The sequence below is a fragment of the Streptomyces sp. 8N114 genome (assembly GCF_052245835.1).
Taxonomy (GTDB): Bacteria; Actinomycetota; Actinomycetes; order Streptomycetales; family Streptomycetaceae; genus Streptomyces.
Genome location: NZ_JBQQBT010000009.1, coordinates 111,655 through 226,997, shown reverse-complemented (window position 1 = coordinate 226,997; position 115,343 = coordinate 111,655). Strand labels below are relative to the sequence as shown.

At 70.8% G+C, this 115,343-nt stretch carries 93 protein-coding genes and 1 pseudogene (2 of these 94 only partly in view); 39 read left to right on the top strand and 55 right to left on the bottom strand.

What is annotated here, in order from left to right:
• From ACTWQF_RS21140 to ACTWQF_RS21090, 11 genes and pseudogenes are all read right to left on the bottom strand, one after another.
• Positions 1-132: the beginning of a sugar phosphate isomerase/epimerase family protein gene (locus tag ACTWQF_RS21140; protein WP_443281161.1), read on the bottom strand. The gene continues 774 nt to the left of window position 1, outside the view; 132 of the gene's 906 nt are visible here — the first part of the coding sequence; the start codon lies at positions 130-132; the stop codon falls past the left edge of the window.
• The gene (locus ACTWQF_RS21135) at positions 129-1,094 is read right to left on the bottom strand and encodes an SCO3242 family prenyltransferase (protein ID WP_443281160.1); all 966 of its coding nucleotides are present in this window, start codon (positions 1,092-1,094) and stop codon (positions 129-131) included. Before ACTWQF_RS21135 ends, ACTWQF_RS21140 begins: the two co-directional genes overlap by 4 nt.
• A complete protein-coding gene (locus tag ACTWQF_RS21130; protein WP_443281159.1) occupies positions 1,091-2,233 on the bottom strand; it encodes an inositol-3-phosphate synthase in 1,143 nt (380 codons plus the stop codon). Before ACTWQF_RS21130 ends, ACTWQF_RS21135 begins: the two co-directional genes overlap by 4 nt.
• 351 nt (positions 2,234-2,584) lie before the next feature.
• Complete coding sequence (locus ACTWQF_RS21125; RefSeq protein WP_443281158.1) at positions 2,585-3,949, bottom strand: ThuA domain-containing protein; 1,365 nt, start codon at positions 3,947-3,949, stop codon at positions 2,585-2,587.
• An 11-nt stretch (positions 3,950-3,960) separates the two neighbouring features.
• Positions 3,961-6,378: a PQQ-dependent sugar dehydrogenase gene (locus tag ACTWQF_RS21120; protein WP_443281157.1), complete on the bottom strand. Its 2,418-nt coding sequence runs from the start codon at positions 6,376-6,378 to the stop codon at positions 3,961-3,963.
• 321 nt (positions 6,379-6,699) lie between these two features.
• A complete protein-coding gene (locus ACTWQF_RS21115) occupies positions 6,700-7,698 on the bottom strand; it encodes a sugar phosphate isomerase/epimerase family protein (RefSeq protein ID WP_443281156.1) in 999 nt (332 codons plus the stop codon).
• Between the two features lie 126 nt (positions 7,699-7,824).
• A pseudogene (locus ACTWQF_RS21110) lies at positions 7,825-9,014 on the bottom strand (Gfo/Idh/MocA family protein).
• An 81-nt stretch (positions 9,015-9,095) separates the two neighbouring features.
• Positions 9,096-10,157 carry a substrate-binding domain-containing protein gene (locus ACTWQF_RS21105; protein ID WP_443281155.1) on the bottom strand — a complete coding sequence of 354 codons (1,062 nt, stop codon included), beginning with the start codon at positions 10,155-10,157 and terminating at the stop codon, positions 9,096-9,098.
• Positions 10,154-11,158, bottom strand: a complete 1,005-nt coding sequence (locus ACTWQF_RS21100; protein ID WP_443281154.1) for an ABC transporter permease — start codon at positions 11,156-11,158, stop codon at positions 10,154-10,156. Before ACTWQF_RS21100 ends, ACTWQF_RS21105 begins: the two co-directional genes overlap by 4 nt.
• Before the next feature lie 94 nt (positions 11,159-11,252).
• Positions 11,253-12,755, bottom strand: coding sequence for a sugar ABC transporter ATP-binding protein (locus ACTWQF_RS21095; protein ID WP_443281153.1), 1,503 nt, complete (start codon positions 12,753-12,755; stop codon positions 11,253-11,255).
• A gap of 178 nt (positions 12,756-12,933) precedes the next feature.
• Positions 12,934-14,115, bottom strand: coding sequence for an ROK family protein (locus tag ACTWQF_RS21090; protein WP_443281152.1), 1,182 nt, complete (start codon positions 14,113-14,115; stop codon positions 12,934-12,936).
• Between the two features lie 198 nt (positions 14,116-14,313).
• Between ACTWQF_RS21090 and fdhD the strand changes: the two genes are divergently transcribed.
• From fdhD to ACTWQF_RS21070, 4 genes are all read left to right on the top strand, one after another.
• The gene (gene fdhD, locus ACTWQF_RS21085; RefSeq protein WP_443281151.1) at positions 14,314-15,165 is read left to right on the top strand and encodes a formate dehydrogenase accessory sulfurtransferase FdhD; all 852 of its coding nucleotides are present in this window, start codon (positions 14,314-14,316) and stop codon (positions 15,163-15,165) included.
• Positions 15,166-15,215: 50 nt separating this feature from the next.
• Positions 15,216-15,854, top strand: a complete 639-nt coding sequence (locus ACTWQF_RS21080; protein ID WP_443281150.1) for a hypothetical protein — start codon at positions 15,216-15,218, stop codon at positions 15,852-15,854.
• A 265-nt stretch (positions 15,855-16,119) separates the two neighbouring features.
• On the top strand, positions 16,120-17,946 hold the full coding sequence (locus ACTWQF_RS21075; RefSeq protein ID WP_443281149.1) for an AMP-dependent synthetase/ligase: 1,827 nt from the start codon (positions 16,120-16,122) through the stop codon (positions 17,944-17,946).
• A gap of 115 nt (positions 17,947-18,061) precedes the next feature.
• The gene (locus ACTWQF_RS21070; protein WP_443281148.1) at positions 18,062-18,901 is read left to right on the top strand and encodes an aldo/keto reductase; all 840 of its coding nucleotides are present in this window, start codon (positions 18,062-18,064) and stop codon (positions 18,899-18,901) included.
• A gap of 107 nt (positions 18,902-19,008) precedes the next feature.
• Here the strand turns inward: ACTWQF_RS21070 and ACTWQF_RS21065 are convergent, their stop codons facing one another.
• Positions 19,009-19,314: a 4a-hydroxytetrahydrobiopterin dehydratase gene (locus tag ACTWQF_RS21065; RefSeq protein WP_443281147.1), complete on the bottom strand. Its 306-nt coding sequence runs from the start codon at positions 19,312-19,314 to the stop codon at positions 19,009-19,011.
• A gap of 93 nt (positions 19,315-19,407) precedes the next feature.
• Here ACTWQF_RS21065 and ACTWQF_RS21060 point away from each other — a divergent pair, with 93 nt between their 5' ends.
• From ACTWQF_RS21060 to ACTWQF_RS21050, 3 genes are all read left to right on the top strand, one after another.
• Positions 19,408-20,217: a helix-turn-helix domain-containing protein gene (locus ACTWQF_RS21060; RefSeq protein WP_443281146.1), complete on the top strand. Its 810-nt coding sequence runs from the start codon at positions 19,408-19,410 to the stop codon at positions 20,215-20,217.
• A gap of 40 nt (positions 20,218-20,257) precedes the next feature.
• Complete coding sequence (locus tag ACTWQF_RS21055; protein WP_443281145.1) at positions 20,258-20,566, top strand: YrhK family protein; 309 nt, start codon at positions 20,258-20,260, stop codon at positions 20,564-20,566.
• 153 nt (positions 20,567-20,719) lie between these two features.
• Complete coding sequence (locus ACTWQF_RS21050) at positions 20,720-21,793, top strand: fatty acid desaturase family protein (RefSeq protein ID WP_443281144.1); 1,074 nt, start codon at positions 20,720-20,722, stop codon at positions 21,791-21,793.
• A gap of 5 nt (positions 21,794-21,798) precedes the next feature.
• Here ACTWQF_RS21050 and ACTWQF_RS21045 read toward each other — a convergent pair whose 3' ends face one another.
• Positions 21,799-23,922 (bottom strand): phage holin family protein, encoded by a 2,124-nt coding sequence (locus ACTWQF_RS21045; RefSeq protein WP_443281143.1) that lies wholly within the window; start codon positions 23,920-23,922, stop codon positions 21,799-21,801.
• A gap of 210 nt (positions 23,923-24,132) precedes the next feature.
• On the opposite strand from ACTWQF_RS21045, the gene ACTWQF_RS21040 reads away from it, so the two are divergent.
• Positions 24,133-24,909, top strand: coding sequence for an MBL fold metallo-hydrolase (locus ACTWQF_RS21040; RefSeq protein ID WP_443281142.1), 777 nt, complete (start codon positions 24,133-24,135; stop codon positions 24,907-24,909).
• Between the two features lie 53 nt (positions 24,910-24,962).
• The gene (locus ACTWQF_RS21035; RefSeq protein WP_443281240.1) at positions 24,963-25,559 is read left to right on the top strand and encodes a DedA family protein; all 597 of its coding nucleotides are present in this window, start codon (positions 24,963-24,965) and stop codon (positions 25,557-25,559) included.
• Positions 25,560-25,596: 37 nt separating this feature from the next.
• Here the strand turns inward: ACTWQF_RS21035 and ACTWQF_RS21030 are convergent, their stop codons facing one another.
• From ACTWQF_RS21030 to ACTWQF_RS21020, 3 genes are all read right to left on the bottom strand, one after another.
• On the bottom strand, positions 25,597-26,883 hold the full coding sequence (locus tag ACTWQF_RS21030) for an MBL fold metallo-hydrolase (RefSeq protein ID WP_443281141.1): 1,287 nt from the start codon (positions 26,881-26,883) through the stop codon (positions 25,597-25,599).
• Positions 26,884-28,188 carry an aminotransferase class I/II-fold pyridoxal phosphate-dependent enzyme gene (locus ACTWQF_RS21025; protein ID WP_443281140.1) on the bottom strand — a complete coding sequence of 435 codons (1,305 nt, stop codon included), beginning with the start codon at positions 28,186-28,188 and terminating at the stop codon, positions 26,884-26,886.
• A 249-nt stretch (positions 28,189-28,437) separates the two neighbouring features.
• On the bottom strand, positions 28,438-29,355 hold the full coding sequence (locus tag ACTWQF_RS21020; protein ID WP_443281139.1) for a SigB/SigF/SigG family RNA polymerase sigma factor: 918 nt from the start codon (positions 29,353-29,355) through the stop codon (positions 28,438-28,440).
• 290 nt (positions 29,356-29,645) lie between these two features.
• Here ACTWQF_RS21020 and ACTWQF_RS21015 point away from each other — a divergent pair, with 290 nt between their 5' ends.
• From ACTWQF_RS21015 to ACTWQF_RS21005, 3 genes are all read left to right on the top strand, one after another.
• Positions 29,646-30,128: a CBS domain-containing protein gene (locus ACTWQF_RS21015; protein WP_443281138.1), complete on the top strand. Its 483-nt coding sequence runs from the start codon at positions 29,646-29,648 to the stop codon at positions 30,126-30,128.
• A 122-nt stretch (positions 30,129-30,250) separates the two neighbouring features.
• Positions 30,251-31,060 (top strand): methyltransferase domain-containing protein, encoded by an 810-nt coding sequence (locus ACTWQF_RS21010; protein WP_443281137.1) that lies wholly within the window; start codon positions 30,251-30,253, stop codon positions 31,058-31,060.
• Positions 31,061-31,152: 92 nt separating this feature from the next.
• Complete coding sequence (locus ACTWQF_RS21005) at positions 31,153-31,515, top strand: VOC family protein (protein ID WP_443281136.1); 363 nt, start codon at positions 31,153-31,155, stop codon at positions 31,513-31,515.
• A 32-nt stretch (positions 31,516-31,547) separates the two neighbouring features.
• Here ACTWQF_RS21005 and ACTWQF_RS21000 read toward each other — a convergent pair whose 3' ends face one another.
• From ACTWQF_RS21000 to ACTWQF_RS20980, 5 genes are all read right to left on the bottom strand, one after another.
• Positions 31,548-33,617, bottom strand: a complete 2,070-nt coding sequence (locus tag ACTWQF_RS21000) for a DUF5107 domain-containing protein (RefSeq protein ID WP_443281135.1) — start codon at positions 33,615-33,617, stop codon at positions 31,548-31,550.
• A gap of 150 nt (positions 33,618-33,767) precedes the next feature.
• The gene (locus tag ACTWQF_RS20995; protein ID WP_443281134.1) at positions 33,768-34,412 is read right to left on the bottom strand and encodes a response regulator transcription factor; all 645 of its coding nucleotides are present in this window, start codon (positions 34,410-34,412) and stop codon (positions 33,768-33,770) included.
• A complete protein-coding gene (locus tag ACTWQF_RS20990; protein WP_443281133.1) occupies positions 34,400-35,704 on the bottom strand; it encodes a sensor histidine kinase in 1,305 nt (434 codons plus the stop codon). The genes ACTWQF_RS20995 and ACTWQF_RS20990 overlap by 13 nt, the downstream gene beginning before the upstream one ends.
• Before the next feature lie 59 nt (positions 35,705-35,763).
• Positions 35,764-36,426, bottom strand: coding sequence for a DedA family protein (locus ACTWQF_RS20985; RefSeq protein WP_443281132.1), 663 nt, complete (start codon positions 36,424-36,426; stop codon positions 35,764-35,766).
• 177 nt (positions 36,427-36,603) lie between these two features.
• Positions 36,604-37,296, bottom strand: coding sequence for a 4'-phosphopantetheinyl transferase family protein (locus ACTWQF_RS20980; protein WP_443281131.1), 693 nt, complete (start codon positions 37,294-37,296; stop codon positions 36,604-36,606).
• A 221-nt stretch (positions 37,297-37,517) separates the two neighbouring features.
• Between ACTWQF_RS20980 and ACTWQF_RS20975 the strand changes: the two genes are divergently transcribed.
• Positions 37,518-38,420: an aminoglycoside phosphotransferase family protein gene (locus ACTWQF_RS20975; protein ID WP_443281130.1), complete on the top strand. Its 903-nt coding sequence runs from the start codon at positions 37,518-37,520 to the stop codon at positions 38,418-38,420.
• A gap of 123 nt (positions 38,421-38,543) precedes the next feature.
• Here ACTWQF_RS20975 and ACTWQF_RS20970 read toward each other — a convergent pair whose 3' ends face one another.
• From ACTWQF_RS20970 to ACTWQF_RS20945, 6 genes are all read right to left on the bottom strand, one after another.
• A complete protein-coding gene (locus ACTWQF_RS20970) occupies positions 38,544-39,077 on the bottom strand; it encodes a DinB family protein (protein WP_443281129.1) in 534 nt (177 codons plus the stop codon).
• Positions 39,074-41,119, bottom strand: a complete 2,046-nt coding sequence (locus ACTWQF_RS20965; protein ID WP_443281128.1) for a S9 family peptidase — start codon at positions 41,117-41,119, stop codon at positions 39,074-39,076. The genes ACTWQF_RS20970 and ACTWQF_RS20965 overlap by 4 nt, the downstream gene beginning before the upstream one ends.
• Before the next feature lie 5 nt (positions 41,120-41,124).
• Positions 41,125-42,636: a M20/M25/M40 family metallo-hydrolase gene (locus tag ACTWQF_RS20960; protein WP_443281127.1), complete on the bottom strand. Its 1,512-nt coding sequence runs from the start codon at positions 42,634-42,636 to the stop codon at positions 41,125-41,127.
• Complete coding sequence (locus ACTWQF_RS20955) at positions 42,629-43,462, bottom strand: M55 family metallopeptidase (protein ID WP_443281126.1); 834 nt, start codon at positions 43,460-43,462, stop codon at positions 42,629-42,631. Before ACTWQF_RS20955 ends, ACTWQF_RS20960 begins: the two co-directional genes overlap by 8 nt.
• 246 nt (positions 43,463-43,708) lie before the next feature.
• Positions 43,709-46,435: an MFS transporter gene (locus tag ACTWQF_RS20950; RefSeq protein WP_443281239.1), complete on the bottom strand. Its 2,727-nt coding sequence runs from the start codon at positions 46,433-46,435 to the stop codon at positions 43,709-43,711.
• A 243-nt stretch (positions 46,436-46,678) separates the two neighbouring features.
• Positions 46,679-47,131 (bottom strand): SRPBCC family protein, encoded by a 453-nt coding sequence (locus ACTWQF_RS20945; protein WP_443281125.1) that lies wholly within the window; start codon positions 47,129-47,131, stop codon positions 46,679-46,681.
• 176 nt (positions 47,132-47,307) lie between these two features.
• Between ACTWQF_RS20945 and ACTWQF_RS20940 the strand changes: the two genes are divergently transcribed.
• From ACTWQF_RS20940 to hpnR, 3 genes are all read left to right on the top strand, one after another.
• The gene (locus tag ACTWQF_RS20940; RefSeq protein WP_443281124.1) at positions 47,308-48,432 is read left to right on the top strand and encodes an Rv2578c family radical SAM protein; all 1,125 of its coding nucleotides are present in this window, start codon (positions 47,308-47,310) and stop codon (positions 48,430-48,432) included.
• A 13-nt stretch (positions 48,433-48,445) separates the two neighbouring features.
• The gene (locus ACTWQF_RS20935; protein ID WP_443281123.1) at positions 48,446-48,850 is read left to right on the top strand and encodes a RidA family protein; all 405 of its coding nucleotides are present in this window, start codon (positions 48,446-48,448) and stop codon (positions 48,848-48,850) included.
• A 146-nt stretch (positions 48,851-48,996) separates the two neighbouring features.
• Positions 48,997-50,526: a hopanoid C-3 methylase HpnR gene (gene hpnR / locus ACTWQF_RS20930; protein WP_443281122.1), complete on the top strand. Its 1,530-nt coding sequence runs from the start codon at positions 48,997-48,999 to the stop codon at positions 50,524-50,526.
• A gap of 7 nt (positions 50,527-50,533) precedes the next feature.
• On the opposite strand, the gene ACTWQF_RS20925 is transcribed toward hpnR, so the two are convergent.
• The gene (locus ACTWQF_RS20925; protein WP_443281121.1) at positions 50,534-51,076 is read right to left on the bottom strand and encodes a pyridoxamine 5'-phosphate oxidase family protein; all 543 of its coding nucleotides are present in this window, start codon (positions 51,074-51,076) and stop codon (positions 50,534-50,536) included.
• Positions 51,077-51,093: 17 nt separating this feature from the next.
• Entirely contained in the window at positions 51,094-51,741 is a 648-nt protein-coding gene (locus ACTWQF_RS20920; protein WP_443281120.1) for a HEAT repeat domain-containing protein, read from the bottom strand.
• 362 nt (positions 51,742-52,103) lie between these two features.
• Between ACTWQF_RS20920 and ACTWQF_RS20915 the strand changes: the two genes are divergently transcribed.
• The 10 genes from ACTWQF_RS20915 (at position 52,104) to pssA (ending at position 64,699) form a co-directional block, all read left to right on the top strand.
• Positions 52,104-53,888 (top strand): 3-hydroxyacyl-CoA dehydrogenase family protein, encoded by a 1,785-nt coding sequence (locus tag ACTWQF_RS20915; protein WP_443281119.1) that lies wholly within the window; start codon positions 52,104-52,106, stop codon positions 53,886-53,888.
• Positions 53,889-53,989: 101 nt separating this feature from the next.
• Positions 53,990-54,781, top strand: coding sequence for a TetR family transcriptional regulator (locus ACTWQF_RS20910; protein WP_443281118.1), 792 nt, complete (start codon positions 53,990-53,992; stop codon positions 54,779-54,781).
• 126 nt (positions 54,782-54,907) lie between these two features.
• Positions 54,908-56,458, top strand: a complete 1,551-nt coding sequence (locus ACTWQF_RS20905; RefSeq protein WP_443281117.1) for an amino acid permease — start codon at positions 54,908-54,910, stop codon at positions 56,456-56,458.
• Between the two features lie 301 nt (positions 56,459-56,759).
• Positions 56,760-58,133, top strand: a complete 1,374-nt coding sequence (gene ccrA / locus ACTWQF_RS20900; RefSeq protein WP_443281116.1) for a crotonyl-CoA carboxylase/reductase — start codon at positions 56,760-56,762, stop codon at positions 58,131-58,133.
• 8 nt (positions 58,134-58,141) lie between these two features.
• On the top strand, positions 58,142-60,229 hold the full coding sequence (locus tag ACTWQF_RS20895; RefSeq protein WP_443281115.1) for a protein meaA: 2,088 nt from the start codon (positions 58,142-58,144) through the stop codon (positions 60,227-60,229).
• Positions 60,226-61,197, top strand: coding sequence for an HpcH/HpaI aldolase/citrate lyase family protein (locus ACTWQF_RS20890; protein WP_443281114.1), 972 nt, complete (start codon positions 60,226-60,228; stop codon positions 61,195-61,197). Before ACTWQF_RS20895 ends, ACTWQF_RS20890 begins: the two co-directional genes overlap by 4 nt.
• Before the next feature lie 3 nt (positions 61,198-61,200).
• Positions 61,201-61,725, top strand: a complete 525-nt coding sequence (locus tag ACTWQF_RS20885; protein ID WP_443281113.1) for a MaoC family dehydratase — start codon at positions 61,201-61,203, stop codon at positions 61,723-61,725.
• A 1-nt stretch (position 61,726) separates the two neighbouring features.
• On the top strand, positions 61,727-62,941 hold the full coding sequence (locus ACTWQF_RS20880; protein WP_443281112.1) for an acyl-CoA dehydrogenase family protein: 1,215 nt from the start codon (positions 61,727-61,729) through the stop codon (positions 62,939-62,941).
• A gap of 170 nt (positions 62,942-63,111) precedes the next feature.
• Positions 63,112-63,804 carry a phosphatidylserine decarboxylase gene (locus ACTWQF_RS20875; RefSeq protein WP_443281111.1) on the top strand — a complete coding sequence of 231 codons (693 nt, stop codon included), beginning with the start codon at positions 63,112-63,114 and terminating at the stop codon, positions 63,802-63,804.
• A complete protein-coding gene (gene pssA, locus ACTWQF_RS20870; protein WP_443281110.1) occupies positions 63,791-64,699 on the top strand; it encodes a CDP-diacylglycerol--serine O-phosphatidyltransferase in 909 nt (302 codons plus the stop codon). Before ACTWQF_RS20875 ends, pssA begins: the two co-directional genes overlap by 14 nt.
• A gap of 140 nt (positions 64,700-64,839) precedes the next feature.
• Here pssA and ACTWQF_RS20865 read toward each other — a convergent pair whose 3' ends face one another.
• From ACTWQF_RS20865 to ACTWQF_RS20850, 4 genes are all read right to left on the bottom strand, one after another.
• The gene (locus ACTWQF_RS20865) at positions 64,840-65,940 is read right to left on the bottom strand and encodes a glycerate kinase (RefSeq protein WP_443281238.1); all 1,101 of its coding nucleotides are present in this window, start codon (positions 65,938-65,940) and stop codon (positions 64,840-64,842) included.
• Between the two features lie 144 nt (positions 65,941-66,084).
• Positions 66,085-67,521 (bottom strand): phytoene desaturase family protein, encoded by a 1,437-nt coding sequence (locus ACTWQF_RS20860; RefSeq protein ID WP_443281109.1) that lies wholly within the window; start codon positions 67,519-67,521, stop codon positions 66,085-66,087.
• Positions 67,522-67,547: 26 nt separating this feature from the next.
• Complete coding sequence (locus tag ACTWQF_RS20855; RefSeq protein ID WP_443281108.1) at positions 67,548-68,393, bottom strand: inositol monophosphatase family protein; 846 nt, start codon at positions 68,391-68,393, stop codon at positions 67,548-67,550.
• 118 nt (positions 68,394-68,511) lie between these two features.
• A complete protein-coding gene (locus ACTWQF_RS20850) occupies positions 68,512-69,201 on the bottom strand; it encodes a B3/B4 domain-containing protein (RefSeq protein WP_443281107.1) in 690 nt (229 codons plus the stop codon).
• A 180-nt stretch (positions 69,202-69,381) separates the two neighbouring features.
• Here ACTWQF_RS20850 and ACTWQF_RS20845 point away from each other — a divergent pair, with 180 nt between their 5' ends.
• From ACTWQF_RS20845 to ACTWQF_RS20830, 4 genes are all read left to right on the top strand, one after another.
• Entirely contained in the window at positions 69,382-70,140 is a 759-nt protein-coding gene (locus ACTWQF_RS20845; protein ID WP_443281237.1) for a 3-oxoacyl-ACP reductase family protein, read from the top strand.
• Positions 70,141-70,364: 224 nt separating this feature from the next.
• Positions 70,365-70,916, top strand: a complete 552-nt coding sequence (locus ACTWQF_RS20840; RefSeq protein WP_443281106.1) for a COG4315 family predicted lipoprotein — start codon at positions 70,365-70,367, stop codon at positions 70,914-70,916.
• A 44-nt stretch (positions 70,917-70,960) separates the two neighbouring features.
• Positions 70,961-71,440: a hypothetical protein gene (locus tag ACTWQF_RS20835; protein ID WP_443281105.1), complete on the top strand. Its 480-nt coding sequence runs from the start codon at positions 70,961-70,963 to the stop codon at positions 71,438-71,440.
• A 41-nt stretch (positions 71,441-71,481) separates the two neighbouring features.
• Positions 71,482-72,537, top strand: coding sequence for a lipoate--protein ligase family protein (locus ACTWQF_RS20830; protein WP_443281104.1), 1,056 nt, complete (start codon positions 71,482-71,484; stop codon positions 72,535-72,537).
• A gap of 209 nt (positions 72,538-72,746) precedes the next feature.
• Here the strand turns inward: ACTWQF_RS20830 and ACTWQF_RS20825 are convergent, their stop codons facing one another.
• Positions 72,747-73,565, bottom strand: a complete 819-nt coding sequence (locus ACTWQF_RS20825) for a class I SAM-dependent methyltransferase (RefSeq protein WP_443281103.1) — start codon at positions 73,563-73,565, stop codon at positions 72,747-72,749.
• Between the two features lie 83 nt (positions 73,566-73,648).
• Between ACTWQF_RS20825 and ACTWQF_RS20820 the strand changes: the two genes are divergently transcribed.
• A complete protein-coding gene (locus tag ACTWQF_RS20820; protein WP_443281102.1) occupies positions 73,649-74,236 on the top strand; it encodes a DinB family protein in 588 nt (195 codons plus the stop codon).
• A gap of 3 nt (positions 74,237-74,239) precedes the next feature.
• Here ACTWQF_RS20820 and ACTWQF_RS20815 read toward each other — a convergent pair whose 3' ends face one another.
• Positions 74,240-74,734, bottom strand: a complete 495-nt coding sequence (locus tag ACTWQF_RS20815) for a DUF3237 domain-containing protein (protein ID WP_443281101.1) — start codon at positions 74,732-74,734, stop codon at positions 74,240-74,242.
• Positions 74,731-75,180, bottom strand: a complete 450-nt coding sequence (locus tag ACTWQF_RS20810; RefSeq protein WP_443281100.1) for an ester cyclase — start codon at positions 75,178-75,180, stop codon at positions 74,731-74,733. Before ACTWQF_RS20810 ends, ACTWQF_RS20815 begins: the two co-directional genes overlap by 4 nt.
• 334 nt (positions 75,181-75,514) lie before the next feature.
• On the opposite strand from ACTWQF_RS20810, the gene ACTWQF_RS20805 reads away from it, so the two are divergent.
• Entirely contained in the window at positions 75,515-78,001 is a 2,487-nt protein-coding gene (locus ACTWQF_RS20805) for an ATP-binding cassette domain-containing protein (RefSeq protein WP_443281099.1), read from the top strand.
• Positions 78,002-78,286: 285 nt separating this feature from the next.
• Entirely contained in the window at positions 78,287-79,351 is a 1,065-nt protein-coding gene (locus tag ACTWQF_RS20800) for an amidinotransferase (protein WP_443281098.1), read from the top strand.
• A gap of 108 nt (positions 79,352-79,459) precedes the next feature.
• On the opposite strand, the gene ACTWQF_RS20795 is transcribed toward ACTWQF_RS20800, so the two are convergent.
• The 5 genes from ACTWQF_RS20795 to ACTWQF_RS20775 all read right to left on the bottom strand — a co-directional run bounded on the left by ACTWQF_RS20795 (position 79,460) and on the right by ACTWQF_RS20775 (position 93,313).
• Positions 79,460-79,684 carry an MbtH family protein gene (locus ACTWQF_RS20795; RefSeq protein ID WP_443281097.1) on the bottom strand — a complete coding sequence of 75 codons (225 nt, stop codon included), beginning with the start codon at positions 79,682-79,684 and terminating at the stop codon, positions 79,460-79,462.
• Between the two features lies 1 nt (position 79,685).
• Positions 79,686-89,033 (bottom strand): amino acid adenylation domain-containing protein, encoded by a 9,348-nt coding sequence (locus ACTWQF_RS20790; protein ID WP_443281096.1) that lies wholly within the window; start codon positions 89,031-89,033, stop codon positions 79,686-79,688.
• A 54-nt stretch (positions 89,034-89,087) separates the two neighbouring features.
• Positions 89,088-90,473: a salicylate synthase gene (locus tag ACTWQF_RS20785; RefSeq protein WP_443281095.1), complete on the bottom strand. Its 1,386-nt coding sequence runs from the start codon at positions 90,471-90,473 to the stop codon at positions 89,088-89,090.
• A 99-nt stretch (positions 90,474-90,572) separates the two neighbouring features.
• Positions 90,573-92,135 (bottom strand): (2,3-dihydroxybenzoyl)adenylate synthase, encoded by a 1,563-nt coding sequence (locus ACTWQF_RS20780; RefSeq protein ID WP_443281094.1) that lies wholly within the window; start codon positions 92,133-92,135, stop codon positions 90,573-90,575.
• 302 nt (positions 92,136-92,437) lie between these two features.
• The gene (locus ACTWQF_RS20775; protein WP_443281093.1) at positions 92,438-93,313 is read right to left on the bottom strand and encodes an NAD(P)H-binding protein; all 876 of its coding nucleotides are present in this window, start codon (positions 93,311-93,313) and stop codon (positions 92,438-92,440) included.
• Positions 93,314-93,501: 188 nt separating this feature from the next.
• Between ACTWQF_RS20775 and ACTWQF_RS20770 the strand changes: the two genes are divergently transcribed.
• The gene (locus ACTWQF_RS20770) at positions 93,502-94,104 is read left to right on the top strand and encodes a DsbA family protein (protein ID WP_443281092.1); all 603 of its coding nucleotides are present in this window, start codon (positions 93,502-93,504) and stop codon (positions 94,102-94,104) included.
• A 31-nt stretch (positions 94,105-94,135) separates the two neighbouring features.
• Positions 94,136-94,441: a GNAT family N-acetyltransferase gene (locus ACTWQF_RS20765; protein WP_443249003.1), complete on the top strand. Its 306-nt coding sequence runs from the start codon at positions 94,136-94,138 to the stop codon at positions 94,439-94,441.
• Positions 94,442-94,531: 90 nt separating this feature from the next.
• Here ACTWQF_RS20765 and ACTWQF_RS20760 read toward each other — a convergent pair whose 3' ends face one another.
• Genes ACTWQF_RS20760 through ACTWQF_RS20745 form a run of 4 tightly spaced genes read right to left on the bottom strand, consistent with a single transcriptional unit; the run spans position 94,532 to position 99,207 of the window.
• Complete coding sequence (locus ACTWQF_RS20760) at positions 94,532-95,542, bottom strand: TIGR03842 family LLM class F420-dependent oxidoreductase (RefSeq protein WP_443281091.1); 1,011 nt, start codon at positions 95,540-95,542, stop codon at positions 94,532-94,534.
• A gap of 40 nt (positions 95,543-95,582) precedes the next feature.
• Positions 95,583-96,983 (bottom strand): dihydropyrimidinase, encoded by a 1,401-nt coding sequence (gene hydA / locus ACTWQF_RS20755; protein ID WP_443281090.1) that lies wholly within the window; start codon positions 96,981-96,983, stop codon positions 95,583-95,585.
• A complete protein-coding gene (locus tag ACTWQF_RS20750; RefSeq protein ID WP_443281089.1) occupies positions 96,980-98,368 on the bottom strand; it encodes an aspartate aminotransferase family protein in 1,389 nt (462 codons plus the stop codon). The genes hydA and ACTWQF_RS20750 overlap by 4 nt, the downstream gene beginning before the upstream one ends.
• Positions 98,365-99,207 carry a nitrilase-related carbon-nitrogen hydrolase gene (locus ACTWQF_RS20745; RefSeq protein WP_443281088.1) on the bottom strand — a complete coding sequence of 281 codons (843 nt, stop codon included), beginning with the start codon at positions 99,205-99,207 and terminating at the stop codon, positions 98,365-98,367. The genes ACTWQF_RS20750 and ACTWQF_RS20745 overlap by 4 nt, the downstream gene beginning before the upstream one ends.
• A gap of 242 nt (positions 99,208-99,449) precedes the next feature.
• On the opposite strand from ACTWQF_RS20745, the gene ACTWQF_RS20740 reads away from it, so the two are divergent.
• Positions 99,450-101,069, top strand: a complete 1,620-nt coding sequence (locus ACTWQF_RS20740; RefSeq protein ID WP_443281087.1) for an alpha/beta fold hydrolase — start codon at positions 99,450-99,452, stop codon at positions 101,067-101,069.
• Here the strand turns inward: ACTWQF_RS20740 and ACTWQF_RS20735 are convergent.
• From ACTWQF_RS20735 to ACTWQF_RS20725, 3 genes are all read right to left on the bottom strand, one after another.
• Positions 101,066-101,635, bottom strand: coding sequence for a hypothetical protein (locus ACTWQF_RS20735; protein WP_443281086.1), 570 nt, complete (start codon positions 101,633-101,635; stop codon positions 101,066-101,068). The genes ACTWQF_RS20740 and ACTWQF_RS20735 overlap by 4 nt on opposite strands.
• Before the next feature lie 11 nt (positions 101,636-101,646).
• The gene (locus tag ACTWQF_RS20730; RefSeq protein WP_443281085.1) at positions 101,647-103,632 is read right to left on the bottom strand and encodes a caspase, EACC1-associated type; all 1,986 of its coding nucleotides are present in this window, start codon (positions 103,630-103,632) and stop codon (positions 101,647-101,649) included.
• 227 nt (positions 103,633-103,859) lie between these two features.
• On the bottom strand, positions 103,860-106,106 hold the full coding sequence (locus ACTWQF_RS20725) for a protein kinase domain-containing protein (RefSeq protein WP_443281084.1): 2,247 nt from the start codon (positions 106,104-106,106) through the stop codon (positions 103,860-103,862).
• Between the two features lie 758 nt (positions 106,107-106,864).
• Between ACTWQF_RS20725 and ACTWQF_RS20720 the strand changes: the two genes are divergently transcribed.
• Positions 106,865-107,098, top strand: coding sequence for a dihydrofolate reductase family protein (locus tag ACTWQF_RS20720; protein ID WP_443281083.1), 234 nt, complete (start codon positions 106,865-106,867; stop codon positions 107,096-107,098).
• 4 nt (positions 107,099-107,102) lie between these two features.
• Here the strand turns inward: ACTWQF_RS20720 and ACTWQF_RS20715 are convergent, their stop codons facing one another.
• Positions 107,103-107,594: a MarR family winged helix-turn-helix transcriptional regulator gene (locus ACTWQF_RS20715; protein ID WP_443281082.1), complete on the bottom strand. Its 492-nt coding sequence runs from the start codon at positions 107,592-107,594 to the stop codon at positions 107,103-107,105.
• A 47-nt stretch (positions 107,595-107,641) separates the two neighbouring features.
• Here ACTWQF_RS20715 and ACTWQF_RS20710 point away from each other — a divergent pair, with 47 nt between their 5' ends.
• The gene (locus tag ACTWQF_RS20710) at positions 107,642-108,520 is read left to right on the top strand and encodes an alpha/beta fold hydrolase (protein WP_443281081.1); all 879 of its coding nucleotides are present in this window, start codon (positions 107,642-107,644) and stop codon (positions 108,518-108,520) included.
• Positions 108,521-108,581: 61 nt separating this feature from the next.
• Here the strand turns inward: ACTWQF_RS20710 and ggt are convergent, their stop codons facing one another.
• The 6 genes from ggt to ACTWQF_RS20680 form a co-directional block, all read right to left on the bottom strand.
• The gene (gene ggt / locus ACTWQF_RS20705; protein ID WP_443281236.1) at positions 108,582-110,351 is read right to left on the bottom strand and encodes a gamma-glutamyltransferase; all 1,770 of its coding nucleotides are present in this window, start codon (positions 110,349-110,351) and stop codon (positions 108,582-108,584) included.
• A 763-nt stretch (positions 110,352-111,114) separates the two neighbouring features.
• Positions 111,115-112,020 carry an amino acid ABC transporter permease gene (locus tag ACTWQF_RS20700; RefSeq protein WP_443281079.1) on the bottom strand — a complete coding sequence of 302 codons (906 nt, stop codon included), beginning with the start codon at positions 112,018-112,020 and terminating at the stop codon, positions 111,115-111,117.
• Positions 112,017-112,661 (bottom strand): amino acid ABC transporter permease, encoded by a 645-nt coding sequence (locus tag ACTWQF_RS20695; RefSeq protein ID WP_443281078.1) that lies wholly within the window; start codon positions 112,659-112,661, stop codon positions 112,017-112,019. The genes ACTWQF_RS20700 and ACTWQF_RS20695 overlap by 4 nt, the downstream gene beginning before the upstream one ends.
• A 74-nt stretch (positions 112,662-112,735) precedes the next feature.
• A complete protein-coding gene (locus ACTWQF_RS20690) occupies positions 112,736-113,668 on the bottom strand; it encodes a glutamate ABC transporter substrate-binding protein (RefSeq protein ID WP_443281077.1) in 933 nt (310 codons plus the stop codon).
• Positions 113,669-113,681: 13 nt separating this feature from the next.
• Complete coding sequence (locus ACTWQF_RS20685; RefSeq protein WP_443281235.1) at positions 113,682-114,425, bottom strand: amino acid ABC transporter ATP-binding protein; 744 nt, start codon at positions 114,423-114,425, stop codon at positions 113,682-113,684.
• Positions 114,426-114,528: 103 nt separating this feature from the next.
• Positions 114,529-114,972: a DUF6278 family protein gene (locus ACTWQF_RS20680; RefSeq protein WP_443281076.1), complete on the bottom strand. Its 444-nt coding sequence runs from the start codon at positions 114,970-114,972 to the stop codon at positions 114,529-114,531.
• A 176-nt stretch (positions 114,973-115,148) separates the two neighbouring features.
• Here ACTWQF_RS20680 and ACTWQF_RS20675 point away from each other — a divergent pair, with 176 nt between their 5' ends.
• Positions 115,149-115,343, top strand: partial view of a GDSL-type esterase/lipase family protein gene (locus ACTWQF_RS20675; protein ID WP_443281075.1) — the beginning only. 1,653 nt of this gene lie beyond the right edge of the window; the window shows 195 of its 1,848 coding nt (coding positions 1-195); the start codon lies at positions 115,149-115,151; its stop codon lies beyond the right edge, outside the window.

Genomic DNA, 115,343 nt, shown 5'->3' with positions numbered 1-115,343 from the left:
CAGCCCGACACCCGAGTAACCGAGGTCGGCGAGCAGCCCCAAGGCGTCGCCGAGCCGCAGGTCGGCCAGGCCGTTGGTGCCGTAGGCGTAGCGCAGTGGGGAGCCGGGGAACGGGGGCCGGGACCGGGTCATGTGGGACTGACCTTCCGGGAGAGGCGGCGGGCGACGGGCAGCAGGCCGAGCAGCGCGAGGGCAGACAGGGAACCGGCGGCCCGGTTCGGCTCTTTGCGGGCCGCGTCACCGCCGGCCGCGTCTTCTCCCGCCGTGCGGGAGACGTGGGCGGCGAGCGCGGCCTGGAGCGGCAGCATGGCGCGGATGCCGCCGCCCACCGCGCGCTGGAGAAGCGGTGGTGAGGGGTTGAGCGCGGCGTGTGCCAGCGGCCGGCCGGCGGTCGCCGCGTACACGACGCCGGCCGCCACCGTCAGCGGCGTACGCTGCCGCACCAGCAGCCCCGCGATCGCGCCCACGGCCCCCAGCGCCATCAGCGGGACGGCCGGAGCCCCGCCCTCCGCCTCCCGCCGCGACACGGCGGTGACCGCGAGGGTGTGCGCCCCCATGAGCGCCGCCGCGCCGAGCGGACGTACGGAACCGTGGGCGCGTCGGGGCAGAGCAGGCCGTTCGCCGTACGCAGTCCTCGCCGTCGGCGTCGCCGTCGCGCCCAGCAGCACATCGAGGGAGCGGGCGGCCGCCATGGCCGCAGGGCCTGCCGGGGTGTGCTTGAGCCGGAGGTCGTACGCCCAGACTGTGGCGGCCAGCGCGGTGGCCGTGGCGAGCGGCAGACGTCCGGCGCGGGCCGCGCATGCCAGCCCCGCCGCCGTCAGTCCGGTGGCCGCCGCGAGGGCCGCCGCGGGGCGGATACGGCCGGAGGGCAGGGGCCGTTCGGGCCTCTCGCGGGCGTCCTCCTCCCGGTCGGCCCAGTCGTTGAGCGCCATGCCCGCCTCGTACAGGCAGAGGGACGCGCCCGCCGCCAGCGCGGTGCCCCGGCCCGGGTCCCGGCCGGTCGCCACAGCCCCCACCAGCGCATCGCCTGGCACGGTCGACACCGCCGAGACCCGCAGCAGCTGCGCCCAGTCCGCGACGCGACCGCCCGTCATCCGGCGGAACCGGCGAAGCGGGTGGCGAGCTGCAACAGGGCTTGCCACTGGGCGGGCAGATCGGCGGGACCGCTGTCGGGGTCCTTGAAGTAGAAGCCCAGCCCTGGGACCGGGCCGGTCAGGGACAGCTCGTCGGCACGGGCCAGGAGGCGGGCCAGGTCGAGCACGAGAGGGGCGGCGAGGGCCGAGTCGCAGCCCTGCCAGATGGTCTGGAGAACCATCCGCGAGCCGAGGAAACCGTCGAAGGCGATATGGTCCCAGGCCGTCTTCCAGTCCCCCATCGCCGGTACGTCGTCGATGTGCACCTCCCCCTCGGGCAGTTCACCGAGGTTGTCGGTGAGCACCCGGGCCTTGCCCGCGTTCTTGGCCGCCGCCGCGGCCGGGTCGGCGAGGGCCGCACCGTCCCCGCCGCCGAGCAGATTGGTGCCGGACCAGGCCCGTACGGCGAGCGCACGCTGCGCGAACATCGGAGCGAGTACGGAACGGAGGAGGGTCTGCCCCGTCTTGCCGTCCCGGCCCGCGTAGGGAACGGCGGCGCTGCGGGCCGCCTCCGTCAGACGGGGGTGGTGCAGCCCCGCCGACGGCGTGAAGTTCACATACGGGCATCCTGCACGCAGTGCCGCCGCGGCGTAGAGAGAGCTGGGCGGCAGGGGGTCGTTCGCCGGGTCCGGCTGGGTGGGCTCGGTGCTGGCCACGTTGACGACGACGGTGCGGGCGAGGCCGTGGGCGCGGGTGAACTCTTCGATATCGGCGGCGTATCCGGCGATCAGGTCGTCCGCCGCGCAGTCGTCCTCCGCGGGCGACCCACCGGGGCGGATCTCCGCGTCGGCGGCAGCGAGCTCCGCGCGGAGCGCGCCGGGCAGACCGTACGGGACGACCCTGGCCTCCGCGAGGGCTTCGGCCCGCTTGGGGAGGGGGCAGGAGGCGGTGTCGTGACCGCCGAAGACCAGGGAGTCGAGGGGCGGGAGGGAGGCGTTGGTGAACGGAGCGGTTTCGGTGACCATGCCGGTGGCCGGGTGCAGACCGGCTGCGAGGGCTGCGGCACCGGTGATGGTCGTCGTCGCGACGGAGCCCCTCGCACCGATGAGCCACACCCCCGTGCGGGGCGCCTCGCCGGCGGGGCTTGCGTGGTGGGTCACGTTGTCCTCCCTGATGCTGCTTCGCGGGACGCCTGCGGCGGGCCGCTCCCCGTCCCCGCCCCTTCCCGTTTCTCACAGGGGGCGCCCCTGTGCGACCCCTACGGCGCCTCTTGTGCGTTGGTGGTTGCGGCCGGTGGGCGGGTGCGGGCCCGGTTGTGCCCACCCCTCCCCCAGCCTCCGGCCGGGAGGTGCCCCCAGCCCAGCGGGACGATTGCCCACAACCGGGATGGGGCAGTCATGGGTGGGGGGGTGGGTGTGAGGGACGTGTACCCCCACCCACCCGCGGGCGGGGGACGGGGGCGGCTGGGGACCACAACCCGCCGTCGCCGCCGTACGGGTGGGTGGGTGGGATCAGCGGAGCTCCCTCACACGCACGTTGCGGAAAGCGACTTCGTCCCCCTCCCCATGATTCTGGAGCCCCACATACCCGTCCTTGAGGCTCCGCGCCGGATCGGCGTTCGTGAAGTTGTTGACGAGGGCGCCGTTCAGGAACACCCGGAGCCGTTCGCCCTCGACGCGTATCTCATAGGTGTTCCACTCCCCCGGCTGATTCAGCGCCGCGTCCCGCGCATCGAGGTCCGCCGACTGGAATCCGTACACGGCGCCCGTCGTCTTCTCCTCGACGTCGGAGGCGTCGATCTGGATCTCGTACCCCTTCTCGACCGCCGACCAGGGGTCGTCGGAGGCGGGGAAGCCGACGAAGACACCGGAGTTGTCGTCCCCGCCCGCACTCGCCATCTTCCAGTCGAGCTTCAGCGAGTACGAGCCGAACTCGCGCGCCGCGTACCACAGCAGCCCCATGCCGCCGCGTGTGGTGAGCGTGCCGTCCGGGCTCTCCTCGAACGAACCGGGGCCCGCCTGTTTCCAGCCGTCCAGACCGTGGCCGTCGTACAGCGGCGTGTACCCGGTCTCCGGACGGCAGTCGGCCCGCACCGCACCCGTCGCGTACTGGATACCGCCCAGCAGGTGCTGCCGGAAGGCGGGGTCGGCGTAGGACTCCTTGGTGTGGCCCGCACCGGTGTAGAAGGCACGGCCCCCGGCGTACTCCTGGCACCAGGCCAGCGGATGGTCCCCGCCCATGGTGCCGCCGGTGTACGAGCCCTCGTCCAGCGCTGCCAGCACGTGGGCCTTCTTGCGCGGGTTGGAACGGTAGTTGTACCACTCGTCGGTACGGTTCCAGCTCTCGCCCAGGTGGGCGGTGGCCGGATGGCCGCGGTCCTCGATCTTCGTGGTGGCGGGCTGGATCGCCGGGTGCGACTCGAAGTAGGCCCCGGCCAGCCCGCCGTACCACTTCCAGTCGTACTCGGTGTCGGCGGCGGCGTGCACGCCCACGTAGCCGCCGCCGTCGCCGATGTACTTCTCGAACGCCCGCTGCTGGCCCTCGTTCAGCACATCACCGGTCGTCGACAGGAAGACGACCGCGTCGTACTGCGCCAGCTTCTTCGGTGTGAAGGCAGCGGCGTCCTCCGTCGCGTCGACGCCGAAGCCGTGCTCCGCGCCGAGCTGCCGGACGGCGGCGATCCCGTCGGGGATGGAGTCGTGCCGGAACCCGGCGGTCTTGGAGAAGACGAGCACCTTGCTCTGCTCCGCACGGGGCTCCGCAAGGGGCGCCGCCTGGGATTCCGCCGCCTGGCTCGGCACCGCGAACGCTCCGGCCAGCAGCGCGGCGGCAGCCGCGGTGAGGGAAGCGCGGCGGCTGTGTGCTGTGCTGGTCATGGCTCCTCCCCTCATCCGGTCGTGACGGTGAAACTGTCGAGGTCGAAGAGCGCTCCCTCGCCTCCCTTGAAGACGAGGTAGAGCTTGTCGGCGCCCTCGGGCACACCGGTGATGTCGGTGCTCACGTCCGTCCAGCCGTCCGTCGCGGAGACATTGGCGGTGCCCAGCAGCGTGCCGTCGGGTGCGCCCGCCCGGACCTCGATGGCGCCGGTCGCCTTGCCGGCCACCCGGGCGGTGAGCTTGGTGACGTCACCGGGCCGGTAGGGGTCGTAGGAGATCCATTGGCCGTTCTTGGCTCCGGTGACCGCCTTGCCGCCCTCGGCACCTGCCGCCTCGCCCTTGGTGACGCCGTCCGCGGCAGCCGAGAAGTGCTCGGCCTGGCGGTGCTTGGGCTGGAGGATGCTCTGCCCGTGGCTGGTCAGCGGGGGCTGGCCGTTCGCGCCGCCGTCGGTGTAGGAGGCGTCGAAGACACCGAAGATATTGGCGTTCGGGTCGTGTTCGCCGTCGGCCAGTGTCTTGATGGTGCCCTTGCAGCCCTTGGCGGAGGTCAGCGGGTGGCCGTGGCTGTCGTGGCCGAGGACGTAGGCGACCTCGACCCGGGAGCAGTCGATCTGCGGGTCCTCGGGGTCGGTTACCTGCACTTCGAAGGGGATCTCGTCGCCGAAGGAGAACGGCCGGCCGTCGGCCGGGAGCTTCAGTTCGACCTTGGGCGCCGTGTTGCCGACGGTGACGTGCACGCTCGAGGATCCGGTGCGGCCGGAGGCGTCCTCGGCGGTGACGGTCGCGGTGTAGGTGCCGTTCGCCTCGTAGGTGTGGGTCGGGTTCGCCTCGGTGGAGGTGGCGCCGTCCCCGAAGTCCCAGCTCAGCTTGAGCTCGTCGCCGTCCTCGTCGGTCGCCTTGGAGGTGAAGGCGATCTTCAGCGGTGCCTGTCCGTCGCTCACATCGCTGTTGGCCGAGACGACGGGGGTGTGGCCCTCGGTGGCGTTCTCGATGCGGTAGAGGGCGGAGTTCTCGTCGCCGTTGAAGTAGCCGGTGCCGTAGTCCAGGACGTACAGCGCTCCGTCGGGGCCGAAGTCCATGTCCATGACCTGGGTGCCGGACCACGGGAAGTCGTTGATCTTCACGTTGCCGCCGTTCTTGTCCTGCTCGATGCGCTTGAGCCAGCGGCGGCCGAACTCGCCGGCGAAGAAGTCACCGTCGTACTCCTTGGGGAACTTCGCCTGGGAGTCGGAGCCCGCGTCGTAGCGGTAGACGGGGCCGCCCATCGGGGACTCGGAGCCGTCGCCGAACTCCGGTACGGACTTGCCGTCGTAGGGAATCCAGGCGGCCTTGGCCGCGGGGAGCTTCGTCAGCCCGGTGTTGCGCGGCGAGGTGTTCTTCGGTGCGGCGCAGTCGAACTTCTCGCCGGAGGCGCCGCTGGCGAAGTCGTAGTCGACGTAAGCGTCGTTCTTGCCGACGCAGTACGGCCAGCCGTAGTTGCCAGGACCGGTGACCCGGGCGAACTCGACCTGCCCGGCCGGGCCGCGCTTCGGGTCGGCGGCGCCCGCGTCGGGGCCGTAGTCGCCGAGGTAGACGGTGTCGGTCTTCTTGTCGACGGTCATCCGGAACGGGTTGCGGAAGCCCATCGCGTAGATCTCGGGCCGGGTCTTTCCGGTGCCCGGCGCGAAGAGGTTGCCCTTGGGGATCTTGTACGACCCGTCGTTCCTGACCTTGATCCGGAGGATCTTGCCGCGCAGGTCGTTGGTGTTGCCCGCCGAACGCTGCGCGTCGAAGGCCGGGTTGCGTTCCGCGCGCTCGTCGATGGGGGTGAAGCCGTCCGACTGGAACGGGTTGGAGTCGTCACCGGTGGACAGCAGCAGATTGCCCTTGGAGTCGAACGCGATGTCACCGCCCACATGGCAGCAGGTGCCGCGGTTGGCGGGTACGTCGAGGACCTTCTTCTCGCTGGCCTTGTCCAGCGTGCCGTCCTTCTTGAGCACGAACCGGGAGAGCCGGTTGACGCCGTCGAACTTCTTGAAGTCCGCAGCTGTACCGGTGTCCGGCGCATCGCCCTCCGGGGTGTTCAGCGGTGGCGCGTAGTAGAGGTAGACGAAGCGGTTCTTGGTGAAGTGCGGGTCGACACCGACGCCTTGGAGCCCCTCCTCGTCGTGGCTGTAGACGTCGAGCTCGCCGGCGACCTTCGTGTTGCCCTTCGCGTCGGTCAGCCGGACGGTGCCCTCGCGTGCGGTGTGCAGCACCGAGCGGTCGGGGAGGACGGCCATCGTCATCGGCTCGCCCGTCTCCGCCACGCCTTTGGCCAGGGTCACTTGCTGGAACTCGGCTGCCTGTGCCTTTTCCCCGGACGCCGCCGGGGCCGGGGTGGTGGGTGCCGCCTGCGCGGCTACGGCAGTCGCGCCGCTGACCACGAGGGCGGTGGCGAGGGCTGCCATGCGGGTGCGGAGACTTCGTTGTCTGCGGGGTCTTGTGTGCACAGCGGTTCCTCCCTGGGAGGGAACGGGGGTGGATGCCGTCGTATCGGTGCCGTGCCGTGCCGTGCCGTGCTGTGCTGTGGCGTGGTGTGCCGTGCTGTGGCGTGCGTTGCGCTGCGCCTGCGCTTCGTGGAGGGGGCGCGCTCTTGTCCCGTACGCCTCAAGGACGGTAGCCGCGTTTGTCCAGGGCGGGAACCCCTTTGACATGCGGGGCCTTGATTTTGTCCTCACTCAGGACAAAGCAGAGGCAGGAGCGGGCCCCCAACCCCGGGGCGCCGAAGCTCAGTTGCCGAAGGCGGCGTCGAAGGAGGCGCTCGGCGGGTCGTAGTCGAAGGCCCGCAGCCGGGCCAGCGCCTCGGGGGCACCGGCCAGCCGGTCCATCCCCGCGTCCTCCCACTCGACGGAGACGGGGCCCTCGTAGCCGATGGCCCGCAGCATGCGGAAGACGTCTTCCCAGGCGACATCGCCGTGCCCGGCGGAGACGAAGTCCCAGCCGCGGCGCGGGTCGCCCCACGGGAGGTGGGAGCCCAGCCGGCCGTTGCGGCCGTCCAGCCGGCGGCGGGCCTCCTTGCAGTCGACGTGGTAGATGCGGTCCCGGTAGTCGTAGAGGAAGCCGACCGGATCGAGGTCCTGCCACACGAAGTGCGAGGGGTCGAAGTTGAGCCCGAAGGCGGGACGGTGCTCGACGGCCTCCAGGGCGCGCTGGGTGGTCCAGTAGTCGTACGCGATCTCGCTGGGGTGCACCTCGTGGGCGAACCGCACGCCCTCCGCGTCGAAGACATCGAGGATGGGGTTCCACCGCTCGGCGAAGTCCGTGTAGCCGCGCTCGACCATCTCGGGCGGCGTCGGCGGGAACATGGCCACCAGGTGCCAGATGGAGGAACCGGTGAAGCCGATGACGGTGCGTACGCCGAGCGCGGCGGCGGCCCGCGCGGTGTCCTTCATCTCCTCGGCTGCCCTTTGCCGTACGCCCTCCGGCTCGCCGTCGCCCCAGATCCGCGGGGCGACGATGGCCTTGTGGCGCTCGTCGATCGGGCTGTCGCAGACGGCCTGGCCGGTCAGGTGGTTGGAGATGGCCCAGCACTCCAGCCCGTACTTGTCCAGCAGTTGCCGCCTGCCGTCCACGTAGCCGGGTTCGTGCAGCGCCTTGTCGACCTCGAAGTGGTCTCCCCAGCAGGCCAGTTCCAAGCCGTCGTAGCCGAACTCGCGGGCCAGCCGACAGACCTCCTCCAGTGGCAGATCCGCCCACTGCCCGGTGAACAGAGTGAACTTACGTGCCATGGTGACCTCCTAGGTTCGGGATGCGCGCCCCGAAGGGGCGCGGGACTGTGTCTATCTGCGGCTCCGCCGCGTGGGCGCGCGCAACCACAACGCGACCCGCAGCCCGCCGGCGACGGACAGGGGCACTCACCGCAACGACCCAGCCGGCACCGGCGTATAGACGCAATCCCTCTCCGCACTCTCCTCGACGGCGGCCAGCACACACTGCACCTGCAACCCGTCATCAAAGGAAGGCTCCGGCTGGGTACCGTCCGCAATGGCGTGCACCAGGTCGCGGGCCTGGTGGGTGAAGGTGTGCTCGTAGCCCAGACCGTGGCCGGGCGGCCACCACCCCTCCAGGTATGGATGGTCGTGCTCGGTGACGAGGATGCGGCGGAACCCGGCCTCCTCAGCGGTCTGAGTGTGATCGTGGAACTGGAGCTCGTTGAGGCGCTCCAGGTCGAAGGCGAGCGAGCCGAGGGTGCCGTTCAGCTCCACCCGCAGCGCGTTCTTACGGCCCGCCGCAACACGCGTGACCTCGAAGGAGGCGAGAGCGCCCGAGTCGAGCCGCCCGGTGAAGACCGCCGCGTCGTCCACCGTGACCTGGCCCAGCTCCCCGTCAGGAGCGCCCTGCCGCAGCGGGCGCTCCCGTACGAACGTCTCGGTCTGCGCGGAGACGCCCGCCAGATGAGAGCCCGCCAGATGCTGGGCGAGGTCGACGGCGTGTGCGCCGAGGTCGCCGAGTGCGCCGGACCCCGCGGCCTCCTTGCGGAGCCGCCAGGCGAGCGGGAAGGCCGGGTCGACCAGCCAGTCCTGGAGGTAGCTGACCCTTACGTGCCGCAGCTCCCCCAGTCTGCCGTCCGCCACCATGCGGCGGGCGAGCGCCAGCGCTGGCGTACGACGGTAGTTGAAGCCGACCATGGCGACCTGACCACGGGCCCGCGCCGCACGGGCTGCGGCCGCATGGCCTCCGCCTCCTCGACGGTGTTGGCGAGCGGCTTCTCGCACAGCACGTGCTTGCCGGCCTCCAGCGCGGCGATGGCGATCTCGGCGTGGCTGTCGCCGGGGGTGCAGATGTCGACGAGCTGGACGTCCGGCCGGGCGATCAGCGCCCGCCAGTCGGTCTCGGCGGCGGCCCAGCCCAGCCGTCCGGCCGCGGAGCGTACGGCCGCGGGGTCGCGCCCGCACACGGCGGCCATCGCCGGGCTCAGCGGCAGGTCGAAGACCCGCCCCACGGTGCGCCAGCCCTGCGAGTGCGCCTGGCCCATGAAGGCGTAGCCGACCATGCCCACGCCGAGGGGCGGCGCAGCGGCGGGCGCGGTGCTGTCGTACGGCATTGAGTCCTCCCTCTCGGGGGCCTCCCCCGGCCTTCGGCCGGGAGGTACCCCCAGATCTGCGTCAACGGGGCGGGCTGTCCGTCAGGTGAAGCCGATCGGGAGGTATTCGTCGACGTTCTTCTTGGTCACGACGGCGGAGTAGAGGGTGACTTGGGCCGGAATCTCGTACTCGGCCATGCCTGCGATGCCCTTGCCCTGGCCGAGGGCGCGGGCCAGGTCGATGGCGGAGGCGGCCATGGTGGGCGGGTAGAGGACGGTGGCCTTGATGACGCTGTCGTCGTCCTTGATGGCCTGCATGACGCGCTTGGATCCGGCGCCGCCGACCATCAGGAAGTCGTCCCTGCCGGCCTGCTTGATGGCGCGTTCGGCGCCGACGCCCTGGTCGTCGTCGTGGTTCCACAGCGCGTCGAAGCTCTTCTGCGCCTGGAGGAGTTCGGACATCTTCTTCTGCCCGGACTCGACGGTGAACTCGGCGGCCTGCCGGGCGACTTTCTTGATGTTGGGGTAGTTCTTGAGCGCGTCGTCGAACCCCTTGGTGCGCTCGCGGGTGAGCTCCAGGTTGTCGATCCCGGCCAGCTCGACGACCTTGGCCTTCTTCTTGTCCTTGAGCTGTTCGCCGATGTAGTGCCCGGCGTTGAGGCCCATGCCGTAGTTGTCGCCGCCGATCCAGCAGCGGTACGCCTGCTGCGAGGAGAAGATCCGGTCGAGATTGACGACGGGTATTCCGGCACGCATCGCCTTGAGGCCGACCTGGGTGAGCGCCTTGCCGTCGGCCGGCAGCACGACCAGCACGTCGACCTTCTTGTTGATGAGCGTCTCGATCTGGCCGACCTGGGTGGCGTTGTCGTTGGAGCCCTCGGTGGCTTCCAGGGTGACGTCCTGGTACTTCTTGGCCCGGTTCTTGGCCTGGGTGGTGATGGCGTTGAGCCAGCCGTGGTCGGCCTGCGGGCCGGCGAAGCCGATGGTGACCTTCTTGCCTGGCTTGGAGTCGGCGACTTCGGCGCCTGCCGACTCCTTGCCCTCGTCGTTGTTCTCGTTGCTGGTGCAGCCCGTGGCCAGCAGGGCAGCGCCCGCTGCCGCGGTGCCGAAGAGCATGCTTCTGCGGCTGGTTGCCGCGCGGGGTGCGCGTGGGATGTCAGTCATGAGGAGGTACGACCCTTCTGGACCAGGACGGCCGCGACGATGATCGCGCCCTTGGCGATCTGCTGGATGTCCGTCTGGAGGTTGTTGAGGGCGAACAGATTGGTGATGGTGGTGAAGACCAGGACGCCGAGCACCGAGCCGAGGATGGTGCCGCGTCCGCCGCTGAGCAGCGTGCCGCCGATGATCGCCGCGGCGATGGCGTCGAGTTCGTAGAGGTTGCCGTTGGTGTTCTGACCGGAGCCGGTGAGGACGATCAGCATGAACGCGGCGATACCGCAGCACAGTCCGGAGAGCAGATAGAGCAGCAGCCGCTGCCGTTTGACGGCGATGCCTGCCAGCCGGGAGGCTTCCGGGTTGCCGCCGACGGCCACCGTACGGCGGCCGAAGGTGGTGCGGTTGAGCAGCAGCCAGCCGATGACGCAGACGACGGCGAAGACGAGCACGATCGGCGGAATGCCCAGCACGTAGGCGTCCTTGACGCCCAGGTCCAGTACGGCATCGACCTCGACGACCTGCGTCTTGCCGTCGCTGATCTGCAGCGCCAGACCGCGCGCCGAGGCGAGCATGGCGAGGGTGGCGATGAACGGCACCATCGGCCCGTAGGCGATCAGCAGACCGTTGACCAGCCCGCAGCCGACGCCGACCAGCACGCTGCACAGCAGCATGCCGCCGAGGCCGAAGTCCTGGGTGGCCACCGTCGTCGCCCACACCGAGGCGAGCGCGACGATCGCACCGACGGACAGGTCGATGCCGCCGCCGATGATCACGAACGTGACGCCGACGGTGACGACGCCGATGACCGATGCCTGCGTGAGGACGAGGCGGAGGTTCTCCGCCGCCAGGAATTCGTCGGGCTTGGTGATCGCCCCGACCACTGCCAGCGCGAGCAGTACGCCGATGAGGGAGAGGTGCCGCACGTCGAGGGGTACCCGGCGCTTCGCCGAGCCCTCTTTCGCCGGCGGCGGCACCGGCTTGCTGGCCACGCTTGCGGGTGAGTTCATGAGAGGTCACCTCTCGGGTGGGAGGGCCGGTGGTCGGGTGCGGACTCGCCGTCGCCGGCTGCGGGTGCGTTTGTGCCGACCCGGGGGCGGGCCCTCATGCGGGGCTCCCCTCCATGACGAGGTCGAGCACCCGGTGCTCGTCCAGCTCATGGGAGGGAGCCGTATGGACGACGCGGCCCTCCCGGAGGACCAGCACCCGGTCGGCGAGCCCGAGGACTTCGGGCAGCTCGCTGGAGACGAGCAGCACGCACACCCCGGAATCGGCGAGCCGCCGGATGACGGCGTACAACTCGGCACGCGCACCGACATCGACGCCGCGCGTGGGCTCGTCCAGCAGCAGCACCCGGCAGCCGCGCAGCAACCAGCGGGCGAGGACGGCCTTCTGCTGGTTGCCGCCGGAGAAGGTACGCACCGGCCGGTCGGGGTCGTCGGGGCTGAGCGCCAGCTCACGGGTGTGCCTGCGGGCCTCGGCCCGCTCCCGCGCCCGGTCGAGCCAGCCGCCGCGCGAGAAGCGGGGCAGGGAGGAGACGGAGACGTTGCGGGTGACCGACTCCAGCATCAGCAGCGCCTGCGACTTGCGCTCCTCGGGCGCCAGCCCGACACCGGCACGTACGGCGGCCACGATGCTGCCGGGCCGCAACGGTTTGCCGTCCACCAGCACGCGGCCCGCGGTGGGGCGGCGCGCTCCGTACAGCGTCTCCAGCAGTTCCGAGCGGCCGGAGCCCACCAGCCCGGCCAGCCCGACGATCTCGCCGGGCCGCAGTTCCAGGTCGAGCGGCTCGAACTCGCCCTCGCGGGCCAGCCCTTCCGCGACCAGCACCGGCTCGGCACGGGGCGCGTCGGCAACCGCCTTCTCGGGAAAGGCGTACTGCACGTCCCGGCCGGTCATCCGGGCGACGAGCTCGTCGGTGGGTGTGGTGCGCGCCGGCAGATCGCGCGCTGCGACACGGCCGTCCTTGAGGACCGAGACGCGGTCGCCGATGCGGCGGATCTCCTCCAGCCGGTGCGAGATGTAGACGACGGCGACGCCGTCCGCCGTCAGATCCCCGACGATCCGGAAGAGGTTGTCCACCTCGTCGGGGTCGAGCGCCGCCGACGGCTCGTCCATGATGATCAGCCGTACGTCGTGCGAGAGGGCTCGGGCCATGGACACGATCTGCGCCCCGGCGGCGGAGAGGGAGCCCACGAGCGCCGCCGGGTCGATCTCGGGGTGCCCGAGCCGGGCCAGCAACTGAGCGGTCCGGGCCCGGGCCTCGCGGGGACGGACGATGCCGCGGGTGGCGATCTCGTGGCCGAGGAAGACGTTCTCGGCCACGGACACGTGCTCCACCAGGTCGAGTTCCTGGTAGATGGTGGCGATGCCCAGCCGCATCGCGGAGACGGGGCTGGGCAGCCGCACCGGCCTGCCCTGCCAGGTGATGTCGCCGTCGTCGGGCTGGTGGGCGCCGGCGAGCACCTTGATGAGCGTGGACTTGCCCGCCCCGTTCTGGCCGAGCAGACAGTGCACCTCGCCTTCCTCCACATCGAGGTCGACACCGTCGAGCGCACGGACACCGGGGAACGACTTGGTTATTCCGGACATCGTCAACAGGGGCATGCAGGACCTCCGTCCCAGGGGCCGTACGGGGTTCGCTGTGCGGTAGCCGTGCAGGGCGCTGCGCTGTGCGTCGTACTGAGGGGGCGGGCGGTGCGGTGCTGAGGGCGGGGCGGTGTGGTGCTGAGGCGGGGCGGTGTGTTGCCGAGGGTGGGGCCGTGTGGCGCTGAGGGTGTGTGCGTTACGCGGGTGAGAACAGGTGGTCGCTGGTGAGCCGGGCGGCGCCGGTCACCCCCGCGACCTGGCCCAACTCACCCAGCACGATGGGGAGGTTGCCGGTCGCCAGCGGCAGCGACTGGCGGTAGACCTGGGTGCGGATGCTGGCCAGCAGGGTGTGGCCGAGCCCGGTGACACCGCCGCCGATGACCACCAGGCTGGGGTTGAAGAAGCTGACGAGGCCCGCGATGACCTGGCCCACCCGGGCGCCGCCGTCGCGGATGAGGTCGAGCGAGGTGCCGTCCCCGGCGGAGGCCGCGGTGGCGATGTCGGCGGCGCCGAGCCGGCCGTTCTCCTCCAGGAGCCGGGCCAGTTCGGGCGAGCGCCCCTCGCGGGCCGCCTCCTCGGCGTCCCGCGCCAGCGCTGCGCCGCCGAAGTACGCCTCCAGACAGCCCCGGTTGCCGCAGGCGCACTGGCGGCCGTCGGGCTCGACCTGGATGTGCCCGATGTCGCCCGCGCTGCCGGTGGTCCCGCGGTGCACCTCGCCGCCGACGACGATGCCGCAGCCGATGCCGGTGCCGATCTTGACGCAGAAGAAGTCCCGCACCGAGCGGGCGACTCCGGCCTGCATCTCGCCCGTGGCCATCAGGTTCACGTCGTTGTCGACCATCACCGGGCACCCCAGCTCCTGGCTGAGCGCCTCCCGGACCGGGAAGCCGTCCCAGCCGGGCATGATCGGCGGCGCCACCGGCACGCCCTCCGGGAAGCGGACGGGCCCGGGTACCCCGATTCCGGCACCGTCGAAGCCCTCGGCGACCCCGGTGTCCCGCAGCTTGGCCACCATCGCCAGCACCTGGTCGAAGACCGCGACCGGGCCCTCACGGACGTCCATCGGCTGGTTGAGGTGGCCCAGGATCTCCAGTTCGGGGTTGGTGACGGCGACGTCGATGGAGGTGGCGCCGATGTCCACTCCTAGGAAGCGGAGCCCGGGTGCGAGCCGGATGTTGTGGGAGCGGCGTCCGCCGCGCGAGGCGGCGAGGCCGTCCGCGACGACCAGCCCCGTCTCCAGCAGCCGGTCGACCTCGACGGCCAGCTTGGAGCGGGACAGGTCGACGCGGTCCCCGAGTTCGGCGCGCGACCGGGGGCCGCCGTCACGCAGCAGGCGGAGCAGCCGCGCCTGGTGCGCGTTCGCGGGCCGTGCAGTCATGCGCCTCACCGCTACCCCTCCAGCCGTATGTGTCGGCGTCACGTCCGGGAATGCACGGGGAACGTAGCAGTGGCGGCCGGGGTTGGGAAGAAGTTCTGCACGAACTGGTTCGACTTCTTCCCGAGAATGGACAAAGCTCGGGCTCACCGGGAGGAGACCGGTTCCCTTAGGGTCGGACCCACCAGGAGGTGAGGGCACATGGGCAGGGTCACCGCGCGACGCCCCGTCGTCCGCATCCGGGACGGCGCCGTCAGCACACGGCCGGACACCCTCGTCGCGGAGGAACCCCTGGAGATCCGGCTCGACGGGAAACCGCTCGCGGTCACCATGCGCACCCCGGGCGACGACTTCGCGCTCGCGGCGGGCTTCCTCGTCAGCGAGGGCGTGATCGCCTCGGCGGCCGACGACATCGCCGCCATCGTCTACTGCGACAGCGCCCGCGACGAGGACGGCGCCAGCACCTACAACACCGTCGACGTCCGCCTGGCCCCGCACGTACCGGCGCCGGACCTCGCCACTCTGGAGCGCAACGTCTACACCACGTCCTCGTGCGGACTGTGCGGCAAGGCCAGCCTGGAGGCGGTCCGCACCACGGCACGCTGGGAGCTCGACGGCGACCAGCCGCTCGGCATCAGCACGGAGCTGCTGGCCCGGCTGCCGGACCGGCTGCGCGCCGCCCAGCGGGTGTTCGACCGTACGGGCGGGCTGCACGCGGCGGCGCTGTTCTCACCCACGGGCGAGCTCCTCGACGTCACGGAGGACGTGGGCCGCCACAACGCCGTGGACAAGCTGGTGGGCCGGGCGGCGCAGAACGGCACGCTGCCGTTGCGGAACGCACTGCTGATGGTCTCGGGCCGCGCCTCGTTCGAACTGGCGCAGAAAGCGGTGATGGCGGGCATCCCGGTGCTGGCCGCCGTCTCCGCGCCGTCGTCGCTCGCCGTCGATCTGGCCGAGGAGTCGGGCCTGACCCTGGTCGGCTTCCTGCGCGGCGCTTCGATGAACATCTACGCGGGTGCGCACCGGCTGGCCCTTCCGGTGAGCACCGGCTGAGTCTTCGTACGGATGTGCCCGCCGCGTGGTCCGACCGTAGTCTGCCCTGCGTGGATGCGCAGGGGGAGACCGAGGATGCAGCGAGGCGGCGGGGCCCGAAGGCCGCGCGGGCGGCCAAGTTCGGCTGTGTCGCGTTGCTCGCCGCGCCGTTCCTGCTTGTCGCCGGGGGCATCGGCGCGTATCTGATCGCGCAGGCCATCCCGGAGGACTACCCGGAAGCCGAACCGGAGACCGTGGCCCGCCGGATCACGGGCACCTCGGCGGCGGTGACCGGGGCGCTCCGCCTCGGCGGCCCTGACACTGACGGGTGGGGCAGGCAGTGGACCGGCTCCGACCCCGGCGTCGATGTAGGCCCGGGCTCCTGCTATGCGGACGGGCTGGAGAACTGGCTGGAGAAGCCGGTCCCGGGCGCGTTCTTCCTGGCTCACGCCTGGGAGGTGGCGGACGTCTCCGAGGCGGAGGCGAAGCCGGCACTGCGCCGCACCGCCGCGTATCTGCGCCGCCACGGCTGGCATATCACCGAGTTCTCGCACGAGAACACGCGCAGGTATCTGAATGCGGAGCGGAACGGCGACGAGGTGGCGCTCACCTGGACGGAGACCCACCCCGGGTCCGGACCGCTGGAGGGCCGCACGTTCTCACCTTGTACGTACGACCCGACCCCGCACGGGGATCTTCCGGCGCTCTAGGGTTGCCGCGAAGGGGGTGCCCCTTCTGTCACACCTACCCCCAGTAACACACGTGTCTCACGAAGAGTCCGCTTCGCCTCGCGAAGGTTCCGTGGAGAAACGCGGCGGACGAGGAAACAACCTCGCGGCCATCTGTGAGCACGGCGGCGAACTGTCCCAATTGACCGACTGACCTGCAGCGACACCCCTCCCGATCACCATGCCCGATCGGATACGGTCACTCGCGCGGTGGCACATGTCACTGTGCAGTCGAGGAGCAGAGTCTTTGCGCGAGTTCACCGTTCCGGCCCTGGTGACGACGCCCCAGGTTGGCGGGGTGGCCGATGCCGTCTTCGGGCACGCCGACCGGACCCCACAGCTGCCGCTGCTGGCACGTAAGGACCCGGAAGGCAACTGGCAGGACGTACCGGCTGCCCGGTTCCGGGACGAGGTCGTAGCGGTCGCGAAGGGATTGCTGGCCCAGGGTGTCCGGTTCGGGGACCGCGTGGCGCTGATGTCGCGCACCCGCTACGAGTGGACCCTGCTGGACTTCGCGCTGTGGGCGGTCGGCGCCCAGTCCGTACCCGTCTATCCGACCTCCTCGGCCGAGCAGGTGGCCTGGATGCTGTACGACGCCGAGGTGACGGCCGCCGTGGTCGAGCACGAGGACCATGCGATGACCGTCGGCTCGGTGATCGACCAGCTGCCGCGGCTGAGGAAGCTGTGGCAGCTCGACGCGGGGGCCGTGCAGGAGCTGATGGCCGCGGGGGCGCACATCGAGGACGAGGTCGTCCACCGGCACCGCCTCGCGCTCACCCCGGACACGGTCGCCACCATCATCTACACCTCGGGCACCACCGGCCGCCCCAAGGGATGCGTGATCACCCACGCCAACTTCATGGCCGAGACGGACAACATCATCGCCCGCTACGACGGGGTCTTCAGCGCCAAGCCCGGCGAACAGGGCTCGCTGCTGCTGTTTCTGCCGCTGGCCCATGTCTTCGGCCGCATGGTGGAGGTCGCGGCGGTGCGGGCCGGGCTCAAGGTGGGGCACCAGCCGCAGATGACGGCGCGGGCGCTGCTGCCCGATCTGGCGGCATTCCGGCCCACCTTCGTCCAAGCGGTGCCGCACCTGTTCGAAAAGATCTTCCAGAGCGCACACCGCAAGGCCGAGTCCGAGGGCAAGCTCGGCCCGTTCGAGAAGGCCGTGGACGTGGCGGTGCGGTATGCCGAGGCGGTCGAGCACAAGGCGTTCGGCACCGGTCCGGGCCCCGGCGCCTCGCTGCGTATGCAGCACCAGCTCTACGAAAAGCTCGTCTACACCAAGCTGCGCGACGCCATGGGCGGCCGGTGCCGGTACGCCATGTCCGGCGGCTCCGCGATGGAGCGCCGGCTGGGATTGTTCTTCGACGGCGCCGGGATGCGGATCTTCGAGGGGTACGGGTTGACGGAGACGACGGCCGCCGCCGTCGCCAACCCGCCCGAGCGCCCCCGCTTCGGCACGGTCGGTCAGCCGGTGCCGGGCACCACCGTGCGGATCGCCGAGGACGGTGAGATCCTGTTGCACGGCGGACAGATCTTCGGCGGTTATCTGAACAACGCACGTGCCACCGGGAGCACGCTGCGCGACGGCTGGTTCGCCACCGGCGATCTGGGGGTCCTGGACGACGACGGCTATCTGACGATCACCGGGCGCAAGAAGGAGATCCTGGTCACCTCCAGCGGCAAGAGCGTCTCCCCCGGCCAGCTGGAGGAACGCGTCCGTGAGCACCCGCTGGTCGGCCAGTGCATCGTTTTGGGCAACGACCGGCCGTACATCTCCGCACTGCTCACCCTCGACCAGGAGGCGGTGCAGCACTGGCTCGCCATGCGGGACAAACCGGAGCTGGACCCTGCCGAGCTGCTGCAGGACGAGGATCTGGAGACGGAGATGCGCAGGGCGGTCGTCGCGGCGAACACCCAGGTCTCCCAGGCGGAGTCCATCCGCACCTTCCGCATCCTCGCAGCGCCCTTCACCGAGGAGGACGGGCTGCTGACACCCTCGCTGAAGCTGCGCCGGGGGGCGATCGAGGCGGCGTACGCATCCGAGATCGAGGCTCTGTACCGGAACTGAACAAACTCGCGTTCGACAAGGAACAGATGTCCGGCGCAGATCGTTGACCCGGGGCGAACGAACACCGGAGAACAATCGCCGACAAGGCAGAACGACGAACGTAAGGACCCATCGCGTGAGCAACGTTCCCACCACCACGCTCAACAACGGCGTCGCGATGCCGCAGCTCGGCTTCGGCGTCTGGCAGGTGCCGGCCGACGAGGCGGCGACGGCGGTGACCACGGCGCTGGAGTCCGGCTACCGCAGCATCGACACGGCGGCGGTGTACGAGAACGAGGAGGGCGTGGGCCGCGCCATCGCCGCATCCGGCCTGCCCCGCGACGAGCTGTTCATCACCACCAAGCTGTGGAACTCCGAGCAGGGCTTCGACACGACTCTGCGCGCCTTCGACACCTCCCTCGACCGGCTCGGCCTGGACTTCGTGGATCTGTACCTGATCCACTGGCCGATGCCGGACGTCGACAAGTACGAGGACACCTGGCGCGCCTTCGAGAAGCTCTACGCCGACGGGCGGGCCCGCGCCATCGGCGTCTCCAACTTCCAGCCGACACACATCAACCGCCTCATCGAGCTGGGCGGCACCGTCCCGGCCGTCAACCAGATCGAGCTGCATCCCCGGCTCCAGCAGTCCGTGCCGCGTGCCTTCCACGCGGACCACGGCATCGCCACCGAGGCGTGGTCGCCGCTCGGCCAGGGCGGCGACCTGCTCGACGACCCCACGCTGAGCGAGATCGCCGGCCGGCACGGCAAGACCGTCGCCCAGGTGGTGCTGCGCTGGCACCTTCAGCTGGGCAATGTGGTGATCCCGAAGTCGGTCACCCCGTCCCGGGTGCGCGAGAACGTCGACGTCTTCGACTTCGAGCTGAGCGGTGAGGACATGGCCCGGATCGGGGAGCTGAACACCGACAGCCGGATCGGCCCCGACCCGGACACGATGAACTGGCTGGGCGACTGACACATTTCCGGTGAGGGGGGTGCCCCTGGCCGAAGCGTGCGGACTGTACGTACGTTGTGGCTGATCGCGCAGTTCCTCGCGCCCCTACGGGGCGCGTCTCCCCTGCGCTAGCTGGCTCCGTGGCCCGGTGCGATTTCCTCGATCCGCCGGGCCAGTGCGATGTCCAGCTCGGTGATGCGGCCGCCGACGCTGTGGGTGTTGACCGTCACAGAGAGCGAGTTGTAGCCCAGCGTCAGGTCTGAGTGGTGGTTCAGCTCCTCCTGGATCGCGGCGATGTGCATGGCCATCGCGGCGGCCGGGAGGTGACCGCCGAGGGAGTAGGAACGGGAGACGCTGTCGCCGTCGGTCGTCCAGTGCGGAAGACCGGCCAGCGCCTGCTCGGTCTCCTCGGGGGTCAGCGGCTGGGGCGCCATGGGGGTTTCCCTTCCTCGGGTCGGCTGCGCGGTCTGCTTGTCGTCCGGTCCAGGGCCCCAGCGTGCCACGCGGGTTCGGTTACCGTCTGGTCCATGACCGCTGTGACCGAAGGACCCGCCGACGCGCCCACCGTAGGGGTGCTGCTACGCGAGTGGCGCGAGCGCGCGGGGCTCAGCCAGCTCGAACTGGCGCTGCGCGCCGACTCCTCCGCGCGGCACATCAGCTTCATCGAGACCGGACGCACCGCGCCCAGCCGCGACATGGTGCTGAAGCTGGCCGCCACGCTGGACGTTCCGGTGCGGGAGCGCAACACACTGCTGCTGGCCGCGGGCTTCGCACCGGCCTTCGCCGCGACCCCGTTGGACGACCCGGCCCTGGATCAGGTGCGCGGCGCGCTGGGGAGGATGGTCGCCGCGTACGAGCCGTACCCCGCGCTGGTGCTGGACGGCTGCTACACGGTGGTGGCCGCCAACCAGGGCATCGCGGCGCTGCTGGAGGGAGTGGCGCCGCATCTGCTGGAGCCCCCGTTGAACGCCATGCGGATCACTCTGCACCCCGAGGGCCTGGCGCCCCGTATCCGCAACCTCGCCGAGTGGCGGGGCCATCTGCTGGACCAGATGAGCCGACAGCTGGCCCTGCACCGCTCCCCCGCTCTGCGCGCCCTGCACGACGAGGTCGCCGCGTATCCGGTGCCCGGGGGCGCCGACCCGGCGCCGGCCTTCGCGGAGGAACAGCGGTTCGCCCTTCCCATGGTCATCGAGCACGGCGGGCAGACCCTCTCGTTCATCTCCACCATCGCCACCTTCAACACGCCCCTGGATGTGACCGTCTCCGAGCTGGCGGTGGAGACTTTCCTCCCGGCCGACCCGGCGACCGCCAAGGCGCTGCACCACAGCGGCTGACCGTCGGCGTCACGTCCTCGACCGTGTAGCGTCCTGGACCGTGTCGCAAAATCCCCCACATCACCACAAGAGCGGCAGTCTCACTTTGCACATCGGCAAGGAGGAGCTGGTCGTCCGGCAGCGCTATGAGGCGGCCAGCATTGCCAACGACGTACTGATCGCCGTCTGGTTCCTCATCGGCAGCATCATGTTCTTCTCGCCGGACTGGACCGGTACCGGAACGTGGTGCTTCGTGTTCGGCAGCGTGGAGCTGTTGGTCCGTCCGGTCCTCCGGCTCACCCGGCAGCTCCACCTCCAGAAGGTGCACGGTGCAGCGCTCGGCGCCGGGGCCTCCGACCAGGACTACTGACCGTCCCCTACGGGGCGTTCCCCGGGAAGACTCTCCGGGATGACCCGGAGGACGGGTGTAGCTAGCTACACCCGTCCAGGAGGCCAGACCCCCGCCCCGACAGGCGGGCTGGGCGGCTGTCGGCAGCGGCCCGCAGCCGGAAGGCTCGCGGGTATGACGACAGCGATCGACGCACCGCAGCCGCTTGCCGCTTCCGACGGCTCCGGCGCCGGGCGGCCGGGCAGCGACTTCTCCCGGCTCTCCGCACGGATCTCGGCGGCCGGGCTGATGACCCGCAGGCCGCTCTACTACGCCGTACGCCTCACCCTCGTCGGGCTGGCGTTCGCCGCCGGCTGGGTGGCCCTCTTCACCGTGGGTGCCTCATGGTGGCAGCTCGCCGTCGCCGCGTATCTGGGCGTGGTCTACGGCCAGCTGGCGCTGGTCGCCCATGACCTGGCGCACCGCCAGGTCTTCCGCGGCCGCCGGGCCGGTGAACTGTTCGGCCGGGCCGTCGGCAACCTGTGCATAGGGATGTCGTACGGCTGGTGGATGAACAAGCACACCCGGCACCACGCCAACCCCAACCACGAGGACCTCGACCCGGACGTCGCGCCCGACATCCTCGTCTGGTCGCGGGAACAGGCGGCCGAGGCGCGTGGGCTGCCGCGGTTCATCGGACGGCACCAGGCCGCGCTGTTCTTCCCCCTGCTGACGCTGGAGGGCTTCAATCTGCACGTCTCCAGCTTCCGTGCGCTGCGCCAGCCGCATATGAAGCGCAGGTGGCTGGAGGGCGGGCTGCTTCTGGTGCACACTGCCGCGTATCTGGGGGCGCTGTTCTGGGCGCTGCCGGTCGGTATGGCCTTCGCGGTGCTCTTCGTCCACCACGCGGTGTTCGGCGTCTACCTGGGCAGCATCTTCGCGCCCAACCACAAGGGCATGCCCACCCTCAAGGGCGACGAACGGCCCGACTTCCTGCGCCGTCAGGTGCTCACCTCGCGCAACGTGCGCGGCGGACTCCTCACCGACCTGGCGCTGGGCGGGCTCAACTACCAGATCGAGCACCATCTCTTCCCCAGCATGCCGAGCCCCCATCTGCGCAAGGCGCAGCCGCTGGTGCGGGACTACTGCGCGGAGATCGGGGTCCCGTACCACGAGACGGGGCTCGTCGCGTCCTGGCGCGAGGCGCTGGCCCATCTGCGCGACGTGGGCACCCCCCTCCGCGAGGGCTCCCCCACGCCGAAGGGGTAGCCCTCTCAGACGCGGGGTGCCGTCGGCAGGGGCTCCGTGCCATGGGGGGTGGCCAAATTGTCCGCCCCTCCCAGGAGGTGGGGCTCTGCGGACTCGGCGAGCCAGCGCCGCAGCACCCGGTGCACGGCCTCGGCGCCGACCAGCTCCTCACCGGGCTCCACCGGCGGCGACAGCTCCAGCGGGGACAGCAGGAACGCATGGCCCTGCTCGCCGCCCAGCCCGCCGTGCGAACCGATCTGCTCCTCGAAGGCGTGCACGGTGCCCGTCTCCGGATCGAGCGCGGAGTTGACCATGATGTCCGCGGCATGCGGGAACCGCGCCGTCCGCAGTACTGCCTCGGCCGCGCCAGGTCCGAACGGGGCCAGCGGGTCGCGGGCGCCCACCACCTCGCCGGTCACCAGCCGGTGCTCGCACCCGCCGGCGCCCAGCACCACAGGACCGTGCTCGGCGCTCTGCACCAGCACGAAGCCGATGCCCGGGTGTTCGGCCAGCGTGGGCAGCAGCGCGGGGCGCAGCGCGTCGATGCGCTCCCGGGTCAGCCGCCCGGGTTGGTCGGGGAACGAGATCAGCCCGAGGTTGCCGGAGGCCAGTACGACGGGTCCGGTGTCGCGCCGGGGCTTGCGCGGCGCCTCCTGTCCGGACTCCTCGGGGCGGTGCAGTGCGGCACGCGCCGCCGTACGCGCCTCCGAGCCGCTCGCGGTCCGCCCGGCACGGCGGGGCACCTGAAGCCCGCTGCCCGCCCGTACCAGGTCCTCCAGCGTCAGCCCGTACGCCTCCTCGAACGTCTCCCCCGGGCTCTGACCGTGGTCGGAGAGGAGTACGAGGCGGTACGGGCGCGGGGCACGTTCGGCGACCTTGGCGATGAGCTGTACCGACCTGTCCAGCCGGCGCAGCACCTGCCAGGTGTCCCGGCCGCGCGGCCCCGAGTGGTGTGCCACCTCGTCGTAGCCGACCAGATCGGCGTAGACGGCGGTACGCCCACTGAGCATGTCGCCGAGCACGGCGGCCACCACCACGTCTCGCTCGACGACGGTGGCGAAGGCCCGGATGAACGGGTACAGCCCGCCTCTGCCCACCCGTGGACGCTCCCGCCGCAGCAGCGCACGCGTGGACTGGACCGTTTCGCGGACCGCTTCGGCGACGAACGAGACCGCGGTCCGGGTGGCGTTGGCGGGGTCGGAGAAGTAGGCGAAGTACCCGGCGCGGGAGCGGGTCTCCTTGCCGCGGCGGGCCGAGACCGAGAGCACCAGCGCGACCTGCCGGGCGCCGCCGGTGAACAGGTTGCCGCGACTGGCGCCGTCCTGCGCGAGCAGCCCCAGATCGCCGGTGCGCTCGACGGCGCGGCGCTGGAGCTCGGCAGCGCTGGTGGGCCGGTTGCTGACGACGACCTCGCCGGTCTCCTTCTCGTACCAGCGGAAGGCGGGTACGTCCTCGTTGCTGCCGTGCAGGATGCCGAGCTGGCTGGCGCCGGTCTGGCTGGACCAGTCGGTGCGCCAGCGGGTGAGCCGGTGGCTGCGCCCGTACAGCGCGGCGACGGCGGGCATCAGCGGCTTGCCGTCCGGGGGTGTCTCCAGTGCTTCCTTGAGCACCGCGTGCCCGAGCCCGTCGAGCTGGAGGAAGACCGTGCCCGGGGTGCCGGGTGGCGCACCCCGGCCCTCCCGGCGCCTCCTGCGGCCCGCGATCCGGGCGAGCCGGTGGCGGTAGGCGCGATCGTCCCGTACCGCCAGGAATGCGTTGGTCGCCGAGGACGCCGCCGACATCACGGCGGCCACCACGACGGCCATCGACGGATCGGCGCTGCCCCCGCCGTACGGGATCAGGGACAGGGCGAGCCACAGCAGGGACCCGTTGAGGAAGAAGACCAGCAGCCCGAGGACCAACGCCGGCACCAGCAGAAACGCGCGCACCAGCAGCGGCCACACCAGGGCGCTCAGCAGGCCGAAGGCCCCGGCGCCCGCGGCGGCGGTGACGCCGATCACGGTGGCGCTGTCGCCGCCGGCGGACTGGAGCCGGAAGTCCGGCAGCACACCGGCGAGCACGAGCATGGTCAGCGTGCTGACCAGCCAGACGGCACCGACGCGCAGCGAGGCCGCGCCCAGTCGCCGCCACGGTATGCGGGGTACGCCCACGTTTGTCAGGTCACCTCCCTCCCGGCTTATTGGACAACCTCCACTTTTGCACAGCCTCGCCCCTTCGCTGTGCTGGTGAGGGGGTGCCCCTGCCTGATATCCGCAGGCTGCGGGCAGTTTGTGGCTGGGCGCGCAGTTCCCCGCGCCCCTGCGGGGCGCAGCACGCGACGTCCTAGGCTCGTAGGTGCCGCAGGGAGGAAGGAGCCGGATGTGCCGGTCGAGGTCACCTGGTGGGGGCATGCCACCGCCACCGTGCGGGACTCGGGGGTCACGGTGCTGACGGACCCGCTGCTGGTGCGGCGCCTCGCCCATCTGCGGCGCCGCCGTGGTGCCCTGCCGCCGCCCCATGCGGCCCGGGCCGATCTGGTGCTCGTCTCGCATCTGCACGCCGACCATCTGCACCTTGGCTCGCTGGCCATGCTGGCACCTGGCACCCGTGTCGTCCTGCCGCACGGCGCGGTGCGGGCGGTGCCCGGCCTGCGGCGGCTGGCCGGGCAGTTGGAGCTGACCGAGGTGGTCCCGGGCGACAAGGTCACGGCGGGCCCGGTGACCGTACGGGCCGTTCCCGCCGCGCACGACGGGCGGCGGCTGCCGGTGGGACCGCACATCTCGCCCGCGCTCGGGTTCGTGGTGACGGGCGAGGAGCGCACGTACTTCGCCGGTGACACGGGGCTGTTCGACGGGATGGCGGAGGCGGTCGGCGAGGTGGACACGGCGCTGCTCCCCGTCGGCGGCTGGGGGCCCTTCCTGGGCGAGGGACATCTGGACGCGCGCCGGGCCGCCGAGGTGCTGGTACGGCTGCGGCCGCGCAGCGCGGTGCCGGTGCACTTCGGTACATACTGGCCGGTCGGTCTGGACGCGGTGAGGCCGCACGAGTTCCACTCGCCCGGCATCGAGTTCCAGCGGCTGGCGGCGCGGCCGGCGCCGGAGGTCACGGTGCATCTGCTGGAGCACGGGGAGAGCGTGCGGCTGGAGGCGGACAGGTGAGCGGTGCGCTCCCGGACCGGTGGGGCGCGGTCGCCCACACCGTCTCCGAAGCGGTGGTGCCCCCGCCGGAAGCCACCCAGCAGGCCCTGGGCTACCCCTCGTTGTTTCTGCTGGTGGTGCTCGGCTCGCTGGTGCCGGTGGTGCCGACCGGGGCGCTGGTCAGCAGCGCCGCCGTGGTCGCGCTGCACCAGAGCCTGCCGGTGTTCGCGCTGCTCGCCGTCTTCGGCGTCGCCTCGCTCGCCGCCTTCCTCGGCGACATCGGGCTGTACTGGCTGGGCAAACGCGGGGTCGGCTCCAAGAACGGCTCGCGCTGGCTGTCGGCGCTGCGCGAGCGGGCCGCGCCCGAACGGCTCGCCCAGGCAGACGCCCGGCTGCGCGAACACAGGATCGCGGTGCTGGTCGTCTCGCGGCTGATCCCCGCGGGGCGCATCCCCGTGATGCTCGCCTGTCTGCTGGCCCGTATGCGGATACGGGAGTTCGCCCGCGGCGACGTGCTCGCCTGTCTGGCGTGGGCCGCCGTCTACCAGCTCCTCGGCGTCGCGGGCGGCTCCCTCTTCCCCCGCCCCTGGGAGGGCATCGCCGCAGCCGTCGCCCTGACGCTGCTCATGAGCGCCATACCCTCGCTGTGGCGCCGGTTGCGGTCGCGCTGACGCGGACCTTGCCGCATGGGGGCGCGCCCCGAAGGGGCTAGGCCGGCTCCAACACGCGGGACGCGCCAACTGGGAGGTCCCACAAATCCCCGCGGGGGCGCTCGGCCTTGCGCCAGGCAGCCCTCACCCGCGTGAGCGGCTCCAGCGGCGGCTCACCCGACAGCAGAAAGGTGGACCAGTGCATGGGTGCCATCCGGCGGGCGCCGACGTCCTGGCAGGCCAGCACGGCCTCCTCGGGGTCGGTGTGCACGGGGCGCAGCATCCAGCGCGGGTCGTAGGCGCCGATGGGCATCAGCGCCAGGTCGATTCCGGGGTAGCGGCGGCCGATCTCGCCGAACCAGTGCCCGTATCCGGTGTCGCCCGCGAAGTACACCCGCTGCCCGTGCTGGTCGGTCAGCACCCAGCCGCCCCACAGGGAGCGGCAGGTGTCGGTGAGGGTGCGCTTGGACCAGTGGTGGGCCGGTACGAAGTCGAAGCGCACCCGCCCGCCCTCGGACGCGGGCAGCTCGGCACCCTCCCACCAGTCCAGCTCGGTGACGGTGGTGAAGCCACGCTTACGGCACCAGCCGCCGAGCCCCGCCGGTACGAACAGCGGGGTGGAGCGCGGCAGTCTGCGCAGGGTGGGCGCGTCGAGATGGTCGTAGTGGTTGTGCGAGATGACGACTGCGTCGACCTTCGGCAGGTCCTGCCAGGCCACGCCGACAGGGGTGACGCGGGCGGGAGTGCCGAGGATCTTGCGGGACCACACGGGGTCGGTCAGCACGGTCAGACCGCCGATCCGCACCACCCAGCTGGCGTGTCCGGCCCAGGTGACGGCGATGGTGTCGGCACCGGGGTCGGGCATCGGGCCCGGCGCGAAAGGGAGCTTGGGGATCTCCTCGGCGAGCGCGGTGCCGATCGGCCGCATCGCGCCCTCACGGGCGAGCCGGGCCATGGCTCGCACCCCGGGCAGCGGCGAGGTGAGCCGGTCGGTGAACGAGCGGGGCCAGAGCCGGCGGGCCCCGACGGGACGCGGCGGGGAGAGCGCCGGCGGCACCTCCCGGCCGGAGGCTGGGGGAGGCGGCTGGATGAGCACATCGGTGGGACCGGTACGGCCGCCGCCCCCGGCGCGGGCAGGCGCCGACGACTCCTCGCCCGGAGGCACCTCCCGGCCGGAGGCCGACGGGGACGCGGCTCCGTCGGAGGAAGCGCCCGGGGCGCCGCCGGACCCGCCCTGAACGGCTCCGGGCGTTGTGGGAGTCCCGGCCGTCTCGGCGGTTTCCGCGGAGGCGGGCCCTTCAGGCAGGGGTGAGCGCTCGGAAGGCTGTCCGGTCCGTTCGGTCATCTACTGAGGACTCCCATCCGTGAGGTCGACCAGCACCGACTGCACCTGTGCCAACGCCTCGGCCACGCCGGGCCATTCCCCCGGGTCCGGTTCGGCGGCCTGCTGAGACCGTTCCGTATCCACCGGGTGACCTGCGGGCCGGCCCCCACCGGGGCCGGGGAGGGCGGCGGTCAGCAGGTCCGTGGTCAGCCGCACCCGCAGCTCGTGCGGATCGTCACCGAAGCGGTGCCCGCCCACCGCGTAGGGCCCCAGCCGCCGCACCAGCTCGGCCTCCAGCCCGGCTGCGTCGGTGATGCCGTGCGCGGCGAGGCGGGGCCGGAACGGGTCGAGGTCGGCGTACAGATGGCGGTCCAGATGCGGGGGCCGGCACACGGCGCCCGCGTCGGTGACCGCGCGGTGCAGAGCGCGGGCCAAGCCGCCGTGCAGCCGCGCCGCGGCGGACCGACGGGAGCGCAGCTCCGCGGAATCGCCGAGCAGCTCGGCGGCAGCCGTCGCTACCGGGCCGGGCAGATCGGCGCGGAGCGCGGCCAGCGCCTGATGCGCCTGCTCGCCGAGGAGCTGTCCACGGCCCGTGCCGGGGAACCGGGCGATCCCGGGGGGCGGTCCGGGCCGCCGGAACGCGGCACCCCGTCCGGCCTCGAAGGCCACGTCGAACGCCGCGTCGAGACCGGCGAGCACCACCACATGGTCGGCCCGGCCCGCCTCGGTGAGCATCTCGGCCGGGCTGACGATCACGGTGTCGTGCGGGTCGTGCGAGGTGTCGCGCCATGTCTCGTCGCTGACGATGAGCAGCCCTTCGGCGACGGCGGCCTCGCACACCTCGTGCAGCAGTTCCGGCGGCGGGGCCGTCCCGGTGACCTCGTCGGCCACGGAGAGCACCAGCGCCTGCGGGACCTCACCCGCCTCCCGTGACCTGCGTACGGCCTCCAGCAGCGCGAACGGGTCCGGAATCCCGCCGCACTCCACCGGCACCGGCACCGTGTGCACCGCCCGGCCCAGCAGCCGCGCCTGCTCCGCGTACCAGGAAGCGCACGGGTGCGGGAGCAGCACGCTTCCGCGCGCCCGCGCGCCCGCGCGCCCGTCCCCGCCCGCGGAGCCTGCCTCTGCGGCACCGCTGCCCGCTGCGGCCAGCACCCCGAGCAGTATCAGAGGGGTGCCGGGCGCGACGGCGACCTGCGCGGGATCGGTGGGCAGACCGCGCCGGTGCCAGTAGCCGCCAGCGGCCTCGCGTACGGCGGTCGCGGAGGGGGCAGCGAGCGGGCCCACGTCCGCTTCCCCTCGCACGCCCTGGTCCGTGCGCCGCATCCGCTCCGCCTCCGCCGCTTATCGGACAACCTTTTCTTGCGTACACCTTGGCAGAAGGCGGTGACACCGGCAGCGTCGACACGTGCGGTTGAGGGCCGGGGCACCCGTTGTCCTGGGCAGGGGGTGCCCCTGTCCGGCATCCGCGGACTGCGGGTGGGTTGTGGTCCCTCGCGCCCACGCGGCGGAGCCGCACATCAACACAGCCCCGCGCCCTTACGGGGCGCAGCCCCCATGCCCGATACCCACTCCCTACGCGGCGGGTGCGTGGCCGCGCCGACCGGGGCGGGGCCGGTGCGTCGCGGGCCGGGCCCGCTCGCGCCGCACCGTAGCGCGCCGTGCGCCCTCCGGCTCGCGGCGGGACGGCTTGCGGTCGAGGCGCCGGTCGGTCTCGACCTCATGATGGATGCGGCGGCATGTCCGACTGATGAGACGGGACACATGCATCTGTGAGATGCCGAGCTGTTCGGCGATGCAGCTCTGGGTCATGTCGCAGAAGAACCGCAGGTAGAGGATGCGGCGTTCCCGCTCCGGCAGCCGTGCGAGCCGCGGCTTGACGGCCTCGCGGTAGACGACCTGGTCGAAGCCCGGTTCGCAGTCGCCGAGGGTGTCGGCGAGGGAGTAGCCGTCGTCGGCGCCGGGAAGTTCGGCGTCCAGGGAGAGCGTGCTGTAGCTCTGCAGCGCCTCCATGCCCAGCAGCACGTCCTCTTCGCTGAGTCCGCAGTGCTCGGCGATGCGCTGCACGGAGGGGCTGCGTCCGTCGAGGGTGTGGCTGAGTTCGCGCTGGCTGTTGCGCACCCGGTTACGGAGCTCCTGGATGCGCCGGGGCACATGCAGGCCCCACATGTGGTCGCGGAAGTGCCGCTTGACCTCACCGACGATGGTCGGCACCGCGAAGCTCTCGAAGGCGCAGCCGCGGGAGATGTCGTAGCGGGCGACGGCCTTCACCAGACCGAGCGCGGCCACCTGTTCGAGGTCTTCCAGGGCCTCGCCGCGGTTACGGAAGTGCCTGGCCAGCCGCCCGGCCATCGGCATCCAGGCTCGCACCACGCGCTGACGGAGCTCTTCCTTCTCGGGGCCTTCGGGCAGTTCGGCGATGCGTCGGAACTCGGCGGTGGTGTCGGGGGCGTCGTCGTGGGGATGCCTGGAGCGTGTCATACGGACGGTCATCAGCTTGTGCTCCCGTAACGGTCGCGTCGTCTGACGGTCACCGCGGCAGCGAAGGCAGGTGCGGGGCCCGAAGCACACAGGTCGCTCCCGCGGACGTGCCTTCTTTCCGAAGCACAAGTGTGCGGGTGCCCGGTGTGCCGGACGACAAACACCTGCACGCCCCCCGACGGCAATTCCCCGGCAGGGTGCCCAACTCCCCCTGGTCGCAAGGGTGTCGGCGACCCATAGGCGGGTACGTCGTCCTGTCCCCCGCCCCAGGGCGGGAAGCAGCCGGAGAAGAGGCGAGGGCGATGGCGCCGAGGGACAGAGAAGAGGACCGGGCGACGGTCAGGACGGTGGCAGATGTCATGACGCCGGCGGCGACGACCGTGCGTCCCGACGCATCACTGGTGGAGGCCGCGCAGCTGATGCGGGCGCAGGAGATCGGCGACGTACTGGTCGTCAAGGACGGCAAGCTGCTCGGGCTGCTGACCGACCGGGACATCACGCTGCGCGCGGTGGCGGACGGGGTGGACCCGCTGGGTGTGAACTGCGGGTCGGCCTGTACGCGCGACCCGGTGACCGTCACCACCGACACGGAGATCGAGGCGGCGGTGGAGCTGCTACGCACGCACGCGGTACGGCGGCTGCCGGTGCTGGAGGGCGGCAGGCTCGCGGGGATGGTCAGCATCGGTGACCTGGTGCAGGAGAACGAGCCGGACTCGACACTGGCCCACATCAGCCGTGCGGCACCGGACACCTGGTCGCAGGAGGGCGCGGACGGCTGGCGGTGACCTGCGCCTTTTCTCCGCGCCGGGGTTCGCCGGGGGCGCTGGGGTCGTCAGGGCGCTGAGAGAATGTCCATATTCCGGAACGTCCTTGCTCACATGGCAAGACACCGGGCTACAGTGCGTGCATGGCACACGAGACCGCCGTGTACACCCACGGCCACCACGAGTCCGTCCTGCGCTCGCACCGCTGGCGCACCGCCGCCAACTCCGCCGCGTACCTGCTCGGCCGGCTGCGCGAGGACCACCGCGTCCTGGACATCGGCTGCGGACCCGGCACCATCACGGCCGACCTCGCGACGCTGGTCCCGCAGGGCTCGGTCACCGGGCTGGACGCGGCGGCGGGCGTGCTGGAGCAGGCGCGCGCGACCGCGGAGGAACGCGGGGTCTCCAACGTCGAGTTCACCACCGGCGACGTGCACGCACTCGACTTCGCGGACGGCTCCTTCGACATCGTGCACGCACACCAGACGCTCCAGCATGTGGGCGACCCGGTGGGCGCGCTGCGCGAGATGCGGCGGGTGTGCGCACCCGGCGGAGTCGTGGCCGTCCGGGATGCGGACTACGGCGGCATGTTCTGGTACCCGGAGGTGCCCGGCATGGACGCCTGGCTGGACCTCTACCGCCGGGTCGCGCAGGCCAACGGAGGCGTCCCGGACGCCGGACGGCGGCTGCACGCATGGGCACGCGAGGCGGGCTTCACCGACGTCACGGTCACCGCGAGCACGTGGTGCTTCAGCACGCCGGAAGAGCGAGCCTGGTGGAGCGGGCTGTGGGCGGACCGCACGGTGGCCTCCAGCTATGCGTCCGTCGCCGTCGAGGGCGGCCTGGCCACCTCCGACGAACTGCGCCGGATCTCCGAGGCGTGGCGGTCCTGGGGCGAGGAGGAGGACGGCTGGTTCACGGTCGTCCACGGCGAGATCCTCTGCCGCGTGTGAGCCGAGACCCTCTGCCGCCCCTGAGCCGCCACAACTGCGCGGGCGGCAACCGTGGTTCGGCACAGCGGGTGGCCCCGCTCTAGGCTGGGGCCATGGATATTCTGGGGACCTCGCTGCGTATCTGCGTCGACAATCTGGACGCCGCCGTGCCGGTGTACGAACGACTGGCAAGTGCGGAGGCGATGCGCTTCCAGAACGGCCCGGTGGAGGTTGCCGCCGTCGGCCCCTTCTTCCTGATGAGCGGCCCCGAGGAACACCTGAACGTGCTCAGCAAGGTCAAGGCCACCCTCGCGGTGCAGGACGTGGACGACGCACTGGCCGATCTGCATACCGTAGGAGCGCAGATCATCGCGGGCCCCAAGCCCACCCCGATCGGCCGCAACCTGGTCGCCCGCCACCCGGACGGCAGCGTCTTCGAGTACGTCGACCGAAAGCCGGCGGCGTCCGAGCAGTAGCCCGAGGCGGCGATGCACCCCGCCGGACACCCTTAGGGCCGCATGCGGAAGTCGTACCGGGGCGGGAGGGGCTCGGAGGTCAGCGCCGCCCAGGTGTCGCTCAGCACCTCCTCCCCCTCCCGCAGGTCCTCGACCTCGAAACCGGCGTCGAAGAGCGCGCGGGCGCCCTCGGTGTCGCCCTTCGCCAGCAGCACCCGCGCGCGCAGCAGTCGGCAGCGGCCCCGCTGCCGCTGCTCCTCAGGCAGCCCGTCCAACACTTCCCCGGCTTCCTCGGCACGCTCCTCGGCCAGCAGCGCCGAAGCCGCCTCCCGCGCGAGCGCCACGAGCGCCGCGGCAGCGAGAGAGTCGCGGGCACCCAGCCGTTCCCGCGCGTCCCGTACGGCCGCCAGACAGCGGTCCGCGGCGCGGGCGCCGTGGCCGTTCTGCCGGTCGGCGACGGCCAAGCAGCGCAACGCGGGCCAGCGCGCGCCCAGTTCGAGGGACCGCTCCCAGCTGCGTACCGCCTGTGAGCGGTCGCCCGCGTGCCACTGCGCCACCCCGAGGTGGTAGTCCAGCTCATGCCGGGACGCCTTGCCCGCCGCGTCGGCGTCCGGGCCGGCGTCGGCCGCTTCGAGCAGCTCGCGCCATTCCGGGGCGACCAGCGTGGGTCCCGGGGGCACGGCCTCCGGGCCGCAGGGAAGGGTGCCGTTGTGCAGCAGTTCGGTCCACGGCCGCTGCTCGGCGCCGAGGGTTTCCGGCGGGAATGGCGTACCCGGAAGAGTGAAGCCACCGCGCTCCACCTCCAGCGCTCCCCAGCCCGAACCGGTCGCCAGCCAGCGACGCTCCCCGCCCTCCTGGTACCCGCCCTCCTCGGCCGCGCTCTCCTCGGGCCCGCCCTCCTCGGGCCTGCCCTCCGGTTCGGCGTCCGCGTACGGCCGCCACGCCGCGTAGGCCGCCTCCACGGCGCCGCGCGGCAGCGCCACCTCCAGCCGCCGCTCGGCGTGCGCGCGGGCCGCCGCCCAGTCCGCGCCGTGCACCGTCTCGGGGTCGGCGGCCAGCGGCCCGTACGCCTCCAGCCAGGCCAACTCGCCGCCCGCCTCCAGTGGCAGATGTTCCAGCTGGGTGCGGGCGAGCCCCGCCTGGATCTCCACGTATCCCGCCGTGCCCGGCTCTGTCAGCCACTCCTGCCAGCGCCTGCCGCCCGCTCCGGCGCCCCAGACGAACAGCTTGCGGCCGCGCAGCAGGTCAGTCGAGGTCTGGACGAGCCCCTGCCCCTTCTCGTCCAGCGAGGCGATCCACTTCCGGGAGTCGTCAGGCACCTCGTAGAAGTAGTCGGCGGGAAACCGGCTGTGCAGCGGGTAGGTCAGATCGGTGCCCTCCCACTCGGGCACGGGTATCCGGCGCAGCCTGCGCTCGTACGCGAAGTACCAGGTCTCCTCGGCGGGGGCGAGCACCCGCGTCCCCGGGTCCTCGGGCACAGCGATGTTGGACCACCAGTACACCGGAACGGTGCGGTGGTGGGGGTTGCGGATGCGGGCGCCGACGTAGAGGAAGTCGGAGTCGTCGGGCAGCCACAGGTCCACCTGGAAGGGGGTGTCGCGCAGCCGTTCCCACTCCCACAGCCGCACCATCACACCGTCACCGCCCGGCGCCGGCACCCGCGCCGCGTGCAACGGGGCGCAGGAGAGCGTCGTATGCCCTGTCGCACCGATGTTCCACTCGATACCGCCGGAGAACCAGGCACCGTTGAGCGCGAAGTCGGCGGGCTGGAAGACGGGGTTGACGTAGAGGAGTTCACGCGCGGTCGGCTTGTGGAAGAGGGAGGCGATACGACCGCCCAGACCGGGCAGCACGGTCACCCGCAGTTGGTCGTTCTCCAGCACCAGCGTGTCGAGCCGGGTGGGGGTGCGCCGCCGCCCGTAGCCGTCGAGGACACGGGTGGGCAGCACGGAGCGCAGCGGAGCGTAGCCGACCTGCCGCGCCACCTCGGGCGGCAGTGCGGCGCGTTCGGACTCGTCGAGCGTGTGGGCCTCGTCCAGCGGCAGCAGCGCGGGCAGCGGATTCTCAGGGCCGAGCGGCGCTGCGGGCAGGGTACGGGTGCTGCGTCGTACGGTCGTGGCCACGGCAACCTCGCTTCTTCCATACGTCGTCCACGGGCGCCGCCGCCTGACCGGGACCCCCGATGACCATGGAACACGCTCCGCTTCCCGCGCGCCAGGTCCTTTTGACGGCGTTGCGGGGCCCGGTGACGGCACTGCGGAGCCCCGCTGCCGCTACGACTCCAGATATCTCAGGACCGCCAGAATCCGCCTGCTGTGACCGGTGTCCTGTGACAGCTCCAGCTTGTCGAAGACGGCGGCCAGGTTCTTCTCCACCGCACTCAGCGAGATGTGCAGTTTCCCGGCGATGGCCGTGTTGGTGTACCCCTGGGCCAGGGCCTCCAGGACGCTGCGCTCCCGTGGCGTAAGGCGAGCGAGTGGATCCGAGTGCGTGGTACGGAAGACCAGCTGCCGCACCACCTCCGGGTCGATGACGGCGCCACCTGCCTGGATGCGCTCCAGCGCGTCCAGGAACTCCTCGACCTGGGCGACGCGGTCCTTGAGGAGGTACCCCACCCGTTCCGCGTCGGAGGCCAGCAGTTGGGCCGCGTAGTTGCGCTCGATGTGCTGGGACAGCACCAGTACCCCGACCCCGGGCCAGCGTTCGCGGATCTCCAGCGCCGCCCGCAGCCCCTCGTCGGTGTGCGTGGGTGGCATCCGGATGTCGAGGACGACGATGTCCGGCTGCCGCTCCGCCATCTCCTTCAGCAGCGAAACCGCGTCCCCGAACGCGGCCGGGACCTCGTGCCCCTCCTCGACGAGCAGCCGGACCAGCCCCTCCCGCAACAGGGTCGAGTCCTCGGCGATCAGTACGCGCACGGCAGCTCCGCGGTAATGGTGGTCGGTCCCCCTGGAGGGCTGTCGATATGCAGTGTGCCGTCGAGCGCGGCCACCCGGCTGCGCAGCCCGCCCAGTCCGCTGCCGGCCGGATCGGCACCGCCCCTCCCGTCGTCCTGGACACTCACTACGAGCACCTTGCCGTGGCTGCTGCGGCTGTCACCGGCATCGCGGAGCAGCACCCGTACGGAGACGGCCGTGGCACCGGAGTGCTTGGCCGCGTTGGTCACCGACTCCGACACCACGAAGTACGCGGCGGTCTCCACGGGCTGCGGCAGCGGCCCGCCGACGTCGAACTCGGTACGGACCGGAATGCCGCACCGCTCGGACACCCCGCCCAGCGCCTCCTCCAGCCCCAGGCTGTCCAGCGCCGAGGGATAGATCCGCCAGGCCACTTCGCGCAGTTCGGTGACGATGTCCTGGGACTCCTGGTGCGCCTGCCTCAGCAGCGCTTCAGCCTGCCCCGGGTCGCGGCCCCGGCGAACCCGGCCGAGCACCATGGCGAGCGCCACCAGACGCTGCTGCATCCCGTCGTGCAGATCCCGCTCGATACGCCGGCGTTCGGCGTCCACCGCGTGCACGACCGCCGCCCGGCTGGTGGCCAGTTCATCGATACGCCGCCGCAGCAACTCCCGCTCGGAGGGCCCGAAACACTCCCGGGCGCTGCGTGCGTCCAGACCGGCGAGCGAGTGGAGCCCCTGGATGTCGAGGAAGAGCAGCACACCGCCGAGCAGCGCCTGCGCCAGCCAGTCGTCCCAGCTGAACGCACCCTGCACCGTCCGCAGCGCCACCAGGGCCGCCAGGATGACGCCGAAGCCCAGCAGCCCGAGAACGACGGCGCACAGCAGCCCCGTGTAGCTGCGGACCGCCAGATAGCGCAGCAGCTTCTGGTCGGACGCCTTGTAGTGCTCGGGGAAACGGTCGCCGAAGAAGGCGGACCGGCGGGTCCGTTCCAGTGCCGTCAGCCCGCGCACTCCCGCCATCAGAATGCCGAGGGCGCTGCTCCGGGTGAACGGCCACAGCAGGAACGGGCCGAGGGCGGTGCCGACGAGGACGAAGTACCCGGAGCCGAGCAGCGCCGTGGCGCAGCCGAGCAGCACCCCGAAGCTCCTGTACGGCCAGGAGGGAGGCCGGGTCGCCGCGACAGCATGCGGGTCGCCGACGGTCGCTTCGCCGAAGTGCGCATCGGCGGCGGTCACTTCGCCAGCGGTCGGTTGGCCCGAGGTCTCCTCGCCTGAGGTCTCCTCGCCGTTCGCTTCGCCGGCCCGCTGCACGGCGTCGGAGCCTAGTACGGGCGTACATCCGGAACAAGATCGCTCGGGCATGTACCCGGTCACCCCGCGCGGCGGTGCTTGGCCCGGCTGTGACCGCGCAGCCGTACGGCCACGTACGCCGCCAGGGCCAGCAGCACCAGGACCAGCACCGCCTTGGAGAGGATCCCGACGTACGCCTCCACCAACTCCCACTGGTCGCCGAGCCAGTAACCGGCCAGCACCAAGACGGAGTTCCAGATCAGGCTGCCGAGCGTGGTCAGCACGACGAGGACGGGCAGAGGCATCCGCTCCACCCCGGCCGGTACGGAGACGAGGCTGCGGAAGATCGGCACCATGCGGCCGAAGAAGACCGCCTTGGTGCCGTGCTTCGCGAACCACTCCTCCGTACGCACCAGATCGGACTCCTTCACCAGCGGCAGCCGCGCCCAGAGCGCATGCATGCGGTCGCGGCCGAAGAACATGCCGATCCAGTAGAGGACCACGGCGCCCACGACCGAACCGAGCGTGGTCCAGAACAGCGCCATGGGCAGCGAGAGAACCCCCTGTCCGGCGGCGAACCCGGTCAGCGGCAGAATCACCTCGCTCGGCAGCGGCGGAAAGAGGTTCTCCAGCGCGATGGCCAGTCCGGCTCCCGGACCGCCCATGGTGTCGACGAGGTCGGCGGCCCAGCCTGCGATGCCGTCGGCGGGCTCCTGCGGCAGGGCCAAGGATGTGAGGTGCATAGGGGTCTCCGGCTGTCGGGTCGGTCACCGGGGCTGCTGCCCCGATCGCCCTCAACGCTAGAAACCGCAGCTCAGCGCGGGTATGAGGATGACCGTCAGGTCAGCTGCGGTTTTCCGCAGCCCGCACCCTGCGGAAAACCGCACCGCCGCACCGCCCCCCGGTCCGGAGGGCGACGTTCAGTCCGTCTCGTCCGTGGCGGTCTTTCGCAGCGCGCTCGCGGCGGCGTAACCCGCGGGGGCCGGAAGATCGGTGAGCTGCCAGCCGGGCACCCGGGCGGGCTCTTCGAGCGCGCTGACGTAGGTGACGGACGGGTCCTCACCCAGTCCGGCCCCCGTCCCCTTCAGATACGCCTCTTTCCGCGTCCAGCAGCGGGTGAACGCGGCGGGCAGCGCCGCGGCGTCCGGCACCGCCGCCAACTCGGCCCGCTCACAGGGATGTAGCGCGGTCATCGTCTCCCGCGCCGAAGCGACGCTCGGGAACTCCTCCACATCCACCCCCACCGGCACGGCGGCGAACGCCAGCAACACCACATCCCCCGCGTGTGAGAGGGAGAAGTGCACCGGATCGCCCGGCACGGTCGGCCTGCCGTGCGGGGCCCCGCACATCGGGCAGTCCGCGCGGGCGAACCGCACATCGGCCGGGTCGAGATCCAACAGCGTGCCAAGCTCCCTGCGCAACGCCAGGTGCGCGACCACATAGCGCTCGCGGTCGACCTCCCGTACGAACGCCGCTGCACGCCCCCGCTCCTCCTCCGAGAGCGGAGCGAGAGCGCCGGGAACCCTGGTGGCAGCAGCGTGTTCGGAAACGCGGATCACATGGACGGCCGGAGAGCTGGCGGGATCGCTGATACCGGGTGCGACGCTCGTCATGCCGCGACCGTACCCGAACGAGCGAGGACGGCGCCGCCCGATCCGGCAACGCCGACCAGGGGCGGGGGCGAGGTGGGGGGGTGCGGGCGAAAAGCGCTCGGAGAGATGCGGGCGATCCCAGTACGGTGATGAGGCCCTGCTCGAAGCTGCCGCCGCAGAAGACCGCCCGGGACGGTGCCGTGACCGATCTCTTTCCTCCCAGCCTCCCTGTGCTCACGGAGATGAGTCACACGGCCGACGGCCGCGACTGGCTGGCCGGGCTGCCGGCACTGGTGGAGAGGATGCGCGAGCGCTGGAAGCTGCGGCTGGGCGCGCCGTTCCACGGGGGCAGCTGCTCCTGGGTGGCGCCCGCGGAGCGGCCGGACGGCACCCGGGCCGTACTCAAGCTGACCTGGCCCCACCCTGAGGCCCGCACCGAGGGGGCGGCCCTCGGCCTGTGGAACGGTCGCGGTGCCGTACGAGTGCTGGAGCAGGACGCGGACCTCTTCGCGCTGCTGCTGGAACGCGTGGAGCCGGGCGCCGAGCTGGGCGGCGCCGAGCACATCCCGGCCGACGAACGGCTGCTGGCCGCGGCCGACGTGCTCCGCGAACTGTGGTCGGCGGATCCGGCCGAGGCGGCGGCGCTCGGCATGGGCCGCGTCGCGGACACCACCGCCGAGTGGGCCGACCTCGCCGAGAAGCAGGCCGCCCGCGAGTGGCCCCCGGAGCTCGACACGGGGCTGTACCGGCTGGCCGCGGGGCTGTTCCGCGAACTGCCGCGGTCCGCCCGCCGCGAGGTGCTGGTGCACGGCGACTTCAACCCGGGCAATCTGCTGTCGGCGCGCCGCGCTCCGTGGCTGGCCATCGACGCCAAGCCGATGACCGGCGACCCCGCCTTCGACCCGTGGCCCCTGCTCGAACAGGTCGACGACCCGTTCGAGCACCCCGCCCCGCACCGCGTGCTCCGGCACCGCACGGCACTGCTCGCGGACGCCCTCGGCGAGGACGTCGATCGCGTACGTGCCTGGTCGGTCGCCCGCCATGTCGAGTACGCGCTGTGGTCGGTGGACGAGGACGACGACCTGGAGGACAGCATCACCCTGATGCACCAGGCCCGCATTCTCGCGGACGTCGCCGGGCTGTAGGGGACGCTCGGAGGGGAGCCGGGCCTTGGGGTCCATCCCGGTCTTTCCCGGCCTGTTACTGGGCTCCCCCTCCCCCTCCCCTCGCCCTCCACCCCCGCCCCTGCCCCTGCCCCTGCTTCCGCACTACTCCCCCGTACCACCGCCCGCCAGTTCCACCACCACATCGAGCTGGCCGACGTGCCGCGCGTACTCCTGGAGCAGATGGAAGAGGATCCAGGCGAGGGTGGGGGCCTCCTCCTCGGTGGGGAAGCGGCCGCCGACCGAAGCGCGCTGGTCGAGCTTGGCCGCGGACGTGACCCGCCGGGAGCGGTCGCACTGTGCTGCGTAGGCGTCGAGCACCTGCCGGGTGCTCATACCCGCGGGCACCTGCCAGCGGTCCGCCGCGTCGTCCATGCCGCGATCGCCCCATGGGTCGGGCACCTGCTCGGCCGCGAAGCCCCAGTTCAGCCAGCGCTGTTCGACGTACTGGAGGTGGCGGACCAGCTCCAGCGGGGTCCATCCGGAGGGGAGGTGGCCGGCGCGCAGCTCCTCCTCCGGGAGCGCGGCGGCCTTCCGGAGCAGGGCGCGGCGGTAGTAGTCGAGATAGCCCTCCAGCAGTTCGTGCGGATCGGCGAGGGTCGGTGCGGGCTCGCCTTCGGGCAGCGGCGGGATGCTCATGTCCCCAGCTCCAGCCGTGGAATGTCCTCGCGGCCCAGGCCGAAGTTCTGGGAGTACAGCGAGAGTTCGGCCTCCACCGCGCGGACGATCGTGTCGGCCCTGCGGAAGCCGTGCCCCTCGCCCTCGAAGGCGAGATAGGCGTGCGGGACGCCTCTGCCCTTGACCTGCTCGAGGAAGCGCTCGCACTGCACGGGCGGGCAGATCACATCGTCCAGCCCCTGGAGCAGCACGAAGGGGGCCGCGATCCGCTGTGCCCGGTGCAGCGGGGAGCGCTCGCGGTATCGCCCCGGAACCTCGGTGAGCGGGCCGACCAGGGATTCCAGATACTGCGACTCGAAGTCGTGGGTCTCGCCCGTGGCCCAGCCCGTCAGATCGAGGATGGGATAGGTGATGGTGCCGCAGGCGTACAGGCCCTCCGCCAGCGGGGAGGTGAGCGAGGCGGCGCTGGTCCAGCCGCCCGCGCTGCCGCCCCGGATGGCCAGCCGCTCCGGGTCGGCGGTGCCCTCTCCGGCGAGGGTACGGGCCACTGCCGCGCAGTCCTCGACGTCCACGACGCCCCACTGCTTCCGCAGCCGGTTGCGGTATTCCCTCCCGAAGCCGGTGGAGCCGCCGTAGTTGACCTCTGCGACGCCGATACCGCGCGAGGTGAAGTAGGCGATCTCCAGATCGAGCACCAGCGGGGCGCGGCTGGTGGGCCCGCCGTGCACCCACACCACGTACGGGGGCAGCTCACCCGCGGGCGCGGCGTGGTCGGGGTGGTGCGGCGGATAGACGTGGGCGTGGATATCGCGTCCGTCGGGTCCGGTGAAGGTGCGGATCTGCGGCTCGGGGTAATAGGCCGGGTCCACATGGTCCTCGTGGTGCGAGGCCAGCACGACGGTGTGGCCGGTGCGGGTGTCCAGCTCGACGATCTCGTAGGAGGTGCGAGGGCTGGCGGCGATGCCGGTGACGCGGGAGTCGACGACGGCGAGCGAGGCCGCCCATTCCGTCCAGGGTCCGGCCGCGTCGACCAATTCGCCCGTCTCCGGGTCGAGCACGCCCAGCCGCTGTGCGCCGCGGCCGTGCAGCGTGGCCACAAGTCCGCCGGGCAGCGGCGCGAACCAGCGCTGGCCGATCTTCCATGCGGCGCCCGCGAATTCCTCCTCGCGTGGGCACAGCGGCACCCGCGGGACTGCGGGGCCGCGGCCCGGCTCCGCTGCCTCGGCCCGCTCGGCGGCTTCCACGTCCAGGCGCTGGAGGTTCCACCAGCCGCTCGCGTCCGAGGCGATCAGCAGCGAGCCGTCGGTCCCGAACTCGGCTTGGGCCACCGACTCTTCGGGGCCACCCGCGACCGCGCGCGGGGTCTCCAACGTGCCGTCATCGGCGATCCGCGCGGTCATGACGCGGGTGCCGTCCCATGGCATCGCCGGGTGGTCCCAGGCCAACCAGACCAGACGCCGGCCGTCCGGGGAGAGCCGTGGCCCGGTGAGGAACCGGTCGCCGTCCCCGGTCAGCTCCCGCACACGCGCGCGGTCCTCGGCCGCCGATCCGTCCAATGGCACGGCCGCCAGCACCCTGCGCAGTTCGGTGGGCGCCTCGCCGGTGAACTCCTCCAGCACGCACCAGACTTCACCCCGCTCGGGCAGCACCACGGGATCGCACCAGCGCAGCCCGCCCTCGACGACGTCCGAGAGCGGGGTCAGCGGACGGGGCGCGGCGCCTGGGGCATCGGGCTCCAGGGCGTAGAGCCGCTGGTCGGCGAAGTGGGTGAAGACGATCAGCGGTCCGCCCTCGGCGCGGGGCGCGCCGGCCCAGGGCAGTCCGCCGTACTCGATCACGCGGTTGCGCACGTTCCACGGCGCGGGCAGCACGCTGACCGGTGGGCGCTGCCCGTCCGCGGCGTATCGCATCAGAGCGCGGCGTCCGGCTTCCTCGGGGCGCGGCTCGGTCCACCACAGTTCCTCACCGACGGAGCCGAGGAACTCGGGCCGCCCGTCGTGCGCGGCGACCATGCCGGCGTCGATCGGTGAGGGCCAGCTGCCGTAGGGGGCCTGGACGGACATGTGGGTCAGCCTCCTGACGGGGTGGTCGCGTCGCGGGTGGTGGAGTTGTCGTCGTTGGGGGCATCTCCCGGCCGGAGACTGGGGGAGGAACGGTCGTCGCGAGCGGCCGAGCCGTGCGGGCTGCTCGGCGAGGGGGCGGCGGCGCTGCCGAGCAGCGCACGGTCCAGGACGCGGATGCCGAAGTGCAGTGCTTCCACGGGCACGCGCTCGTCAACGCCGTGGAACAGCGCCTGGTAGTCGAAGCCTTCGGGCAGTTTGAGCGGGGTGAAGCCGTAGCCCACGATGCCGAGCCGGGAGAACTGCTTGGCGTCCGTGCCGCCCGACATGCAGTAGGGCACCGCGTGTGCGCCCGGGTCGAAGTGCTCCAGCGCCTCGCTCATGGCGGCGAACAGCGGTGAGTCCACCGGCGCTTGCAGCGGGACTTCCCGGTGCTGGAACTCCCAGCTCACATCGGGGCCGGTCAGCGCGTCGAGGGTGGCGTGGAACTCCTCCTCGGCACCGGGCAGCATCCGGCCGTCCACCCGGGCCGTGGCCGTCCCCGGAATCACGTTGATCTTGTAACCAGCCTCCAGCATGGTCGGGTTGGCGCTGTTGCGCACGGTCGGCTCGACCAGTGCGGCGGCCCGGCCGAGCTGGGCGAGCAGCGCGTCCACCTCGGCGTCCTGTGCATCCGGGCCGAGCGGACGCAGCCCGTGCAGCTCCGCGAGGCGGGCGAGCGCAGCCCGCACGGTGGGGGTGAGCCGCACCGGCCATTCGTGCTCGCCGATGCGGTGGACGGCGGCGGCGAGGCGGCTGACGGCGTTGGCGTGGTTGACCTTGGAGCCGTGGCCCGCCCTGCCGTGTGCGGTCAGCTTCAGCCAGGCCGTCCCGCGCTCCCCGGCGCCCACCGGGTAGAGCCGCAGGCCGGGCGCGGCGTGGTAAGTGAAGGCCCCGGACTCGCTGATGCCTTCCGTGCAGCCCTCGAACAGCTCCGGGTGCTCCCGTACCAGGAAATCCGAGCCGAACTCGGCGCTGTCCTCCTCATCGGCGGTGAAGGCGAGGACGATGTCGCGGGGCGGCCGCACTCCCGCGCGGGCCCAGGCGCGGACCAGGGAGAGGGCCATGGCGTCGGCGTTCTTCATGTCGATGGCGCCGCGGCCCCACACCACGCCGTCCCGGACCTCGCCGGAGAAGGGGTGCACCTTCCAGTCGGCGGCCTCGGCCGGTACCACGTCGAGATGGCCGTGCAGCAGCAGCGCCCCCGCGCCGGGGTCGGTGCCCTCGATTCTGGCCACCACGTTGGTGCGGCCGGCCTTCTTCTCCAGCAGGCGGGGTTCGATGCCCACGTCGGCGAGGCCGGAGGCGACGTACTCGGCGGCCGGGCGCTCGTTGCCCTCCCCGCCGCCCCGGTTGGTGGTGTCGAGGCGGATCAACTCCGAGGTGGCCGTCACCACTTCCTCGAAGACCTGTGCGTCGAGGTGGCCCTGCCCCGGTGCAGGCTTCATCGTGCCCTCTTTCCGTTCTGTCAGCTCAGCCATACTGCTCCTCCACCGCGGCCGAGACGACGGTCGTGACGGCCTTGAAGCACCGGATCGCCTCATAGGCGCTGGGCGAGGTGAAGGTGACGCGGCGTTCGCCCGAGCGCTCGACGCCGGGCACGACGGTGGCGGCGCCCACCAGGTGCTCCGCGTCGAACTCGATCTCGATGGTGTGCGGTTCGGGCTCCGGCGGGGTGCGGCGCCCGGCCAGCGGAGCGGCGCGCCGGGCCGCGTCCCGGATGTCGGCGGCGGTGCGGGCCGGGGGGCGGCAGACCGCGGCGTACCGCGAAACGTAGTCCTTGACGGCGACGCCCAGTGCCTCGGGCGCATAACCCTTGGCGTCTTCGACTGTGCGGTCGTCGCCCGTCACCAGCACGACCGGCACGCCGTATTCGGCGGCCACCAGCGTGTTGAGATGTCCCTCGCCGGCCCGCGTGCCGTCGGCCCAAACGCCCGTCAGGGAGTTGGCGAGGTAGGTGTGCGCGAGGACGCCTTCACTACCGGCGCCGGTGTGGTAGCCGACGTAGGCGATGCCGTCCACATCGCCGTGCTGGATACCTTCGACCATGGACAGGGACTTGTGCCGACCGGTGATCATCTCGGCCCGCTCGTCCAGCTTCTCCAGCAGGAGGTTGCGCATGGTCCAGTGCGCCTCGTTGATGAGCACCTCGTCAGCGCCCGCCTCGAAGAAGCCCCTGACAGCCGCGTCCACGTCCGAGGTGAACAGCGACCGGCAGCGCTCCCACTGCGGCGTGCCCGGCAGGACGTCCGCCGGCCAGGTGACTCCCGTTGCGCCCTCCATGTCGGCGCTGATGAGGATCTTCATGTCCGGAACGGTACGCGGTCGCCAACAGCCAGGACACCCCTGTGGATAACTCCACTGGTCCACACCATTCGTTTTCACTCAGGCGGGTGAGGAACTTATCTGTACCCGCCGCTGACCTGCGCGTTCAGCGCCGCGAGCGCCGCATCGTGCGGCCGGGCGACGGGCCGGTGCACCTCCAGTACGGGGCGGCCGGGTTCCCGTACCCGTGCGGCCACCAGCGCCGCCGCCCGGGCACCGGGCCCGCGGTCAGTCCTCGTGCCCCAGTTGCAGATCGCGCTCGGTCCGCCCGCCACCGGCGATCTGCAGCACGGTGGCGACCGGCGGATAGCCGGCTGCCACCACCGTGTACTCGCCCGAGGCCAGGTCGACGAAGCGGAAGACGCCGTCGGCGGCGGTCGTCGCCGTGTCGACGACGTTGCCGGCCGCGTCCAGCAGCGTCACTCTGGCGTCCTCGACGGGCCGCCCGCCGGTGGCCCGTACGGTGCCGCGCAGCACCGCGCCGCCGGCCAGTTCGATGTCCTGCCTGGTCTCGCGGGATGCCTGTACGGAGACGGGCAGTGCGGCCGGGCGGTAGACGGGCGCGCTGGCCGCCAGCGTGTACTCGCCGGCGACGAGTTCGGTGATGACGTAGCTGCCCTCGCGGCTGCTGCGGGTGGTGGCGACGACCTCGCCGCGTACGTCGGTGAGCGTGACGATGGCGTCCTTGACGGGGTTGCCGTCGGCCGTCAGTACGTTGCCGGCCAGCCGCCCCGCACCGCCGAGCACCACATCGAGGTCGACGGGCCGCTCGCCCACGGTGACGCTGACCGCGCGCGGCTGGTGCCCGCACGCCGCCGCGATCAGCATGTAGGAGCCCTCCCCCGGTGTGCTGAGCGCGTACCGCCCGTCGTCTCCTGTGGCGCCGCGCCCGATCTGCCGCCCCGCGGTGTCGACGAGGGTGAGCGCTGCGCGCGGGACGGCGCTCCCGTCGTGGTGCCGCACGGTGCCGCAGACCGGAACGCCCGCGGCGTACGGCGTGGACTGCGACTGGGGCCGCGGTGCAGCGCCGTTGGCGTCGGGCGCGTGCGCTGTGGGTGCTTCGGCTTCGGCGGTTCGGGCCGACGGCACGGGCGTGTGCTGGGACACCAGGGGTTTCTCCTTGAGGAAGAGGGACAGTGCCAGCCCGAGGACGAGCACCGGAACGAGATAGAGGAAGATCCGCGGCATCGCGTCCGCGTACGCCTGGACGTAGCCGTCGCGCAGCGGTGCGGGCAGTGCGCGCACCATCTGCGGGGTGATCGAGCCGCGGTCGGCCAAGCCGCCCTCGCCTCGGGGAAGTTCGCGGGAGAGGGCGTCCGCGATCCGGTGTGCGAGGAGGGTGCCGAAGAGGGCGGCACCGACGCTGCCGCCGATCTGCCGGAAGTAGGTGTTGGCGCTGGTGGCGGCCCCGATGTCGGTGGGCTTCACCGAGTTCTGCACGGCCAGCACCAGCACCGGCAGCACGAAGCCGATACCCAGGCCGAGGATGCCCGACCAGACCCCGAAGACCAGGTGTGAGGTGTCCGCCTCCAGCTTGGAGAGCAGCCACATGCCTTCGGCGGAGAGGGCGCACCCCAGGACGGGGAAGATCTTGTAGTGCCCGGTACGGGAGATCAGCTGCCCGGAGAGGAGCGAGGAGACGACGATCCCGCACATCAGCGGCAGCATCAGCAGCCCCGACGAGGTGGCGCTGACACCCTCGACCATCTGCAGGAAGCTCGGCAGATAGTCGGCGGCGCCGAACAGCGCGATACCGATGGCCGCGCCCACCAGTCCGGTGACGTTGAAGACGGAGTCGCGGAACAGCCGCAGGGGCAGCACCGGTTCGGGCGCGAAGCGCTCGGCGACGAGAAAGAGCACCCCGCTGAGCAGCGCGCCGACGGCCAGTCCGAGGATGACGCGGTCGTCCCAGGCGTAGGTCGTACCGCCCCAACTGGCGAGCAGGACGAGGCAGGTGGAGAACACCGCCATCAGCAGCGCACCCAGGATGTCGAGCCGGGGGCGTACCCGGGCGCGCGGCAGCTTGAGGGCGAAGGCGGTGACCAGGAAGGCGAGCAGGCCCACCGGTACGTTGAACCAGAAGCACCAGCGCCAGGACAGATCGTCGATGAACCAGCCGCCCAGCAGCGGACCCGCGACGGAGGCCAGTCCGAAGGCGGCGCCGATCAGGCTCATGTGGCGCCCGCGTTCGCGCGCCGGTGCCACGTCTGCGATGATCGCCTGCACACCGATCACGAGCCCACCCGCGCCGGTGCCCTGCACAGCGCGGTAGGCGATCAGCTCCTCCATCGATCCGGCCCAGCCGGCCAGTGCCGAGCCGACGGTGAAGGCACCGATGGCGAAGAGAAAGAGCCCTTTGCGGCCGAAGAGGTCGCCGAGCTTTCCGTAGACGGGCAGCCCGATGGTCATGGCCAGGAGATATACGGTGACGGCCCAGGACATCTGGCGCAGGCCGTCGAGTTCACCGACGATCTCGGGAAGTGCCGTGACAACAATGGTCTGTTCGAGCGCGGCCAGCAGCAGGGACAGCAGCAGCGCCCCGAAGACGAGCCGAAGGCGGCGCGGCGAGAGGGAGACCTCCGACTTGCCGCCGTCCGGCACCAAGACTTCGGCCCCGGCGACCGACTGCGGCCGCCCGGACCCGATGACCACCTCAGCCGCCTCCGACCCGTACGCCTGCGCCGCGACCCCCGGCCCGTACGCAGGCACCGCCGCTTCCGGCCCGTACGCAAACTGCGCTGCGGGCTGCCGCGCGGCCACGGCCGCCTCGGCGCAGTCAAGTGCGGGCGCCCGTACCGGAGTGGGCGTTACGGGAACCTCGCGCTGGCCCGGCAGTTCCAGAGTGACCTCGACGGCGGCCGGGGCGGGCGCGCCCCGGCCGGGCTGAAGCGCCGCTCCTGTTACGGGATTTTCGTCGCCCCTGCTGTCGAGGATGGCCCCGCCCGTTCCGCCCATCGCGCTCCCCTTGCCGCTGCCTGTGGGGGAGTATTTCTCGCATTGCACGACAAGAGCGTTCAAGCACGGTTCGCGTGCGCGGCGTGGGGCTGATGGGGCTCAATGCGGTTGCCCCGAGGCGTCTGTCGGGCTGCCGAACAGGGGTTTTCGCCGATGAGGTGGAGGGCCCGCGCAGCAGCGCCCTCCACCGGAAACCACTCGATCCGGTGAGGGCGCGCCGCGCCAGGAGAGCGGCGGAGGAGGTCAGCCGGCCTGTTCCATCTTGGTGGCCAGCCGCTGCAGCACCTCGTCGTAGATGCGGGCCAGGCCCTTGGGAGCAAAGGTCTTCTCGAAGAAGCCGCCGATGCCGCCCGCACCGTTCCAGACCGTCGTCACGGCGACCCGGGCCGTCTTCTCCTGGCTGCCCGGAGTCACCCGCCAGGTGGTGACCATCGAGGAGTTGCGGTCCTTCTCCACCAGTTCGCCGTCGGTGGGCTCGGTGACCTCGAGCAGGCAGTCCCGGATGCGCTTGCTGGTCGCCTGGAGCTTCCAGTGCACGAGGGTGCCCTCGCCGTCGCCGCCTTCCCGGACCTCGTACTCGCTGAACTGGGCGGGGAGCAGTTCGGCCCGGGTCCCGCTGTAGTCGGCCAGCGCGTCGAACACCTCATCGGGCCCGGCGGCGATCTCCCGCTGCGTGGTCGCCTCGACCTGCGCCATGACTCCTCCTGTGAATTGGACGGCCTGTGATGGAACGGGTGGCCAGCCAATCACCCTCGGGTCGGCTCCCCAAATCCGGCTTGACACGTTCGATGCGAACGAGTGTTCTATTATCTGGTACGGAGAAGCGACAGTGCCGCCAGAGGGACGCGACACCATCACCGAGGAGGCCGCAGATGCGCTGGGACGAGCTGAGGGACGCCGACGAACACAGCCGGACCGCCGCGCCCGCCCTCTTCGGCACCTCCGCCGTCACAAGCCGTACGTTCGACACCCCCGAGTTCCGCGGCATGACCTTCCACGAGGTGCGGGCCCGCTCGCTGGTGAACCGGGTGCCGGGCGCCTCACGGATGCCGTTCGAATGGACCGTGAACCCCTACCGGGGCTGCTCCCATGCGTGCGTCTACTGCTTCGCCCGCAAGACGCACAGCTATCTGGACCTGGATACGGGAGAGGGCTTCGACACCCAGATCGTGGTGAAGGTGAACGCACCGGAGCTGCTGCGCAAGGAGCTGAGCAGCCCCCGCTGGCGCGGCCAGCACATCGCCATGGGCACGAACGTCGACTGTTACCAGAGGGCGGAAGGGCGCTACCGGTTGATGCCGGGCATTCTGACGGCGCTGCGCGACTACGCGAACCCGTTCTCCATCCTCACCAAGGGCACGCTCATCCTCCGCGACCTGGAACTGCTGCGCTCGGCCGCCGCCATCACGGACGTCGGGATCTCGGTGTCCGTCGGCTTCACCGACGAGGAACTGTGGCGCACCGTCGAGCCCGGCACCCCGGCCCCGGAACGGCGGCTGGATGTCGTACGGCGACTCTCGGAGCACGGCATTCCGTGCGGTGTGCTGATGGCCCCGGTGATCCCGTTCCTCGGTGACTCTCCGGCACAGCTGCGCACCACCGTCCGCGCCATCGCGGCGGCGGGAGCCACGTCCGTGACGCCGCTCGCGCTGCATCTGCGGCCCGGCGCCCGCGAGTGGTACTTCCGCTGGCTGCACCAGCACCACCCGCAGCTGGTGCGGCACTACGAGGCGCTCTACTCGGCCGGTGCGTACGCGCCCAAGTGGTACCAGCGGCGCATCACACGACAGGTGCACGAGCTGGCCACCGAGTACGGCGTCGGCCCCTCGACGTCCGGAGCCGCGCGCCGGATCGAGGCGGCCGCACCGACGCCCGACGCGGCGCCCGACGCGGCGCCCGACGCGGCGCCCGACGCGGCGGCGGACGAGGCAACCGGCGAGGCGGCTTTCGGCGACGAGAGTGCGGAAAACCACTGCACGCAGCTCACCCTGCTCTGACAACATGCGCCGCATGTCATCAGCACTCACCCACATCACCACCCCCGAAGGTCTCGCGCCCGGGAACGGCTACAGCCATCTGGTCATCGGCGAGGGCAGGTTCATCGCGATATCCGGTCAGGTGGCGATCGACGCGCACGGCAAGGTCGTCGGCGAGGGCGATCCCACAGCTCAGGCCGAGCAGGTGTTCGCCAACCTCAAGCGCTGTCTGGACGAGGCGGGAGCCGGCTTCTCCGACGTCATGAAGTTCACCTTCTTCGTGACCGACCTGGCAGTCATGCCCGCACTGCGCGCCGTACGCGACCGGTATCTCGACCCCGAACGGCTCCCCGCGTGCAGCGCCGTGCAGGTGGCCGGGCTGGTGCGGCCCGAACTGCTCATCGAGATCGAGGCGCTCGCCGTGACCGCTCGGGGGTGACTCGGGCATATATGCACGGACCGGCGTGTCCCAGGACGTAAGAGCGGTTAACAGATAATTTCCTCGAAGGGGCATATCCCTGGCCAGGGCTCCCCTGGCCACGACCGCACGCCGACCGCCTTGCCCTGGAGATCTGGAGCGCCTGTATGCGCCTGCTGCTGGTCCACCCGAGTGCGTTGATGTATTCGGAAATCTTCCTCCGTCTGGAGCCGCTCGGTCTGGAGCGGGTGGCCGCCGCCGCCAGGGAAGCGGGGCACCAGGTGCGCGTGGTCGACCTGCAAGTTCTCAGCCGGAAGCTGCTGGAGCAGGAGCTGCGCTCCTTCCGGCCCGAGGCACTGGGCATCTCCCTCAACTACCTGGCCAACATCCCCGAGGCCATCGAGATCGCCCACAGCGCGAAGGCGGCGGCGCCCGGGTGTTTCGTCTTCTTCGGCGGCCACAGCATCTCCTTCATCGGCGACCACGTGCTGGAACAGGCCGAGGGCGCGGTCGACGCCATTGCCCGGGGAGAGGGCGAGACCGTCGTCGTCCCGCTGCTGGAGGCCGCACGGGACAACGCGGCGCACACGGTGCCCGGCGTGGTGACGGCGGAGGGACGCGGCCCGGCCCCGAAGATGCTGGACAGCATCGACCGGCCGCGCCCGGCGCGGGATCTGATGCGCCGCCGCAACCGCTACTTCATCGGCGAACTGGACCCGTGTGCCTCCATCGAGTTCACCCGCGGCTGTCCCTGGGACTGTTCCTTCTGCTCCGCGTGGACGTTCTACGGCCGCAGCTACCGGCGGGCAACGCCGGAGGCGGCGGCCGAGGAGATGGCGTCCATCCGGGAGCCCAACGTCTTCATCGTCGACGACGTGGCCTTCATCAAGCCCGACCACGGCCACGGCATCGCCGCCGAGCTGGAGCGCCGCAACATCCGCAAGCGCTACTACCTGGAGACCCGTGCGGATGTCCTGCTGCGCAACGAGGAGGTCTTCGAACGCTGGACGCGGCTGGGCCTGAAGTACATGTTCCTCGGCATGGAGGCCCTGGATTCCGAAGGGCTCGACCAGTTCCGCAAGCGCATCAGCCCGGACGAGAACTTCAGGGCTCTGGAGACGGCCCGGCGGATGGGCATCAGCGTGGCGATCAACCTGATCGTCGACCCGGGGTGGGACGAGGAGCAGTTCCGGCTGGTACGCGAGTTCGCGCTGGCGGTGCCGGAGATCGTGCACCTGACCGTCATGACGCCGTATCCGGGCACGGAGGTCTGGCACACCGAGGCCCGCCAGCTCACCACCCGCGACTACCGGCTCTTCGACATCCAGCACGCCGTCGTGCCCACCAGGCTGCCGCTGGAGCAGTTCTACCGGGAGCTGGTCAACACTCAGGCCGTCATCAACCGCAAGCACCTCGGCCTGAGCACCGCCATCGGCGCCCTGAGGGTGCTGGGCCGCAATCTGGCCCACGGCCAGACGAACTTCGCCCGCATGCTGTGGAAGTTCGGCCGGGTCTACAACGCCGACCGGCAGATCGCCGACCATGCGCGCCCGGTCACGTACGAGCTGCCCGTCCCCGGGCGCCGCGGCGCCCCCGGGCGCAAGGAGCTGTTCGTCCATACGATCGGCCGCTCGGGATCCCGCTCCCATGAGACGGGGCAGCAGCAGCCGAAGACCGGGCCGGCCTCGGCCCAGTAGCCCGCCCTCAGCCCACCGGGTCCTCGCGCGGCGGTGCGTCGTCGTTGCCGCGCCGGATGGTGCGCAGCGGCCCGCCCGGCCGCCACGTACGGAAGACGATCTCCTCTCCCTCGATGCTGACCCGCACCACCTCTTCGACCGCCACCCGGAAGAGGTGGAACACCTCGGGCAGCCCGCCGTCCGGTGCGCAGGCGGCCCAGACGGCGATCTCTTCGGGGTCCGTGACCTCCACCGCGCGTCCCGAGACCCGTACGTCTCCCCCGTCCATCTCCGTGCCCGAACCGGGGTTGGCGTACATCGCGAAGCGCGGGTCGCGCCGCAGATCCAGCGCCTTCAGCGAGTTCGGCATCATCCCCAGCCACATCTCGCCCGCCCGGAAGTCCGCCTCCAGCCCGGTCAGCCGCGGCGACCCGTCCTTGCGCAGGGTGGCCAGCACATGGTGGGTGTACTTCTTGAACCGCTGCTCGACCGTCTCGGCGAAACCGGGCTCGGCCTTCCGGAACTCGTCCCAGCTGACACCGTTCCGGATGTGCACGTTCTCCGTCGTCATACGGACAGCGTGCCGCCCTAACCCGACATCCGCTGTCCGGAATTCCGGCGCGCGTTCTCCGCGCCTTCGCCGCGTCGTGTCTGAGTGGGGATCCGGGCCAGGGCCGCCTTCGCGGACGGGGACAGCCTGTGGTGCTCCGCCGCCGCGTCCAGTACCGGGATCGCGCGCTTGTCGCCCAGGGCGCCCAGACCGACGACGCACGCCTCCGCGATCGGCCAGTAGTGCAGGGGGCCGATCAGCAGGCGCTGGAGGACGTTGATGAGGGTGGGCACCGACTCGGGGGCACGCAGCGCGGTCAGCAGCCGGACCGGGTAGAGCGCGTAGGCGGTACGCAGTTCGTTGGTGGCCAGGGCCGCCGCCGCCTTGGCCGTACGGGGGTCGCGCAGCCGCTCCAGCGCCTGGGCCGCGCTGGCGCAGCAGACCGGATCGCGGTAGTTCAGCATGAAGACGAGGGTCTCGAAGGCCCTCCGGTCGCCGGCGCTGCCCAACGCGAAGGCCGCGATCTCGCGGGCCCACAGCGGCCGTTCGGTCTCCACGAGCACGGCGGCGAGCTGATCGCGCGCCTCCGTGCTGCGCTGCCTGGCCAGCGTGACCAGACGTGCGTACTCGACGGGCTCGGCTTCGGGCCGCACACGGTCGATCAGCGCTCGGAACGCGTCGCCCACTCCGGCTCCCCCTCACGTGCTGAGTTCCACAGCGGTGGAAGTCTTCCTACCCCTGGCTTTATGGTTACCCACGAGTTAAGGTGCTCATCAGAGCGGTATCCCCGCTCAGGCGGTTTGGTGACGCAGCCGCCGAGAGTGACGTCGGTTCGGCAGCGGACCCACCACGCGCGCAGGCGCGCCGGGTCCGTATGGACCGCCTCGTGACCGGGCCCCGGGACAGGGCCGCGCAGCGGGGCGTGACCGGTAACTCCCCTGCCTTGCGCGTGCATACGCACATGCGCCCGGTAGTGCACGAAACCCTCACCCTCATCAACCACTCCCCCCTCACGGGGGGCCTGTGTCACACCCTCTGGAGTCCCCTGATGGACCGTCCTCCCCTGCGCACGATCGCCGTCGTCGGCCTCGGCACGATGGGTACCGGCATCGCCGATATTCTCGCCCGCGCCGGGCGTGAGGTCATCGGCATCGACACGAACGAAGCAGCCGCGCGGCAGGCCGTTGCCGCACTGGAGTCCTCCACTGCGCGCTCGGTGGAGCGCGAGCGGATGACGCAGAGCGAGCGTGGGGACGTGCTGGCACGTTTCCGCACCTCCACCGGTCTCGAAGCGGCGGCCGAGGCCGATCTGGTCATCGAGGTGGTGCCGGAGGACTACGACACCAAGTGCCAGGTCTTCGCCGAGCTGGACACCGTCGTCAAGCCGGACACCATCCTCGCGACCGGCACCAACGCGCTGTCGGTGACACGGCTGGCCGCCGACTCGGACCGGCCCGAACGCGTGCTGGGGCTGCACTTCTTCAACCCGGCACCCGCGATGAAGCTGGTGGAGATCGTCTCCTCGGTGCTCACCTCCCCTCAGGCCGTCGCCGCCGTCACCGAACTGGCCCGGGAGTTGGGCAAGGATCCGATCGCGGTCGGTGACCGTCCCGGGTTCGTCGCCGACGGGCTGCTGTTCGGGTATCTGAACCAGGCCGCCGCGATGTACGAGTCTCGCTACGCCACTCGTGAGGACATCGACTCCGCCATGAAACTGGGGTGCGGTCTGCCGATGGGCCCGCTGGCCCTCCTCGATCTGATCGGGATCGACACGGCACGCACCGTACTGGAGGCCATGTACGAGCAGTCGCACGAGCGGCTGCACGCCCCCGCGCCGATCCTGCGGCAGTTGAGCGAGGCCGGACTGACGGGACGTAAGGCGGGCCGGGGCTTCTACACCTACGCGGCGCCCGGCAGCTCCGAGGTGGTGCCCGACGTGCTCACCCCCGACCCGGCGGCCCCCCGCACGGCAGGCCGCTCCGTCACCACGGTGGGTGTCGCGGGCTCGGGGACGATGGCGGGCGGCATCGCGGAGGTCTTCGCGAAAGCCGGCTACCCGACGGTGCTGGCGGCACGCAGCGAGCAGAAGGCGCAGACCGCGAAGGAGCGCGTCGCGCGGTCGCTGGAGCGTTCGGTCAAGAAGGGCCGGATGACGGCCGAGGACCGGGACGCCGCCCTGGCGCTGATCACCCCGGCCGGTGCGCTGGACGCGCTCGGCGCCGCTGACCTGGTGGTCGAGGCGGTGGCCGAAGACCTCGGCGTCAAGCGGCAGTTGTTCCAGCGCCTGGACGCGGTCTGCAAACCGGGGGCGGTGCTGGCCACGACCACCTCCTCGCTGCCGGTGGTCGCCTGCGCCCGCGCCACCTCCAGGCCGCAGGACGTGATCGGCATGCACTTCTTCAACCCGGCTCCGGCCATGAAGCTGGTGGAGGTCGTCTCCACGGTGCTGACGGCCGAGGAGGCCCAGGCCACCGTCCGCGAGATCTGCACCAAGATCCGCAAGCACCCGGTGGACTGCGGCGACCGCGCGGGATTCATCGTCAATGCGCTGCTCTTCCCGTACCTGAACAACGCCGTGAAGATGGTCCAGGAGCACTACGCCTCGCTGGACGACATCGACGCCGCGATGAAGCTCGGCGGCGGCTATCCGATGGGCCCCTTCGAGCTGCTGGACGTGGTGGGCCTGGACGTCTCGCTCGCCATCGAGCGGGTGCTGCACGAAGAGTTCCGCGACCCCGGGCTGGCACCGGCTCCACTGCTGGAGCACCTGGTCGCCGCGGGCTGTCTGGGCAGGAAGACGGGGCGCGGCTTCCGTGAGTACGCACGCCGGTGACCGGCGTCGGCACCGGATGGGGCGGGCTGCTGGAGCCGTCGGCAGGCAGCCCGGCGAACAGCCCGTCCCCCGAGTCCGTCACGGCGTGTAACGTTCACCACATGCCAGAGCCCGAGAAGAACTCCCGTACGACCAGCCAGCGTGCGAACGGTGCTGCCACCCAGCGACTCAGGGTGCGCCGTGAGTTGGCCGCCGCTGCCATGGAGCTCTTCGCCACGAAGGGTTACGAAGCGACGACGGTGGATGAGATCGCGGCAACGGCGGGCGTCGCACGGCGCACCTTCTTCCGGCACTTCCGCTCCAAGGAAGAAGCGATCTTCCCCGACCACGACGACACCCTCGTCCGCGCCCAGGCAGTGCTGGAGGCGGCGCCCGCGCACGAGCATCCGCTGGACACCGTGTGCCGTGGCATCAAGGAAGTCATGAAGATGTACGCCGCCTCACCGAAGGGCAGCGTGGAGCGGTACAAGCTCACCCGCGAGGTACCGGCGCTGCGGGAGCGGGAGATCGCCTCCGTGGCCCGCTACGAGCGGCTGTTCACCCGCTATCTGCTGGGCCACTTCGACGAGGAGGCGCACCGCGACGGCGTCAGCGGCTACGACGAGCCGCTGCTGGCCGAGGTGGCGGCCTCCGCCGTGGTGACCGCGCACAACCATGTGCTGCGGCGCTGGCTGCGCTCGGGCGCCGCCGGCGATGTGATGGCGCAGCTCGACCATGCCTTCGCCATCGTGCGGCGTACGTTCGGCACCGGTTTCGGTGCGCACCGCCCGAGCGCCGAGCAGCCCGTGGCGGCCGTGGAGCGCCGGGACGAGGTGCTGGTGACCGTCGCCCGTACCGACGCCCCGCTCGGCGAGATCATGTCCACCATCGAACGGGCGCTGTCCCAGAACTGAGCCCTCCGGTCCGCGGCCACGCCACCTGAGGGAGTCGGGTGAATTGCGCCCGCGCTCCGCCCCGCGTACCCGCTCCCGTCCCGGCGAGCGGAAACCATGGCGCCAAGGCGACGTGGAGGTGCGGCAGTGTCGGTGGCGCCGGGCGGGGCCAAGGGCCCCAGGCACAAGGCCAAGAGATCCAGGCCGTGGTTGCGGACCAAGACCGTCGAGGAGTCGATCCTCGACACCGACGATCCCGAGCGCGGGCTGCGCAGATCGCTCTCCGCGCTCGATCTGACGGTCTTCGGCGTCGGCGTGATCATCGGCACCGGCATCTTCGTGCTGACCGGCCAGGTCGCCAAGTTGACGGCGGGCCCCGCGGTGGCCATCTCGTTCGCCGCTGCCGGGGTGGTGTGCACCCTGGCCGCGCTGTGCTACGCCGAGTTCGCCTCCACCGTCCCGGTGGCCGGTTCCGCCTACACCTTCGCGTACGCCTCGCTCGGTGAGCTGGCGGCCTGGATCATCGGCTGGGACCTGGTGCTGGAGCTGGCGCTGGGCTGCGCGGTGGTGGCGGTCGGCTGGTCGGGGTACGTACGTTCGCTGCTGGACAGCATCGGCTGGAATCTGCCGGATTGGCTCTCGGGCACCAGCGACCAGACCGGGTTCGGTTTCGACTTGCTGGCGTGTGTGCTGGTGCTGCTGCTGACGGTCATCCTGGTGGTCGGCATGAAGCTGTCGGCCCGGGTCACCTCCACCGTCGTCGCGATCAAGGTGGGGGTGGTGCTGCTGGTGATCGTCGCCGGTGCCTTCTTCATCACGGCCGACAACTACGACCCCTTCATCCCGCCCGCGCAGGGCACCGTGGACTCCGGGTCCGGGTTCGCGGCGCCGCTGATCCAGCTGATGTCCGGGTACGAGCCGACCACGTTCGGCATCATGGGCATCTTCACCGGCGCCGCCGTCGTCTTCTTCGCGTTCATCGGCTTCGACGTGGTGGCCACGGCCGCCGAGGAGACCCACAACCCGCAGCGCGACATGCCGCGCGGCATCCTCGGCTCGCTGATCATCTGCACGGTGCTGTACGTCGCGGTCTCGATCGTGGTCACCGGGATGCGCAAGTACTCGGAACTGACCGTGGACGCTCCGCTGGCGGACGCGTTCAAGGCCGTCGACCAGCCGTTCTGGGCCGGGCTGATCAGCTTCGGCGCGGCAGTCGGGCTGACGACGGTGTGCATGATCCTGCTGCTTGGGCAGTCGCGGGTGTTCTTCGCGATGAGCCGGGACGGGCTGCTGCCACCGGTCTTCGCCCGGGTGCATCCGCGCTTCGGCACGCCGTACCGCTCGACCATCCTGCTCGGTGTGCTCGTCGCGATCGTCGCGGGCTTCGTCAGCCTCTCCGAGCTGGCCGAACTGGTGAACATCGGGACGCTCTTCGCGTTCGTCGTGGTGGCGCTGGGTGTCATCATCCTGCGGCGTACCCGGCCGGATCTGCCGCGCGCCTTCCGTACGCCGCTGGTGCCCGCGCTGCCGATCGCCTCGGTGCTGACCTCGCTGTGGCTGATGCTCAACCTGCCGGCCGAGACCTGGGCGCGGTTCGGTGCCTGGATGGCAGTGGGGGCCGTGCTGTACGCGGGGTACGGGCGGCGGCGCAGCCGGCTGCGGAGGGGCGAGGAGCCGGTGCCGCACCACGTTCCGTAGGACCCTCCCTTTGTGGCTGCCTTTGCGGGGCGAGCCTGCAAAGTGATCGATCATCGCTCAGATGAGAATGGTTCGCGCCATGTGAGAATTCACGGCACGCGGTGTCTTGTGTCCTGGCACTGGGTGTCATACGTTGAGCGCAGTCCGGGCGCTGTCCCTACGGCGAAAACCGTGTGCCCCGGACCGCTTGGCGTCACGAGCACCACGCGCACACCCGCGCACCAGCACAGCCGAACCGACGGCACTGCCTCACAACCGACGTCCCTCAAGCCGCAAATTCGCGCTTCGCCGGAGGCACACCGTGAACCAGATCCTCGACGCGATCCTCGCGTCCGACACCTCGCCGGAGGACTTCGCCGCCCTCCCGCTGCCCGAGTCCTACCGCGCCGTGACCGTCCGCAAGGACGAGGCCGGGATGTTCGAAGGGCTGGAGACCCGGGACAAGGACCCGCGTAAGTCGCTGCACCTCGACGAGGTGCCGGTGCCCGAACTCGGCCCGGGCGAGGCCCTGGTGGCCGTGATGGCCTCCTCGGTCAACTACAACTCCGTGTGGACCTCGATCTTCGAGCCGATGTCCACCTTCGGCTTCCTGGAGCGCTACGGCCGTCTCTCACCGCTGGCCAAGCGGCACGACCTGCCGTACCACGTCATCGGCTCCGACCTGGCCGGCGTCGTGCTGCGCACCGGCGTGGGCGTCAACTCCTGGAAGCCGGGCGACGAGGTCGTCGCGCACTGCCTCTCCGTCGAACTGGAGTCCGCCGACGGGCACAACGACACGATGCTCGACCCCGAGCAGCGGATCTGGGGCTTCGAGACCAACTTCGGCGGACTCGCCGAGATCGCGCTGGTCAAGTCCAACCAGCTGATGCCCAAGCCGGACCACCTCAGCTGGGAGGAGGCGGCAGCCCCCGGGCTGGTCAACTCCACCGCCTACCGGCAGCTGGTCTCCCGCAACGGTGCCGGTATGAAGCAGGGCGACAACGTGCTCATCTGGGGCGCCAGCGGCGGACTCGGCTCCTACGCCACCCAGTTCGCGCTGGCCGGCGGCGCCAACCCGATCTGCGTCGTCTCCAGCGAGGAGAAGGCCGAGATCTGCCGCCGGATGGGCGCCGAGGCCATCATCGACCGCAAGGCCGAGGGCTACCGGTTCTGGAAGGACGAGCACAGCCAGGACCCCAAGGAGTGGAAGCGCTTCGGCAAGCGCATCCGCGAGCTGACCGGCGGCGAGGACGTGGACATCGTCTTCGAGCACCCCGGGCGCGAGACCTTCGGCGCGAGCGTCTACGTCACCCGCAAGGGCGGCACCATCGTCACCTGCGCCTCCACCTCCGGCTACGAGCACAGCTACGACAACCGCTACCTGTGGATGTCGCTGAAGCGGATCGTCGGCTCGCACTTCGCCAACTACCGCGAGGCGTGGGAAGCCAACCGACTGATAGCCAAGGGCAAGATCCACCCGACGCTCTCCAAGAGCTACCCGCTGGAGGAGACCGGCCAGGCCGCCTACGACGTGCACCGCAACCTCCACCAGGGCAAGGTCGGCGTCCTCGCGCTGGCCCCCGAGGAGGGCCTGGGCGTGCGCGACGAGCAGAAGCGGGCGAAGCACATCGACGCCATCAACCTGTTCCGTGAAGCCGAAGGCGAGCGGACCAGCAAGCACAGCCGGAACGTCTGAGGCGCACCATGACCGAGCGCCAAAAAGACCGCCCTTGGCTTATGCGGACGTACGCGGGACATTCGTCGGCCGAGGCGTCCAACGAGCTGTACCGGCGCAACCTGGAAAAGGGGCAGACAGGGCTGTCCGTCGCCTTCGACCTGCCCACCCAGACCGGCTACGACCCCGACCACATCCTCGCCCGCGGCGAGGTGGGCCGGGTCGGGGTCCCGGTCTCCCACCTGGGCGACATGCGCAGGCTCTTCGACGGCATCCCGCTGGAGAAGATGAACACCTCCATGACCATCAACGCCACCGCCATGTGGCTGCTGGCGCTCTACCAGGTGGTCGCGGAGGAACAGGGCGCCGACATATCCCAGCTCCAGGGAACGACGCAGAACGACATCGTCAAGGAGTACCTTTCGCGCGGGACGCACGTCTTCCCGCCGGGGCCCTCTCTGCGGCTGACCACCGACATGATCGCCTACACGGTCGCCCACCTGCCCAAGTGGAACCCGGTCAACATCTGCAGCTACCACCTGCAGGAGGCCGGAGCCACGCCGGTGCAGGAGATCTCGTACGCGATGGCGACGGCGATCGCGGTGCTGGACGCGGTACGGGACAGCGGGCAGGTGCCGCCCGAGGAGTTCGGGCGGGTCGTGGCGCGGATCTCCTTCTTCGTGAACGCGGGCGTCCGTTTCGTCGAGGAGATGTGCAAGATGCGGGCCTTCACCCGCATCTGGGACCGCGTCACCAGCGAGCGCTACGGCATCACGGACGCCAAGCAGCGCCGCTTCCGCTACGGGGTGCAGGTCAACTCGCTCGGGCTGACCGAGGCACAGCCGGAGAACAACGTCCAGCGCATCGTGCTGGAGATGCTGGCCGTCACCCTCTCCAAGGACGCCCGCGCCCGCGCGGTGCAGCTGCCCGCCTGGAACGAGGCGCTGGGACTGCCGCGCCCCTGGGACCAGCAGTGGTCGCTCCGTATCCAGCAGGTGCTGGCGCACGAGAGCGATCTGCTGGAGTACGCGGACATCTTCGCCGGCTCGCATGTCATCGAGGCGAAGGTGGACGCGCTGGTGACCGAGTCGCTGGCCGAGATGGCGCGGATCGAGGAGATGGGCGGGGTGATGGCGGCCGTCGAGTCCGGCTATCTGAAGTCCCAGCTCGTCTCCTCGCACGCGGAGCGGCGCGCCCGGATCGAATCGGGCGAGGAGAAGATCGTCGGCGTCAACTGCTACGAGTCGACCGAGCCGAGCCCGCTCACCGCCGATCTGGACACCGCGATCCTGACGGTGGACCCGGCCGGCGAGGCGGCGACCGTGGCGGCCGTCAAGCGCTGGCGGGAGACGCGGGACGAGCCGTTCTGGCGCGAGGGCACCCGCGAGCCGGGGCTGTACCCGAGCGCCGAACAGGCCCTCGCGGCGCTGCGGGAGGCGGCGGCCGGCGACACCAATCTGATGGAGGCCACGCTGGAGTGCGCCCGCGCCGGGGTCACCACCGGGGAGTGGGCGGGCGCGCTGCGCGAGGTCTTCGGCGAGTTCCGCGCGCCGACCGGGGTGAGTTCGGCCCCGGTCGCGGTCAGCGCCGAGGAAGGCTCCGAGCTGGCCGAGGTGCGGCAGCAGGTGGAGCGCACCGCCGCGGAGCTGGGCGTCGGCAAGCTGCGGCTGCTGGTGGGCAAGCCGGGGCTCGACGGCCACAGCAACGGCGCCGAACAGATCGCCGTACGGGCCCGGGACGCGGGCTTCGAGGTGGTCTACCAGGGCATCAGGCTCACGCCTCAGGAGATCGTCTCGGCGGCACTCGCCGAAGACGTGCACTGCGTGGGCCTGTCCATCCTCTCCGGCTCGCACGCCGAGCTGGTGCCCGACGTGCTGGAGCGGATGCGGAATGCGGGCGCGGCTGACGTCCCCGTGATCGTCGGCGGGATCATCCCGTCGGCGGACGCGCGGGCGCTGCGCGAGGCAGGGGTTGCCGCCGTCTTCACCCCGAAGGACTTCGGGATCACCCGGATCATCGGCCGTATCGTCGACGAGATCCGGACACAGCACAAGCTCGAAACGCGCGATCAGCGCAGTGAGCGCGACCAGCGAGAACCACTGGAGGTCACCTCGTGAACAGCGACAACCGGCAGCGGGCGCTCCGTCCGCGGCGTTCCTGCCTTGCGGTGCCGGGCAGCAACCCGCGGTTCCTGGAGAAGGCGCAGGGCCTCCCCGCCGACCAGGTCTTCCTCGACCTGGAGGACGCCTGCGCCCCGCTGGCCAAGCCGGAAGCGCGGCACACCGTCGTGAAGTACCTCAACGAGGGCGACTGGAGCGGCAAGACGCGCGTCGTGCGGGTCAACGACTGGACCACCGAGTGGACCTACCGCGACGTGGTCACCGTCGTGGAGGGCGCGGGCGCCAACCTGGACTGCGTGATGCTGCCGAAGGTGCAGGACGCGGCGCAGGTGCAGGCGCTGGACATGCTGCTGACCCAGATCGAGAAGACGGTGGGCCTGGAGGTCGGCCGGATCGGCATCGAGGCCCAGATCGAGAACGCCAAGGGCCTGGTGAACGTGGACGCGATCGCCGCGGCCTCGCCCCGGATGGAGACCATCGTCTTCGGCCCGGCCGACTTCATGGCGTCCATCAACATGAAGTCGCTGGTGGTGGGCGAGCAGCCGCCCGGCTATCCGGCCGACGCCTACCACTACATCCTGATGCGGATCCTGATGGCGGCCCGTACCCACGACCTCCAGGCCATCGACGGGCCCTACCTGCAGATCCGCGACGTGGAGGGCTACCGGAAGGTCGCCCAGCGCGCCGCCGCGCTCGGCTTCGACGGCAAGTGGGTACTGCACCCGGGCCAGGTCGAGGTGTCCAACGAGGTTTTCTCGCCCTCCCAGGAGGACTACGACCACGCCGAGCTGATCCTGGACGCGTACGAGTACTACACCTCCGAGGCGGGCGGCAAGAAGGGCTCGGCGATGCTCGGCGACGAGATGATCGACGAGGCCAGCCGCAAGATGGCGCTGGTCGTCTCCGGCAAGGGCCGCGCGGCGGGCATGCAGCGCACCTCCTCCTTCACCCCTCCGGAGGGCTGAGCGATGCAGTTCGGACGTACCTATGAGGAATTCACGGTCGGCGACGTCTACAAGCACTGGCCGGGCAAGACGGTCACCGAGTACGACGACCACCTGTTCTGTCTGCTCACCATGAACCACCACCCGCTGCACATGGACAGCAACTACGCCGAGTCGACGACCGACTTCGGCAAGAACGTGGTGGTGGGCAACTACATCTACTCGCTGCTGCTGGGGATGTCGGTCCCGGACGTCTCGGGGAAGGCCATCGCCAACCTGGAGATCGAGTCGCTCAAGCACGTGGCGCCGACCTTCCACGGCGACACCGTCTACGGCGAGACGACGGTGCTGGACAAGGTGCCGTCGAAGTCGAAGAGCGACCGCGGAATCGTGCACGTCGAGACCAAGGGCTACAAGCAGGACGGCACCCTTGTCTGCGTCTTCCGGCGCAAGGTGATGGTGCCGACCGAGACCTACGTCAAGGAGCGTGGCGGGGAGCAGCCGGGCCGCCCCGAACTGCGGGAACCGGCACCGAAGGGCGGTAAGTGAGATGGGCCGGCTGGCACAGACCGAGGGTCTGACGGAGATACAGCAGGAAATCCTCACCACGGTGCGGAGCTTCGTCGACAAGGAGATTCTCCCTGTCGCCACGGAGCTGGAGCACAAGGACGAGTATCCCGCCGAGATCGTCGAGGGTCTGAAGGAACTGGGGATCTTCGGCCTGATGATCCCCGAGGAGTACGGCGGGCTGGGTGAGTCGCTGCTCACCTATGCGCTATGTGTGGAGGAGATAGCCCGCGGCTGGATGAGCGTCTCCGGCATCATCAACACGCACTTCATCGTGGCGTACATGCTCAAGCAGCACGGCACGCAGGAGCAGAAGGACCACTTCCTGCCGAAGATGGCCACGGGCGAGGTCCGTGGCGCGTTCTCGATGTCCGAGCCGGGGCTGGGCTCGGACGTGTCGGCCATCACCTCCAAGGGCGTGCGCGCCGACGACGGTTCCGGCGACTTTCTGCTCAACGGGCAGAAGATGTGGCTGACCAACGGCGGCTCCTCCACGCTGGTGGCCGTGTTGTGCCGGACCGACGAGGGACACCCGGAGGGCACGGCTCCGCACAAGTCGATGACCACGTTCCTGGTGGAGAAGGAGCCTGGTTTCGGCCAGGTCCGGCCCGGGCTGACCATCCCCGGCAAGATCGACAAAATGGGCTACAAAGGCGTCGACACCACCGAGCTGATCATGGACGATCTGCGGATCCCGGCCGACCGGGTACTCGGCGGCGAGACGGGCCGCGGTTTCTACCAGATGATGGACGGAGTCGAGGTCGGCCGGGTGAACGTCGCAGCACGTGGCTGTGGTGTCGCACAGCGTGCCTTCGAGCTCGGTATCGACTACGCACAGCAGCGTCATACGTTTGGCAAGCCCATCTCCGGGCATCAGGCCATTCAGTTCAAGCTGGCCGAAATGGCCACGAAGGTCGAGGCAGCGCACGCCCTGATGGTGGGCGCCGCTCGCAAGAAGGACTCCGGTCAACGTAACGACCTGGAGGCAGGCATGGCGAAATATCTCGCCTCCGAGTACTGCAAGGAGGTCGTGGAGGACGCCTTCCGCATCCACGGCGGGTACGGTTTCAGCAAGGAGTACGAGATCGAGCGGCTCTACCGGGAAGCACCGATGCTTCTGATCGGCGAAGGAACCGCAGAGATCCAGAAAATGATCGTGGGCCGGCGGCTCCTGGAGGAGTACCGCAGCCAGGGCTGAATGTCCTTTTCGGGGTGTTTTCTTGGTATTCAAGATCACACCCCGAGCCGGGACTTCGGCCACTGACTGGCCCGCTGGCTTGCCCAGTTGCCATCAGAAACCGATAGCATCCCGGGAAAGCCGCCGTCCCCCTGTCACCTACGCGGCTCCCTCCGCTACGAAGGTCATTCATGCCCCACAGCCCATCCACAGCACCCAGCGGCTCTCCCTCGTCCGGCACTGACGGCTCCGGCGCATCCCGCGCACCTCGCGTGCGCCTCGCGCGCGGCGCCTCGCCGTGGCTCGTACCGACCGTCGCGACGGCCGCCCTCAGCCTGGCCCGCACCCGCAGGTCGAAGCGCGCCGCACTGGTCGCCGTACCCGCGACAGCGCTCGCTGCCGGGATGCTGTGGTTCTTCCGGGACCCGGAGCGGGAAATCGGTCAGGGCCGGGTGATCTCCCCGGCAGACGGCGTGGTGCAGAGCATCATGCCGTGGCAGGACGGCCGTACCCGCGTCGCCATCTTCATGAGCCCGCTGAACGTCCATGTCAACCGGGCTCCCCTCGCGGGCACGGTGGCGTCCGTCGAGCACATCCCCGGCGGCTACGTTCCCGCGTTCAACAAGGAGAGCGAGAACAACGAGCGCGTCGTCTGGCACTTCGACACGGAGCTGGGCGATATCGAGATGGTCCAGATCGCCGGCGCCGTGGCCCGGCGCATCGTTCCGTACGTGCCCAGTGGTGCCAAGGTCGAGCAGGGCGAGCGCCTCGGGCTGATCAGGTTCGGCTCCCGGGTGGACGTCTACCTCCCCAAGGGCGTCGAGACGGCCGTGGAGGTCGGTCAGACCACGACAGCGGGGGTGACTCGCCTTGACCGTGATTGATCCCGACGCCCAGGCGACCTGGGTTCCCGGAACGGAGCGGTCCGCAGATACCGGCTACGCCGAGTACGCCGATGACGACTACGCGGAGTACACGGACGACGCCGACGACGAGATGCCGCTGTCGACCCGGCTGTCGATCGCGGACACGCTCACGCTGGGTAACGCGACCTGCGGCTTCATGGCGGTGTACTTCACCACCACCGGCGTCCTCATTCCGCACCTGACCGGCAGCGAGGACGGCGGCATGGCCCGGCACAGCGCCGCCACGGCCGTGGTGCTGATGCTGATGGCCGCCGTCTTCGACCTCTTCGACGGGCTGGTTGCGCGGAAGCTGCGCAGCTCGGCGATGGGTGCTGAGCTGGACAACCTTTCCGATCTGATCAGCTTCGGGCTGGCGCCCGCCTATTTCGTGGCCGTCTGGGGCATGGTCGACAACAACGCACACCAGCGGATCTCGGTCGTTGCCGCCGTTGTGGTGCTGCTGGCGGTGGTGCTGCGGCTTGCGCGGTTCTCCTGCGTGCCGATGCGGAACGGAATGTTCCAGGGCATGCCAGGTCCTTTCGGAGCCTTGACCGTTGTTTCGATCGTGCTGCTGGGGCTGCCCTTCGTGCCGACCGCGCTCGGCATTCTCGGCGTCGCGTGGCTGATGGTCAGCCGTGTGGAGTATCCGAAGCCGCGGGGACGGCTGGCTGTGGCCATGCTGTGCTGGATCGTGCTCAGCATGGGGTTGCTCGCCTCTTGGGCCTTCGACGCGCCGGGTGGGGAGCTGCTGCTTCAGACCGGGTGTGCGTTGCAGGTTGTTCTTGGGGCGGTGATTCCGCTGTTTGCGACAGCCCGGCGGGTGAACGCGTTCCGCGATAATCGCCGCGAGGCCAGGGCTGCCGCCCAGGGTTAGTTCCGCTGCCTTCTGTGAGGGGTCCACCACTTGCTGGTGGACCCCTCTTTGTTTCTGCGGCTGTCCGCTTTTTGGGGGGCGCGGCGCCCTCAACAACGGGAGAGGGCGGCCCAAGGCTGGGCCCTCAAGCACTGAGGCGGCTAGAAATGGTCGGTGGCGAGGCGGAGGGCGAGGGTTTCCAGGAGAGGGCCGGCCTCGGCGATGCAGCGGTCGACGTCGGACTCGATATCCGTAAGGGCGTAGGCCCGTTCGATGCCGGCGGCGCGGAGCTCCCGCTGGCCGATGGCGAGGCGGCCACAGACGGCGACCACAGGCTTACCGGCGCGGCGCGCAGCAGCCGCGACGCCCGCGGGAGCCTTCCCGTGGAGGGTCTGTTCGTCCAGGGAGCCCTCCCCGGTGATCACGAGCGAGGCCCTCCCGATGGCGGCCTCGACGCCGAGCTCCTCCATGAGGATCTCGATGCCGGGGCGGAACCGGGCACGGAGGCCGACAAGGGCGCCGAAGCCGATACCGCCCGCGGCGCCGGCGCCGGGCGAGGCGGCGGCCTCCTGTTCGCCGAGGACCTCGGCGAAGTGGGTGAGGGCGTCGTCCAAGAGCCGTACGTCCTCGTCACTGGCGCCCTTCTGGGGGCCGTAGACGGCGGCGGCGCCCTTGGGCCCGGTCAGCGGGTTGTCGACGTCGCTGGCGAGGACGACCTCGACGTTTTTCAGGCGCGGGTCCATGCTCGTCAGGTCGGCCGAGACCAGTTCGCGCAGTCCGCCGCCGCCCCACGGGATGGAGTCCCCGTCCCGGTCCAGCAGCCGGGCGCCCAGCGCGTCCAGCATGCCGGCGCCGCCGTCGGTGGTGGCCGAGCCGCCGACGCCGAAGATGACGGTGTGCGCTCCCGCCTCGACGGCGGCCAGCAGCAGCTCACCGGCGCCGTACGTGGTGGCTGTCAGCGGCACGAAGACGCCGGGTGGCAGGTGCTGGAGGCCGGACGCCTCGGCCATCTCCACGACGGCGGTGCCCTCACGCAGCGCGAAGGCGGCAGTGACGGGGGCGCCGAGGGGGCCCGTGACCTCGACCTCATGGCGGACGAAGCCGTTGGCGACGGCCGCCGCGACGGTGCCGTCACCGCCGTCGGCCACCGGTACGGCCTCGACGTCCACCTCCGGGCGGGCCTTCCTGATTCCGGCCGTCAGATGCTCCGCGACCTCGACGGCCGTCAGCGATCCCTTGAACTTGTCCGCGGCGATCAGCACCCGCGCCGGTGTGGTCCGCACCGTCGTTGTCATGGTTCTGCCCCTGGGTCTCTCTGTTGTTCGAACAGGCAGTCGCGCCTTGGGGACCCTATCTTTCCGACGCCTCCCTCGACCATGGGCCGGGAAAGAGGGGGCGTGCGCGCCTTATCGCGCGCGCCCCCGGCGCAGCCGGCGCCAGACGGCGCGGGCTGCGTGGTGGCCCGCCATGCCGTGTACGCCGGGGCCGGGCGGGGCCGCGGAGGAGCACAGGAAGACGGACGGGTGTGCGGTCTCGTACGGGACGCGCTTGAGCTTGGGCCGGATCAGCAGCCGCAGCCCGGCTGCAGAGCCGCAGGCGATGTCGCCGCCGACGTAGTTGGCGTTGCGGACTGCGAGCTGGGGTGGTCCGGCGGTGGCGCGGGCCAGCACGTGGTCGCGGAAGCCGGGCGCGAACCGTTCGATCTGCCGCTCGACGGCCTCGGTGGCGTCGCCCTCCCAGCCGTTCGGGAGATGGCCGTACGCCCAGAAGGCGTGCTTGCCCTCGGGGGCGCGGGTGGGGTCGACGAGGCTGGGCTGCGAGGTGATGAGGAAGGGCCGCTCCGGGGGCCGGCCGCGTACGACGGCGTCCCGCATCGCGGTGTCGATGTCGGTCAGCGTGGGGCCGACGTGCACCGTTCCGGCGCGTGCCGCCTGCGGGGAGGTCCAGGGGACGGGGCCGTCCAGCGCGTAGTCGATCTTGAAGACGCTGGCGCCGTAGCGGACGTTGTCGTAGGCGCTGCCCAGCCCGGCGATACGGGCGAGCGCGGTCGGCGAGGTGTCGAAGATGTAGGCGCGCGCGGGCGGGAGTTCGTCCAGGCGTTTGACCTCGGTGCCGGTGTGGATCGTACCGCCGAGGGCGCGCAGGTAGCCGGCCAGCGCGTCGGAGATGGCCTGGGAGCCGCCGCGCGGGACCGGCCAGCCGACCACGTGTCCGGCGAGTGCGAAGACGAGGGCGGGGGCCGTCATGAACGGGTTGTTCATCGGCGCGATGACGTGCCCCGCCATGCCCGCGAGCAGCGCCCGGGCCTTCTCGTCCCGGAACCGGATCTTGGACCAGGTGATCGGCTGCAGCCCGGTCAGTCCGAACCGGACGAGCTGCACGGGGTCGATGGGGAAGCGGCCGTTGAGGGCTGAGCCGTAGCCGAAGAAGTCCTCCGCGAGGGTCTCCCAGCGGCCGATGTACGGCCCGACCAGGCGGCGGTAGGCGCCCGCGTCGCGCGGGCCGAGGGAGGCCGCCGTCTCACCGACCGAGCGGGCCAGCACGGCGGCGCTGCCGTCGGGGAACGGGTGCGCCAGGGGCAGTTCGGGGTGCAGCCACTCCAGTCCGTACCGCTCCAGCGGCATGGAGCGGAAGGCGGGCGATGCGGCGCCGGTGGGGTGGACGGCGGAGCAGGGGTCGTGCCGGAAGCCCGGCAGGGTCAGCTCCTCGGTGCGGGCGCCGCCGCCGATGGTCTCGCGGGCTTCGAACAGCTCGACCTCGAAGCCGCGTCGGGCCAGCTCCACAGCTGCGGTCAGCCCGTTGGGGCCGGCTCCCACGACAACCGCGTCCCGGATCGATGGCACTTGCGGCTCCCCTCGCCCGGCCCTGGTCAGGCAGGTCGGCTTCTGTCGCTCTCGACACTCTCGTCGCGCAGCAGCCCCACCATACGCCGCGTCGTGTCCGCGTCACGCGCCGCGGTGAACGGCAGCGCGTTGCCGCCCGCGAGGCGGAACGGGACATCCGCGACGGTGCTGCTGGCGCCGCCCGCCTCGGCCACCATCAGCAGCCCCGCCGCGTGGTCCCAGGCGGACTCCCAGGTGTAGGCGACGGCATCCAGCCGGCCCTGGGCGATCGCGACGTATTCGAGTCCTGCGGAGCCGGTGGGCCGTACGTCGACGCCCTCCGTGCGCAGCCCGCGCAGGGCGCGTTCCTGGGACTCGTCCGTGTAGTCCGGGTGCGAGACGGCGACGTGCAACGGCGCGCCCGCATCGGGTGAACCGGCGTACAGCGGCTCCCCGTTGAGGAGCGCACCGCCGCCGCGCCGGACGATGGCCGTCATCCCGAGGGCGGGCGCCAGGATCCAGCCGGCGAGGGTCTCTCCGTGGTGGGCGAGGGCAACCATGGTGCAGAAGCCCTCGTCGCCCGCGACGAACTGGCGGGTGCCGTCGATGGGGTCGATGATCCACACCGGGTCCGGGCCGACGAGCGCCGCGTACGAGGCCGGATGCGCGTGCACCATCTCCTCGCCGACGACCGCGGAGCCCGGCAGCAACTGGCGCAGCGCCTCTGAGAGTTGCTGTTCGGCGCGCTGGTCGGCGACGGTGACCAGGTCGTGGCTGCCGGTCTTGGTCTCGACCTCGTGCTCGGCGAGCTGCCGCCAGCGCGGCATCACCTGAGCGTCCACGGCCTCGCGGACCGCCTGTTCCACGGCTGTCATCAGCTCATCGTCGATCACCTCACCATGGAAGCACGGGCCCGGGCGAGGAGGGCGACGAGGGCGGGAACGACGCTGGTCGCCGCGGTAAATCGCCGCGGTAAAGGGTGGGACCGCGGAACAGGGAAGCGGGTGGGGTTCAGGCCCGCAGCAGGCGGGAGGCCGTCGCCGCGTCGGGGTTGCCGGCCAGCAGGGCGTCCGTGAGGGCGCGGCCCGCTTCTTCCAGTGCGGAGTCATCCATGGCACCGAGGGCGTCGAGGATGAAAACCGCGCGGGTGGTCTGCGTCGTCAGCCGGGTGCGTACGCACTGGCGCCAGTTCCAGCGGCGGCAGGTGACGCCTTCGTCGTCGCGCCAGATCACTTCGCCCGCACGCGGGTTCTCCGTCACGGGCTCGCCGCCCGACATGAGTGCGAAGGGCTCCGTGCCCTCGGCGCGGGTGAGCCGGAGGGGGCCGACGTAGCGGTCGAGATCCTCGCCGCCGAGCGGTACGACGTGCGCGACGGAGACCGCGTTGTAGATGTCCGTCAGCCGGTCGACGCGCGGCAGTCCTTCAGGGGCGCGCCGCAGCAGCGCGTCGACGCTGGGGCGGGTGCGCTTGGGCTTCGCGCCGAAGCCGCGGAACGCCTCCCGCCACTCGGCGACGTGCGGGTGCTCCTCGGGATCGCACGCCTTCGCCTCGGCCTCGGCGAGCAGTTCCTCGCTGAAGGCGTCGCCGGGCCCTGGCCGCAGCCCCTCGGCCACGATCAGCAGCGCGCGGTAGTCCGGGCGCAGCTCACCGACGGACGGGTCGATGGAGGCGGCGGCCAGCCACTCCTCGGTCGTGTTCATGTGTACGTGTCGCTCCCGTGGTCGGCATTGGTTCACTACACCGTACCAGCAGGTGCAGCATACGCGACCGAAAATTGCACCGTCCGAATAGCGCCAGCGCCCCGGCACCCGCCGCCCGAGGATCGAGTCATGTCAATCGGAACGACGACCGACACGACGACGAACGGACAGGCGGAAACCATGCACAGCGACACCACCCACAAGCCCCTCACCGGCAGGGCAGCCCTCGTGACCGGCGGCAGCCGGGGCATCGGCGCGGCCGTCGCGCTGCGCCTGGCAGCGGACGGCGCGGATGTGGCGCTGACGTACGAGTCGAACGCCGAGCTGGCCCGCGAGGTGGCGGAGCAGATCAAGGAACGCGGCGGCCGGGCGTGGACCGTACGGGCCTCGCTGGGGGATGCGGACTCGGTCCGGGCCGCCGTGGAAGGGGCCGTGGAGGAGTTCGGGCGGCTGGACATCCTGGTCAACAACGCGGGTACCGGCGCCCAGGGCGAGCTCGCGTCGGTGGAGCCCGCCGAGCTCGACCGGGTGCTGACGGTCAACGTCCGCGGTGCCTACCTGGTGGCACAGGCGGCGGCCTCGCGGATGGCCGACGGCGGCCGGATCGTCAACATCGGCAGTTGCGTCTCCGCGCACGTGCCCTTCCCCGGAATGACGCTGTACGCCATGAGCAAGGCGGCCGTCACCGGACTGACCAAGGGGCTGGCCCGGGAACTGGCGTCGCGCGGCATCACCGTCAACGAGGTGGCACCGGGTCCGATCGACACCGACATGAACCCCGCCGACGGCGAGGGCGCCGAGGCCCAGGCGGCGCTCACGATGCTGGGCCGGTACGGGACGCCGGAGGAGATCGCCGACTCGGTGGCCCACCTCGTCGGCGACGGCGCCCGGTACGTCACCGGCGCCCTGCTGGCGGTGGACGGCGGCTTCGCCGCCTGACGGCTCGGGCTTACGCAGGACGGGGCCCGGCCTGCCCACGGCCCGGCTTACGCAGGACGGGGCCCGGCCTGCCCACGGCCCGGCTTACGCAGGACGGGGCCCGGCCTGCCCACGGCCCGGCTTACGCAGGACGGCCCCCGCCAAGTGGCGGCGCCCCGGGGCGCGTGGTGCTCTGGTCCCGCAGCCCCTCCCCGGACCGAGGGAGAGCCGAGCCGGAGGACTGGATGAGGAACTCGACCAGGACAGCCGTCTGCGCCGTGACAGCCGTGCTGTGGGCCGCTGCCCTCAGCGGGTGCTCGGACGACGACGGCGGCTCGGCCCCCTCGCCCTCGACCACGAAGAAGGAGGGGACGGTCCAGGTGCGCTCCGGCGACCTGGGCAAGATCCTGGTCGACGGTGCGGGCCGGACGCTCTATCTGTTCGAGGCGGACAAGTCGAGCAGGTCGACGTGCAAGGGGGGTTGCGCACAGGCGTGGCCCCCCGTCGTCGTCAAGGGCAAGACCGAACCCAAGGCGGGTGCCGGAGCCAGGAGCGAACTCCTGGGAACCAGCAAGCGGGAGGGCGGCGACCGGCAGGTCACCTACGACGGCCATCCCCTCTACCGCTACGCGGGCGACGAGGAGGCGGGCGACACCAACGGCCAGGCGCTCAACCAGTTCGGCGCCGAGTGGTTCGTCCTCGACCCGTCCGGCAAGAAGATCACCAGCGGGGAGAAGGAGAAGAAACAGGAGAAGAAGCCCTCCAAGAAGCCGAAGCAGACCGACGGCGGCTACTGAGACCCGGGACCGGTATCCCGCACACCCGGACGGCAGGAGAGGCCATGACCGCGAACACCCCCACCACTCCCCACGCTCCGCCACCCGCACCCCACGGGCAGGCGTACCGCATCGTGCAGGGCGGTGCCCGCGCGCTGTCCGCCGGAGGTCTCGGCGTCGACGCCTACGTCCACGCCAACCTCGCCGATCAGTACGACGCGGTCAGCGCGAGCATCAGCCAGGGGGACCTCTTCCGGATCGAGGCGGGTATCGCGGCACTCGCGGCGCTGCTGGTGCTGGTGTGGTGGCGGAGGCTCTCCGACGCGTTCGCCTGGCTGGTCGCCGGCGGCGGGCTGGCGCTCCTGCTGCTCTACGCCTACGTCGACGTGGGCGAGCTGGGGCCGATCCCCAACATGTACGACCCGGCCTGGTTCGACGACAAGAGACTCACCGTCGTCGCCCAGGTCGTGACGCTGGTGATGTCCACGTTCCTGCTGATCAGCCATACGCGCCGATCGCGCCGGCTCGTCACCGACGTAGGCTGAACGCCGGCTCCGGAACGGACAGCTGAGGCAGGGGGTCGGCCATGCACGGCGAGTACAAGATTCCCGGCGGCAAGCTGGTGGTGGTCGATCTGGACGACCAGGACGGTGTGCTGCGGAACGTCCGCGTGGCCGGCGACTTCTTCCTCGAACCCGACGAGGCGCTCGCCGCCATCGACCAGGCCCTCGAGGGCGCTTCCTCCGACACCGACACGGCCGGCCTCAGCGCCCGTATCGAGGCCGCGCTCCCTGAGGGCACCGCGATGTACGGCATCACGGCCGAGGGGGTGGCGGTCTGCGTACGCCGCGCGCTGACGCGGGCCACCGACTGGACCGACTACGAGTGGCAGCTCATCCACGAGCCGCCGCAGTCGCCCGCCCTGCATATGGCCCTCGACGAGGTGCTGACGGCGCAGGTCGCCACCGGCCGCCGCGCCCCGACGCTCCGCGTATGGGAATGGGACTCCCCCGCCGTCATCATCGGCAGCTTCCAGTCCCTCCGCAACGAGGTGGATCCCGAGGGCGCGGCCCGGCACGGGGTCACCGTCGTACGCCGCATCTCCGGCGGCGGTGCCATGTTCGTCGAGGCCGAGAACACCATCACCTACTCCCTCTCGGTGCCCGCCTCCCTCGTCTCCGGCCTGTCGTTCGCCGACTCGTACGCCTATCTCGACGACTGGGTGCTCAACGCCCTCGGTGACATGGGGATCAGGGCCTGGTACGTGCCGCTGAACGACATCGCCTCGAAGGAGGGCAAGATCGCCGGCGCCGCCCAGAAGCGCGTCACGGCCGACGAAGGAGCCGTCCTGCACCACGTGACCATGTCGTACAACATCGACGCCGAGAAGATGCTGGACGTGCTGCGCATCGGCAAGGAGAAGATGTCCGACAAGGGCACCAGGAGCGCCAAGAAGCGCGTCGATCCGCTGCGCCGGCAGACCGGCCTCCCGCGCGGCGAGGTCATCGACCGGATGATCCGTTCGTTCCGCAGTCGCTACGGGCTCGCCGAGGGCCGGGTGACCGAGGAGGAGATGGCCCGCGCCGAGGAACTCGCCCTCACCAAGTACAGCAGCGAGGAGTGGACCGCCCGGGTGCCGTAGGGCTTGTCCGGCGGATCTTGTCCCCTCCAGCTGCCGGTAAGGGGGCGCCCCTGCCCGTCGTCCGCAGGCTGCGGCTTGCTCCCCCAAGCTCTTCGAGCAGGGAGGTACCCCCATGGCTTGTGGGGGCACCTCCCTGCCGGAGTCCCCCAGCCTCCGGCGGGAGGTACCCCCAGGGGGAGCAGTTCCCCGCGCCCCTTCGGGGCGCGGTGTCAGCTTCTTGCCGCGGTGACGGCCACGGTGGTGTAGGGCATCGTGAAGCTGCCTCCGATCGCGTCGATGGCGGTTCCGACAGCGTCCAGTACCTGGGCCAGCTGGTCCGGGGGGAGCGTGGTGAGGATGCCGTGGGTCGGCATCTGGTCCAGCCACTCGTCGCGGGTGTAGGTCTGCTCCCAGCCGAACCGCCACTGCTCCGGCTCGCGGAACCCGCCCGACTCCCGGATGCCGTCGGTGGCCTTGACGACCAGCGGTTGGTGGCCGTCCGGGTCCTGCTTCTGCGGCCGGGGGTCGACCGGCGCGTCGGGCTGCACCCGCCGGTAGGCGGTGGCGAAGGCTTCCGCCACGACCGCCGGGAGCTGGAAGATGTGCCAGAAGGCGGCCAGCAGACCGCCGGGCCGCAGCACTTGCGCCGCCTTTGCCGCGCCCGCGACCGGGTCGACCCAGTGCCATGCCTGCCCGGCGGCGACCACGTCGAACGTCCGGCCCGCCGGGTCCCAGGACTCGAACGTGGCCACCTCGACCTCGATCCCGCCGCGTCGGGCGAAGTCGGCCAGGCGCGCGTCCGGTTCGACGCCGAGGACCCGGCAGCCGGCCGCTGCGAACTGGTGGGCAGCTATGCCGGTGCCGCAGCCGACGTCGAGCACGCCGGGGCCGGGCCCGGCGTCGACGATGCGCCGTACCAGGCGGTCGGGGTAGTGGGGGCGGGTGCGGTCGTAGCGTTCGGCATTCACGCCGAACGACTCGGCCATCTGCCGGAGTTGATGGGGCTCGGGCGCGGATGGGCGCGAGGGCCCCGACGGTTCAGTGGGCATCCGCCCACTCTAAGTGGGCGATCGCCCACTTACAATGGCGTCCAACGGTCCCGACAGAACCGGAGAGTTTCATGGAGCAGAACATGACTGCGGAGTCCGGCCCCGCCCCCGGCGCGGGCGCATCCGCTCCGGCCAGAAGGGCCGAGACATTCGTCAGCCCCGGGCAGGACACCCGGTTCGACGGTCCGACGACGGGTGACGAACGCGCCCTGCTCGTCGGCTTTCTGACGGCCCAGCGCGCCACCCTGGAGCTGAAGTGCGCGGACGTCGACGGTGCACTGGCCCGGCGATCCGTCGAGCCGTCCACGCTCTCCCTGCTCGGGCTGGTCCGGCACCTCGCCGATGTGGAGCGCCGCTGGTTCCGGCAGGTGCTCGCCGGGCAGGACGCGCCGCCCCGCTTCTCCTCGGACGCCGACCCCGACGGGGACTTCGACGGCGCGGCGTCCGACGAGGAAACCGTCACGGCGGCCTGGCGCGCCTGGCGCGAAGAAGTCGCCTTCGCGGAGCGGTTCGTCGCCGAGGCGCCGGACCTCGACGCCACGGGCGTCGACGGATGGCGCGGGGAAGTGTCGCTGCGCTGGGTGCTCGTCCACATGGTCGAGGAATACGCCCGGCACAACGGCCACGCCGACCTGCTCCGGGAGCGGATCGACGGAGCGAAGGGATTGTGACGGTCACAGGATCTCGCAGATCTTGTAGGCGATCCCTCCTTCGACGAGGTATCCCGACCCCACGCAGACGATGCCGTTGAGCCAGGCGTACTGCTGGGCTCCCGTCTCGAAGAGCGGGTTGGTGCGGAAGTAGTAGCCGGCCGGGTCGATGCGGTGCCGCTCGGCGGGATCGGCCATGGCCTCGCGCAGCGCGGGCGGCGTGACCCAGCGACCGCCGTAGGTCATGTGCAGCAGCGCTCCGTCGTGGGTGCGCAGTGTCAGGCGTACGTCCAGTGCCATCGTTCCGTCGGGGGCGAACAGCGCCCAGTCCCCGCCGCCGGGCACGACCTCCCCGCGCAGTTTGGGCCCGTGGAACGTGCCTCCGGCGGCACCGAAGAGGACGCGTCGGCCGAACGGGCCGCTGCCGATGGGCAGCCGGGGGTTCAGATCGACGACGAGGTCGAAGAGGTGCGCTGTGCGGATGTCCTCCACCTCGCGCACCCGCGCATCCGCTGTCATCGGGCCTCTCCTTGTGCGGGTACGGGAAAGAGCGTGCTGCGGACCGCGTCCGTGGAGACACCGGACTGGTCGCACAGGGTCGCCAGGTCGAAGAAGAACTGTTCGCTCGCGATGAGGTCGTCCTGGAAGGTGAACCGGAGGAAGACCGGCAACGCGGCGCGGCTGCCGTCGGGTTGCACACCGAACCGGTCGCCCGTCATGGTCAGCCGCGCCGTTCCCCAGCACACGAGCGTGTCCGCATTGCTCGCATGGCCGTCCAAGGTGATGTCGTAGTCCGGGAACGCGGCGAAGAACCGCCTCAACGCCCTCTCGTTCTCGGCCCGCCCCCGGGCCGTCGTCCCGAACGCCGGGGTCTCCAGCAGCATCTCGGGGTGGAGGAGCCGGAGGGCCGCAGGGATGTCCTGCCGGCTCTTGGCGACGGCCAGCGCATGCGCCAGCTCTACCATGCGTCGTTCCTGCACAGGGTGCCTCCTTCGGACGAGCAGAGTTAACCGTACGATCGTTCGCACAGTTAACACGTTACCGGCGTGCCCCACAACCGGTTGCCGACCGTCGTGACGCATCAGCGTCTGTCAGGCCCAGAAGGGTCGCCAAGCGCGGGTCACCGCCCGTGCGCACACCGCCTCGCCCGGCTACCCGGACGGGTGAACCACCAGGTCCTGGCATGGCTGGCTGCCCGGGCCGCCCCTAGGCTCCGTATGACTGCTAACGCCCGATAAATACGCTGGTATTCGGCCAGAGCCCGTGGGCGCCGTTCGCAACCCTGGTGGATCTTCGTACATGACACTCCTGATGGGCCCGCCCGCGGCGAGCGCGCCGCCGTTCAGCCGTCTCGCCGATGCTCCGCTCCGCCCACGGTCGGTCCTCCCCGGCCGGCAGCGCTGGGAGGTGGAGGCCGTACTCAGGCGGCCCAACCTCGCCCGGCTGCTGGAGACTTCGCTTCAGGCGGTGCCGGGGATCGACAGAGCGGAGGTCAGTCCGGTCACCGGCCGCGTGCTGCTGTTCCACGAGACGGCGCTGAGTTCGCGGGACGCCGCGCGGCTGCTGGGCGAGACCGTGGCGCAGGTGCTCACCCAGGCCGCGGACCACCCCGCACCTCGCCGGGCGCCTCGCGGAACGTCCCGCCGAGTACCTCGGCAAACTCCTCGCCGGGCGGACCGCGACGAGGACGAGGCACCACCGGTCGCCGACAGGACGCGGCACTCTTCCGGCACCGGCACCGGCAGCGGTGTCGGCGTCGTGGCGGTTGTGGGGGCGGGCGCGGGGGCCGCTGTGGCGCTCGGGGTCGGGAAACATGTGCTGAAGGTGCTGTCCGCTCCGTGGGTGAGCCTCGGGCTCGTCGCGGCCGCGACGACGGTCGTCATCAGACGCGCCTGGCGACGGTCGAACGCCGACAGAGCCGCAGCCGAGGGCTCCAGCGACACCTCCGGCGCCTCCGGGTCGCCCTCCCGCCGTCACTTCCTGACGAGACTCATCGGGCCGCACCGGCGCAAGTTCGCCCTTGCGACCGCACTGTCGGTGGTGTCCCAGGCCGTCGAAATGGGCCTGTTCGCGCTCATGTCCTACGCGATTACGGTGCTCGTCGGGGGTGGCAGCCAGACGCTGACCGGCCTGGGCCTGGTCGGCCTGGAGACACAACTCCCCTTCCTGGCAGGCGTCATGGCCCTGGCCGCAGTGGCATCGAGCGGCGCTTCGTACCTCGCAGGTTCCAGCTGGCACAAGCTCGCCCAAAGCATCGAGAGCGACCTTCGTACGACCACGTACGCGCACGTGCAACGGCTGTCGACAGCCGACCTGGAAGGTGAGCGGACCAGCCACACCACGCAGGTGCTGACCGAGGACATCAGCCAGCTGGGCAGCTTCGTCGCGCGCACCTTGCACGAGTCGACGCAGTTGGCAACCTGCTTCGCGGTGCTGGCACCCGCATACCTCCTGCTGGCCCCACAGCTGGCCTGGATCGCCTTCATCCCGATCCCGCTCGTCGCCTGGCTGGCCTTCCGCTTCCACGAGCGCACGGCCGACGACCGCGCGGCGTCCGCCGCCACCCGGTCCCGCCTGCACGCCCGCCTGACCGACAATCTCCAGTCCAACGTGATGGTCAAGGCCGCGTGCACCGAGGAGTACGAGGAGCAGCGCGTCGCCGAGCTGTGCGCGGAGCACGGCGAGGCGAACTCCCGTACCGACCGCAGCTCCGCCGTCCAGGCCCAGTTGGTGCGGATGTGTGCGATGGCGGCAGTGCCCACCACGATCCTGCTGGGCGGTAAGGCAGTGCTGCGCAGTGAGCTGCCCCTGGAGCGCCTCACTCCGCTGCTGGACCTGCCCGCGATCACGCTGTCGCGCCTGCACCGGCTCGGAGACATGACGGACGAATACCGCCGCTCCGTCGACGCGTTCGAACGCGTCCAGCGGCTGCTGGACCTGCCCCAGGAGCCCTCCGAGGGCAGCAGGGAACTGCCCGCCGACGGAATCCGCGGACAACTCGACCTGCAGAAGGTGACGTTCGCCTATCCCGGCCGACCGCCGGCCCTGCGTGACCTGTCGATGCACATCGCTCCGGGGCGGGTCACCGGCATCGTCGGGACGACCGGCGCGGGCAAGACGACCGTCGCCAAACTCCTCATGCGCTTCCGGGACCCCGACACCGGCCAAGTGCTGCTGGACGGTGTCGATGTGAGCGAACTGCCGCTGCACGAGCTGCGGGGTGTGATCGGTTACGTGTCCCAGGAGCCATTCGTCTTCGACGGGACCATCGCGGAGAACATCCGCTACGGAACCTTCGACGCCGACGAGCGCCGCGTCGCCCAGGCCGCGCGCGCCGCCGGGGCCGACTCGTTCATCAAGTCACTGCCCGACGGCTACGACTCCCAGGTCGGTGAACGGGGCGCCGCGCTCTCCGGTGGCCAGAAGCAGCGCATCGCCCTTGCGCGTACCTTCCTCGCCGATCCTCCTGTCGTCATCCTCGACGAGGCCACCTCAGCGGTCGACAACGAGACCGAGGCAGCCATCCAGCGCGGGCTCGAAGCCTTCGCCCAGCAGCGGACGCTCATCGTCATCGCCCACCGACTGTCCACCATCCGCAACGCCGACACCATCTACGTCCTGGAACGCGGCGGCGTGGTCGCCGAATGCGGAACCCACACCGAACTGGTGCAGCGCGGCGGCAGATACGCCAACCTGTGGCGCCTCCAGTCGGGCGAGCCCCCGGCATCCCGGCCGACCGAGCAGGAGCACCAGCCGCCGCCCTGGTTGCGCGCCCTGCCGAGCTGACGGGGGCCGCGAAGCACGAAGGCACCAGGGGCCGTAGCTGCTCCTCGCTGCCGCGCGCCCCCGGTGCCTCGGTTCCGCTCTCTCGTGGGGTTATCTGCTCGGTTTCTTGCTTTCCGCTCTCGGTATTCCTGGAATGGGTACGCCGAATCAGCCGCTGCGCCGGTAGCTCAGTGTTCGGAATCGGTACCGACGACAACCAATCCAGGTGTTCGGAACGGAACCCGGAGAAAGCGAGTCAGTATGGCGAGTCGAACGAGCGGGCACCCGATCGATGAAGAGAAGGAAGTGCCCCCTCGGCAAGCCCTCAACTCCTACACCGAGTGGGACCCGCTCAACGAAGTGGTCGTCGGAACGCTGGCGGGTGGGGTGTTTCCCACGTGGCAGGAGTCGATGGCCCATGTCGTACCCGAAACCGCTCGTTCCGTCTTCCAGGAGCGAGGCGGCCTTCCTTTCCCGGCAGACCATCTGAAGGCTGCTGAGGCGGAGTTGGATGCCCTGGCCGACACTCTGACCGCCGAGGGTGTCAGGGTGGTCCGGCCGGAGCCCGTGGAACACCAGCGGCCGTTTCGCACACCGGCGTGGGAGAGCACCGGCGGGTTGTACGCGGGGATGCCCAGGGACCTGCTGGTGGTCATCGGGGACATCCTCGTCGAGGCACCGATGTCCTGGCGGTGCCGGTACCACGAAGTGGACGCCTTCCGTTCCCTGATCAAGTCGTACTTCCGGCGCGGAGCCCGGTGGCTTCCCGCTCCTCGCCCGCAGCTGGCGGACGAGCTGTACCGCACGCCGGGCGGCGACCTCGCCAACGGCGACCGGTGGGCCGTCACCGAGTTCGAGCCCGTCTTCGATGCGGCCGACTTCCTCCGCTTCGGCACCGACGTGGTGGCCCAGCGCAGCCATGTGACCAACCAGTTCGGTATCGACTGGTTGCGGCGCAGTATCGGCGAGGAATTCACCGTCTCGGTCATCGAGACCAACGACCCGCACGCCATGCACATCGACGCCACGCTCGCTCCGCTGGCTCCCGGGAAACTGCTGGTCCACCCCGAACGCTATGTGCACTCGGAGCTTTTCGACGGCTGGGATATTCTGCCGGCGCCGCCTCCCACGCTTCCGGACGATTGGCCCATGTACTTCTGCAGTCCATGGGTCAGCATGAATGTCTTGTCACTCGATCCGGAAACCGTGGTCGTGGAGCGCCAGGAAAAGCCGCTGATCGAGGCGCTGACCGACTGGGGCTTCCGCTGCGTTCCGGTTGACTTCCGTCATGTGTACAGCTTCGGCGGGTCCTTCCACTGCGTCACCCTGGACACCGTGCGCGAGGGAGGAGCACGGAAGTATCTGACCTGACCGACGCCTGACCGACGGGCCTGCGGAGCATTCCGGAGCCGGGGGCCGGGAGCTGGTCAGCTCCCGGCCCCCGGCCCTGCGTTCCTCATTCCGGCTCCTGCTTGCTTTTTACTCCTGACCGTCCATGGCGCGGGCAAGTGACGCGGGGCGCATATCGGCCCACGAACGCTCGACGTACTCCAGGCACTCCCGGCGGCTGCCCTGGGGATGCGCCACGCTCCAGCCGTCGGGCACCTCGATGGAAGCGGGCCACAGCGAGTGCTGGTTCTCGTCGTTGACCAGCACGAGGTAGGGCGCGTCCTCGTCTTCGAACGGGTTGGTGCTGGTGGTCATGTCAGCTCTCCTGGTCGGTGACGTACACGTCGGACGGCTGCCGACGGCGCTGAGCGGGAAGGGGCAGGTCGATGGTGCCGATGTCGCCGACCGGCCGGTCCAGGTCCGTCGTCAGCGCTTGCAACAGGTCTCGCAGCTGATCCAGGAGGACTTGTGCGGTGGCTGTCTCGATGAGGCCCGGCCGGTGGACCAGGTGCAGGCTCATCCGGGGCTGCGGCACGACCAGGAGGCTGAGAGGGTAGGCCGGAGTGTCGTGACAGTGGGCGATGGTGGCGCGAAGCTGGGCGTCGACCGGTTGCCAGTCGGCTTCCTCGACGGGGTAGTTCTCGAAGGTGACGAGGGTGTCGAACAGTTCAGGATGGCCGGTCATCCGCTGGATGTCGGTGACGCCCGGATGCTGGTGAGCCAGCAGGTCCGACTGTTCGTTCTGCAAGCGGGCCAACAGCTCCCCCACCGGCTCGGCCGGGTCCCAGCGCGCACGTACCGGTACACGGTTGATCAACAGACCGACCATCGTCTCCACTCCGGGGAGGTGTGGGGGACGTCCGGAAACGGTGGTACCGAAGACCACATCGTCCTGGCCGGTCATCCGGCCGAGCAGGAGTGCCCAGGCGCCCTGGACGAGGGTGTTGGTGGTCAGATTGCGCTCACGGGCCACGGCACCCAGCGCGGAAGCCACCTCCTCGGACAGTTCGGCACTCGTCTCCCGGTGGGGTTGCGCCGGCCCGTCGCTGTCCCTCGGCGGAGCGAGCAGGGTGGGCCCGGCCAGGCCGGACAACGCCTCTCGCCAAGCGGCCTCGGCCGCTTCCCGGTCCTGCCCGGCCCGCCAGGCCAGGAAAGCCCCGTAGTCAGGGGCCGGGGGGAGGCCGCTGGGATCGCCCCCGGCGGCGTAGGTGGCCCACAGCTCCCGCAGCAGTACGGGCATCGACCAGCCGTCCAGCAGGTTGTGGTGCTGGGTGATCAACAGGTGGTGGCGACGGGCAGACAGCCGAATCAGCACCATCCGCAGCAGCGGCCCGGCGGCCAGATCAAAGCGAAGGGTCCGTTCGGTGGCTGCCAGCTTGTCCGCCTCCGCCTGTTGAGCAGCCGGGTCCAGCCCTTCCAAGTTCTCCTGGCGCCATGGCAGTTCGGCCTGGAACGGAACGACCTGCACTGCTCGGCCCAGCCCTTGATGTGGGCAGCCGACGCGGAGGGCGGAGTGCCGGTCCAGCAGCGCCTGTCCGGCCGAGCGCAGTGCACAAATGTCCACCGGGCCGTCCAGGACCAGAACCAACTGATTGACATTGACGTCCGCGAGGCTGCTCTCGTAGCAGTCGAGCGTCTGCTTCAGCATCTGCTCCTGCACCGGCGTGAGCGGCCAGATGTCCGCCAGCCCCGTCCGGCCGACCGCGGGTGGCCCGGGCCGCTCGTCGGCCGACTGCCCGCGCTGCTGGGAAAAGTCGGCCTCCAACCGCTCGATCTGCTCCTGGGTGAGGTCGACCAGCGGTACGTCCGAGGGCGTCAGCCCGCCCATGCCGGGCCGGTCGGCGCACGCGGTGATGGCCTCAAGTGCGACGAACCACATCCGTGCGAGTTCGTCCACCGCCTCCCCGTCCAGCAGCGTTCCGTTCCAGGACCAGGAAGCCACCAGCTGAGGGCCTGCCGGGCCGTCGTGAGTGACCGCGTTGATCTCCAGGGGGTGGGGCTGACGGGTGTCCGTGCGGTCTCCCCCGGACAGCTGGGCCGCAATCTCGTCCGCCAGCGGAACCCATGGTGCTTCCCCGCCGGGAGCGCTCTGCCGGCCCAGGTAGTTGAATCCCACCTGGGGGATGGGCAGATCGGCCAGTGTGGGCGCGGTGTCGGGGTTGAGGTAGCGCAGGAGCCCGAAGCCGAGGCCGTCGCCCGGCACGGCCCGGAGTTGCTCCTTGAGGGATTTGACCGCCCTCGCGAGTTCCGATCCCGCCGCCCGCAGCTGGGACCAGGTCAGCGGCTGCGGGGTGAGCCGGACCGGGTGGACGCTGGTGAACCAGCCCACGGTGCGGGACAGGTCCACTCCGGGTGCCAGGTCCTCGCACCGGCCGTGGCCCTCCACGTCCACCGTCACCGCGCCGTCGGACCCTCCGCGGCGGCGCCGCCACTCTGCCGTCGCCAGGCCGAAGGCGGCCAGCAGCACGTCCTGCACACCGGCGTGGAAGGCGGTCGGCACCCGGGTCAGCAGCGCTGCGGTGGTCTCGGTCGGCAGCGTGAGGGTCAGCTGCCCGCCCTGGCTGTCCGTCCCGTGGCCGGAATCCAACTGCTCTGCGCGCATCAGGGGTTCGGTGTCTTCCAGCATGGCCTCCCATGCGGGCAGTTCGGCCGTACGACGTGGGTTGTGCGCCTCAGCGGCCAGCAACTGCGTCCAGCGACGTACGGAAGTACCGACCGGCTCCAATGCCGGCTTTGCTGTCCCTGCTGTCTCCCAAGCCGTCCGAAGGTCCGGCAGCAGGATCCGCCAGGACACTCCGTCCACGGCCAGGTGGTGAATAACCAGCAGGAGACGCCCGGACCGTCGTGGCCCCGCATCGAACCACACTGCTTGCAGCATCACCCCCGCCTGCGGGTCCAGCCGGCCACGTGCCGCGGCGAACTGCTCGGCCACAACCGCGTCCAGTTGCTCGTCGTCCAGCCCGGCTGTCTCCACCCGGCTCACGAGCTTCGCGGCTTCCACCGTTCCAGGCGGCTCCACCCGCAACGACCAGTCTCCCTCGGGCTGCTGGACGGTCAGCCGCAGCCGCAGCGCGTCGTGGTGGTCGAGGAGGACCTGCACTGCTCGTTCAGCGCGCCGCGCCTCGGCGCCGGCGGGAGCCCGTACGAGCGTCGCCTGACAGAAACCGTCCACGGCGCCGCTGTGCTGCCGCCACCACTCCACGATCGAGGTCGGCAAGATGTCGCCGGTGCTGATGTCCGGCTCCGTGCGCGCCTCGGCCGGCTCCAAGTGATCCTGCGACCGGGCGGCGACGGCCAGCGCAGCCACCGTCTTGTGGGTGAAGACATCCCGCGTGGTGAACACCAGCCCGGCCGTCCGTGCTCGCGCCACCAGTTGGATGGCCAGAATGCTGTCCCCACCGATCTCGAAGAAGTTGTCGTCCACGCCGACCTTGGTCATGCCCAGTACGTCAGCGGCCAGTTCGGCCAGCGTCCGCTCCTTCGGAGTGCGCGGTTCGCGGCTCTCCGGGGTCGCGTGGTGCTCGGGAGCGGGCAGGGCGGCCCTGTCGAGCTTTCCGTTCGGAGTCAGCGGCAACGCGTCCAGGAAAGCGAAGTCCGCCGGGACCATATGGGCAGGGAGGGACGAGCCGAGGTGTGAGCGCAGCTGTTCCGATGTGAGCTCCCCGGCGCCCGCCACCACGTAAGCGATCAGCCTGCCCTGGCGAACGGCCACCGCCGCCTGCGCGACATCTGAGCAGGAGAGCAGGGCCGATTCGATCTCTCCCGGCTCGATCCGGAATCCGCGGACCTTGACCTGGTCGTCCGCCCGGCCGACGAACTCCAACTCCCCGCCCGGGAGCCATTTCGCCAGGTCGCCGGTTCGGTACATACGAGAACCCGGCGCACCGAACGGGTCAGCCACGAACCGTTCCGCGGTCAGTCCCGGCCGGTTCAGATAGCCGCGTGCCACTCCCGCACCGGCCACATACAACTCCCCCACCACACCAGGCGGTACGGGCCGCAAAGACTCGTCCAGTACGTACACCCGTGCTCCTGTGACGGGCCTGCCGATCGGCGGGGCCGTCGAGGAGGGGGTCAGCGGTTCGCTCGTCGTCGCGCACACCGTGGTCTCGGTCGGGCCGTAGGCGTTGATCAGCCGCCGCCCGGGTGCCCAGCCTGCCACCAGACCCGCGGGGCAGGTCTCGCCTCCGACGGTGAGTGTCGGTACTGACACCGAGGAGGGCTCGACGGCAGCGAGCACGGAGGCCGGTACGGCGGCGTGGGTGACGCCGGGGCCCGAGTCGGTGAGCGCGGACAACAGATCGGTCCCCGGCGCCAGCACCAGCGTGGCCCCTGTGAGCAGTGCGCTGCACAGGTCGCAGACGGACACATCGAAGCTGGGCGAGACCAGTTGCAGAACCCGGCTGTCCGGGGTGAGGTCCAGCCGCTCGGTCTGGGCCGCGACCAGGGAAGCGATACCGGTGTGGGTGACCACGACCCCCTTGGGACGGCCGGTCGACCCGGAGGTGTAGATCACGTACGCCGGGTGCCGGGCCGACAGCGGCGTGCCACGCTCGGCGTCCGTGACATCTGCGCCGTCCATGCTCGCGATCTCACCGGCGGCTGCCGGATCGTCGACCGCCAGCACCGGCATGCCCGCCCCGTCCGGCAGCCGTGCCGTCGACGCGCTGTCCGTCAGCAGCACGACCGGGGCGGCGTCCTCCAGCATGAGGGCGACTCGCTCCACCGGGTAGGCCGGATCGACCGGCACATATCCAGCCCCTGCCTTCAATGCCCCCAGCACCGCCATCACCAGGTCCACCGACCGTTCCATGGCCACGGCGACCAGCGACTCCGGTCCCGCACCCCGCCGCAGCAACGACCGCGCCAGCCGGTTCGCCCGTTCGTTCAGCTCCGCGTACGACATCTCCTCTCCGCCGCACGCCACGGCCACCGCGTTCGGCGATCGCCGCACCTGCTCCTCGAACAACTCGGGCAGCACCCGCTCCGGTGCCGCCTCCTCGGTGCTGCTCCACTCCGTCAACAGCCATTGCTTGTCCGCCGCCTCCAGCACCTCCAGCCGGCGCAGCGGAGTCCCGGGCGCTGTCTCCAGTGCGGCGAGCAGGCTCTCGGTCGCGGTACGCAGCATGCGGCACACCGTCGAGGCGTCGATCGGTTCGGCCGCGTCGACCGTGAGGTCGAAGCCGGAATCCGTGGCGTCGATGGATGCTCCGAGCGGCATGTCGATCGTCTGATCGGCGTGCAGCCACTCGGCTCCGGCCAGCCGGGCCTGTTCGGCCGGTTCGCCGGACGAGATGTGCCGGAAGTTCAGCAGCGAGGTGAACAGGGGGCCCTGACCGGCGGCCATTCCGCTCGACCGCACGGCCAGCGCCAGCGGCGCATGCTCGTGGACGAGAAGGTCGGCCAGTTGGTGATGCATGTCCCGCACCGCGTCCCTGACGCCGACGCCGCCGTCGCGTACGCGTGCGGGCAGGGTGTTGATGTACAGGCCCGGGCCCCGGTCCGAGCCCGTTCCGCCCTGCATCCGCCCGAACAGCACCGTGCCGAAAACCACGTCGTCGCGTCCGGAAGCCGCCGCGACCACCCTCGCCCATGCCACATGGAAGAGGGTTGCCGCGCTCACCGAGAGCCGGCGCGTCTGCTCCCGTAGCCGCTCGACCAACTCCGGCTCCAGGACGATCCGCTCCCGCCGCACCGCCGCGCGGTCGTCCGCCTTCGCCAGCCCGAACGGCGTGGTCGGGTGCTCCACATCGCCCAGCAGAGCGGCGAAGTGGTCTTCGTGTTCCTCCCGCGTCATCCGCAAACGGGCCTGTCCCACGTAGTTCCGGAAGGACACCGGGACGGGCAGCTCGGCCTCACGTCCCTCCAGCAGGGCCCGTACCTCCTCCAGCATGATCTCCAGGCCCTTGTGGTCCTGCACCAAGTGATGGACCTGGAGCAACGCGAGCCACCGCTGCCCGCCGGGTTCGGCCGCGGTGAGCACCCGAGCCAGCGGCGCACGTCCCACATCGAACGCGTCACGGCCTGCGGCGAGCAGGGAGGACACCGGGTCCGTTCCGTGCTCCAGCGTGACCGCCCGCACGGGCAGGGTCACCTGTCGCGCCACGACCTGCACAGGCTCGCGCAGGCCCTCCCACAGCACCGCGGACCGCAGGCAGTCGTGCCGCTCGATCACCCGCCGCAGCGCGGCGAGAAAGTCCGCCAGTTGTGGTTCGGTGGCGAAGCCGAGCACTACCGAGAGGACGTACGCCGCCTCTTTGTCCGGGGCTCTGTCCGGGGCAGCCGCACCAGCCACACCGGTCCGCATCAGGTCGTGGAAGAGCAGGCCCTCCTGAAGGGGCGCCAGTGGGTAGATGTCCTCCACGTTCGCCGCGCCGCCCGGGACACGGGAGACGATCTGCCGCAGCTCCGGCTCCGTCAGCCCGGCCAGCGGCACCATCTCCGGCGTGATCACTTCGGCCCCGTCCGGGATGAGGCACGGTGGGACGGTGACCTCTCCGGCGCCGATCGCCGCCGCGAGCTCGGCCACTGTGGGGGAGGCGAACAGGGTGCGTACGTCGATGCCGATGCCCTGCTCCCGCAGCCGCTCCACCAGGGCTACGGCCAGCAGTGAATGCCCGCCCAGCTCGAAGAAGTTGTCATCCACTCCGACCTGCTTCAGGCCGAGGACCTCGGCGAAGCCCGCACACAGGGCCTGCTCCCTGGGCGTGCCGGGAGCACGCCCGGAGTCGCCGCCGTCTGTCGTGCTGCTGGGAGCGGGCAGGGAGTTCCGGTCCAGCTTTCCGTTCACCGTCACCGGGAACGCGTCCAGGAACACGAAGGTCGCGGGCACCATATGACGCGGCAGCGCTTTCGCGACGTGGCTCCGCAGGGCAGCCGCATCGGGCCGAGCCGGTTCCGGGCGGCCACCGCCCACGCCTTCCGAGCCGCGCGCCCCACTCGTGGGGACGATGTAGGCCACCAGGCGCTGGTCGCCGGGCACGTCCTCACGCAGCACCACCGCGGCCTGCTCCACGCTCTCGTGCCCGGCCAGGACCGCTTCCACCTCGCCCAGCTCCACGCGGAACCCGCGGATCTGCACCTGCTCGTCCGCCCGCTCCACGAACTCCAGCTCGCCGGCCGCGTTCCAGCGCACCAGGTCCCCGGTGCGGTACATCCGCTCCCCCACCGCGAACGGGCACGCAACGAACCGCTCCGCGGTCAGTGCCGCACGCCCCACGTAGCCTCGGGCGACCCCTGCGCCCGCCACGTACAGCTCCCCCACCGCGCCGGGCGGGGCGGGCTGCAACGCCGCGTCGAGCACATATGCCCGCATGTTGGCGATGGGCCGGCCGATCGGCACATCCCCGTCGGGGAGCGGCGCTCCCGGGGGGAGCCGGTAAGCGGTGCAGCCGACGGTGGCCTCCGTCGGCCCGTACTCGTTCGTGACTGTGACGCCCGGGTGGGACTGACGCCACTCGCGCAGCTGCGCCGCGCGGAGCGGCTCCGCACCGAGCAGCAGCTCGCCTGTGGGGGCGCAGTTCTCGGGTGCCGCCTTGAGGAGGGGGAGGTGGCTGGGGGTGATGTCGAGGAATGCCGGGCGCTGTCCGTCCAGGGTGGCGGCGAGTTCTGTGCCCAGCTGGGCGATGTAGATCCGGCCGCCGCTGGTGAGCAGGGCGTGGAAGGCGGTCGCCAGCGCGTCGAAGGAGATGGTGTGGTGCAGGACCGCGCTGTCGCGCAGCTCGGGGAACTCGTGCCGGCAGCGCTGCACATAGTTGACCAGGCTGCGATGTTCGACGGCGACGCCCTTGGGCCGCCCCGAGGAGCCGGAGGTGTAGATCACGTACACCGTGTTCCGTACCGACAGCGGTGCCCGGCGCTCGGCATCCGTCACGTCGGAGTCGTGGAAACCGGCGAGTTCGGCCGCCGCTTCGGGATCGTCGAGCACCAGCACCGGTCCGCCGAAACCGCCCACCGGCCCGCCCGCGGACGCTCGGTCGGTCAGCACCGCGGCGGGGGCGGCGTCCGTCAGCATGGAAGCCACCCGCTCGACGGGGTAGGCCGGGTCGATCGGCACATAGCCGCCCCCGGCCTTCGTCACGCCCAGCAGCGCCACCACCACGTCCACCGAGCGCTCCATCACCACGCCCACCAGCGCCTCGGGCCCCACGCCGCGCGCCACCAGCCACCGCGCCAGCCGGTTGGCGCGCTGGTTCAACTCGGCGTACGTGACCTTCCGGTCGCCGCACACCACGGCGACCGCGTCGGGTGAGCGCCTCACCTGCGCCTCGAACAGCGCGGGGAACGGCACGTCAGGCATCTCCTGCCCGGTCGCGTTCCACTCCTGAAGGACGCGCCGGCGTTCGGCCTCGTCCAGCAGCGGGGCACGCCCGACGAGGTCCTGGTGGGAGGCTGCCGCGAGCCAGTCGAGGACGCGCAGGAACCGGTGCGCTGTGGTGCCGAGCTCCTCCAGGGTGTAGAGCTCCTGGCCGGCGTCGAAGGTGAACTCGGCGCTGTTGTCGAAGGCGCGGTCGTAGAGCGTGATCGACAGGTCGTCGCAGGGGCCGAAGGAGACGAGGTGTGCGCGGGTGGCGCACGCACCGAACGAGACGGCGCCGAAGGACTGGATGTTGACCGAGAGTGCTACGAGATCACCCACGTCCCCCACCCGCTTGAGGTCCCGGACGATGTCCTCGTAGCGGTAGCGCTGGTGCCGCAGAGCTTCCCGGATGTGCTCGGAGGTGTGCGCCAGGAGTTCTCCCACCGACATCTCGGGCCGCACCGTGAAGCGGAGAGGGAGCACGTTCGCCGCTGTACCGGGTGCCCGGCGCTGCTTGCCCCGCTCCCGGTTCAGCACCGGCAGCCCGATGAGGATGTCCTGCGCCCCGGTGGTGCGGTGCAGGAAGACGGCTGCGGCTGTCACGAGCAGGGAGGAGAACCGGGTCTCCAGCCGTTCTGCCGCCGCCTTGAGGGCCGCGATGTCGTCGGGCTTCAGGCCGTGCGTATGCCGGAGGGGCGACTGGGCCCTCGTGGAGGCCGTCCGGCCGCTCGGACTGACCGCGCGCGGCGCGTCGCCCAGGGTCTCGAGCCAGTACCGGCGGTCGTGCTCGCGCTCGGGTGCGGACCGGTATGCGGCGTCGGCGTCGAAGAGAACGGAGACCGGCTCCAGAGGGTCGCCCTGTGTCCGGGTGCCGTGCGACAGCTCCTCGTAGAGCTGCGCGGCCCGTTCGGCGACGAGCGAGGAGCCGAAGGCGTCCAGCAGGAGGTGGTGGAAGGCGTTGAACCAGAAGAAGCGGTCCGGGGCCACTGTGAACAGGGCCTGCGTGAAGAGTGGCCCTGTGCCGACGTCGAGGGGCCGCCGCAGAGCGGCACGCATCCACTGTTCGGCAGCACCGCGCGGGTCGGATTCCGTGCTGACGTCGATGAGGTGCAGGGGCCAGTCGTCGGAGACTGCCGGCTGTTGACGTGCGTCGCCGTTCTCCGTGGGGGTGAAGCGAAGGTGCATGGCTTCGGCTTCGCCGACGGCGCGGCGCAGGGCGGTTTCGAACCGCCGCACATCCAGCGGGCCGATGATCTCCAGATACTCGCCCGTGAAGTAGGCCGCTTCGCCCTCGGAGCTGAGCCGTTCGGCATGCCAGATGCCCAGCTGGGCGGCTGTCAGCTCGTAGGAAGTGGTGTCAGACATGCTCGCTCAGGCTCTTTCCGCCTCGGGGGATTCGGTCTTCGGTGCGGAGGCGCGTCAGCCGAGCAGCATGGCGGAAGAGGGCTGCGGGACCAGGCAGTCGGCAACGCTGTGCAGCTTTTCGCAGGTCTCTTCGTACTCCCGGACCGGATCGGACTGCTCCACGATCCCGGCGCCGGCCCGCAGCCAGGTGCGGCCGTCCCGTTGGAAGATGCTCCGGAGTACAAGCGCGGCATCGAGGCTGCCGTCCGCGCCCGCGGTGAGCACCGCGCCCGCGTAGGGTCCGCGCGGGCCCGGTTCGTGCCGGCGGATCTCGTGGTACGCGGCGGCCTTGGGGATGCCGGATGCGGTGACGCCGGGGAACAGCGCGGCGAACGCGTCCCACGCGGTGCGTCCTGCGTCGAGGTTTCCGGTGACACGTGAGCCGAGGTGCTGGACGCTGCCGCGCGGTTTGACGGACATGAAGTCACTCACCCGCACGCTGCGCGGGTCACACACCTGCTGGAGCTCCTCGAAGGACGCCTTTACCGAGATCGCGTGCTCATAGATCTCCTTGGCGTTGCGCAACAGATCAGCGCGCAGGCGCTCGTTGGCCTCCGGCACGTCGGAACGGGCCCGCGTCCCCGCCAGCGGCTGGGTGGTCACCATGCCCGCGGAGGAGACCTCGGCGACCGTCTCGGGGCTGAAGCCGGCGCCGCGCAGCCGCCCGAAGTCGAACAGGAAGGACCGCGCGGGAGTGTTGCGGCGCCGCCCGGCCGCGTACGTCGCGGCGAGGTCCACCTCGAAGTCCACGGGCAGGACGCGGGAGAGGATGACTTTCTGGAGCCGGCGCTGCTCGATGTGCTCCACCGCCGTACGTACCGACTCCTGGTAGGCGGCGGCGTCGTGGCGGTCGACCTCCACGCAGCGGGGCTGCTCCGGCGCGGTTCCGCCGTCGGTGGTCGCCTTGTCCACGGCGTGCGTGCCGCTGCCGACGCCCAGGAGAAGCTGCTCCAGCATCTTCTCCCGCTCGACGGGGTCCATCGCCCGCCCCCACACCCGCCCGGCGCCGAAGGACACCTCGACCCGGGGCAGCACCAGGTGCAGGAGCGGGTCGGCGGAAGGTGGCACGGAGAGACCCGCGCCAGGGTAGGCGAGCTCGAACGCGGCCCACCCGTAGACCCGCCAGTCCGCCACGGGCAGCCCGTCGAGGAGTTGCGCCACCGGCTTCAGGTCCCGGCCGTCCCAAGGGAGCGAGGCTTCGGCGCCCTGCCGGCTGAGACGGACCCGTGCGTGGTCGGCGACCAGTTCGCCGGCGATCCCTCCGGCCACGGTGTAGACGCCGTTTTTCTCGTACACCAGATAACGGTCGAAGAACTGCGACCTGATCAGTCCGACTGCGGCAGACAACGGGTCCGTCGACAGATCGGCACAGAATTCTTCGTAGTGAGACCTCGTGGCCAAATCCAGCTCTCTTTCCTTTTCCGGTGGGGGTGCATTCATGCAGACACGCGCCGCTGCGCATTCACGTACGACGCGGCGTGGTCTGGCGGCTTCGGGGGATCAGCCGGCGAGGAGAAGGTCCTGCACCTTTTTCTTGTCGGGCTTACCGATAGGAGTCAGCGGCATTTCCGGCAGAATGTGCAGGTGTTCCGGCAGCTTGAATGCGGCGACACCTTTGGCGGTGAGAAACTTCTTCACGTCGGCCAGGTCGAGCCGGGCCCCGGAACGCAGTACGACGCCCAGTCCGAGACGTTCTCCGGTGACGGAGTCCGGCATGGGTACGGCGACTGCCGCGCGGACGCCGGGGATGAGGCAGGCCAGGTCCTCGATCTCCGCGGCTGAGATCTTCTCCCCGTTCCGGTTGATCACGTCCTTGGTCCGGCCCTCCACCACCAGATTTCCGCTCGGGTGCCGCCGTACGACGTCACCGGTGCGGTACCAGCCCTCCGCGGTGAAGCTGCGGGTGTTGTGCGCACCCCCGCGGAAGTACCCACGCGGCGTGTAAGGGCCCTGGGTGAGCAGCTCGCCGTGCTCGGCGGGCCTGCCCTCGGCATCGACGATCCTGATCTCGTCCCCCGTGCTGATGGGGCGGCCCTGGGTGCTACGGATGATCTCCGGCGGGTCGTCGAGCCGGGTGCAGTTGAGCAGGCCCTCCGCCATCCCGAACACCTGCTGCACAGTGCAGCCGAACGTCGCCTCGAGCCCGGTGACCACAGACTCCGGGCAGCGTGCTCCGCCCACCTGGACGAGAGACAGGCTCGCGGTGGCGTAGCGGGACTGCGCAGCGCGTTCGAGCCACCGCTGGGCGAGCGAGGGCACCAGGGCCGTGGCAGTCACCTGGTGCCGGTCGATGGCCGCGAAAGCAGCCTCGGGCTCCGGCGAGGGGACCAGGACCACCTTGCCGCCCGCAGCCAGGGTGCCGAGCAGTCCCGGACAGCCCAGCGTGAAGTTGTGCCCTGCGGGCAGAACCGCCAGATAGACGGTGCGTTCGTCGAAGCCGCACAGCTCGGCCATGCGGCGGAAGTTGTACTCGTAGTCGTTGTGGGTGCGGCCGATCAGTTTCGGCGCACCGCCCGTCGTTCCGCCGGACAGCAGCAGGAGTGCCAGGTCGTCGGGTGCTGGTGACCGCGCACCGGACGGCATTCCGGCACCGGCCTCGTCCTCGCTCCCGCTCTCGCCCACCAGAGTGGAGCGGAGGGAGAGCGACGCCGGGTTCGCCGCCCGGCTCACGGGGAGCACCCGGCAGTCCTGGCCGCTCGCGGCGACGACCCGGTGCGCAAGCTCCTCGTAGTCGCACTTCCGGTCGGGCGCCCCCACCACGATCGCGGCGGCCCCCGCGCTTCGCACCAGATGAACCAGTTCATGCTCGCGGTACTGCGGCAGCGCCAGGACGGGCGCGATCCCCGCCCGCATGCAGCCGAGCAGAAGCGGGACGAACTCCCAGCAGTTGGGGAGTTGCAGGACGACATTGTCCCCGTCCCGCAGTCCAAGCCGCAGCAACCGCGCCGTGATTCTTGCGGTGAGCCGGGCCAATTCCGTATAGGTCAGCGAATGGCGATCGTCCAGCACGGCGGCTCGGTCGCCGTAGCGCTCCTCCCATTGGGAGGGGAATTCCCCGAGCAATTGGTGACGCCAATATCCTTGACGTTCGTATTCTGCCGCGACGGCATCCGGCCAAGAAACCTGTCCTGCGCGGCGCATATTTTCCCCCACAGTGCCCTCTCACCAGAGGCAAACCTGCCCGGCGTTCCCGAATACAACGCTAGCGACCAATCGGGGCGGCGAACCTGCTGTCGCGGTTTTCTCACCCGATCGAGGCGGCCCGGCGGAAAGAGGGCTGCTCCCCCAGGCGGCTGCTCCGGGAGGCCCGGATCGGCGGCAGTGCCCGGCGCTCACGGGGAGCGCCGGGCTGGGGGTGGTGTCGGCTACCGGAAGTCGGCGGTGTGGTCGGTCACCCACTGCCGGTAGGTGCGGGGCGGGCGGCCCAGCAGTTCGGCGGCTCCCGTCACGACCGTTTCCGGGTCGGTCTCCATCACGGCGTGGGCGTCGAGGATGCCCTCCGCGTAGGCGGGGGACAGGCCGGCTGCGAGGAGGTCGGCGTGGGCTTCCTCGCGGGAGAGCCGTTCGACGGCGAGGGGGCGGCCGAGGACCTCACCGATGATGGCCACCTGCTCGGCCTGGGTGAGCAGTTCCTGCCCCGTGAGTTCGGGTGCCGTCCCCACCAGGTCGTCGGTCAGCAGGGCGCGGACGGCGGCGGTGGCGACGTCGGCCTCGTGCACAAGGGTGCGGGCTGCCTTCGGGTAGGCGATACGGACGGGACCGCCCGCGCGGACCTCGGGCGCCCAGCCCAGGGTGTTGCCGGCGAACCCGCCGGGCCGCAGCAGGGTCCACTCGGCGCCGGAAGCGCGGATCAGCCGTTCCAGCGCCGCGTGCGTGCCGAGGATGTCCTCGCCGAGCTCCGCGGTGTCGTCGTCGGGTACGCCGCGGGTCGACAGGTAGACGATGCGGCGGGTGCGACCGGCGAGCGCTGCGACGACCTCCGCCGAACCGCGCGGACCGGCCAGCGGCCACATGAGGAAGACGGCGTCCACCTCCCCCGCGAGGGCTTCGGTCAGGGTTGCGGGGTCCGCGAGGTCACCGCGTACGACGTCGACCAGGTCGCCGCGTGCGGCCTCGACGGCGTCCGGCAGTACGGCGGTTTCCGGGTTGCGGACGAGCACGCGTACGGCGACTCCCGCCGCGACGAGCTGTGCCGCCACCTGTCCGCCGACCTTGCCTGTCGCTCCGGTTACCAGAATCACGGCTGTGCTCCTTCGGGTGCGTTTGATGCGCGGGTTGCTGCTGTGGGCCGCGGCTGTTGCCAGGGCGAGTGTGCCGCGTGATCAAACCCTGCAAGTTGAAGTGAGGTTCAAGTCAACTCCGCGGCCGGGGCAACCCCGATGGACGCTCCCCCGTTGCCGGGCACGGCCCGCACGGCGAGGCTGGCCGCATGATCCCGGCGAACACCACTGGCGAGGGCGGCACGACGGTGGTCTACGGCACCGGCCCACAGGCGCCGGAGCCGGGACCGCCCGTGCTGGACCTCTACCTCGACATGCGCTGCCCGTACTGTTCCCGGGCTGAGAACGCGCTGGGCGGCACGATGCAGCAGCTCGCCGACGAGGGGGAGTTCGTGCTGCACTTCCACTTCGGTACGTTCATGGACGACAAGCTGGGCGGGCAGGGCTCGCAGCATGCGCTGGCGGCGCTGGGGGCGGCCGCGGATGTGGGGCAGGCCCAGTTCCTGACGTATCTGCGTACGCTCTACCGGAACCAGCCGCACGAGGGCCACGACGGGTTCGCGGAGGACCGGATGCTGCTCGGGCTGGCCAACGACGTGCCGGGGCTGCGCCGCCGCTCGTTCGACGAGGCGGTGCTGGAGAGGGCTTACCGCAACTGGGCGAAGCGAGTCAGCCGCGCCTTCGACGAGAGCAACGTTCCGGCCACCCCGACGGTGGTCTTCCGGGGGCGCCCCGTCGCCGTGCTCGACGGCAGGGGGCAGGCAGTGCGGCCCGAGCAGTTCGCGGCACAGATCCACGACGCGACCGGGTGACCGCCGGCAGCCGACGACAGCGAGGGAGAGCATGGCCGACCAGCAGCAGCTCGAAATCTCCGACAACACCGCCGAGAGCCGCTACGAGGCGCGGATCGGCGGTGCCCTCGCAGGGGTCGCGCAGTACCTCCGTGCCCCCGGCGTGATCGCGGTGACGCACACGGAGGTCGAGCCCGCGTTCGAGGGTCAGGGGATCGGCGGCGCCCTCTCGCACCACATCCTGGAGACGGCCCAGGAGGCGGGCGACAAGGTGGCCCCGATCTGCCCCTTCTTCGCGAACTACATCCGCAGGCACCCCGACTACCAGCCCCTGGTCTACGAGAAACAGGACGAGTGACCGCACGGGACGCGCCCCGAAGGGGCGCGGGGAACTGCGCGAGCAACCACTACGCACCCGCAGCCTGCGGACGGCAGCCAGGGGCACCCCCTAAACCAGCTCCGGGATGATCTCGGAGCCGTACGCGTCGACGACTTCCTCCTTCGCATCGTGCATGGCGTACAGCGCGAACTGGTCCACGCCGAGTTCGGCGAGCTCGCGGAGCCGGGTGACATGGGCCTGCGGAGGCCCCAGCAGGCAGAACCGGTCGACGATGTCATCGGGCACGAACGCGGTGTCGGGATTGCCGGCCCGGCCGTGGTGCGCGTAGTCGTAGCCCGCGCGTTCCTTGATGTAGGAGGTGAGCGCCGCTGGTACGGCGTCGGAGTGCTCGCCGTACCGGGCGACGAGGTCCGCGACGTGGTTGCCGACCATGCCGCCGAACCAGCGGCACTGCTCACGGGCGTGCGCCAGCGCCTCCGGGGTGTCCTCGCACACATAGGCGGGTGCGGCGACGCAGATGGTGACCTCCGCCGGATCGCGGCCCGCCTGCACCGCGGCCTCCCGTACGGCGCCCACCATCCAGGCGGTCAGCAGCGGGTCGGCGAGCTGGAGGATGAAGCCGTCCGCCTCCCGTCCGGCCAGCGCCAGCGCCTTGGGCCCGTAGGCGGCCATCCACACCGGCAGCTGCCCATCGCGGACCCACGGCAGCCGCACCGGGGTGCCGCCCACCACCGCCTCGCGGCCCTCGGCCAGCTCGCGGATGGTCCGCATGGCCTCCCCCAGCCTGGCGAGTGTGGCGGGCGGGCGCCCGGCGACCCGCATCGCCGAGTCGCCGCGCCCGATGCCGCACACGGTGCGGTTGCCGTACATCTCGTTGAGGGTGGCGAAGGTGGAGGCGGTGACCTCCCAGGAACGGGTGCCGGGGTTGGTGACCATGGGCCCGACGACCAGCTGTTCCGTCTCGGCGAGGATGCGGCTGTGGATGACGTACGGCTCCTGCCACAGCACCGGCGAGTCGAACGTCCAGCCGTACCGGAAGCCGTTGCGCTCGGCGCGCCGCATCAGCGCGACGGTCCCGGCACCGGGCGGATCCGTCTGGGCGACGAGTCCGAAGTCCATGGGCATACCCCTTACGAGTCCACATTCAGTTGAGAAGGTGTCAGTTGAGAAGCTGGCAGATTCCGCGCGGGACATACCGGCCGTGCCCGGCCCGGCCCGCGTAGCTGCCCCGTTCCACGACCGGCTCGCCGCGCGAGAGCACCGTCTCGACGCGGCCGGTGATGCGTTTGCCCTCGTAGGCCGAGTAGTCGACGTTCATGTGGTGGGTCTCGGCCGAGAGGGTCTGTTCGGCGTGCGGGTCGTAGATGACGATGTCCGCGTCCGCGCCGGGCGCCAGGGTGCCCTTCTTCGGATAGAGGCCGAACATCCGGGCCGGGGTGGCGCAGGCGATGTCTATCCAGCGGCGCCGGGTGAGGTGCCCGTCGACGACGGCCTGGTGGAGCAGGTCCATCCGGTGCTCGACGCCGGGCATCCCGTTGGGGATCTTGGAGAAGTCGCCCCTGCCCAGCTCCTTCTGGCCGGTGAAGCAGAAGGGGCAGTGGTCGGTGGAGACGACCTGGAGGTCGTCGGTGCGCAGCGCCCGCCACAGCGCCGCCTGGTGCTCGCGGGGCCGCAGCGGGGTGCTGCACACATATTTGGCGCCGCCGAAGTCGGGCTCGGCGAGGTTGTCGGTGCTCAGATAGAGGTACTGCGGGCAGGTCTCGCCGAAGACGGGCAGGTCCATTCCGCGTGCGGCGGCGAGCTGTTCGACGGCTTCGCTCGCGGAGACATGGACGACGTACAGCGGCGAGCCGGCGACCCGGGCCAGCTGGATGGCCCGGTGCGTGGCCTCGGCCTCCAGCAGCGCCTTGCGGACCTCGCCGTGGTGCCGCGGGTCGGTGCGGCCGGCGGCGAGGGCCTGTTCGACCAGGACGTCGATGGCGATGCCGTTCTCGGCGTGCATCATCGTCAGCCCGCCGTTGGCCGCGGTGCGCTGCATGGCGCGGAGGATCTGGCCGTCGTCGCTGTAGAAGACGCCCGGGTAGGCCATGAACATCTTGAACGAGGTCACGCCCTCCTCCACCAGGGCGTCCATCTCCTTGAGCGTGCCGTCGTTCACATCGGAGAGGATCATGTGGAAGGCGTAGTCGACGGCGCACCGGCCCTCGGCCTTGGCGTGCCACTGGTCCAGCCCCTCGCGCAGTGCGTGGCCCTTGGTCTGGACGGCGAAGTCGACGATGGTCGTGGTACCGCCCCAGGCGGCGGCGCGGGTGCCGGTCTCGAAGTCGTCGCTGGAGAAGGTGCCGCCGAACGGGAAGTCCATGTGGGTGTGGCCGTCGACGCCGCCCGGGATGACATACCTGCCGGTGGCATCCAGGGTGCGGTCCGCGGTGAACGACGCGGCGGCGGCGCTGTTCCGGGCGGCGACGGCGGCGATACGGCCGTCCTCGACCAGGACGTCGGCCTCCGTCTCGTCGGCGGCGGTGACGACGAGGCCGCCCTTGATCAGGGTCGAGGTCATACGGACTGCCCTCCTGTCAGTTCGGACTCGGCGGTACGCAAGGCGCTCTCCAGTACGGCGGCACCCTCCTCGGCCTCGGCGACGGTCAGTGTGAGCGGCGGCGCGATACGCAGCACGCTGGAGGTGGAGTGGCCCCCTCCCTTGCCGATGAGGACGCCGCCCTCGCGTGCCGCCTCCAGCACGATCGACGCTGCCTCGGGCGAGGGCTCGTCGGTACCGGGCACCACCAGTTCCACGCCGGCCATCAGTCCACGCCCGCGTACCTCGCGGACGACGCCGAGTCTGGGGGTACCTCCCGGCCGGAGGCTGGGGGACGCCGCGGCGCGCAGCCGCTCCAGCAGCAGACCGCCGACGCGGCGTGCGTTGCCCTGGAGGTCGTGTTCGAGGAGGTAGCCGAGGTTGGCGTTGGCCGCCGCCATGGTGACCGGGCTGCCGCCGAAGGTGGAGATGGAGTTGGCGTCCAGGCAGTTCATGATCTCGGCACGCGCTACGACGCCGCCGACGGACATCCCGTTGCCGATGCCCTTGGCGAAGGTGAGCATGTCGGGCGGGCCCGCGGCGCCGTGTGCCTGCCAGCCCCAGAAGTGGTCGCCGGTCCTGCCCCAGCCGGTCTGCACCTCGTCGCTGATCCACAGGATGCCGTGCTGCTGGAGGAGCTCACGGAAGGCGGCGTAGAGCCCGTCGGGCGGCGAGGTGAAACCGCCGACGCCCTGTACGGGTTCGGCGATCAGCGCGGCGACGTCCGAGCGGGCCTGGCCCAGCATGTCCGCCAGATCGGCGACGCAGGCTTCGATGAACTCCGCGTCGTCCAGGTGTGCGAACGGGCCGCGGCTGCGGACGCTGCCGTGGATGTAGAGGGTTTGGAGGGGCGAGAGGGAGGTGGGCGACCAGGAGCGGTTGCCGGTGATGCCTACGGTGGAGAAGGAGCGGCCGTGATAGCTGTTGCGCATCGCCAGCACCTGGTTGGACCGGCGGTAGGTGGTGGCCAGCAGCAGCGCGGCGTCGTTGGCCTCGGTACCCGAAGTGGTGAAGAAGACCCGCGCGTCGGGGATGCCGGAGAGCGCGGCGATGCGCTCGGCGAGCTCCACCATGGGGCGGTTGAGGTAGAGGGTGGAGGTGTGAAGGACACGTCCGGCCTGCTCGGCGACGGCCTTGGTGACCTCCGGCAGCGCATGGGCCGTCATGGTGGTGAGGATGCCGCCGAAGAAGTCCAGATAGCGGCGCCCTTCGGCGTCCCAGACATGCCGCCCCTCGCCGTGTGTGAGCTCCAGCGGTTCGGCGTAGTAGAGCGCCAGCCAGTCGGGCAGCACCGCTTGGTGCCGGGCGTGCAGTTCGCGGTGGACATCGGTACGGGTGCCGGGCGACGGCTCGGGCCGGGCGCTCACGGCTGCACCAGCCCTTCGTAGGCGTCCGGCCGCCGGTCCCGGTAGAAGGCCCACTGTTGCCGGACTTCGTCGATCATTCCCATGTCCAGGTCGCGGACCAGCAGTTCCTCCTCCTTGTCCGAGGCGATGTCACCGACGAACTGGCCGCGCGGGTCGACGAAGTAGCTCGTCCCGTAGAAGTCGTTGTCGCCCAGCTCCTCGGTGCCGACGCGGTTGATGGCGGCGACGAAGTACTCGTTGGCGACGGCGGCGGCGGGTTGTTCGAGCTGCCAGAGATAGGCGGAGAGGCCGCGCGAGGTGGCCGACGGGTTGTAGACGAGCTGCGCGCCGGCCAGGCCCAGCGCCCGCCAGCCCTCGGGGAAGTGCCGGTCGTAGCAGATGTAGACGCCGACCTTGCCCACGGCGGTGTCGAACACCGGCCAGCCGAGGTTGCCGGGGCGGAAGTAGTACTTCTCCCAGAACCCCTTGACCTGCGGAATGTGGTGTTTGCGGTAGGTGCCCAGCACGGTGCCGTCGGCGTCGATGACGGCGGCGGTGTTGTAGTAGAAGCCGGAACCGTCGACCTCGAAGACCGGGGAGACGACGACCATCCCGGTCTCCCGCGCCAGCTCCTGCATCCGCCGGGTGGTGGGCCCGTCCGGGACCGGCTCGGCCCAGCGGTAGTGCTCCGGGTCCTGGACCTGGCAGAAGTAGGGGGCGTTGAAGACCTCCTGGAAGCCGATGATCCGCGCGCCCCGGCGAGCGGCCTCATGGGCGTGCTCCTCGTGCTTGGCGATCATCGACTCGGTGTCGCCTGTCCAGGTCGCCTGGACCAGCGCGGCACGTACAAGGTCGGGCATGAGCAGCTCCTTCACGAGGATGTTCTCGAGGGCGGCAGCCTGTTCGACACGCGTAGATATACGTGAGGTTGAGACCGTAAGTCCCCTCTCCCCGCCTGACAAGAACCCGTACGGGGCGGCGAGCAGCTCACCTCTTTACTGGTCCGTAACCTACCGACGGGTTACCCCGGGTAGCCCAACGCGCTTACTCTCCAGTCACTTTCACCCCCACCCCTGGGTCACCCTCGACACTGGAGCTGCGCATGCGCCCCTCCCCCACCTCAGGGCACGTTCGTACGGCCGCCGTCCTGCTCTCCGGGACGCTCGCCGCCACCGGTCTCGCCGTCGTACCGGCCGCGACGGCGCAGCCCGCCGAGGCAGCAGCAACGGCAACGGCCACCTTGGGCGTGGACTTCGTCGACATCAAGGGCGACGGCGGTATCACCCTCAAGGGCAACGTGTTCCTCCCCGAGGGGGCGGCCAAGGACTCGGCCCGCAAGTACCCGCTGATCGTGCTGCCCACCAGCTGGGCCAGCCCGCAGATCGAGTACCTCGCACAGGCCCAGAAGCTCGCCGACGCCGGCTATGTGGTGGTCAGTTACAACTCCCGCGGCTTCTGGCAGTCGGGCGGCCGGATCGAGACCGCCGGGCCGAAGGATGTCGCCGACGCCTCCCGCGTCATCGACTGGGCGCTGGCCCACACCCCCGCCGACAAGGACCGGATCGGCATGGGCGGCGTCTCCTACGGCGCCGGTATCAGCCTGCTGGCAGCCGGACACGATCCGCGGGTCAAGGCCGTCACCGCGCTCAGCGGCTGGGCAGATCTGATCGGCGCCATCTACAGCGGCCGCACCCAGCACCTTCAGGCGGCCGGGCTGCTCGGCGCCTCGGGCGAACTCACCGGCCGCCCGAGCCCCGAACTGCGGGAGATCATGAAGAACTTCCTCTCCTCCAACCTGGACAAGGAGGACGAGATGATCGCGTGGGGCAAGAAGCGTTCCCCCGCGACCTACCTCGACAAGATCAACGACAACGGCGCCGCCATCATGCTCGGCAACGCCTGGAACGACTCGATCTTCCCGCCCAACCAGTACGCCGACTTCTACGAGAAGCTGCGCGGCCCCAAGCGGCTGGAGTTCCGTCCGGGCGACCACGCGACCGCCGAGGCGACCGGCCTGCTCGGGCTCCCCAACGACACCTGGTCGCATGCGCACCGCTGGTTCGACCGCTACCTCAAGGGCGAGTACAACGGCATCGACAAAGAGGCTCCCGTACAGCTCAAGTCCCGCACCAAGGACGACTACGAGGGCTACAAGAGCTGGAACGACGTCCCCTCCGGCAACCGCACCGTGTCACTGGGCGGAACGAAGGAGCTGGCCACCGGCAAGAACTCCGGCGCCGACGGCGGCACCATCTTCCTGAGCGGCATCCTCGACCAGTTCCTCAAGCTCCCGCCGGTCGTCTCCGTACCGCTGCTGCCCCGCTCCCGCTCCGCCGTATGGCAGTCCGAGCGCTATGCGGAGGACACCCCGGTACGCGGCACGCCGAAGCTGCACACGACGGTGACCAGCGACAAGGAGAGCGGCACCTACTACGCCTACCTCTACGACGTCGGCCCTCTCGGCACCGGCAAGCTGATCAGCCACGCCCCCTACACCTTCCACGGCCGCACTCCCGGCAAGCCCTTCGCCGTGGACCTGGAGCTGTTCTCAACCGCGTACGACGTGCCCAAGGGCCACCGGCTCGCCGTCGTCCTCGACACCGTGGACCCGCTGTACGCGGAGTACAACCCGGACGGCGCCCACCTGGCGTTCTCCTCGCCGAAGGACAACCCGTCCCGGCTCACGGTGCCGACGGGGCAGGGGGCCGACCGGGACGGCTAGCCGACCGGGAGCTTGTGTACATATGGGTTTTTCCACTCGGCACTGAAGGAGGGGCAGTCCGCGTCACCGCCGTCCCAATACATGGTGACCTCGACCGAATCCGGGGTGCGGTCGATGGCGAAGTCGGTCTTCACCTTGTACGTGTGCAGCCATCGCAGGCTGCCGCTCCCGGCACGCTCGCCGTCGACGCGGATCTCCCATCGGATGCGCCGGTCGGCGCAGTCGTGGGGCACGGAGAACGTGAGTTCTCCGCCCAATTCGCGGCCTTCGAAACCGAAGTCGCGGCCCGTACCGTCGGGGCGGAAGCTGCTCTCGGCACGCTTTCGCACGTCCCAGGTGAAGTAGCGGTGTGGGGACGAACCCTGACCACCGCCTGTTTCCGTACGGAAGACGGGAGTTGATCCGTGATCGGCGTAGGTCAGATAGAGCGAGCCCGCCGTGGTGAGTAGCAGGATCAGGGCGGTGACCACGACCAGGATCGAGAGCAGGACAGCGACGCCGGTGCCCAACCCCGCCTCGCGCCCGGCGTCGCGCCCTTCTTCGTCTGCCTCCCCCTCAGCGGCCATGGAGCACGTACTCAGAAGGCATAGAGCACATCGAAGCTCTTGGACAGGCGCGGCCCGTCCCACACCAGGCCGAACGTGTCGCACGTACCGGCGGCGCCGGTCGAACCGACGCTCACCGTGACCGTCTCGACGGTGGACCTGTGGGGGAAGTCGGTCGCGATCTTCCTGCCTGCCCCCTGTTTCACCTTCGCCGTTCCGTTCTTGACGCGTCGGCCGTCAATGGCGATCTCCCATTCGGCTTCGACGGGCCTTCCCTGGCACTCTCTCCCCGCCTCCAGGCGCAGACTGCCCTGAAGGCGGTCGGTCGGGGCGTCGCCGGCCGTTGCAAACTCGCTCTTCACCCTGCCCGCCACATCCCAGATGTACTTGTCTCCCGCGACAGTGGGCCTACGGCCGCCGGATGGCTCGAGATCGACAGAGCCAAGGCTGACGAGCGAGCCGATGAGCAGATAGACCAGTCCCAGGACGCACAGCACGCCGAGGAGGCAGCCGCCGACAGGTGGCGCGGAGGGTTCCGATGTCGTCGTGTCGTCGTCGGGAGCGGCGGAGGCCGTGGAGGAGTCCGCTCCGGTGCTGAGCGCGACGGCCGAACCGTCGCCCTCAGCTCGTTCCTGGTCCGCCACCGCGGACGACACCTGCACGCTGACGGACGACTCACGCGCCGCCGGCTCCTCGGTCTCCGCGACGGATTCCGGAGCCAGCAGCATGCGCACCTGCCGGCGCAGCACGTCGACCTCGCGCCGCAACAGGCGGACGTTCTCCCGTTCGGTGGCCAGCTCGTCCGCGGTGTCCCTGACGTACTGCCGGGCGTGTTCGAGCTGACGCAGCAATCTGTCGCGTTCCTCGAGGAGCGCCGATCCGTCCAGCTCCTGGGCGAGGTCGTCCAACTCGGTCCTGAGCCTGTCCGCCTCCTCCCGCCAGTACAGCAGTTGCGTGTCCGTGTCCTTGCTCGTGCGCTGTGCGGCGCGTCGGAGGGCATGCAGACGGGTCAGTTCTTCCGCGGGAAGCGGACCGCCGTATGAGCCGACGAAGTCCGTGAGGGCGTCGAGCACCTCCTTGGGAGCGATGCGCCCGCCCTTGAGGTAGCGCTTGACCTGGGCCGGGGACAGTGCGAGGGCCTCGGCCAGGCCGGCCGGGCAGGGAGTGGAGGCTGCGGACACAGAAGTGCGCGTATCGCCGCCCTCGTCCGGGGCGGGCCGGACGGCCGCGCCCAGGGCCTCCGCGTATGCGGCGGCTTCCGGGCTCACCGCCTGGTCCCACCGGTTGTGTGCGAGGACGATGCGGTGCCCGAAGTGGTCGGCACGCTGCTGGGGTTCGGGACGGCCTTTGGCGATCAGCTCTCGGCGGACGTGCCGGAAGAACGAGTCCGTGTCGAGCAGGTCCGGGCCATCCGGAATGCCTTCGTCGAGCGCCTTGATGACCTCGCCGGTGAACGCCGTGTACGGCTCGCCCTTCGGGGCCAGCGCACGAGCCGTCGCCGACGCCGCTGTCAGCAGGTACGTACCCTTGATCCCCGCCAGGTCGGCCAGCTCCTCGTTCGGTGCGCCGAGGTGGTCCGCGAACGCCCGCCCGCCGTAACAGCAGTCCAGGACGACGAGGCGCTGCTGAGCGATGCACACATCCATCAGCGCGTGCCGGATGTGGTTGAAGTCCAGGGCGTTGTAGAGGCGTTCGGCGTCTCCGCCGGGCAGGGCCAGGTGCAGGCCGAACTTGAGCGGGGAGAGGCCGTGTCCGGCGAAGTACACCAGGAAGGCGTCCTTCGCCTCGTCGGCGGCCGTGTGCAGTGTGTGCATGACCTGCTGGGCAGAGGCGACCTTCTCGCCGGACAGCGCGATGCAGTGTTCGTCGGGCAGGCCCCACAGGTCGTCGTCCATGAGCAGCTCCTTCAGCTTGCTCACGTTGTTGTCGACCGCGGGCAGATCCGGCAGCTTCTCGTAGCCGGCCACTCCGATCAGGACGGCACGGGACCGGGCGGGGTCGGGGAACGGCGCGTTCATCGGGCGCCAGGCTCTCCGCGGTCGCTGCGGTCGCAGAAATCGAGGGTGGCCCTCTCCCCGCCTTCCGCCCCGGACACATCGAGCCGGATCCGCACGCTCTCGGCACTGCGCTGACTCCCCATAAGGCACAACGGTAGTCAGAACTGACCCCGCACGTAGGCGAGTTGCCCAGCACGCACACACGCACCCGGCATCGGGTGCTGCGCCCCGTAAGGGGCACCCCCTCGTCAGTCGGAGCCGACCCGGCGGTACACCCTCGGGTCGTCCTCAGGGTCGCTGAAGGGCGCAACGCGGATCTCCTCGTCGCTGATGGCGCTGATCATCAGCGAGGCGGTGGAGGATGTGCAGCCCGGGCCCGAAGCGGACTCGACGACCCTGTCGGGGCCGTACAGCAGCGTCTCCCCGTCCGCGCCGCCGAGCGTGTACTCCCACTCGCAGCTGTCGCCCGCGTACTCGCCCGTCACCCGCACGGTGGCGGTGCCGGCCCGGCCCCGGTGGAGGGCGAGGGTCCGCTCCTCGCCCTGGGGGTTGGCGCCCTTCCACTCGCCCACCATACGGGAGGGCACCGGAGTTGCCGGGTCGCCCACTTTGCGAAGCGTCGCCGACAGGGAGCTCGCGGGGTAGATCCAGGAGAGGGTGCCGTCCGAACGCAGCTTCAGCGTCTGCTCCTTGTACGGGGAGCACGGCTCGGACGCGGGGTGGCTGTCGGTGATCCGGCTGGTGATCCGCAGCCCCTCGTCACCCCCGTCGAACGCCACCAGCGTCGCCTCCCCCTCGCACATCATGTCGGCACGAAGGTTGATGGTCCTGGCGACGACCTCGCCCTCCTCGCCCTGCCGGATCTCGAACCGCCGGGTGATCGTGGAGCCGTCGGCGTCCTGGACGCTGCCCTGCCAGGCGCCCAGATATCCCTTGGGCAGCGCGCCGTCGGGGGCCGGGCTGCTGATGTCCTTGGTGGACGGCTTCTTGGATGTGTCGCTGTCGGCCCCGGGCGACGACTTCGCCTGGGGGCCGGACTGTTTGGCGTCCTCACCGCTCGTGTCGTACACGCGCAGCGCGACGAAGGTCCCGACGCCCGAGACCAGCGCCAGCACGACACCGAGCGCGCCGAGCAAAACCCCGCGCCTGTGCGGACGTTCGGGGCTCGGCACCGGCGCAGCTGCCGGACCGTGCACCGCGTACGTCGGCTGCTGCGCCGGCCCACCCTGTGGTACGGGCGGGCCGGGAGGCGGCGCCCACTGGCCGGAGGGCGGACTGCCGTGCGCCGCGGCTCCGGTGACGGTCGCCATGCCGTGCATCTCCGGCCCGCCGGGCGGGGGCGGGGGCGCCTGTTCACCGGACGCCTCTCCGGCCTCCGCCGTGCCGGTGCCCTCGGGCGGGGTGTCCGACGGAGACTCCGGCGAGTTCTCGGGCGGAGTCTCCGACGGTGTTTCCGATTCCGCTTCCGGGGCGGGCTGCTTGCCCGGGAGCGAGGGCTCCGCACCGGGGCGGGGCGGGACCGCGGGGGCCTCGGCCGCGCGGTCCGCCGCTGCCTGCGCGCCGGGGACCTCCGCGTCCAGCAGCCGCGCCGCGTGCCGGCCGAGCTCGGCGACGAGGCCGCCCGGCAGCCAGGGTTCGGCGGCCTCGGAGCCGGACGCACCAGGACCGGGCTCGTCCTCCGGGTCCGCCGTCCGGTCCAGGATCTCCGGCAGCCCGGGCCGCTCCGCTACGTCCTTGGCCAGGCACGCGGCGACCAGGTCCCGCAACTCCTCGGGAACGCCCTCCAGATCGGGCTCCTCCTGGGTGATGCGGTACATCTGCACATGCCCGGCGACCCCGGTGCGCTCGAAGGGGGCACGTCCGGTCGCGGCGAAGGTCAGTACGGAGCCGAGGGAGAAGATGTCGCTGGCCTCGGTCAGCCGGTCGCCGCGTACCTGCTCGGGCGACATGAAGCCGGGCGAACCGACGACGGCGCCCGTCCGGGTCAGTTGGGCGTCCGCGACGGTCTCCAGTGCACGGGCGATGCCGAAGTCGATGACACGCGGCCCGTCGATGGTGACCAGGATGTTCGACGGTTTCACATCGCGGTGGATCAGCCCGGCCTCGTGTACGGCGCCCAGCGCCAGGGCGAGCCGGTTGGCGAGGATCCGCAGGGTGCGTACGGGCAGCGGCGTCTTACGCCCCGCGACGGCCTCGTACAACGTGATGCCCGGTATGTAACCGGTGGCGAGCCACGGCGGATCGGCCTCGGTGTCCGCGTCCAGCACCGGAGCCGTCCACTCGCCGCCGACTTGGCGCGCCGCGCTGACCTCCTGCTCGAAGCGGTTCCGGAACTCGGCGTCCTCGGACAGCTCCCGCCGCACCAGCTTGACCGCGACGGTGCGGCCGCGCGGGGACTGGGCGAGGTACACGCTGCCCATCCCGCCCTCGCCGAGCCGGCCCAGCAGCCGGTAGTCGCCGATGCGTTCAGGGTCGTCCGCACGCAGGGACTTCATGCCCTCTCCCCCGGTCCGTTCGGCCTCCATGGGCCGTCACTCAGCTGACGAAGAGCGATCGTACGGCTTGTGATCAGGCAGCAACCATGCGCGGTACGGCCAGACCGGCCGCGCCGCGCCCTCTCCAGGCCATTTTGACAGGGAAACTTCCGCGGAAGTCATACGGTCGAAGTATGCCGGGCAAGGCTCCCCTCCCTCAGCGCCGTGCTGATCGTGCTGACGGTCACCGACCGGGCGCTGCGGGACCGTACGTGGCTTGCGGGGGCGCCAGCCGGCCCGTGGCGGTGACCCACAGACATTTGACGGCCAGCGGGACCGCCGACAGCGACAGCGAAGGGGCAGACTGGCGCCCCGGCTCACCACGGACCGCGGACACCCTGCGAAAGGAGCTCCCATGGCCAGCTTGATCTACCCGGCACTGCTCTCGCTCGACGGCTACATCGCGGACGAGGAGGGCCGGTTCGACTGGGCCGTGCCCGACGCGGAGGTGCACGCCTTCATCAACGAGCTCACCCGCGCCTGTGGCACCCACCTCTACGGCCGCCGGACGTACGAGCTGATGACCGGCTGGGAGACCGAGCCCCCGGCGCCGGAAGCGCCGGCGGAGATGCGGGACTTCGCCGAGGTGTGGCAGGCGGCGGACAAGGTGGTGTACTCACGGACCCTGGAGCGGGTCTCCACCTCACGGACCCGGCTGGTGGGGGCACCTCCCGGCCGGAGGCTGGGGGAGGGAGTTCGACCCGGAGGCCGTACGGGCGATGAAGCGGACGGCCGAACGGGACCTGCTCGTCGGCGGTCCGGAACTGGCCGCACACGCGGTCCGCGCCGGGCTGGTGGACGAGTGGCAGCTCTTCCTGGTGCCCGTAGTCGTCGGCGGTGGCAAGCGGCACTTCCCCGACGGCGTACGCACACGCCTGGAGCTGCTGGCGGAGCGCCGGTTCGGCAACGGCATGGTCTTCCTGCGCTACCGCACCGCGCCGGCCGGCGAGTGAGCGGCTAGCTCCGGTCCCGGTGCTGCTTGATCCCGGACCGGACGCGGGACAAGAAGCGGCGGACCGCCTCCAGTTCGGCGGCCGTCATCCCCTCCACCTCGCCGGCCACGTGGCCGATCAGCGGGCCGAAGAACGACCAACCCAGCGCGGTCGCCCGCTCGTCCACCTCCAGGAGGACGCGGCGCCCGTCGTGCGGGTCCCGGGTGCGGCGGACATGGCCCAGCCGTTCCAGGCGGTCGACGAGGGAGGTGGTGCCTGCCGAGTTGAGGCCGAGCCGGGCACCGAGCCGGCCGGGGGTGAGCGGGGTGCCCGAGCGGGCGGCGTCGAGCAGTTGGATGAGCGCGCGCAGGTCGGTGGGGTGCAGCCCGTTGCGGTGGGCGAAGTCGGCGGCGAGCAGATCGAGTTCGACGGTGACGGCGCGGAGCTGGTGCACCACTTCCATGCCGGGTCCCGTCTCGTCGGGAGAGGCCGTACGTCCGTGATCGGCGGAAGACATGCGTCGGATAATATCTCGCTCAGCGAGAGAAATTCGGAGGCTCCGCCATGCACCCAGACTCCGCCCCGCCCGCTGTCGGACCGCGCTTCCGCGCTGCCTACGACGCCGTGCTCGACCACTGGCCCCGCGAGACCGAACGCCTCGGCCTCACCTCTCCGCACGGCACCACGCACGTGCTGGCCTGCGGCCCGGCGGAAGCCCCGCCGCTCCTGTTGCTGCACGGTGGAGGAACCACGGCCGCCGGGTGGTACGCCACCGCGGCCGGGCTGATCCGCACCAGGCGCCTCTACGCCGTCGACCGCATCGGAGAACCGGGCCTCAGCGAGTCCGGCGACCACCCGCCGCGTTCGGTGGCGGAGTTGCTGGAGTGGCTGGCAGGCGTTTGCGACGGGCTCGGCGTACCGCGAGCCGATGTGTGCGGGCACTCCTACGGCGGCTGGCTCGCCCTGACCTTCGCGCTGCACGCCCCGGACCGCGTACGCAAGCTGGCGCTGCTCGACCCGACCCAGTGTTTCGCGGGGTTCAGCCCGCGCTATCTGCTGCGGGCCCTGCCGCTGCTGGCCCGCCCGACGGCGGCCCGGGCTCTGGCCTTCCTCGACTGGGAGACCGGCGGGCCCGGCGAGGCCGACGGCGACCCCGGCATCGCGGCGTGGCGCGCACTGTACGGCGCGGCGGCCGAGTTCCCGCAGCAGAAGCCGGTGACCGGCCCCCGCCCTAAGCCGACGGCGCTGCGCGAACTCGCCGCCCCCGCACTGGTCCTGTCGGCGGGCGCGAGCCGGGCGCACGACGTACGCCGTGTCGAGGCACACGCCCGCCAGTGGATGCCGGAGATCGAGACGGCCACCGTGCCGGGGGTCTCGCACCACGCCATGCCCTACCTACGGGCCGAGGAGACCGGCGAACTGGTGGCGGACTTTCTCGGCTGAGGGCCGGCCGGACCCGCCGCCGGTGCTGAGCGACGGGTCAGGCCCGGTGCGTCCGTGCTGGTCAGCTTCCCGTCGGACGGACGACCATCGCCGAACCGCCGCCACGGCGCTCCCGTTCGGCCGCGGCACGCCATCGACCGTCCCCCAGCTTCTGTACGCCGGTGGCGGCGCCGATCTCCGGGTTCGCCTTGAACGAGTGCCCCAGCGCCTCCAGTTCGCGGCGCACCTTGCTGTCCATCAGCTTCGGTTCCGCCTCGGTCTGCGCGGCATTGCGCTGACTGGCGCGGGGCGCCGCGATGGCGTCGACCAGCGGCATCCCGCGGTCGAGGTGATTGGTGAGGGTTTGCAGCACCGTCGTGATGATCGTCGAGCCCCCCGGCGAGCCCAGCGCGAGCACCGGCTTGCCGTGCTTCAGGACCACGGTCGGCGACATCGAGGAGCGCGGACGCTTACCCGGCCCGGGCAGGTTCGGGTCGTGGACACCGGGGGCGACGGGCACGAAGGAGAAGTCGGTCAGCTCGTTGTTGAGCAGGAAGCCGCGGCCGGGGACGGTGATGCCACTGCCGCCCGTCTGCTCGATGGTGAGGGTGTACGCGGCGACGTTGCCCCACTTGTCGGCGACGGTGAGGTGGGTGGTGTTCGGCCCCTCGTACGTGGTGCGCGCCGCCTGGTCCTTGTCGCCGCGCTCGCACTCCTTCGGGTCGCGCGGGTCGCCCGGTGCCACCGGGCTCTTGAGGACCTTGTCGTCGTCGATCAGACACGCGCGGGAGTCCGCGAACCGCTGCGAGGTCAGCCCCTCGGTCGGCACGTTCTCCTGCGCGGGGTCACCCACCCAACGGCCACGGTCGGCGAACGCGATACGGCTCGCCTCCAGATAGCGGTGCAGATACTTCCTCTCGCTGAGGGAGCCCAGATCGCTGCGTTCGAGAATGTTGAGCGCCTCGGCGACGGTGGTGCCGCCGGAGGAGGAGGGCGCCATGCCGTACACGTCCAGGCCCCGGTAGTCGGTACGGGTCGGCTGCTGGGACAGTGCCCGGTAGGCGCGCAGGTCCTTCGCCGTCATGTCGCCGGGCCGCACCTTGCGGTTCGCGCCCTTCGCCACGGGAGGCTTGCGCACCGTCCGTACGACGTCGCGGCCCAGCTCGCCGTGGTAGAGGGCCTTGGTGCCCTTGCGGGAGAACTCCTCGTAGGTGCGGGCCAGGTCGGGGTTCTTGAGGGTGGAGCCGACCTCGGGCAGCTTGCCGCCCGGCAGGAACAGGTCCGCGCTCGCGGGGAAGTCGCGGAAGCGGTCCTCGTTCTCGGCGGTCTGCTTGCGGAAGGTCTCGTCGACCGTGAAGCCGCGCTTCGCCAGCTTGGTGGCGGGCCGCAGGGTCTGCGCGAGCGACTTGTTGCCGTAGGCGCGGAGCGCCTTCTCCCAGGTGGCCGGGGTGCCCGGCGTGCCCACGCCGAGGCCGCTGGTGACCGCCTGGTCGAACGGGATGGCCTTGCCGTTCTCCGTGAGCAGCTCCTTGTCCGCGCTGAGCGGGGCCCTCTCCCGGCCGTCGATGGTGTGCACCTTGCGGCTGGCCGCGTCGTAGTACACGAGGTATCCGCCGCCACCGACGCCCGCCGAGTACGGCTCCGTCACGCCGAGGGCCGCGGCCGTCGCCACGGCCGCGTCGGCGGCCGTGCCGCCGTTCTTGAGCACCTCGATGCCGGCTGCGGACGCGTCCGGGTCAACGCTGGACACGGCGCCTCCGTGGCCCGTCGCCACCGGCGACTTGGCGGGAGGGCCGCCGTGCCCCGCGGGGTTCCCTCCTGCGGTCGTGCCCGCCGGAGCAGCGGCACCCATGAGCCCCGCCACCACGGCCCCGCTGCCGAGCACAGCGATGAGACTCTGCGCCGTACGACGCCGCCGGGAGGGGGTGCCCCGCCCAGCGGTGCTCGCGGACGGGTCCTCCGGGGTCGGAGGGGGGCTTTCGGGAGAGGGCGTCATGCGGGGGCCTCCTTCGTGCGTGCTCCGCGGGACAACGCGTGATCCGCGCAGCGTAATGCGGTTGACGCGGCTGCGTCAGTACCCTGCATCGGGAGGGGGTGCCGTCACCCGGTCGGCCCGCGCCACCGGCGAGGGCCTACGCTGCGGCGTCATGGAGTCGCGCTCGGAGTAGACCGTGTCCGGCGGGTCTTGCGTACCCGGCATGGGGGGCTGCGCTTGCCCACCCTGCTCCCCCAAGCTGCTTCGAGCAGGGGTCCCCCAGGGGCACCTCCCGGCCGGAGGCTGGAGGAGCAGACTGCCCAAGCTTCGCAGCAGGGGACCGCGCCCCGTCAGGGGCGCGGGGAACTGCGCGACCAGCCACAACGACACCCGCAGCCTGCGAGCTCCGGGCAGGGGCACTCCCTACCGGAACAGCGGAGGGGCGCAGCAACGTCCGCCGGGCAAGCCCTGGGCGCCGTAAGAACACGCGCGGCTGGCCCGGCAGCACGGGCGCAACGGGGACTTCTGCCTGCTGTTGAAGGTCAACAACTCGGAGGCGTACGGACCCGATGTGGTCGAGCTGGTCGCCGATGTGACCCGCGCGGCCACCACGGCCCCAACGTGAGCCCGGGGGCCCTCCTCACAGGCGGGTGCCCGGCATGGTGGGTGCGGCTTGGGGCGGGGCCACGGAGACGGCCTCGTTCTTGACGTTGCCGCGCTCGCGCCGCGCGACCCAGTTGGCGAACCACGACAGCAGCATGCACAGCCCGATGTAGATCGCCGAAATCACGATCACCACGGGGATGAACGGCATCGTGTAGTCCATGTTGATGGCGATCAGCCGCCCGGCGTGCAGGAACTCCTCGTACGTGATCAGGAAGCCGAGCGAGGTGTCCTTCAGGGCGACGACGAGCTGGCTGATGATCGTCGGCAGCATGGCCCGCACCGCCTGCGGCACGAGCACGTACACCATGACCTGGGTCTTGCGCATGCCGAGCGCGTAGGCGGCCTCCCGCTGGCCCCGGTCGACGGAGACCACACCGGAGCGGAAGACCTCCGCGAGCACGGAGCCGTTGTAAAGGGTCAGCCCGGTCACCAGCGCGGGCAGCGGCTGAACCTCCAGGGCCACGAAGACGAAGAAGATCATGACCAGCACGGGCATGGCCCGGAAGAACTCCACCAGCACGGTGCTCACCCAGCGCACCGGCCGGTGCTCGGAAAGCCGTCCGGCGGCCAGCACGGCGCCCAGCGCCAGGGCCAGCACGGCGGCGAACGCGAACGCCTTCAGGGTGTTGCCGAGGCCGCGCAGCAGCAGCTCCTGTACTCCCTCGTAACCGAACGGCCGCCATTTGACGTAGGCGAACTGCCCGGTGTCGACAAGGAGATGAATCACCCATGCCACCAGGGCGAGCAGGGCGAGTCCGGCGACGATTCCGTAGCCCAGGTGCCGGGCCCGCGCCTTGGGTCCGGGGATGTCGTAGAGCGCCGAGGGCGCCTCCTGCCCGGTACGCGGCGCACGCTTCGGGCTGAGTGCGGTGAGGCTCATCGGGCCACCCCCCAGCGCCGTTCCATCGCGTGGAAGAGGGCGCTGATCGCCAGCGTCAGGATCAGATAGCCCACCGCGATCCACACGAAGCTCCAGATGACGCTGTAGCCGTTCTCACTGAGCGTCTTGTAGGTGCTCAGCAGTTCGACGACGCTGAAGGAGCCGGCGATCGCGGAGTTCTTGGCGAGCGCGATCAGGGTGGAGCCGATCGGCGCGATGACGCTGCGGAACGCCTGCGGCAGTACCACCGTGCCCAGCGTCTGGCCGAAGGTCATCCCCAGGCTGCGGGCCGCCTCGCCCTGGCCGACCGGCACGGTGTTGATCCCGGAGCGCACCGCCTCGCAGATGAACGAGGAGGTGTAGCAGCCCAGCGCCAGCACGGCGAACAGCTCGAACGGCAGCGCGACGCCGAAGCGGGGCAGCCCCAGCAGCATCGCGAAGAACAGCAGCGTCAGCGGGGTGTTGCGCAGCACCGTCACCCACGTGGTGCCCACCACGCGCAGGGCCCGCACCGGTGCCACCCGGAACCCCGCCATCGCCACGCCCACCGCGAGAGCCAGCAGGGAGGAGTAGACGGTCAGCTTTACGGTCCCCCAGAAGCCCTCGCCGTAGAGGGAGAAGTTCTCTGTCAGTACATCCATGGAGCCGTTCGCGTTCCTCTCAGCTCGGCAGTTCGGCAGTTCGGCAGCCCGGCGCTCGTCGGCCCGGCAGCTCCTCAGCGCGTCAGCGCCGGGTCGACGCGGGGCGGCTTGGGGGCCGGGCGGCCGGAGAGCCCGAGGGTGGTGTCGTAGGCCCGCTTCCAGTCGCCGTTCTTCTCGCGTGCGGTGATCGCCGCATCAAGCGCCCCGGCCAGCGCCCGGTCCTGGCGGGGTACGCCGATGCCGTACGGCTCCTCGGAGAACGCCTTGCCGACGACCTTCAGACGCCGGGGGTCCTTGGCCGCGTAGCCCAGCAGGATGGTGTCGTCCGTGGTGACCGCGTCGACCTGGTTGTTGAGGAGGTTGTCGACGCAGATGGCGTAGCTGTCGTAGGCGACGGCTTCGGCGCGCGGGTAGTCCGACTGGATGCGCTGGAGCGGGGTCGAGCCGACGGCGGAGCAGATCTTCCTGCCCGCCATGTCCTGCGGCCCCTTGAGCCGCTTCTCGTCCCTGCGGACCAGCAGCCGCTGCCCGGCGATGTAGTAGGGCCCGGCGAAGCCGACCAGCTTTTTGCGGCCCTCGTTGATGGTGTAGGTGCCGACGTAGTAGTCGATCTGGCCGTTCTGCAGGGCGGTTTCCCGGTTGGCCGAGGCGATGGCCTTGTACTCGATCTGCTTGTCCGGGTCGAAGCCGAGCGAGGCCGCCATCATCTTGGCGATCTCCACATCGAAGCCCGTGTAGACGCCGGTGGCCGGGTTCTTCTCGCCCATGCCCGGCTGGTCCTCCTTGACGCCGACGGTCAGCTTTCCGCGCTGGTGGGCGCTCTTCCAGGTGGGCGACGAGGGGAGGGAGAAGCCTTTGACGACGGCGTAGTGCGGCAGCTTGCCGGGCTGCGGACCGCGCGCGGGCGGGCTGCCGGAGGCCCCGCACGCGGTGGCGGCCAGCACGAGCCCGGCGGCCAGACCGCGGCGGATGAGGGTGACGAGGCTCGACGGAGCAGGCGTACGCACGACCGGGCCCCTCTCAGTGCTTGAGGATCTTGGAGAGGAAGTCCTTGGCGCGCTCGCTGCGGGGCGCGGTGAAGAACTCTTCCGGTGAGCGGTCCTCGACGATCCGGCCGTCGGCCATGAACACCACACGGTTGGCCGCCGAGCGGGCGAAGCCCATCTCGTGGGTGACGACGACCATCGTCATCCCGTCCCGGGCGAGCTGCTGCATGACGTCCAGGACCTCGCTGATCATCTCCGGGTCCAGCGCGGAGGTCGGCTCGTCGAACAGCAGGGCCTGCGGGTCCATGGCCAGGGCGCGTGCGATGGCCACCCGCTGCTGCTGACCGCCGGAGAGCTGCGCCGGGTACTTCTGCGCGTGCTCGACGAGGCCGACCCGGCGCAGCAGCTCACGGGCCTGCGCGTGAGCCTCGTCCTTCTTCCTGCCGCGCACCTTGATGGGCGCGAGCGCCACGTTGGCCAGCACGGTCTTGTGAGCGAAGAGGTTGAAGGACTGGAAGACCATGCCGACTTCGGTACGCAGCCGGGCCAGCTCCCGGCCCTCCGCCGGGAGGGGGTGCCCCGCCAGGGTGATCGTGCCGGAGCCGATCGTCTCGAGCCGGTTGATGGTGCGGCACAGCGTCGACTTGCCGGAGCCCGAGGGACCGATGACGACGACCACCTCGCCGCGGCCCACGGTGAGGTCGATGTCCCGGAGCACATGCAGCGTGCCGTAGTGCTTGTTGACTCCGCGCAGCTCGATCAGCGGTTCCATGGGCAGCGATTCCAGAGGCGGCGATTCCATAGGAAGTGGAAACTATCGGGCCGAATGGGTCACTACCGGGATGACACGCAGCGCGCCAGATACACCGTGCGGCGTACCGTCAGTCCTCGCTGACCTCCGCATACGCCTGGGACAGCTCCGGTGAGCCCGTCTCGGCCCAGGCACCGCCCTCCTCCAGCACATCCACCTCCCGGCCGGACGGCAGCCGTACCACCGGCTGCCCGTCCGGCCACAGCACCCACCGGGCGCCGGGTACAGCCCGCACCATCACGGTCCCCAGATAGAGCCCGGCGTCGGAGCCGAGCCACGGGGTGACCTCCGGGTCCTCGCGCCAGTGCGGCAGCAGCTGGTCCAGCGCGGCCAAGGACTCCACGGAGTCGTCCAGTTCGACACCGGCGGCACGTGCGTGCTCGCGCAGCAGTTCGCACTCGGAGAGGAGCTGCGCCGCACTCCCCGGACCGTCCGACAGCTGATCGGTCGGTGCTCCCGCCCCTTCGGCATCCGGGTGGGGCTTGCGCCAGTTGTCCAGAAAGGGGAAGTCCATGTAATCAGCGTGGCATTCTCCCGCCACCGGGCACCATAGGCGCGCTGTGCAAGGAGCCTGGCCGGTTTGAGCTGCCGGACACCTTGACGACGCGTCAGGGCCTCTCTAACTTCACCCCGCCTCGATGGAATCCGAGGTGCACACAAGGCTGATGGAGTACCACGAGAGGGCATCACGTGCACAGACGTACCTGGATCAGATCCCTCACCGTCCTGGTGGCCGCCGTATCCGCAACCGCTCCGACCCTGGCGGCGACCGCCACAGCGCAGGACCCCACCCAGCAGACAGCACAGCCCGCCGCGACCCCCACCGATCGGGCGCTCCCCCTGGAGCAGCTCTACAACAACCGCGCCGTCAGCGACGACGCCAAG

Coding starts and splice junctions, on each gene's coding strand:
- ACTWQF_RS20820 (WP_443281102.1), top strand. CDS start 73,649: ATGACTGCGGAGTCCGGCCCCGCCCCCGGCGCGGGCGCATCCGCTCCG.
- ACTWQF_RS20745 (WP_443281088.1), bottom strand. CDS start 99,207: ATGCCCGACCTTGTACGTGCCGCGCTGGTCCAGGCGACCTGGACAGGC.
- ACTWQF_RS21125 (WP_443281158.1), bottom strand. CDS start 3,949: ATGACCAGCACAGCACACAGCCGCCGCGCTTCCCTCACCGCGGCTGCC.
- fdhD (WP_443281151.1), top strand. CDS start 14,314: ATGGGCAGGGTCACCGCGCGACGCCCCGTCGTCCGCATCCGGGACGGC.
- ACTWQF_RS21105 (WP_443281155.1), bottom strand. CDS start 10,157: ATGACTGACATCCCACGCGCACCCCGCGCGGCAACCAGCCGCAGAAGC.
- ACTWQF_RS21115 (WP_443281156.1), bottom strand. CDS start 7,698: ATGGCACGTAAGTTCACTCTGTTCACCGGGCAGTGGGCGGATCTGCCA.
- ACTWQF_RS21095 (WP_443281153.1), bottom strand. CDS start 12,755: ATGCCCCTGTTGACGATGTCCGGAATAACCAAGTCGTTCCCCGGTGTC.
- ACTWQF_RS20835 (WP_443281105.1), top strand. CDS start 70,961: ATGACCGCGAACACCCCCACCACTCCCCACGCTCCGCCACCCGCACCC.
- ACTWQF_RS21120 (WP_443281157.1), bottom strand. CDS start 6,378: ATGGCAGCCCTCGCCACCGCCCTCGTGGTCAGCGGCGCGACTGCCGTA.
- ACTWQF_RS20725 (WP_443281084.1), bottom strand. CDS start 106,106: ATGAAGTCCCTGCGTGCGGACGACCCTGAACGCATCGGCGACTACCGG.
- ACTWQF_RS21020 (WP_443281139.1), bottom strand. CDS start 29,355: ATGACCGTCCGTATGACACGCTCCAGGCATCCCCACGACGACGCCCCC.
- ACTWQF_RS20680 (WP_443281076.1), bottom strand. CDS start 114,972: ATGGACTTCCCCTTTCTGGACAACTGGCGCAAGCCCCACCCGGATGCC.
- ACTWQF_RS20955 (WP_443281126.1), bottom strand. CDS start 43,462: ATGAAGATCCTCATCAGCGCCGACATGGAGGGCGCAACGGGAGTCACC.
- ACTWQF_RS20700 (WP_443281079.1), bottom strand. CDS start 112,020: ATGAGCCTCACCGCACTCAGCCCGAAGCGTGCGCCGCGTACCGGGCAG.
- ACTWQF_RS21060 (WP_443281146.1), top strand. CDS start 19,408: ATGACCGCTGTGACCGAAGGACCCGCCGACGCGCCCACCGTAGGGGTG.
- ACTWQF_RS20910 (WP_443281118.1), top strand. CDS start 53,990: ATGCCAGAGCCCGAGAAGAACTCCCGTACGACCAGCCAGCGTGCGAAC.
- ACTWQF_RS20840 (WP_443281106.1), top strand. CDS start 70,365: ATGAGGAACTCGACCAGGACAGCCGTCTGCGCCGTGACAGCCGTGCTG.
- ACTWQF_RS20975 (WP_443281130.1), top strand. CDS start 37,518: ATGAGTCACACGGCCGACGGCCGCGACTGGCTGGCCGGGCTGCCGGCA.
- ACTWQF_RS20980 (WP_443281131.1), bottom strand. CDS start 37,296: ATGACGAGCGTCGCACCCGGTATCAGCGATCCCGCCAGCTCTCCGGCC.
- ACTWQF_RS20825 (WP_443281103.1), bottom strand. CDS start 73,565: ATGCCCACTGAACCGTCGGGGCCCTCGCGCCCATCCGCGCCCGAGCCC.
- ACTWQF_RS20740 (WP_443281087.1), top strand. CDS start 99,450: ATGCGCCCCTCCCCCACCTCAGGGCACGTTCGTACGGCCGCCGTCCTG.
- hpnR (WP_443281122.1), top strand. CDS start 48,997: ATGCGCCTGCTGCTGGTCCACCCGAGTGCGTTGATGTATTCGGAAATC.
- ACTWQF_RS20720 (WP_443281083.1), top strand. CDS start 106,865: ATGAAGCGGACGGCCGAACGGGACCTGCTCGTCGGCGGTCCGGAACTG.
- ACTWQF_RS20795 (WP_443281097.1), bottom strand. CDS start 79,684: ATGACCACCAGCACCAACCCGTTCGAAGACGAGGACGCGCCCTACCTC.
- ggt (WP_443281236.1), bottom strand. CDS start 110,351: ATGGGTGCCGCTGCTCCGGCGGGCACGACCGCAGGAGGGAACCCCGCG.
- ACTWQF_RS20765 (WP_443249003.1), top strand. CDS start 94,136: ATGGCCGACCAGCAGCAGCTCGAAATCTCCGACAACACCGCCGAGAGC.
- ACTWQF_RS21065 (WP_443281147.1), bottom strand. CDS start 19,314: ATGGCGCCCCAGCCGCTGACCCCCGAGGAGACCGAGCAGGCGCTGGCC.
- ACTWQF_RS20715 (WP_443281082.1), bottom strand. CDS start 107,594: ATGTCTTCCGCCGATCACGGACGTACGGCCTCTCCCGACGAGACGGGA.
- ACTWQF_RS21005 (WP_443281136.1), top strand. CDS start 31,153: ATGGATATTCTGGGGACCTCGCTGCGTATCTGCGTCGACAATCTGGAC.
- ACTWQF_RS21090 (WP_443281152.1), bottom strand. CDS start 14,115: ATGACTGCACGGCCCGCGAACGCGCACCAGGCGCGGCTGCTCCGCCTG.
- ACTWQF_RS20810 (WP_443281100.1), bottom strand. CDS start 75,180: ATGGTAGAGCTGGCGCATGCGCTGGCCGTCGCCAAGAGCCGGCAGGAC.
- ACTWQF_RS20925 (WP_443281121.1), bottom strand. CDS start 51,076: ATGACGACGGAGAACGTGCACATCCGGAACGGTGTCAGCTGGGACGAG.
- ACTWQF_RS20805 (WP_443281099.1), top strand. CDS start 75,515: ATGACACTCCTGATGGGCCCGCCCGCGGCGAGCGCGCCGCCGTTCAGC.
- ACTWQF_RS20830 (WP_443281104.1), top strand. CDS start 71,482: ATGCACGGCGAGTACAAGATTCCCGGCGGCAAGCTGGTGGTGGTCGAT.
- ACTWQF_RS20935 (WP_443281123.1), top strand. CDS start 48,446: ATGTCATCAGCACTCACCCACATCACCACCCCCGAAGGTCTCGCGCCC.
- ACTWQF_RS21030 (WP_443281141.1), bottom strand. CDS start 26,883: ATGACCGAACGGACCGGACAGCCTTCCGAGCGCTCACCCCTGCCTGAA.
- ACTWQF_RS20960 (WP_443281127.1), bottom strand. CDS start 42,636: ATGGCTGAGCTGACAGAACGGAAAGAGGGCACGATGAAGCCTGCACCG.
- ACTWQF_RS20915 (WP_443281119.1), top strand. CDS start 52,104: ATGGACCGTCCTCCCCTGCGCACGATCGCCGTCGTCGGCCTCGGCACG.
- ACTWQF_RS20730 (WP_443281085.1), bottom strand. CDS start 103,632: ATGAACGCGCCGTTCCCCGACCCCGCCCGGTCCCGTGCCGTCCTGATC.
- ACTWQF_RS20735 (WP_443281086.1), bottom strand. CDS start 101,635: ATGGCCGCTGAGGGGGAGGCAGACGAAGAAGGGCGCGACGCCGGGCGC.
- ACTWQF_RS20875 (WP_443281111.1), top strand. CDS start 63,112: ATGCCCCACAGCCCATCCACAGCACCCAGCGGCTCTCCCTCGTCCGGC.
- ACTWQF_RS20885 (WP_443281113.1), top strand. CDS start 61,201: ATGCAGTTCGGACGTACCTATGAGGAATTCACGGTCGGCGACGTCTAC.
- ACTWQF_RS20850 (WP_443281107.1), bottom strand. CDS start 69,201: ATGAACACGACCGAGGAGTGGCTGGCCGCCGCCTCCATCGACCCGTCC.
- ACTWQF_RS20695 (WP_443281078.1), bottom strand. CDS start 112,661: ATGGATGTACTGACAGAGAACTTCTCCCTCTACGGCGAGGGCTTCTGG.
- ACTWQF_RS21135 (WP_443281160.1), bottom strand. CDS start 1,094: ATGACGGGCGGTCGCGTCGCGGACTGGGCGCAGCTGCTGCGGGTCTCG.
- ACTWQF_RS20970 (WP_443281129.1), bottom strand. CDS start 39,077: ATGAGCATCCCGCCGCTGCCCGAAGGCGAGCCCGCACCGACCCTCGCC.
- ACTWQF_RS21025 (WP_443281140.1), bottom strand. CDS start 28,188: ATGCGGCGCACGGACCAGGGCGTGCGAGGGGAAGCGGACGTGGGCCCG.
- ACTWQF_RS21015 (WP_443281138.1), top strand. CDS start 29,646: ATGGCGCCGAGGGACAGAGAAGAGGACCGGGCGACGGTCAGGACGGTG.
- ACTWQF_RS20895 (WP_443281115.1), top strand. CDS start 58,142: ATGACCGAGCGCCAAAAAGACCGCCCTTGGCTTATGCGGACGTACGCG.
- ACTWQF_RS20790 (WP_443281096.1), bottom strand. CDS start 89,033: ATGTCTGACACCACTTCCTACGAGCTGACAGCCGCCCAGCTGGGCATC.
- ACTWQF_RS20710 (WP_443281081.1), top strand. CDS start 107,642: ATGCACCCAGACTCCGCCCCGCCCGCTGTCGGACCGCGCTTCCGCGCT.
- ACTWQF_RS20945 (WP_443281125.1), bottom strand. CDS start 47,131: ATGGCGCAGGTCGAGGCGACCACGCAGCGGGAGATCGCCGCCGGGCCC.
- hydA (WP_443281090.1), bottom strand. CDS start 96,983: ATGACCTCGACCCTGATCAAGGGCGGCCTCGTCGTCACCGCCGCCGAC.
- ACTWQF_RS21050 (WP_443281144.1), top strand. CDS start 20,720: ATGACGACAGCGATCGACGCACCGCAGCCGCTTGCCGCTTCCGACGGC.
- ACTWQF_RS20770 (WP_443281092.1), top strand. CDS start 93,502: ATGATCCCGGCGAACACCACTGGCGAGGGCGGCACGACGGTGGTCTAC.
- ACTWQF_RS21010 (WP_443281137.1), top strand. CDS start 30,251: ATGGCACACGAGACCGCCGTGTACACCCACGGCCACCACGAGTCCGTC.
- ACTWQF_RS20880 (WP_443281112.1), top strand. CDS start 61,727: ATGGGCCGGCTGGCACAGACCGAGGGTCTGACGGAGATACAGCAGGAA.
- ACTWQF_RS21100 (WP_443281154.1), bottom strand. CDS start 11,158: ATGAACTCACCCGCAAGCGTGGCCAGCAAGCCGGTGCCGCCGCCGGCG.
- ACTWQF_RS20815 (WP_443281101.1), bottom strand. CDS start 74,734: ATGACAGCGGATGCGCGGGTGCGCGAGGTGGAGGACATCCGCACAGCG.
- ACTWQF_RS20760 (WP_443281091.1), bottom strand. CDS start 95,542: ATGGACTTCGGACTCGTCGCCCAGACGGATCCGCCCGGTGCCGGGACC.
- ACTWQF_RS20985 (WP_443281132.1), bottom strand. CDS start 36,426: ATGCACCTCACATCCTTGGCCCTGCCGCAGGAGCCCGCCGACGGCATC.
- ACTWQF_RS20965 (WP_443281128.1), bottom strand. CDS start 41,119: ATGTCCGTCCAGGCCCCCTACGGCAGCTGGCCCTCACCGATCGACGCC.
- ACTWQF_RS20845 (WP_443281237.1), top strand. CDS start 69,382: ATGCACAGCGACACCACCCACAAGCCCCTCACCGGCAGGGCAGCCCTC.
- ACTWQF_RS20940 (WP_443281124.1), top strand. CDS start 47,308: ATGCGCTGGGACGAGCTGAGGGACGCCGACGAACACAGCCGGACCGCC.
- ACTWQF_RS20950 (WP_443281239.1), bottom strand. CDS start 46,435: ATGGGCGGAACGGGCGGGGCCATCCTCGACAGCAGGGGCGACGAAAAT.